Annotated in this window: 84 protein-coding genes, 2 rRNA genes and 2 pseudogenes (1 of these 88 only partly in view); 41 read left to right on the forward strand and 47 right to left on the reverse strand. The window is 42.5% G+C overall.

Features of this window, described 5'->3' with window-relative positions; all coding sequences use genetic code 11:
* The 4 genes from dsbD to FTU12_RS02450 all read right to left on the reverse strand — a co-directional run.
* Nucleotides 1-851, reverse strand: the 5' portion of a protein-coding gene (dsbD, locus tag FTU12_RS02435; RefSeq protein WP_180113672.1) for a protein-disulfide reductase DsbD. It extends 946 nt beyond the left edge of the window; 851 of the gene's 1797 nt are visible here — the first part of the coding sequence; it begins with the start codon at nt 849-851; its stop codon lies off the left edge, out of view.
* Between the two features lie 53 nt (nt 852-904).
* Nucleotides 905-1675 carry a transporter gene (locus FTU12_RS02440; RefSeq protein ID WP_180113673.1) on the reverse strand — a complete coding sequence of 257 codons (771 nt, stop codon included), beginning with the start codon at nt 1673-1675 and terminating at the stop codon, nt 905-907.
* A gap of 14 nt (nt 1676-1689) precedes the next feature.
* On the reverse strand, nt 1690-2232 hold the full coding sequence (locus tag FTU12_RS02445; protein WP_078190592.1) for an ankyrin repeat domain-containing protein: 543 nt from the start codon (nt 2230-2232) through the stop codon (nt 1690-1692).
* A gap of 129 nt (nt 2233-2361) precedes the next feature.
* Nucleotides 2362-2727, reverse strand: coding sequence for an HPF/RaiA family ribosome-associated protein (locus FTU12_RS02450; RefSeq protein ID WP_078190593.1), 366 nt, complete (start codon nt 2725-2727; stop codon nt 2362-2364).
* Nucleotides 2728-3221: 494 nt separating this feature from the next.
* Between FTU12_RS02450 and FTU12_RS02455 the strand changes: the two genes are divergently transcribed.
* Nucleotides 3222-3983 carry an outer membrane protein OmpK gene (locus FTU12_RS02455; protein ID WP_168379688.1) on the forward strand — a complete coding sequence of 254 codons (762 nt, stop codon included), beginning with the start codon at nt 3222-3224 and terminating at the stop codon, nt 3981-3983.
* Nucleotides 3984-4084: 101 nt separating this feature from the next.
* A complete protein-coding gene (locus tag FTU12_RS02460; protein ID WP_180113674.1) occupies nt 4085-4585 on the forward strand; it encodes a GNAT family N-acetyltransferase in 501 nt (166 codons plus the stop codon).
* Between the two features lie 17 nt (nt 4586-4602).
* On the opposite strand, the gene FTU12_RS02465 is transcribed toward FTU12_RS02460, so the two are convergent.
* The 8 genes from FTU12_RS02465 to FTU12_RS02500 all read right to left on the reverse strand — a co-directional run bounded on the left by FTU12_RS02465 (nt 4603) and on the right by FTU12_RS02500 (nt 14103).
* The gene (locus FTU12_RS02465) at nt 4603-5085 is read right to left on the reverse strand and encodes a DUF1877 family protein (RefSeq protein ID WP_168379686.1); all 483 of its coding nucleotides are present in this window, start codon (nt 5083-5085) and stop codon (nt 4603-4605) included.
* A gap of 353 nt (nt 5086-5438) precedes the next feature.
* Nucleotides 5439-6137: an urea ABC transporter ATP-binding subunit UrtE gene (gene urtE / locus FTU12_RS02470; RefSeq protein ID WP_180073351.1), complete on the reverse strand. Its 699-nt coding sequence runs from the start codon at nt 6135-6137 to the stop codon at nt 5439-5441.
* A gap of 10 nt (nt 6138-6147) precedes the next feature.
* Nucleotides 6148-6969, reverse strand: a complete 822-nt coding sequence (gene urtD, locus FTU12_RS02475; RefSeq protein ID WP_180113675.1) for an urea ABC transporter ATP-binding protein UrtD — start codon at nt 6967-6969, stop codon at nt 6148-6150.
* Complete coding sequence (gene urtC / locus FTU12_RS02480; RefSeq protein ID WP_180049715.1) at nt 6966-8039, reverse strand: urea ABC transporter permease subunit UrtC; 1074 nt, start codon at nt 8037-8039, stop codon at nt 6966-6968. Before urtC ends, urtD begins: the two co-directional genes overlap by 4 nt.
* Before the next feature lie 4 nt (nt 8040-8043).
* Nucleotides 8044-9678, reverse strand: coding sequence for an urea ABC transporter permease subunit UrtB (gene urtB, locus FTU12_RS02485; RefSeq protein ID WP_180066484.1), 1635 nt, complete (start codon nt 9676-9678; stop codon nt 8044-8046).
* A gap of 95 nt (nt 9679-9773) precedes the next feature.
* The gene (urtA, locus tag FTU12_RS02490) at nt 9774-11060 is read right to left on the reverse strand and encodes an urea ABC transporter substrate-binding protein (RefSeq protein WP_180004371.1); all 1287 of its coding nucleotides are present in this window, start codon (nt 11058-11060) and stop codon (nt 9774-9776) included.
* A gap of 374 nt (nt 11061-11434) precedes the next feature.
* Nucleotides 11435-13315: a DNA topoisomerase IV subunit B gene (gene parE / locus FTU12_RS02495; protein ID WP_180008637.1), complete on the reverse strand. Its 1881-nt coding sequence runs from the start codon at nt 13313-13315 to the stop codon at nt 11435-11437.
* 188 nt (nt 13316-13503) lie between these two features.
* Entirely contained in the window at nt 13504-14103 is a 600-nt protein-coding gene (locus FTU12_RS02500) for a YqiA/YcfP family alpha/beta fold hydrolase (RefSeq protein WP_180008667.1), read from the reverse strand.
* Nucleotides 14104-14346: 243 nt separating this feature from the next.
* Here FTU12_RS02500 and FTU12_RS02505 point away from each other — a divergent pair, with 243 nt between their 5' ends.
* Nucleotides 14347-15678: an alpha/beta hydrolase gene (locus FTU12_RS02505; RefSeq protein WP_180025879.1), complete on the forward strand. Its 1332-nt coding sequence runs from the start codon at nt 14347-14349 to the stop codon at nt 15676-15678.
* A gap of 69 nt (nt 15679-15747) precedes the next feature.
* Here the strand turns inward: FTU12_RS02505 and FTU12_RS02510 are convergent, their stop codons facing one another.
* Both FTU12_RS02510 and gshA read right to left on the reverse strand, forming a co-directional pair.
* The gene (locus FTU12_RS02510) at nt 15748-16275 is read right to left on the reverse strand and encodes a disulfide bond formation protein B (protein WP_078190602.1); all 528 of its coding nucleotides are present in this window, start codon (nt 16273-16275) and stop codon (nt 15748-15750) included.
* A gap of 21 nt (nt 16276-16296) precedes the next feature.
* Nucleotides 16297-17874, reverse strand: coding sequence for a glutamate--cysteine ligase (gene gshA, locus FTU12_RS02515; protein WP_180066492.1), 1578 nt, complete (start codon nt 17872-17874; stop codon nt 16297-16299).
* 210 nt (nt 17875-18084) lie between these two features.
* On the opposite strand from gshA, the gene FTU12_RS02520 reads away from it, so the two are divergent.
* The 4 genes from FTU12_RS02520 to FTU12_RS02535 all read left to right on the forward strand — a co-directional run bounded on the left by FTU12_RS02520 (nt 18085) and on the right by FTU12_RS02535 (nt 21282).
* Nucleotides 18085-18624 carry a DUF924 family protein gene (locus FTU12_RS02520; RefSeq protein ID WP_180066494.1) on the forward strand — a complete coding sequence of 180 codons (540 nt, stop codon included), beginning with the start codon at nt 18085-18087 and terminating at the stop codon, nt 18622-18624.
* A gap of 60 nt (nt 18625-18684) precedes the next feature.
* Nucleotides 18685-19242 carry a hypothetical protein gene (locus FTU12_RS02525; RefSeq protein WP_180113676.1) on the forward strand — a complete coding sequence of 186 codons (558 nt, stop codon included), beginning with the start codon at nt 18685-18687 and terminating at the stop codon, nt 19240-19242.
* A 26-nt stretch (nt 19243-19268) separates the two neighbouring features.
* A complete protein-coding gene (locus tag FTU12_RS02530) occupies nt 19269-20579 on the forward strand; it encodes a DUF445 domain-containing protein (protein WP_180113714.1) in 1311 nt (436 codons plus the stop codon).
* A 109-nt stretch (nt 20580-20688) separates the two neighbouring features.
* Nucleotides 20689-21282 (forward strand): hypothetical protein, encoded by a 594-nt coding sequence (locus FTU12_RS02535; RefSeq protein ID WP_168379702.1) that lies wholly within the window; start codon nt 20689-20691, stop codon nt 21280-21282.
* A 59-nt stretch (nt 21283-21341) separates the two neighbouring features.
* On the opposite strand, the gene FTU12_RS02540 is transcribed toward FTU12_RS02535, so the two are convergent.
* Nucleotides 21342-21629 carry a DUF2798 domain-containing protein gene (locus FTU12_RS02540; protein ID WP_372491143.1) on the reverse strand — a complete coding sequence of 96 codons (288 nt, stop codon included), beginning with the start codon at nt 21627-21629 and terminating at the stop codon, nt 21342-21344.
* A 177-nt stretch (nt 21630-21806) separates the two neighbouring features.
* On the opposite strand from FTU12_RS02540, the gene argS reads away from it, so the two are divergent.
* Both argS and FTU12_RS02550 read left to right on the forward strand, forming a co-directional pair.
* On the forward strand, nt 21807-23597 hold the full coding sequence (gene argS, locus FTU12_RS02545) for an arginine--tRNA ligase (protein ID WP_180113677.1): 1791 nt from the start codon (nt 21807-21809) through the stop codon (nt 23595-23597).
* Nucleotides 23598-23899: 302 nt separating this feature from the next.
* The gene (locus FTU12_RS02550) at nt 23900-24499 is read left to right on the forward strand and encodes an SPOR domain-containing protein (RefSeq protein ID WP_180004357.1); all 600 of its coding nucleotides are present in this window, start codon (nt 23900-23902) and stop codon (nt 24497-24499) included.
* A 146-nt stretch (nt 24500-24645) separates the two neighbouring features.
* Here the strand turns inward: FTU12_RS02550 and asd are convergent, their stop codons facing one another.
* From asd to FTU12_RS02575, 5 genes and pseudogenes are all read right to left on the reverse strand, one after another.
* Nucleotides 24646-25497, reverse strand: a complete 852-nt coding sequence (gene asd, locus FTU12_RS02555; protein ID WP_078190610.1) for an archaetidylserine decarboxylase — start codon at nt 25495-25497, stop codon at nt 24646-24648.
* Entirely contained in the window at nt 25494-26342 is an 849-nt protein-coding gene (locus FTU12_RS02560) for a sulfurtransferase (RefSeq protein ID WP_180113715.1), read from the reverse strand. Before FTU12_RS02560 ends, asd begins: the two co-directional genes overlap by 4 nt.
* A gap of 153 nt (nt 26343-26495) precedes the next feature.
* Nucleotides 26496-27704, reverse strand: coding sequence for a nicotinate phosphoribosyltransferase (pncB, locus tag FTU12_RS02565; RefSeq protein WP_111885113.1), 1209 nt, complete (start codon nt 27702-27704; stop codon nt 26496-26498).
* 146 nt (nt 27705-27850) lie between these two features.
* Nucleotides 27851-28352, reverse strand: a pseudogene (locus tag FTU12_RS02570) (ankyrin repeat domain-containing protein).
* A gap of 181 nt (nt 28353-28533) precedes the next feature.
* Entirely contained in the window at nt 28534-30051 is a 1518-nt protein-coding gene (locus tag FTU12_RS02575) for a catalase (RefSeq protein WP_180108876.1), read from the reverse strand.
* Nucleotides 30052-30280: 229 nt separating this feature from the next.
* Between FTU12_RS02575 and dtd the strand changes: the two genes are divergently transcribed.
* Complete coding sequence (dtd, locus tag FTU12_RS02580) at nt 30281-30721, forward strand: D-aminoacyl-tRNA deacylase (protein ID WP_180113678.1); 441 nt, start codon at nt 30281-30283, stop codon at nt 30719-30721.
* An 80-nt stretch (nt 30722-30801) separates the two neighbouring features.
* Here dtd and FTU12_RS02585 read toward each other — a convergent pair whose 3' ends face one another.
* The 3 genes from FTU12_RS02585 to serB form a co-directional block, all read right to left on the reverse strand.
* On the reverse strand, nt 30802-31281 hold the full coding sequence (locus FTU12_RS02585) for an SCP2 sterol-binding domain-containing protein (protein ID WP_078190615.1): 480 nt from the start codon (nt 31279-31281) through the stop codon (nt 30802-30804).
* A gap of 156 nt (nt 31282-31437) precedes the next feature.
* Nucleotides 31438-31770, reverse strand: a complete 333-nt coding sequence (aciT, locus tag FTU12_RS02590) for an AciT family ciprofloxacin tolerance protein (protein WP_078190616.1) — start codon at nt 31768-31770, stop codon at nt 31438-31440.
* Between the two features lie 414 nt (nt 31771-32184).
* Nucleotides 32185-33405 carry a phosphoserine phosphatase SerB gene (gene serB / locus FTU12_RS02595; protein ID WP_078193257.1) on the reverse strand — a complete coding sequence of 407 codons (1221 nt, stop codon included), beginning with the start codon at nt 33403-33405 and terminating at the stop codon, nt 32185-32187.
* A 77-nt stretch (nt 33406-33482) separates the two neighbouring features.
* On the opposite strand from serB, the gene FTU12_RS02600 reads away from it, so the two are divergent.
* Nucleotides 33483-34739 (forward strand): hypothetical protein, encoded by a 1257-nt coding sequence (locus FTU12_RS02600; protein WP_078190618.1) that lies wholly within the window; start codon nt 33483-33485, stop codon nt 34737-34739.
* Between the two features lie 49 nt (nt 34740-34788).
* On the opposite strand, the gene ppk1 is transcribed toward FTU12_RS02600, so the two are convergent.
* The 5 genes from ppk1 to mhpT all read right to left on the reverse strand — a co-directional run bounded on the left by ppk1 (nt 34789) and on the right by mhpT (nt 40574).
* On the reverse strand, nt 34789-36852 hold the full coding sequence (ppk1, locus tag FTU12_RS02605) for a polyphosphate kinase 1 (RefSeq protein WP_180113679.1): 2064 nt from the start codon (nt 36850-36852) through the stop codon (nt 34789-34791).
* A gap of 206 nt (nt 36853-37058) precedes the next feature.
* Complete coding sequence (locus FTU12_RS02610) at nt 37059-38027, reverse strand: bile acid:sodium symporter family protein (protein ID WP_180113680.1); 969 nt, start codon at nt 38025-38027, stop codon at nt 37059-37061.
* 73 nt (nt 38028-38100) lie between these two features.
* Nucleotides 38101-38751, reverse strand: a complete 651-nt coding sequence (gene pncA / locus FTU12_RS02615) for a bifunctional nicotinamidase/pyrazinamidase (protein WP_180113716.1) — start codon at nt 38749-38751, stop codon at nt 38101-38103.
* Between the two features lie 70 nt (nt 38752-38821).
* Complete coding sequence (locus FTU12_RS02620) at nt 38822-39211, reverse strand: hypothetical protein (protein WP_180113681.1); 390 nt, start codon at nt 39209-39211, stop codon at nt 38822-38824.
* Between the two features lie 151 nt (nt 39212-39362).
* Nucleotides 39363-40574 (reverse strand): 3-(3-hydroxy-phenyl)propionate transporter MhpT, encoded by a 1212-nt coding sequence (mhpT, locus tag FTU12_RS02625; protein WP_180113682.1) that lies wholly within the window; start codon nt 40572-40574, stop codon nt 39363-39365.
* Nucleotides 40575-41297: 723 nt separating this feature from the next.
* Between mhpT and dapA the strand changes: the two genes are divergently transcribed.
* Genes dapA through purC form a run of 3 tightly spaced genes read left to right on the forward strand, consistent with a single transcriptional unit; the run spans nt 41298 to nt 43574 of the window.
* Nucleotides 41298-42197 carry a 4-hydroxy-tetrahydrodipicolinate synthase gene (gene dapA, locus FTU12_RS02630; RefSeq protein ID WP_078193262.1) on the forward strand — a complete coding sequence of 300 codons (900 nt, stop codon included), beginning with the start codon at nt 41298-41300 and terminating at the stop codon, nt 42195-42197.
* Between the two features lie 15 nt (nt 42198-42212).
* On the forward strand, nt 42213-42818 hold the full coding sequence (locus FTU12_RS02635) for a lipoprotein-34 precursor (NlpB) (protein WP_078193263.1): 606 nt from the start codon (nt 42213-42215) through the stop codon (nt 42816-42818).
* 36 nt (nt 42819-42854) lie between these two features.
* Nucleotides 42855-43574, forward strand: coding sequence for a phosphoribosylaminoimidazolesuccinocarboxamide synthase (gene purC / locus FTU12_RS02640; protein WP_180041565.1), 720 nt, complete (start codon nt 42855-42857; stop codon nt 43572-43574).
* Between the two features lie 338 nt (nt 43575-43912).
* Here the strand turns inward: purC and FTU12_RS02645 are convergent, their stop codons facing one another.
* Nucleotides 43913-45184 carry a replication-associated recombination protein A gene (locus tag FTU12_RS02645; RefSeq protein WP_180113683.1) on the reverse strand — a complete coding sequence of 424 codons (1272 nt, stop codon included), beginning with the start codon at nt 45182-45184 and terminating at the stop codon, nt 43913-43915.
* Nucleotides 45185-45436: 252 nt separating this feature from the next.
* On the opposite strand from FTU12_RS02645, the gene FTU12_RS02650 reads away from it, so the two are divergent.
* Together FTU12_RS02650 and FTU12_RS02655 are read left to right on the forward strand one after the other, a co-directional pair.
* Entirely contained in the window at nt 45437-47233 is a 1797-nt protein-coding gene (locus FTU12_RS02650) for an EAL domain-containing protein (RefSeq protein WP_180113684.1), read from the forward strand.
* 20 nt (nt 47234-47253) lie between these two features.
* Entirely contained in the window at nt 47254-47730 is a 477-nt protein-coding gene (locus FTU12_RS02655; RefSeq protein WP_180113685.1) for a DUF523 domain-containing protein, read from the forward strand.
* Nucleotides 47731-47757: 27 nt separating this feature from the next.
* Here the strand turns inward: FTU12_RS02655 and FTU12_RS02660 are convergent, their stop codons facing one another.
* On the reverse strand, nt 47758-48210 hold the full coding sequence (locus FTU12_RS02660) for a YcgN family cysteine cluster protein (RefSeq protein ID WP_168379729.1): 453 nt from the start codon (nt 48208-48210) through the stop codon (nt 47758-47760).
* 167 nt (nt 48211-48377) lie between these two features.
* On the opposite strand from FTU12_RS02660, the gene FTU12_RS02665 reads away from it, so the two are divergent.
* Nucleotides 48378-48536 (forward strand): DUF1328 domain-containing protein, encoded by a 159-nt coding sequence (locus FTU12_RS02665; RefSeq protein WP_005006601.1) that lies wholly within the window; start codon nt 48378-48380, stop codon nt 48534-48536.
* Nucleotides 48537-48706: 170 nt separating this feature from the next.
* Here the strand turns inward: FTU12_RS02665 and murJ are convergent, their stop codons facing one another.
* Together murJ and ampD are read right to left on the reverse strand one after the other, a co-directional pair.
* The gene (murJ, locus tag FTU12_RS02670) at nt 48707-50248 is read right to left on the reverse strand and encodes a murein biosynthesis integral membrane protein MurJ (RefSeq protein WP_180022314.1); all 1542 of its coding nucleotides are present in this window, start codon (nt 50246-50248) and stop codon (nt 48707-48709) included.
* A gap of 86 nt (nt 50249-50334) precedes the next feature.
* The gene (gene ampD / locus FTU12_RS02675; protein ID WP_078190631.1) at nt 50335-50907 is read right to left on the reverse strand and encodes a 1,6-anhydro-N-acetylmuramyl-L-alanine amidase AmpD; all 573 of its coding nucleotides are present in this window, start codon (nt 50905-50907) and stop codon (nt 50335-50337) included.
* 198 nt (nt 50908-51105) lie between these two features.
* Here ampD and nadC point away from each other — a divergent pair, with 198 nt between their 5' ends.
* Nucleotides 51106-51951 (forward strand): carboxylating nicotinate-nucleotide diphosphorylase, encoded by an 846-nt coding sequence (gene nadC / locus FTU12_RS02680; RefSeq protein WP_180113686.1) that lies wholly within the window; start codon nt 51106-51108, stop codon nt 51949-51951.
* A gap of 73 nt (nt 51952-52024) precedes the next feature.
* Here the strand turns inward: nadC and FTU12_RS02685 are convergent, their stop codons facing one another.
* Complete coding sequence (locus FTU12_RS02685; protein WP_168379723.1) at nt 52025-52264, reverse strand: hypothetical protein; 240 nt, start codon at nt 52262-52264, stop codon at nt 52025-52027.
* Nucleotides 52265-52414: 150 nt separating this feature from the next.
* Entirely contained in the window at nt 52415-53131 is a 717-nt protein-coding gene (gene rph / locus FTU12_RS02690; protein WP_078190634.1) for a ribonuclease PH, read from the reverse strand.
* A gap of 176 nt (nt 53132-53307) precedes the next feature.
* Between rph and FTU12_RS02695 the strand changes: the two genes are divergently transcribed.
* Nucleotides 53308-53985, forward strand: a complete 678-nt coding sequence (locus FTU12_RS02695; protein ID WP_180113687.1) for a TetR family transcriptional regulator — start codon at nt 53308-53310, stop codon at nt 53983-53985.
* Between the two features lie 58 nt (nt 53986-54043).
* Here the strand turns inward: FTU12_RS02695 and FTU12_RS02700 are convergent, their stop codons facing one another.
* The gene (locus FTU12_RS02700) at nt 54044-54661 is read right to left on the reverse strand and encodes a thiol:disulfide interchange protein DsbA/DsbL (protein WP_078190636.1); all 618 of its coding nucleotides are present in this window, start codon (nt 54659-54661) and stop codon (nt 54044-54046) included.
* A 182-nt stretch (nt 54662-54843) separates the two neighbouring features.
* Between FTU12_RS02700 and ubiG the strand changes: the two genes are divergently transcribed.
* From ubiG to FTU12_RS02775, 15 genes are all read left to right on the forward strand, one after another.
* Entirely contained in the window at nt 54844-55554 is a 711-nt protein-coding gene (gene ubiG / locus FTU12_RS02705) for a bifunctional 2-polyprenyl-6-hydroxyphenol methylase/3-demethylubiquinol 3-O-methyltransferase UbiG (RefSeq protein ID WP_078190637.1), read from the forward strand.
* Nucleotides 55554-56252: an HAD family hydrolase gene (locus FTU12_RS02710; protein WP_180022988.1), complete on the forward strand. Its 699-nt coding sequence runs from the start codon at nt 55554-55556 to the stop codon at nt 56250-56252. The genes ubiG and FTU12_RS02710 overlap by 1 nt, the downstream gene beginning before the upstream one ends.
* Before the next feature lie 36 nt (nt 56253-56288).
* On the forward strand, nt 56289-57038 hold the full coding sequence (locus tag FTU12_RS02715; protein ID WP_078190639.1) for a YciK family oxidoreductase: 750 nt from the start codon (nt 56289-56291) through the stop codon (nt 57036-57038).
* Nucleotides 57039-57206: 168 nt separating this feature from the next.
* Nucleotides 57207-57626: a hypothetical protein gene (locus FTU12_RS02720; RefSeq protein WP_111885093.1), complete on the forward strand. Its 420-nt coding sequence runs from the start codon at nt 57207-57209 to the stop codon at nt 57624-57626.
* A 232-nt stretch (nt 57627-57858) separates the two neighbouring features.
* Nucleotides 57859-58014 carry a hypothetical protein gene (locus FTU12_RS02725; protein ID WP_168379727.1) on the forward strand — a complete coding sequence of 52 codons (156 nt, stop codon included), beginning with the start codon at nt 57859-57861 and terminating at the stop codon, nt 58012-58014.
* A gap of 311 nt (nt 58015-58325) precedes the next feature.
* On the forward strand, nt 58326-58736 hold the full coding sequence (locus tag FTU12_RS02730; protein ID WP_078193274.1) for an RcnB family protein: 411 nt from the start codon (nt 58326-58328) through the stop codon (nt 58734-58736).
* 241 nt (nt 58737-58977) lie between these two features.
* Nucleotides 58978-59388 carry an RcnB family protein gene (locus FTU12_RS02735; RefSeq protein WP_168379728.1) on the forward strand — a complete coding sequence of 137 codons (411 nt, stop codon included), beginning with the start codon at nt 58978-58980 and terminating at the stop codon, nt 59386-59388.
* A gap of 178 nt (nt 59389-59566) precedes the next feature.
* On the forward strand, nt 59567-60628 hold the full coding sequence (locus FTU12_RS02740) for an RNA-guided endonuclease TnpB family protein (RefSeq protein ID WP_180113688.1): 1062 nt from the start codon (nt 59567-59569) through the stop codon (nt 60626-60628).
* An 86-nt stretch (nt 60629-60714) separates the two neighbouring features.
* Nucleotides 60715-62067, forward strand: coding sequence for an amino-acid N-acetyltransferase (gene argA, locus FTU12_RS02745; protein WP_180113689.1), 1353 nt, complete (start codon nt 60715-60717; stop codon nt 62065-62067).
* 338 nt (nt 62068-62405) lie between these two features.
* The gene (locus FTU12_RS02750; RefSeq protein WP_180024668.1) at nt 62406-63368 is read left to right on the forward strand and encodes a sulfonate ABC transporter substrate-binding protein; all 963 of its coding nucleotides are present in this window, start codon (nt 62406-62408) and stop codon (nt 63366-63368) included.
* Between the two features lie 26 nt (nt 63369-63394).
* A complete protein-coding gene (locus tag FTU12_RS02755) occupies nt 63395-64384 on the forward strand; it encodes an aliphatic sulfonate ABC transporter substrate-binding protein (protein WP_180113690.1) in 990 nt (329 codons plus the stop codon).
* Between the two features lie 33 nt (nt 64385-64417).
* Nucleotides 64418-65593, forward strand: a complete 1176-nt coding sequence (gene ssuD / locus FTU12_RS02760) for an FMNH2-dependent alkanesulfonate monooxygenase (RefSeq protein ID WP_180009570.1) — start codon at nt 64418-64420, stop codon at nt 65591-65593.
* Nucleotides 65593-66408: an aliphatic sulfonate ABC transporter permease SsuC gene (gene ssuC, locus FTU12_RS02765; RefSeq protein ID WP_078190647.1), complete on the forward strand. Its 816-nt coding sequence runs from the start codon at nt 65593-65595 to the stop codon at nt 66406-66408. The genes ssuD and ssuC overlap by 1 nt, the downstream gene beginning before the upstream one ends.
* Nucleotides 66409-66418: 10 nt before the next feature.
* Nucleotides 66419-67225, forward strand: a complete 807-nt coding sequence (locus FTU12_RS02770) for an ABC transporter ATP-binding protein (protein WP_180101704.1) — start codon at nt 66419-66421, stop codon at nt 67223-67225.
* A 346-nt stretch (nt 67226-67571) separates the two neighbouring features.
* On the forward strand, nt 67572-68192 hold the full coding sequence (locus FTU12_RS02775; RefSeq protein WP_078190649.1) for a TetR/AcrR family transcriptional regulator: 621 nt from the start codon (nt 67572-67574) through the stop codon (nt 68190-68192).
* Between the two features lie 69 nt (nt 68193-68261).
* Here the strand turns inward: FTU12_RS02775 and FTU12_RS02780 are convergent, their stop codons facing one another.
* The 3 genes and pseudogenes from FTU12_RS02780 to FTU12_RS02790 form a co-directional block, all read right to left on the reverse strand.
* Nucleotides 68262-68828, reverse strand: coding sequence for a 5'-nucleosidase (locus tag FTU12_RS02780; protein ID WP_180110314.1), 567 nt, complete (start codon nt 68826-68828; stop codon nt 68262-68264).
* 118 nt (nt 68829-68946) lie between these two features.
* Nucleotides 68947-70023 carry an aromatic ring-hydroxylating dioxygenase subunit alpha gene (locus tag FTU12_RS02785; protein ID WP_180110313.1) on the reverse strand — a complete coding sequence of 359 codons (1077 nt, stop codon included), beginning with the start codon at nt 70021-70023 and terminating at the stop codon, nt 68947-68949.
* Nucleotides 70024-70282: 259 nt separating this feature from the next.
* Nucleotides 70283-71423, reverse strand: a pseudogene (locus tag FTU12_RS02790) (TDT family transporter).
* Nucleotides 71424-71631: 208 nt separating this feature from the next.
* Here FTU12_RS02790 and ribF point away from each other — a divergent pair.
* The 5 genes from ribF (at nt 71632) to FTU12_RS02815 (ending at nt 77239) form a co-directional block, all read left to right on the forward strand.
* Complete coding sequence (ribF, locus tag FTU12_RS02795) at nt 71632-72633, forward strand: riboflavin biosynthesis protein RibF (protein WP_168379800.1); 1002 nt, start codon at nt 71632-71634, stop codon at nt 72631-72633.
* 63 nt (nt 72634-72696) lie between these two features.
* Entirely contained in the window at nt 72697-75543 is a 2847-nt protein-coding gene (gene ileS / locus FTU12_RS02800; protein ID WP_111886017.1) for an isoleucine--tRNA ligase, read from the forward strand.
* Nucleotides 75536-76075: a signal peptidase II gene (gene lspA, locus FTU12_RS02805; protein WP_078190655.1), complete on the forward strand. Its 540-nt coding sequence runs from the start codon at nt 75536-75538 to the stop codon at nt 76073-76075. The genes ileS and lspA overlap by 8 nt, the downstream gene beginning before the upstream one ends.
* Nucleotides 76068-76550: a peptidylprolyl isomerase gene (locus FTU12_RS02810; RefSeq protein ID WP_078190656.1), complete on the forward strand. Its 483-nt coding sequence runs from the start codon at nt 76068-76070 to the stop codon at nt 76548-76550. The genes lspA and FTU12_RS02810 overlap by 8 nt, the downstream gene beginning before the upstream one ends.
* A gap of 146 nt (nt 76551-76696) precedes the next feature.
* On the forward strand, nt 76697-77239 hold the full coding sequence (locus tag FTU12_RS02815) for an NADPH-dependent FMN reductase (RefSeq protein ID WP_078190657.1): 543 nt from the start codon (nt 76697-76699) through the stop codon (nt 77237-77239).
* 326 nt (nt 77240-77565) lie between these two features.
* Here FTU12_RS02815 and FTU12_RS02820 read toward each other — a convergent pair whose 3' ends face one another.
* A complete protein-coding gene (locus FTU12_RS02820) occupies nt 77566-78855 on the reverse strand; it encodes a glutamate carboxypeptidase (RefSeq protein ID WP_180113691.1) in 1290 nt (429 codons plus the stop codon).
* A 490-nt stretch (nt 78856-79345) separates the two neighbouring features.
* Nucleotides 79346-79741, reverse strand: coding sequence for a tautomerase family protein (locus tag FTU12_RS02825; RefSeq protein WP_180056167.1), 396 nt, complete (start codon nt 79739-79741; stop codon nt 79346-79348).
* Nucleotides 79742-80114: 373 nt separating this feature from the next.
* On the opposite strand from FTU12_RS02825, the gene FTU12_RS02830 reads away from it, so the two are divergent.
* Together FTU12_RS02830 and FTU12_RS02835 are read left to right on the forward strand one after the other, a co-directional pair.
* The gene (locus FTU12_RS02830; RefSeq protein WP_180113692.1) at nt 80115-80642 is read left to right on the forward strand and encodes a hypothetical protein; all 528 of its coding nucleotides are present in this window, start codon (nt 80115-80117) and stop codon (nt 80640-80642) included.
* A 280-nt stretch (nt 80643-80922) separates the two neighbouring features.
* Complete coding sequence (locus FTU12_RS02835) at nt 80923-81963, forward strand: TauD/TfdA family dioxygenase (RefSeq protein WP_180113693.1); 1041 nt, start codon at nt 80923-80925, stop codon at nt 81961-81963.
* 92 nt (nt 81964-82055) lie between these two features.
* Here the strand turns inward: FTU12_RS02835 and FTU12_RS02840 are convergent, their stop codons facing one another.
* The 7 genes from FTU12_RS02840 to FTU12_RS02870 all read right to left on the reverse strand — a co-directional run.
* Entirely contained in the window at nt 82056-83231 is a 1176-nt protein-coding gene (locus tag FTU12_RS02840) for a PQQ-dependent sugar dehydrogenase (protein WP_373684131.1), read from the reverse strand.
* A gap of 380 nt (nt 83232-83611) precedes the next feature.
* The gene (locus FTU12_RS02845) at nt 83612-83923 is read right to left on the reverse strand and encodes an ankyrin repeat domain-containing protein (RefSeq protein WP_180022952.1); all 312 of its coding nucleotides are present in this window, start codon (nt 83921-83923) and stop codon (nt 83612-83614) included.
* Nucleotides 83924-84005: 82 nt separating this feature from the next.
* A complete protein-coding gene (locus FTU12_RS02850; RefSeq protein ID WP_180113694.1) occupies nt 84006-84551 on the reverse strand; it encodes a hypothetical protein in 546 nt (181 codons plus the stop codon).
* 82 nt (nt 84552-84633) lie between these two features.
* Nucleotides 84634-85983, reverse strand: a complete 1350-nt coding sequence (locus FTU12_RS02855) for an aromatic acid/H+ symport family MFS transporter (protein WP_180113695.1) — start codon at nt 85981-85983, stop codon at nt 84634-84636.
* Between the two features lie 407 nt (nt 85984-86390).
* A complete protein-coding gene (locus tag FTU12_RS02860) occupies nt 86391-86942 on the reverse strand; it encodes a DUF4256 domain-containing protein (protein ID WP_111886055.1) in 552 nt (183 codons plus the stop codon).
* Nucleotides 86943-87160: 218 nt separating this feature from the next.
* Nucleotides 87161-87275, reverse strand: a 5S ribosomal RNA gene (gene rrf / locus FTU12_RS02865).
* Between the two features lie 210 nt (nt 87276-87485).
* Nucleotides 87486-87593, reverse strand: a 23S ribosomal RNA gene (locus tag FTU12_RS02870); the annotation flags it as partial.

Genomic DNA, 87593 nt, shown 5'->3' on the forward strand with positions numbered 1-87593 from the left:
ACCACAAAGAGCACGCTAAAGGCAATTAAAGTCGAAGGCTGTTGCAACCAACGCTGGAAATTCAAACCTGCAGACGACGCCACCAAGCCAAGAATGGCATACACCATCGCCATACTGGTGACAAAAGTCAGTGCAATCATCCATGCTTTTAAACCTCGGCTGTCGCGGACAATCAGTGAGGTTAAAATCGGCAGCATTGGCAATGAACAAGGGGTAAAAGCCAGCAAAAAACCCAGGCCAAAAAACAGCAAAAGTCCATAAAATATAGAGCTTTGCGCTAATTTTTCAGACCACATTTGGTCGCTTGCGGTATAGCGTTCAGAAGCCAGTGCAGCATTATCTGCCCGCTGCTGATCTAAACGATTCGCCATAGGCTGTTCGGCAGTATTTTCTGCTGCAAAGTCGAGTAAACGTTTGCTTGGAGTGGCTAGATTTTGCTGTGTGACCAAGCCAGAAGCATCCGTTTCAAAGCTGATGCTCTGTGGCGGATAACACACCCGATCCTTGGCACAGCCTTGCCAACTGACTTGATAGGTCTGCAGTTTTTGAGTCGGAATTTTAAAACTCAACTGTTGGTAATACACCTGCGTATGACCATAGTTATCGTCTTTTAAATCCTCAGCAGCAGGCAAATCTAAAGGCAAAACTTGATTGCCCTGCTTCACCTCTATTTTATGCTGATACAGATAATAATGCGCTGGAATATCCCAACTCAGCTCCGCCTGATCTGCACGATCGGAGACGACCGAGAAAGGAAAAGCATCTTCAGCTGAAAGTAATGCATCCTGAGCAGAGACGCCCATACTGAACGACAGCACAGCCGCTGCCGCAACATAAGTCCATTGTTTCATTCAGCTGAATTCATCCTCAGTCTGTATTTATACGTTTTAAAATTTAGGGTTTTTTAGAACAGGTAAGATACGCCCAAACCTGACTGATAATTTTTATGACCGCCAGTAAGTTCTAGACCGACGCTCGCATCCAACTGCATACGATCCGAAACGGCATACGTCAAACCTGATGCTAATGACACTTCCTGATCGGTACTTTCTGCTTTGCGATAAACCAGCTCAGAAAAACCCGATAAATTACCCGCTATTTGATATTCCAATCCAGGAATAGCACTCACAGCCCAATCACCATCTTGAACTTCGTAACGCATGGTCATTGAAGTCCCAATTGTATCGCTATAATCATAAGCCACGGCTGACGTCAGACTATAAATATCGTCCTCAGCACTAAAGCCTTGATTGCCTGTTGCAATAATGGCTTCTGCAAGAATGGCCATCAATAATTTCTCATCATTCAAATCAATGGCTTTTTTCAGGCCAATGCTGACATCACCCAAACCATCTTCTTCAACTGAGCGACCCGCAACTTTGGTTTTAGACCATGCAGGACCTTGCCAACCCAATTGCAATTCCAAATCTTTTGCCAAACCAGTACGGAATAACATGTCTGCATTTAAAGTGGTGTTTTTTACTTTTTCACCATTTTCATCACGACTTTCACTATAGCTCGCTGCTGGCAAACTTTGTTCCCACGCCAAACGACCTACAGGGGTAATGCCTGTGCCCATACCCGCGCCCGGACGGTCAAATGAAAAATCCGCCGCAAATGCAGACAGGCTCAAACTGGATAATGTTGCAATGCTTAAAACTTTAAATACAGTCATGTTTTTACTCACAATTATGCTAATTCTTTGGTCATTTTTGCGCCATGGCTACGCAAAAGCTCCAAGGTTTGTTTTTCTTCTTCCAATGCTTCTGACCAATTTACCGCGTCAAAATCACAGTCAAAAAATAATTCGCTAATCGACGACAAAATGGTTAAACCATCGCTATCAATCATATTTGGATTCACTTTTTCATCCAATAAGCGCTGTACCGCAGGGACACATGCTGCACTCGCGGCGTCCCATAATGGACCATAAATTTCTTCAGCATCCCATAAATGCACATTGGCTTTGGCTTGAATCAGCGCTTCCAAGATTTGCATATGTACGTCTAAATGTTGTGTTTTCTGTTCAGCTGTTAAGGGTTGACCTGCTTCATACGCTTCGCAAACCATTTCCCACCATTTAAACAAACCATCAGACCATACAGAAACCGCAGGTCCTTTTTCAAAGTCGATAAAATTTGGATTAAGACCATCTGCCAACAGGCGTTGCACCTGTGCAAGATCTTGTTCTTCTAACGCTTGCACAAAAAGCTGTTGTTGCGCTGTTAACATCGGGAAAGCTCACTTCAATTTATTTTGATCTATTATGCCGAATAAAGCTGCGTTTGTTTGAATTTCATGTAAAACAAAATACAAAACACACAAAAAAAGCCCCGCAGGGCTTTTTTTAAATTTTGAGACTTATTCGTCGTCTACGCTGTCATCCGCTTCAGCAAAAGCAGGTTGCGTACTGCGTGGGTTCTCTTTCTTTTCGAACACATGTTCAAGACTACGTTTAAGTCGATCAATTGCACCGTGAATAGCTGTATCTACATTATGACCACGATGGTTGACCACGACAGGTTTCAAACCTGCTGGACGTGCTTCAATCATACATTTGATGTCGTCGCTGCCGCCCTTGTCCCCATTTTCATCACTTAAATGCACCGAAAAGTGGGTAATGCGTTCACTATGGCGCTGAAATTCTTCATTAAGTTCTGCACGAACGTATGTAATTAGTCGATCACTGTTTATAATGTTTTTATCTGTACGGATTTCAATGTTCATAATATCATCCTCATATCTATCTGTATTAGCTATAAAAATTTGTGCAAAACTTATTATCTTGGCACGTTACATTTGCTGTAAATGTTACAGCAATGACCATCTTCAACTTTGTATGGAACGTCGTCCTCCACATTGAATGATGAACACTTTAGAGTCTGCAGATCCGTGTCCTTATACTTCGAATATCGGTCTTAAGTTAGAATTTTGCAAGTGCTATTTTGATATTTTTTTAATATCCATAAAAAAGTAAGACTTTATTGTAGATTTGCATTGTTTTAATTGATTTGGGTCATATTTTTGTGCATTTCCTCGACGCCCACCTTCTATTTGCACAATTCCATTCAAACTCAAAATCTCGCTTTTACCGTCATCGATCATTCACAGCGTATTTCCCCTTCAAATTACAAAACAATTTTGCCGTTGAGTAAAATTTGGCTTTATTTTTGCTTAATAATCTGTATGCTTTCAGTGCTTCTCGGGGGAGATATTTTTTAATGAAACTTACACAAATCGTTGCATCATGTGCATTAGCATCTGCTGCTGCTTTCACTCAAGCTTCACCTATCGTATGGCAAGATTTCAGCTTAACTGGCCTATATGGTGAAAATTATGTTGTGCCTTTTGATGGTGACAACAATGAACAGAAAACGATCACAGCTGAATATGCCGCTAAACTGAAATATTCAGATGTATTCTTCTTCGTTGACCAAGCTTGGGACAAAGATGATGAAGCATCGACTTACCTTGAGCTTGCACCGCGCCTTAGCTTAGGCGAAGTTTCTGGTAAAGACCTTTCTATGGGGCCGATCAAAGACGTTCTGATTGCAACGACTTGGGAACATAATGCCGGCTACGACAAAAATTCTGAGTTTAATAACTTCTTGTATGGTATTGGCTTTGCTTTAGACATTCCATATACACAGTATGCAAACATCAACTTCTATAAAGCCGATAATGATTCTAAATCAGCCGGTACTAAAGATGATTATCAAATGACGATCACTTATGCTGTGCCATTTAAAATTGGCTCTGAAGATTTTCTAGTAGATGCTTTCCTTGACTGGTCAACAGCTGAAAAAGGGGCGCAAGCTAGTGAATTAAACTGGACAAGCCAATATAAATGGAATATAGGTAAGCATATCTCTCCTAAGACTAAGCTCTACGTAGGTGTTGAACACTCGGTTTGGAACAACAAATATGGCCTGAAAGGTCAGGACCAAAACGATGTCAGCGCTTTGGTGAAATACCACTTCTAAGTTCGACTCAGAACGCTATGAAGAAAAAAGCAAGGTTCATCACCTTGCTTTTTTTATGCCTAAGTTTTTAAATTGACTTTATTTTTATCAGAAATTTGCGCATGTCTTTTCTCATTCGACCTGCAACTCCACAAGACTTAGCGGCCATTCTCGCAATCTATAATCATGAAGTTCTCAACGGCTTTGCGACATGGAATGATCAAGCTTACACTCTTGACTCTTTTCAACAGAAATTGCTGGATTTCCAAAAGCAAAATTTTCCTTTTGTGGTGATTGAAGATCAGGATCAACAGCAAATCGCCGGTTATGCTGACTATGGTTCTTTCCGCCATTTTGCTGGCTATCGACATACTGTTGAGCATTCTGTCTATATTGACCCAAACTATGCTCGACTAGGTCTCGGTCAGCAATTATTAGAGCACCTAATTCAGCATGCAAAAAGCCAAAGTATGCATGTCATGATCGCTGGCATTGATCACGGCAATAGCGCCTCGATTGCCCTGCACAAAAAATTAGGCTTTAAGCAAACAGGTTATATGCCCGAAGTGGGACAAAAGTTTGGTGAATGGCGTGATCTGGTCCTGATGCAACTTCAGTTATAGCCCGTATTGAGCTGTGTTTATGGTAATTTATCCAAACGAATACCATCTTGTATCACACTCAGCACCGATAAATTATGACGCACCGCATCACGATAAAGATCTTGTAACTGTAAAAAAAGTAGTTTTAATTCGGCCAATTTAAGCTCTTGCTCAGGTGCGGTTTCTGCAATCGTGACCAAATAACGTTTTTTGATTTCATCCACGCTTAACTGTTGTAATGCCTGATGGATTTCTGCAACGCGAACTACAGTATTGTAATGCACTGCAAGGCTCAGTCCCGGTCGTCGCTCTGACAAAGGATGTTCTGCCTGAATGGCATAACTCAGTGCCGCAACTGAATCACTGTTCACGCTTAATAATGGATTCAACTCTTGCCACGCTTCCCCTAAAAAAAAGGAGTGTTGTACAAAAGGTGAATCCAAGACATCTTGAGGGGTTTCTGCTTCTAAAATCAGAGTTTCCAAATCATTCGGTGGGATCAAATATAATATCGCGTCCATATTCTTATCTTCTTGTTATGTCGTACATTTAGATTAATGTAATCCACACAAAAATAAAGCAGATATTTTGTATATTCGACTGCAGTTGATCGAATACTGATGGATGCCCATTCGCCCTTTACCAAAGTTTCAGTACTGCACTTAGCATCACTGAAGCACGACATGCTGAAGCTTCAAATGACGATACTGAGAACAACTTAAGCTTATGGTTTAAAACAAAAAAAATTTATGCCACTCGTTTTTTTGATGCCATTTCCATGACCAGCAACGATTTTTTGAGCGTAGTAAATTGAATGAAAAGAGTAACGAGCTTGATTGATACAAGCCCGCCACACATCGCAGTCAACTAAATATTAAATCGCCACCAATTCCCGAATGCCTTTTTCAGGCATTTCACTACCGACACCTTGTGCAATCACTTGCCCCCGCGCCATCACGGTATATTCATCTGCCAGTTCTTCTGCAAAATCATAAAACTGTTCAACCAAAACAATCGCCATTTCTCCGCCAGCGGCTAACTGACGAATCACACGGCCAATGTCTTTAATAATCGACGGCTGAATGCCTTCGGTCGGTTCATCTAAAATCAATACCCGTGGTTCGGAAGCGAGCGCACGGGCAATCGCCAATTGTTGCTGCTGACCTCCAGATAAATCTCCACCTCGACGATGTTTCATTTCATCCAATACGGGGAAAATCTCATAGAGATGTTCTGGCACTTTTCGGGTTTTAGCGCCTTTAAATTTTGCCATCCCAATCAAAATATTTTCTTCAACGGTCAAGGTTGAAAAAATGTCCCGTCCTTGCGGTACATAAGCCAAGCCTTCACGTACACGTTGCTCTGGACTCAGTTTAGAAATGTCTTTGCCATCCAGTAAGATCTGCCCAGACTTGATCGGTAAAATGCCCATTAAACATTTTAAGAGGGTGGTTTTACCCACACCATTTCGCCCGAGCACCACTGAACATGCCCCCACGGGAGCGGCAAATGTCACATCTCTTAAAATATGACTGCCACCATAAAACTGATTGACGTCTTTGACTTCTAACATGGTCTGCTCCTTAACGTCCGAGATATTTTTCAATGACATCTTCATTGGCTTGGACTTCGGCCAATGTACCCTCTGCCAAAATCGCACCTTGCGCCAACACGGTGACTTTTTCACTGATGGTGTCAATAAAGCTCATGTCATGTTCAACCACAACAAGGGTATGGTTCTTTTTCAACTCTAAACACAGCTCTGCGGTACGCTCTGTTTCAGCATCGGTCATTCCTGCTACAGGTTCATCCAGCAAAATCAATTTTGGACGCTGCATTAGTAGCATGCCTATTTCTAACCACTGCTTTTGACCATGTGACAACAGCCCTGCCGGTTTATAGATCAATTCTTCTAAGCGGATTTGTGCTAAAGATTCGTCCAAGGCGTTTTGCGCATCTGGATCGAGTTTGCTGAAAAAACTCTTTTTCACCCGTTTATCTTTAGGTGCAGCCAATAACAGATTTTCCATCACGGTAAAATTTTCAAATACGGTTGGCTTTTGAAACTTACGACCGATTCCGGCTTCTGCTATTTGCTCCGTGCTCATTTTTGCCAAATCATAGGTTTGCCCAAAAAAAGCCGAACCTTCTGTTGGGCGAGTTTTACCCGTAATCACATCCATCAGCGTGGTTTTGCCTGCACCATTGGGACCAATGATGCAGCGCAGCTCACCTTCTTTGATATATAACGACAAATCATTTAATGCGCGGAAAGAATCAAACCAAACGCTGACTTTTTCTAAATACAGGGCAATTCCGTGACTGAAGTCCGCACCCTGCTCTTTCGGTCGTCCATAACCTTCTGCGGCATGACCGCCATGCGGTTGAACCCATTGATCATTCATTCGCTGCGCTCCTTTTTAAACCGCTCTAATAGCCCAATCAAACCTTTTGGCAGGAATATCGTTACCACAATAAACAGCGCACCTAAAATCAATAACCATGCCTCTGGATAAGCCACCGTAAAATAGGTCTTCACCCCATTGATTAAACCTGCACCCAAAATTGGGCCAATCAGCGTACCGCGTCCCCCTGCAGCCACCCACACCGCCATTTCAATCGAATTGACAGGGTTCATTTCACTCGGGTTAATAATGCCGACTTGAGGGACATACAAAGCACCAGCAATCCCTGCGATCACTGCTGACAACACCCATGCAGAGAGCTTGTACCATAAGGTGCGGTAACCTAAATATTGCAAACGGTTTTCACTGTCACGAATTGCACCAAGTACACGACCATAGGGTTTATTCATCAGGTGGCGTAAACCGACAAAACAGACCAGCAAAGTCAGTGCAGTGAGGAAACACAAGGTTGCGCGCATTGGTGCAGAGGTAATATCTAGACCTAAGATGGTTTTAAAACCGGTAAAGCCGTTGTTACCGCCAAAGCCGGTTTCATTGCGAAAAAATAGTAGCGCAGCGGCAAAGGTCATGGCTTGGGTAATAATTGAAAAATACACGCCTTTAATTTTGGAGCGGAAGGCAAAGAAGCCAAAAATGAAGGCAATCAGTCCTGGGACCAAAACCACCAAAGCCAATGCCCACACGATATGTTCAGTACCCATCCAGTACCACGGTAGCTCGGTCCAACTCAAAAAGCGCATAAAGTCGGGTAAGCCATCGCCTGCTGCTTCACGCATGAGATACATGCCGAAGGCATAGCCGCCCAAGGCAAAGTACAGACCATGCCCCAAACTTAAAATGCCGGCATAGCCCCAAACCAAATCTAAGGCCAATGCCACCAAGGCGAGACACATAATCTTGCCAATGAGCGTGACCCAATACGCTGATAAATGCAGTGCTGAATCGGCTGGCAATACATGTAACCAAGGCAAAATCAGCAAAATGGCAAAGCACACGGCAATCGCCATACCGCTATAGGGTTTATCCGATAATAACGAAGTGATTTTCATGCGCTTACTCCACAAAACGGCCTTTGATGGCAAACAAACCTTGTGGACGTTTTTGAATAAACAAAATCACAAGAACCAGTAGAATAATTTTCGCTAAGACCGCACCCATGCCGATTTCCAGCACAGTGCCACTGACACCTAGACCTAAGGCAGCCAGTACTGCGCCCCATACTTGGCCAACACCACCCACCACAACCACCAAGAACGCATCAATAATATAGTTTTGTCCTAAATCAGGACCGACATTGCCGACTTGTGCTAAGGCACAACCTGCCAGACCTGCAAGCCCTGAACCTAAGCCAAAAGCCATCATGTCAATGCGGCTAGAACGGATACCTACGGCCTGTGCCATTTGACGGTTTTGCGTCACGGCACGAACAAATAAACCAAAGCGGGTTTTATTCAGCAAGTAAACCAGTAACAACAGTACCGCAACGGTAAAGCCAATAATGGCAATACGGTTATAAGGCAGCATCAGGCTTGGTGTCACAGCAATGCCCCCTGACAGCCATGAAATATTCGACACCTCAACGTTCTGCGCACCAAAAACCATGCGCACCACTTGCATTAAAATTAAGCTCACACCAAAGGTGGCTAATAGTGTTTCCAATTGACGGCCATACAAGGGACGAATAACAGTACGTTCAATCAACATGCCGATCAAAGCACTTACAATAAATGCAGCAGGAATCGCGGCAATCAAGTACCAATCGACATAGCTACTGAGATAACTCTTAAACAGGCTTTGCACCACATAAGTGGTATAGGCCCCGATCATGATCAGTTCACCATGCGCCATGTTAATCACGCCTAGCAGACCATACGTAATGGCTAAGCCCAACGCCGCCAGTAGTAAAATACTGGCCGTGCTGAGACCTGAAAAGACATGTCCAGTCCATTCACTGGCCTGAATACGAGTTTTAATATTGCTCTTGGCTTCTGTCAGTGCGGCTTTTAACTCAGGATGCAGGTTGGCTTGTTGTAATTCCTGTTCCACCATCGCCAACACATCGGGACGGTTAGAATCTTGCAGCACTTTGGCCGCCTGTATTTTTTGTAAAACATCAGGGTTTTGATAATCCAAGCGTGCTTTGAGCTGCGCTAAACGGGCTTTAACTTTGTTATTTTTTTCATTTAAATACAATTGATTAATATTTTTAACATCCAACTCAGCCAAGTTATTTTCTAAAATATCGATCGCATCTAAACGTTGGTTTAAATCATCCGATTGCAGCTTTTCTTTCGCTTGCGCAAACGTTAAGGCTTTACGAAGGGTATTCACCAAGGTGACTTGAGATAAATCGGCAGGCCAATCCGTCACGGTTTGCAAATCAGGATAGCTCAATAATTTTTCGTCAGTTTCTAAAATATAGGTTTGACCACTTTGACCACTATATAACTGGTCTTTTTCGACCAATGCGGCCAACTGATCTAAGGATTCAATATCGCCCGGCCATTGATTCAGTAAACTGCGGCGCTCGGTAAAACTACCGCGAACAAATTGCTGAATGGCGTCACCTTGCTGCACAGATTGCACCGTAGGCACGACATTCGCTGCAGTTTCTGCATGCACGATTTGCAGACAGAATAATTGGCTCAGGAATAGAAACAGGATCGGGAAATTGCGTAATTTTTTCATCTTATAAGCATCCCTATTGAGTGATAGAACAACCCCATCTAGGGATCACATCAAAACATGCCCACTACACAATGGCAGTAGGCATTTGGATTGAATTATTTCGGGATGTACGGGCTCCATGGCTCTGCAGCAATGGTTTTTGCGGTTTTGTGCACCACATCAAACTGACCATCGGCACGGATCTGACCAATCATGACTGGTTTATGCAAATGATGGTTCGACGCATCCATTTGCAAGGTATAGCCCGATGGCGCTTTAAATTCTTGGCCGGCCATAGCCTCACGCACTTTATCGACATCTGTGCTTCCTGCTTTTTCTACCGCTTGTTTCCACATATTAATACCGACATAGGTAGCTTCCATCGGGTCATTGGTCACAAATTTATCGGCATTTGGCAGTTTGTACTCCACGGCATACTGCTTCATTTTATTGGTGAATTCAGTATTCACTGGATTTTTCACCGACATGAAGTAGTTCCACGATGCCAAGTGTCCAACCAGCGGTTTGGTGTCGATACCGCGTAACTCCTCTTCACCTACAGAGAACGCCATCACTGGAATATCCGCAGCTTTGATGCCTTGGTTACCCAATTCACGATAGAACGGCACATTTGAATCGCCGTTAATGGTCGAGATCACAGCCGTCTTTTTCCCTGCCGCAAACTTCTTCACATTGCCCACAATGGTTTGATAGTTGCTATGACCAAATGGGGTATATTCTTCCATGATGTCTGCATCGGCAATGCCTTTCGACTTCAAAAATGCACGTAAGATTTTGTTGGTGGTACGTGGGTAAACATAGTCTGTGCCCAATAGTACAAAGCGTTCTGCCTTACCACCCTCTTCACTCATCAGATATTCAACAGCAGGAATCGCTTGCTGATTCGGTGCTGCACCTGTGTAGAAAATATTTTTAGACTGTTCCTGACCTTCATACTGAACAGGGTAGAACAATAAGCCATTTAATTCTTCAACCACGGGTAAAACCGACTTACGAGATACCGACGTCCAGCAACCAAAAATCACGGCTACTTTGTCTTGGGTAATCAACTGACGGGTTTTTTCCGCAAATAGTGGCCAGTCCGATGCCGGATCCACCACCACAGGTTCTAGTTTTTTGCCCAATACCCCGCCATTGGCATTAATTTCATTAATCGCCATCAAGGCCGTATCTTTTAGAGAAGTTTCTGAGATCGCCATCGTGCCTGACAGCGAATGTAAGATCCCGACTTTAATAGTATCGCCACTTGCTGCAGCGGCTTTTGGTTCTGATGTAGCGCTTTCTGTTTTTTCTTCTGCAGGTTTTGAACAGCCCGTTAAAGCAATCGCCCCAGTCATCGTTGCCGCTAAAATACTTTTAGCAAATACATTGCGTTGAAACATTATTCACACTCCCAACCTAAGCTTGTAATTCACATTTTTAAAATGCATTTGTTGTCTTTCATCACAACAGAGCAATTCAATAACTGTGCCAAGCCTTATTTTTTATTTTGATTGAGTGCTTTTATTTATTTTTAAATGTTATTTTTCACATAGTTACAATCATAAAATTTGCTTTTAATTTTTTATGGGTCAATTCAAAAATCGTAAAATCACCGCAAAGATGCATACAAACTTGTATCCAACATTTGACCTATAATTGAACAATTTTGCGACGTTTTTCAAAAAACACGGTGTTTTGGCACACAAATCATGCAGCTTTTCCTAAATTTGAAGCAAAAAAAAACCACTTGCGTGGTTTTTTCCTTGTTGCAATTTTAAACCGCTAAATCGGCCAAATTACCCTTCTGTTCCAACCAATATTTACGGTCTGAAGAGCGCTTCTTCGCCAATAATTTGTCGAGTAAACCTGAAGTAAACTGTACGTCATCCAAGTCTAGTTGCACCAAACGACGTGTATCGGGATCCATAGTCGTTTCACGCAGCTGACTCGCGTTCATCTCGCCCAATCCTTTAAATCGAGTGATTTGAGGATTTTTGGTTTTACATTTCTTTAAGATGCTTTCTAGTTCATCTTCATCCAAGGCATAGTGCACATCTTTATTGTCATCGATACGGAACAGCGGTGGCATCGCCACAAACAGGTGTCCTTCCTCAACCAAAGTATGGAAATGTTTGACGAACAATGCGCAGAGTAACGTTGCAATGTGCAAACCATCCGAGTCAGCATCGGCCAAGATACAAATCTTGCCATAACGGAGTTCTGACAAGTCATCACTGCCCGGATCTACACCAATCGCAATCGCAATATCATGTACTTCTTGCGATGCTAAGACTTCATCAGAAGACACTTCCCAAGTATTTAAAATCTTACCGCGGATCGGCATGATCGCTTGGAAGTTCTTATCACGTGCTTGCTTGGCAGAACCGCCTGCAGAATCCCCTTCCACAATAAACAGTTCTGATTCTTCGAGGGTATGCCCCACACAGTCAGCCAATTTACCTGGTAAAGCTGGACCTGAAACGATCTTTTTACGTTCAACTTTTTTCGCAGCTTTTAAACGGCGACCGGCTTTGGCAATCACCATTTCAGCCAGTTGCATGGCTATATCGGAGTTTTGATTCAGCCACAGTGCAAAAGCATCTTTGGCAATATTTAATACCACACCAGAGGCTTCACGACTTGAAAGTCGTTCTTTGGTTTGACCCGAAAATTGTGGCTCTTGGAATTTCAAAGACAGAATAAAGTTGACGCCATCCCACACATCTTCGGCAGACAGCTTCATATTCCGTGGCAATAAATTCCGTAATTCACAGAATTCACGAATCGCATCTGTCACACCCGAACGTAAGCCGTTGACATGGGTACCGCCCTGCGCGGTCGGGATGAGGTTCACATAGGACTCTTGAATGGACTCACCGCCTTCCACATTCCAACAAATTGCAAACTCAGCACTGGCACGCTCTGCCTCACCAGTCGCCACAAATGCAGGGGCAGGAACGATGTCACGGTCTTGCAGTTCATCCATCAAATAGTCAACCAGACCATTTTCAAACTGCCATTCAATTTTTTCGTTATTGATTTGATCGACATAAATGATTTGTAGACCGGCTGCCAATACTGCTTTGGCTTTTAAATTATGTTTAAGCGCTTTTAAGGCAAATTTAGGTGAGTCAAAATATTTCGCTTCAGGCCAAAAATGCACGGTTGTTCCTGTCGCACGTTTGGCACATTTACCTTCCAAAACTTCCAGTGGCGCAACCGGCTCACCATGCTCAAAAGCCATTTTATACAGGTTGCCATGACGTTGAACTTCTACCTCAACACGGTTGGACAATGCATTGACGACAGAAATCCCCACACCATGCAAACCACCTGAAAATTGATAATTGTCTGTGCTGAATTTACCGCCGGCATGCAGCTTGGTCAGAATGATTTCAATCCCGCTTTGACCATATTCAGGATGGATGTCAACCGGCATCCCACGACCATTATCTTCAACTGACAATGAGCCATCTTTATACACTGTCACGGTAATTTTATTGGCATGTCCTGCAAGCGCTTCATCGACGGCGTTATCTATCACTTCCTGCGCCAAATGGTTTGGTCGTGTAGTGTCTGTATACATCCCCGGACGACGACGTACCGGATCTAGGCCAGATAAAACTTCAAGTGATTGAGCCGTATATTGCGTCACGTTGCAAAATTCCCTGCTTTTTTGGTTAAAACATTTCTTCAAGCGCTACAGTATATGCTTTTTTATTAAAATGCATATCTCTTGCGATCAGCCACCATTTTCTTAAACAATTTAAACGTCAAATGATGTCATAACTGCCCATTTTTTGTATGTTGGATCTAGCAGGTCAGCATTTGTATTGGATCATTTTATTTAGGCATATTTTTGACAGCATCGGACAAAAACTGCAAGAGCATCGGTATTTTTTCTGCAAAATCATCCATGCCATGTGTTCCTCCCACCTCCGTAATCAGCATAGCCATACCGGCTTGAGCCGCACTATAAAAACCAGTGGCATCTCGATAATCCAAGGTTTCATCGCCTTGTTGGAGCAAGACCAACAGTTGATCTGCGTTCTCAACCTTAGATACCGCCAAAGCCTGCATTTGATTGAGCTGTGCATCATCCAAGCACCACGTTTCAGTCACCTGATAGGGCAATGCCGTCTCGCCAAATAAATCACGAAATAATTGCCATGGATAGACCGCAGGATTGATGAGCACTGCAGGAATATGATGCCGTGCCATCAACTGCGTCGCATAAAAACCACCTAAACTGCTGCCCACCAAAACCACATCATCCAAACCTTCAATCAGCTCTGACATCTGCTGCATCACCTGTAGCGGTGGCATATTCAAATCTGGCAAATGCACATGCAGACCATTTAAGTCTGCGCAATAGCGCCGCAATATCTGTCCTTTCACTGAATTTGAGTTACTTTGAAAACCATGCAAATACACAATATTCATCATTTTGATTCCAAATTGATCTTTAAATTGCTTTAAAAGTGGCATATAAGTGCTAACTGCGTCACATTTTCTAAATTTGAATTTTTAGTAAAATTGTCAGACAAAAGGCATTCACCGACAGGTCTGTTATCGGTATTGTAAAAGCTGTTCGTGAGAATTTTATAAAATAAACAATGAAACTTCAGGCTATTCCAGTAATAAATACAATCGAGGAATAGCATTGAATGTAAGGATAGGAACATTATGCCTAGCTTAACACCATTGCATGAAACCTATTGTAAATGGGACCGCACGCCACCCAGTCAAGCAGATGTGCTGGAAGGTTTGGCACAACTCGTGACAATGCGTTTTAGTGATGTCGTGCATGACTTGATCAAAAACATTCAACGTGAAATTTTAATCAGTATTTTTGGAATGAGCGAACAAGGCTCGAAAGCCTTTCATAAGCAGCCAACCATTGCACGGATTTACGAATTTTCTTACAACACCTTTTTCAATTATGGCAATTATTTACTCGCACCAACGCTGCGTAGCATTATTGAAAAATTCCCACGCTTACACGACAAACCGCTCACTCCGTCTTTACATTTTCTAGTGGGCGCGCTGAATGGGGTCTTGGGCGACTATTTACTGAAATATCACAACCCGATGGCCTTACCCATGGTGGTTTACGACCATTATGGTGCGGTACAAAAAGGCGAATTAACCGGTCGTATTACCCTGTTGATTCATGGGCTGTGCATGAATCATCTGTCATGGTCGACAGCCAAATATGGCGGCATTGGTGAAAAATTACTGTCACAACGTGACCATAACACCATGCTGTATTTAAATTACAATACGGGTCGTCGTATCTCGACCAATGGTCGCAGCCTAGCCAATACATTAGAAGATTTGGTCCGTCGCAACCCCGGCATTACCAGTATCGACTTAATTGGTCATAGTATGGGGGGCTTAGTCTCCCGTAGTGCCATTTTTTATGGCAAACAAAATATGTATCAATGGATTCATCAAGTCGAAAATCTAGTCTGCTTGGGCTCACCACATCATGGTGCTGTGCTTGAACGTGTCGGATTTCATCTGCAAGATCAATTGGGGCGTTTCCCCTTGGTCAAAATCGTGGGGCACGTGGTGAATATTCGTAGTAACGGCATTTTAGATTTGCGCTATGGCAGCGTGCGTGATGACGATTGGGAACATAATGATGTCCGCATTGGGCTCATGGATGACAACCGTAAACCTGCCCCGATTCCATCACATATCAATACCTACCTCGTGGCAGGGACCATTGAATATGAACATCGTCGCAATAAAACGCGACATGTGATTGGAGATTACTTGGTCAGTGTGAAAAGTGCGTTGGGGGAACATCCAAATGCACGGTATCAACTGAAAGTGCCAGATTCACATAAAGCAATTTTTTATGGCCTGAACCATTTCGAAATTCAGCATCATCCACAAGTGGCCGAGCAAATCGTGCATTGGTTCTATCCAAACAATGACGATAAAGCTTGTGATCATATCTATGAATTTATGATGGACTTGGAAAGTATGGAAGGCATTGCCCTGACCTAAGGTAAACTTCCCCCATGCAGACTCGTATAAAAAAGCCCTCAACTGAGGGCTTTTTTATATATCACTGAATTAGAATTTATCACGTAAACGTGGCACGGGTTTGCTTGGGTATTTACGCAATAACTGCCAAAGACTGAGCAAAGTTAAGACCGCAAAAAACACCAATGACCAAACCGGTAATGATTGTCCCAAGAACGTCCAATCCACTTTGGCACATTCACCAGAGCCGGTTAGTACTTGTTCAAAGACTGATTTTAACGGCAGCGTTTCTACCCAATAATCCAGTCCTGGGCCACAGCTAGGTACTTTGTCTGGCGGTAAGTTTTGCAGCCAAATATGACGCGCAGCCACCCCAGCAGACCAAAGAATTGATAGTGTCCCCAACAATGCGTAAATGCGTTTACCCCAATTCGATGCTGGATTGTGAATCAACGCAATCAATGAAATGATGCCGAGTCCAATCAAACCAATACGTTGGAATACGCATAATGGACAAGGTTCTAAGCCTTGTACATGTTCTAAAAACAGCGCAAAAGACATACCGATCACGCTGGCTAAAAACAACAAACCACTCACGAAGCGGAAACTCCATTTCATGGTAAATCCTCTTAAAATTTTTTATCTAAAGTTTTTCAAATATTCTTCAAAACTCAAGGTGCAGTCTTGCTCAAGTTGAGCCTGTTTTTCTAAAGACTGCTCAGCAGCTTGTGCAAAATATGCTGCAGTTTCAGGGCTCAAAACATGCTGCTCATACACTTCAGCATGTTGTAAGGCCATAAAGCTACCAAAGCCCCAAGTTCCACCTTGTTCTAAAGTATCGCTAATCATACGTGCCGACAATGTTTCATCGACTTCATCGATGCGTGATTGCATCACAGCCATTGCCTGAGTGTAAATATCTGTATTGTAAGAATCATCCAGCAATTCAGCCAACGGTTGCATCGCAGCAACATGTGTACGACACCATGTTTCAATTGGAATCGCTTGGCCTTGCTGTAAAATCACTGCGTTTGGCGCACGGCCACGGTTTACTACTTCAGCCTGATTTTTCTCAATTTCATTTTGTTCGGCATCTAACAATGCTGGGCTGTCTTGCAATAAACAGTATAAAGCCACCACTTCGAGCAAGCCTGCCGTGTCTTCATTGATCCCAATCGGGCTATAAGGATTGACGTCTACTGCGCGTAATTCTACATAACCCACACCACGATTTTGCAGGGCTTCAGATGGTGTTTCACCATCCTGTGGCACTTGTTTCGGACGAACCAAACTGTAGTATTCATTTTCAATTTGCAACACGTGGTCATTAATTTGAATCGGTTCACCCTGTTCATCATTTAAACCTAAATGACTAAATGCGGCATACGGGGTATGCACCGCTTTTTGCAAACCTTCCAAATATGCCTGAATGTCGTTGTAGTGAATCCCTAACTGTTTTTGTGCCGAATTTTGATAACCAAAATTTCCCATACGCAGCGCCGTTGCATAGGGTAAAAATAGCGTGCCTTTTAAGAGCGGTAACAGCTGATGTTCACGTCCAGTCATAAAACATTTACACACCGATGGGCTCGCCCCAACCAAAAACATCACCAATGGCGTTAAACGAATAAAATTACGGATCAGGCCGAAATAACGATGACTGCGATAATCTTGTAAGCTCAATGCTTTGAGAGCATCGTCAGTTTCGTGTTGTTGTAGTGCTTCAAAGAAATGATCTGGGAAGGATAAATTATAATGCACCCCTGAAATGGTCTGCATCCGGCGACCATAGCGCACCCCTAAACCACGACGGTACAAGGTTTTAAAACGTCCTATATTCGAGCTGCCATATTGCGCTAAACGAATACTGTCTTCATCTTTATCCAACATGCATGGCATCGACAATGGCCAAAGTTTTTCACCATGTTCCAAATGCGTATGTGCAACAGCATGTATATCTTGCAGATAGTTCAACGCCTCTGTAATGGTTTCTTTTGGCGGCGTGATAAATTCCATTAAAGCTTCAGAATAGTCTGTCGTAATATGCGGATGAGTCAAAGCCGCACCCAAAGCTTGGGGATGGTCGGCCTGAGACAAGAAACCGTTGCTTTGCATACGCAAGCTTTCACGCTCAATACCGCGCAATATTCCTTTAATCAGCGAAGAATCTACCCAAGTCGGTAAAATGTCTTGAGAGGTCGATTCGGGTTGACTCATTGCTATCTCGCTTAAATGGAAGAAACTACTAAAATAAAATCATCAGTTTATATCAGTATAACGCGATTTGAAGTGGGCAAATGACCCACTGTATAGTTTTGAGACAAACCGTGATTTTATTTTGGCAATTTTTTATCACAAACTTACTCTATATGACATTTGAAATTTGTGATTTTATAAACAAATATATGCTAATAATGCTTAAAACTTATGAATTATCAAGATATTCTCGAATTTTGGTTTAACCCAGAAAATCAGCCCAATTGGTTCGCTAAAAGCAATAATTTTGATGTTTTAATCGAAAAAAAGTTTAAAGACATCCATCTTGCAGCCAGTCAAGCAGAACTATGGCAATGGCGTACGACTGCTAAAGGTCGTTTGGCTGAAATTATTGTTTTAGATCAATTTTCTAGAAATTTATTCCGTGATTCTGGCTTGGCTTTTGCCCAAGATGCACTGGCTTTGGCGCTTGCACAAGAAGCCATCGCGCAGGGTTTAGATCTACAATTAAGCCCTGAACAGCGCTCATTTTTATATATGCCCTTTATGCATAGCGAATCGACAAAAATCCATCAAAGCGCGTTAAAATTATTTGAGCAACTGGGCAATCCGATCAACTTAGAATTTGAAAAAAAGCATAAAGTGATTATCGATCGATTTGGACGTTACCCGCATCGCAATGCGGTATTGGGCAGAACATCTACAGCAGAGGAATTGGAATTTTTAACCCAACCCAATTCTAGCTTTTAATTGACGGCTTTTGGCCAGTATCTCCCCCTTGCCATGAACCGACTGAACAGGAGTATGCGCATGAACAAACTCATTATCGCAGCAGCCATGACCGCAGCACTGGGCTTCACCGGCTGTGCAAGCACCCCATCGAAGCCTTTAACCTTCGAACAATTGGGTCGTTATGCTGCAACGCCATTAAATGCTCAAAGCTATCGGATTAGCTTCCAAGCTAGCCCCAATATGAGCTATGGCACTGCCGAAGAAATCACCTTGGTTAAAGCTGCTCAAACCACCCTACACAATGGCTTTCAATATTTTAAAGTCATGGATGACCCGAGTAATCGGAGTCAAAAACCGCCGCGCCAAGCAGTGATTTACCCAGACCCTATGCCTTATCCATATGGCTATTACCGTCGCCATCCCGGCTTTTGGCCAGGCCCGTTTTATGACGTTCCACAGGTGGTCACACTCGATCCAACTCAAGTTTCCTACAGTATTACTTGCTATAAAGATCGTGCCAAAGCCCCTCAGGATGCCTTTGATGCTCGCTTGATTTTGCAGTCACTCGGGGCTAAATATGGTTTAGACAGTCAAGGAAATCCTTTGCCTGTAGCCGCTGAGCCTACCACCAAATAAGTCAACCCATAGAGACCCGATCATTGATGAACCCAACTGAACAGCCTGCTGTTTCGCCCAATCTGCAACGCAGTAAACGCTTCGCCACCATTGCTTTGGTGGTGGCGGTGCTGGCGTGGATTGCATTGATGATCGCAGCTAAATTGCTGCCCGAATACGTCTGGCTCATTCATATTTTAATGCTTTCAGCAGAAGCTGGCGTGGTTGGTGGTTTGGCAGACTGGTATGCGATAACCGTTTTATTTCGCAATCCCTTTGGTCGGATTCCGATTCCTAAATTTTTACGTGACCACACAGAAATTATTCCACGCAATAAAGCGCGCATTGCTGAGTCGATGGGCCGCTTTGTTCAGGAAAATTTTCTTTCACCACATGTGGTTGAAAAAAGTTTAGCGGAGACGGATCTCTCTCTTGCCGTCGGGAAATGGTTGGCCAATCCGCACAATAATGCGCAAGTGACCCAAGTCATTCAGCAAACGGTCCCGAAAATTTTCGAATTTGTCGGTCAGGAACAAATTGGACGCTTTATCCAAAATAACAGCGTGCAATGGGTGCGCAATACGCAAGTCAACCATCTTGCCAGTGAAATGCTGCGAGCAGTTTTAGAAAATGATTTCCATCAAGATGTCCTGCAACGTGGACTAGATTTAGCCCATGACTGGATGTTACAGCACCCTGAACAAACCCGTGATTTATCACGTCAGTTGTTTAAAGAACTCGGGGTTTGGAAGCTCGCCAAAGGTGCAAGCTGGGTTGGTATTGATGTACAGCAGCGCACCATTGATTCACTGGTCAGTCGTGTCGAGTCCATGCTTGCTGACCATGAACATCCGTGGCGCCGTAAAATCGAAGACATGGCACAGCAGCTTATGCAGCAACTGGCGGACAATCAGAGTGTTGCCAGCCAACGCCTGAATAGCACCAAAGACGCCATGCTCGATAGTCCACAAATGTTGAATTTTATCAGTGGCGCAGTGGTGATTTTATGCGATGCCATTCGTTCTGATTTAGAAAAGCCCAACTCTGGCATTGCACAAAACCTACGCGTCGCCATTCAACAAGTGGGCGAAAATATTGTCTCTAACGTCGCTGTACGCCAATTGTTGAATGAAAAAATGAGTGATATTGCCATCAATCTCTCTGATCAATACAGCGAAAAAGTCATTCGGTTTATCAGTGAACGTATACATGAATGGGACTCACGTGAAATGATCGATAAGATCGAAAACGAAGTTGGTGGCGACCTACATATGATTCGAGTCAATGGTGTCGTGGTCGGCGGTTTTATTGGCCTTGCACTGGGGATTATTCGTGCCTGTGTAGAATGGCTGCTTTAGCCGCCCGCTAAAGTCCTCATCACAGGAGATGATAGGCCGCAGGTTTGAGCTTTATGCGTAGAACCGTTAAACTTTGCCGATCTGAAAATTTAATAGAACAATAAAATCTATGCATTTACCTGCCATCTATACACTACCTTTCATTCTAATCATCAGTAGCTTAAGCGCTTGCCAGACCATTTCCAAAACCAGCAGTACAGTCAGCGACAAAGTGATGGGGATGCTCGGTAAAGAAAAAGCCCCTGAAATCGATAAAAAAGGCACGGTCGATATCAGCAAAAGTACCCAACAACAGTTAGAAACTCTACTGACCAATATGCCGAAAAATCAGTGGGTCTATATTGAAAATGATCAACAAGGCACATCCACCCTCAAAAATAAATCGGCAGACAATTTCACCTTGAGCCTCAAATTGAATTGCAAAATCAGCACTCAGCGCCCTACTTTCAGTTTAAGCAATGCAGATGGCCAAGACATCCTAAAAGCACATGACACGAATGTGGGGCAAATCCAAATTTTGCTCGACAATAAAAACTTTGGAAATCCGTTTGAGACAGCCAATCAGCAAAAGTTCCAAAACTTTAAAACCGCTATCGCTCAAGCCAAAGTCATCAAAGTGTTTAATGCCTCAAAACTCTATACCTTCCAAAACAACAAAGCCGAATTACTCTCTAAAGCCGTAAGTTGTCGCGATAGCCTATAAATATTTAAAGCGAAATGCAGTAAGTCACCGTTTTACTCAACTGTGACTTACATGCAGGCTTATTTTGCAGGTGGCTGTGGCCCTGACATATCAACCAGCAGGCCTGTAAACTTTCGAACAAATGGCAATAAAATCAGTACAATGGGGAAAGCAATTGCCCATGAAATCATCCAATTATGCAGCCATAGAGTCAGAAATCCCTCAAACCAGCCTAAATTTCTGAGCATATTAATAAACGAAATAATACCGCTCATGAGACAGGATAAAATAAACGGCACGATAATCAGCGCCCAGCGTGCAGCTAACTTCGGCACATTGCCAAAAATTTTAGGGGTGGGTTGTGACATGTCCATATACTCAAGCAGTGATCCTGAATCGCTAAACCACTTATATCGTTTTACTTCGATATAAGCAATGCTTCACTTTTATCGAATATTTTTTATTCGCAACAAATGGGTTCACCTAAAGAGCCTGAAATTTGCTATATTTACCGTTTTTCTGCGACATTTATTTTTCGACTGATTATGAATACGGCAATACAAGCAGCGCTCGATCATGCAGTGCAATCCCTTCAAGCTGAAGGTGTACTCCCAACTGACTGGAACAATACTAGCAATTTGACCCGAACCAAAGACCGAAGCCACGGTGACTTTGCGTCAAACATTGCCATGATTGCCTCTAAAGCTGCAGGTATGAAGCCGCGTGATTTAGCCGAAAAAATTCTGGCAAATCTTCCAGAAGTCGCAGATATCAGCAAAGCAGAAATTGCAGGTCCTGGCTTTATTAACTTCTTTTTAAATGCTGACCAACGTTTTGCTGTCTTAGACCAAATTCAAGCTCAGAAAGATCAGTTCGGTCGCACACAGGCCAATGCTGAAAAACGTGTTCAAGTGGAATTCGTTTCAGCCAACCCAACGTCTAGCCTACACGTTGGTCATGGTCGTGGCGCAGCTTACGGTATGACCGTTGCCAATCTTCTTGAAGCAACAGGTGCTAAAGTTGACCGTGAATACTATGTCAACGATGCTGGCCGTCAAATGGATATCTTGGCGACATCGACTTACTTGCGTTATTTAGAATTGACCGGTCAACAACTGGTCTTCCCTAAAAATGCATACCAAGGCGACTACGTTAAAGAAATCGCTCAAAGCATTATCGACAAAGATGGCGATGCTTATGTACGCCCTGTTGCCGACATCTATAAAGATGTACCAGAAGACGTTCAATATGCAGCTGAGCTTGATGCTGAAGGCAACAAAGTGGTGCTTTCTGGCGACAAAGAAAAGCATATTGATGGTTTGATTCATAATTCTCAAAACCATTTGGCTGCAGGCTACCGTGTATTCCATCAAGCTGCGCTGAAAGCCATTCTTGATGATATTAAAGATGACCTTGGTGAGTTTGGTGTGACCTTCAACCAATGGTTCAGCGAAGCAACTTTGACTGAAAAAATTGATGAAGCATTACAAATGCTGGATCAACGTGGCTTCCTTTATGAAAAAGATGGCAACATCTGGTTCAAATCAACTGAATTTGGTGATGAAAAAGACCGTGTTGTGAAACGTCGTAATGGTCAAACTACGTACTTCGCATCTGACATTGCTTATCACTTAAATAAACTACAACGCGGCTATACAGATATCGTGGATATCTGGGGTTCAGACCACCACGGTTATATCGCACGTGTGAAAGCAGCGATTGATGCGCTTGGCTATGATTCTAAAAAATTGACTGTGCTATTGGTTCAATTTGTGAGCCTATGGCGTGGCGGCGAGATGGTTCAAATGTCATCTCGTTCAGGTCAATTCGTGACTTTACGTGACTTACGTAAAGAAGTGGGCAACGATGCTGCTCGTTTCTACTACGTCATGCGTAAATCAGAACAACACATTGACTTCGACTTAGACCTTGCTGTGTCTCAAAGTAAAGACAATGCGGTGTACTACATCCAATACGCACACGCACGTATCTGCCGTATGCTCGAAAAAGCGGCTGCGACAGACGTTCAATTCTCTGCTGAAGCTGCACGTCAATTTGCAGCTAAACTTGAGTTAGAAGCTGAAACTGAAGTTCTTGCTAAACTTGCGGCTTACCCTGAAATTGTGGTTCGTGCAGCAAACAGCTATGAACCACACCAAGTAGGTAACTACTTGAAAGAATTAGCGGCGTTGTTCCATGGTTGGTACAACGAAAATAAAGTCTTAGGTGATGATGCAGAACTGACTCAAGCGCGCTTATTACTGTCTGTAAACGTACAGCAAGTTTTACGCAATGGTCTTGAATTATTGGGTGTGAGTGCGCCTGAAAGCATGTAAGCAACCCTTTATGTTGCGAGCACAATAGAAATTCATCGGCATCGCCCATGCACAAACACAGCGCATGGGTTTAAGCGTCATCAATTGCATTGTGCTAAAAAGAATCCTTTTCAATACAGGCTCGAAATGAGCCTGTATTTCGTTTATATTCAGCAATATGTCCGTGTCATCTTGGCTGTGCTGAAATTGTGAAAATTAAACAAATTCCTGATGACACTCATGTAATATATAACAATCAAGACTTGCTACTTTGGGCTGCCCCAAAGTGGTTCGTGACAATTAAAATTAAATGAGGTTTCCACGTGTTTGGAAAAACGCAGCGCGGTGTATCTGATCGGCCAAATAAGCCTAAAAAACCATTGATTCCAGCATGGCTAGGTACACTTGTCATCATTTTAATCGTGTTGAGTTTCTTAGTTGCGCTCATGCTTTGGAAACCTTGGGAGCCTGTGAAGCCAAAAGGTCAAATTACCTCTGAACACTACCAAGAAGAAACCAATAAAGACTATCGTTTCTACGACCTATTGCCTCAGCAACAAGTGACGCCAATTCCTGAACAAGCTGTTCCAGAAACCGAAAATAAAGAAACGGTGGTGATTGTTGATGCACCAGAACAAAAGCCAGTTGAAACCACAGAGCTTGGACTAGAAACCACAGAAACTGCGCCTGTTGCTGCAAGTTATATTCTGCAAGTGCGCAGTTATGATGATCCTGATCAAGCCGATGCACGACGTGCTGAAATTATTTTGAACGGTTTATCTGCCGATGTGATTCAAAGTAATGAAAACGGCAAAGTTTGGTATCGCGTTGTGTCTGGCCCCTATGATTCACAAGAAGCTGCTGTGATTGCACAGCAAACTTTACGTCATAGCAGTATCGACTCGATTGTCGTAAAACGCTAAATTTTGAAATTAAAAAAAAGCGCCTGATGGCGCTTTTTTTTATTCATTCCTTTAATAAAGGGAGGTTAGAAGGGATTCTTTTTTGAATACATCAGCTTAGCTCAAAAACCTCTCCCTAACCCTCTCCTAAAGGGACAGGGAATTCATTAAATGGTATGCCCTAAAGCTTCGCCCATCACCACAGTCGAGTTGGCTTTAAAGGTCGCATCCCATTGCATTTTGTTTTCTTCAAACAACACAACCGCTGTTGAACCTAAATAGAAACGGCCCAATTCTGCACCTTTTTCTAAGAATAAATCGTGTTGATTCAGTTCCAAACGCCCTGTCGGTTTAACTTTACCTGTAGCCACGGTTTCAATACCTGCCACGATCATTGCACCTACCAGTACAACCGCCATACGACCAACTTCTGTATCAAATAAGCAGACCATGCGTTCATTGCGAGCAAATAAACCCGGAATATTTTCAGCAGTGGTTTGGTTTACAGAGAATAATTCACCCGGTACATACAAAGTTTCTGTCAATGTCCCTGCAAATGGCATATGTACACGGTGGTAGTCTTTTGGTGACAAATAAACCGTAGCAAACTGCCCATTTTTAAAGGGTTCAGCCAATTGTGGATCGGCAATTAGGTTTTCAACAGTGAACTTCTGGCCTTTGGCCTGAAATACATCACCATTTTCAATTTTACCCAGTTGTGAAATCGCACCATCTGCAGGTGAAACAACACTGGATGGATCAGCATCGACTGCACGCACGCCTTCTTTTAAAGAGCGAGTGAAAAATTCATTGAAGGATTTAAATTTTAAGGCATTGCTTTGCTCAGCAATCGACATGTCGATGCCATACTGCGCTTTAAATGCGGTAATCACGGCATTTTTCACCACAGGGTTTTCGCTTGCAGCCAATTTACCCACGATACGTGATAATTTGTGCTGTGGAACAACACGCTGAGCTTGAATAAAAATTTGTTTTTTTAACTGAGATGTAAGGCTCAAGACGGCAACTCTCCGGTGATCACAGGACTATCGAGTCGGTTGCCCCACTCGCTCCACGCACCATCATAAGCTTGAATATTCCAACCGAGTAAACGTCCCAGTATATAAGCTAGGCCCGACCGATGATGGGACTGACAATATACCACCACAGGTTCGTTTAAATTGAATCCCAATTGTTCTAAGCGTTGTCGTGTGCGTTCTAAAGGATGCAATTTTAAATGATTTTCTCGGTTAAGGGCAGTACTCCATTCGAAATGTCGTGCCCCCGGAATGTGACCGCCGCGTCGCGCAGCCAAACGTAGGCCTGTATATTCGTCTTCGGTACGGCAGTCCCATACTTGGATCTGCTCCTGCTGCACACGAGCCAATAGCTCATCATAATCTGTTTGATACTGAGCACGCGCCTCTGCACTTACTTCAACCAATGGGCTCACGGGTTCAAATTGCTCAATTTCAGACGAGGTCGGTAAGCCTGCCCCAAGCCAAGCATGGATGCCACCATTGAGGAGACTGGTATTTTCAAAACCGAGGCAATGTAAGTTCCAAATCAGTCGACCAGCCCATGCCCCACCTTCATCGTCATACACTACTACATGATGTTCTGGACTGATATTCAGATAGCTGATGAGCTGTTCTAAACCGGCTTGGTCAGGTAAAAGCCCCATCGCTTGTTCTTCTTGGCGCACTAACAGTTTCGGCTGCACATGCAGTGCATGTGGAATATGCAATTGGTCATAAACCGAACGACGACTCAAATCGACGATCCGTAGTTTTTCATTACCAAGATGTGAAACCAATTCTTCCGCTTCAATCAGCAGACCAAAATTCAGTGTAGATGCTGTCATCGTTGTTCGTGTTGTATTTTGTGCGATTAAATTCGATCTTAGCATAAGTCATTTTCACTATTATTCTGAATTTTTGCATTCCTTTAGCAATATTTTAGATATAAAAAAGCCGAATCATTGATTCGGCTTTTTTAGTTTTATCTAATGCTGTGTTTAAGCGCTAACTTCAGAGATGTCAAACACCTGACGCAGATACGCTAAGAAAGTATCATTATCCGTCATGGTTTTACCCGGACTATCTGAAATTTTTGCCACAGATTGACCATTACATTCAACCAGTTTCAGTACGATATTCAGCGCAGTTTGCCCCATATCATTGGTCAAGTTGGTGCCAATACCAAAACTCACTTGGAAACGGTCTTTGAAGTAATTATGCAAATCCCACGCTTTTTCGATATTTAGACCATCACTAAAGGTCAGCATTTTACTTTTGCTATCGACTTTAAGCTTTTTGTAATGTGCATAGGCTTTATCGCCCCATTCATACGGGTCGCCACTGTCATGACGTAAACCGTCGAATAGTTTGGCAAAGTACAAATCGAAGTCACGTAGGAACGCATCCATACCGACAACGTCCGTTAAGGCTATTCCTAAGTCACCGCGGTATTCCTGCACCCATGTTTCTAGCGCAGACTTCTGGAAGTTACGTAGACGAACATCAAGCGCTTGGAATGCTTGTAGGAACTCATGCGCCATTGTACCAATTGGAGTAATATTCAAGTCTTTGGCAATCAGAACATTACTTGTACCGCGGAAAATATACGGTGAAGCCTGATTTAATTCTTCAATTACATGCTTTTGCCATGCATAACTATAACGACGACGCGTGCCAAAATCAGAGACCAAGAATGGTGGATCATTTGGATTTTGCCGTGCTTCATACTGCTTCAGCAAGGCAATCTTATGTTGCAAACGGCGCTCACCTTCGGCTAAAACTTCGGGCGTACGAATACGTTGGAAATATAATTCATTGACGATGGCTAAAACAAAGATTTCAAACATCATCGCTTGAACCATTGGGCCTTCTACCCAAATGTCGAGTCGACCTTCATCATCAATACCCGCTTTAATAAAACGGCGTTTAAGCTGAAATAATTCAAGATAATCAACAAAATCGCTTTTAATAAAACGTAAACTGCGTAAATACTGCAATTCATCTTCTTTAAACTTCAACTGACAAAGCATGTCGAGCTGCATGTTTAAATCATCCAAAATTTCAACCAGTGGATAGGCTGTATCGTCCAAGTTACGGCAACGAAAGTGATACACACTATGGGTTTGCGGAAATTTGTGTAACACCACCTGAAGCATGGTGAATTTATACAGATCTGTGTCTAATAAGGATTGGATGATTGGAGACATAAAGACTTTCAGTTTTTATCAACTCTTTGCATTAAAGCATACTTTATTGATAAAAAGCCGATTGATTTAGTGGAATAACTTATAAATCACCGCGATTCATCGACTTTTTTCATTTTTTTTGCTGAAGCTGAGCGCGATCAAGCTCACTATTTTTTGAGTAACTGTCGATATTTTTCTTCTTGACCAAATTCACGCGCAAACTGTTCTGCAGTCTTTTGCCCCATTTTTTTTGGCATTTGCATCACAATCCACTTGGCGTAATTGCTTTGCAATCGCCCATTCTAATTTAAACATAGCACCCATCAATGCGGTGTTGCCTTTATTGTCACGTGCGCAGCGGTCTGCACCTTGTTCCAGCAAACGAGTCACAATATTTTGATGACCGTAATAGGTCGCCATCATCAGTGGTGTAAAACCCGAAGCATTGCGCACATCGACCGGAAAACCGTGCTTAAGAAATTCATTGATGACTTCTTCATTGCCAGTTTTGGCTGCAGCAAAGAAAATTGCGATCAATTCCTGTTGTGAGGTCATCTGATCGCTTGCAGTTGCTTTAGCGGGGGAGATATCTTCCGCGATTGCCACGTTTGCGAATGCGGAACCAAACGCTAGAAGACTGGCTAAAGTCAAATGTTGCATAACTTTCATGATGAACTCCAACAGAAATCGAATGTAGAATTGAATTAGAAATAATTCATTTCATAAAAATGAATATTTAAGGAGTGCCTATGAAACTCCCCCTAGGGTGCAGGAAAGGTATGGAGCTTCATAGGACTTTTTTGAGGTAACGTTCTAGACCCTAGTTACCAATCCTTAAGACTGATCGAAATTAGTCTTTCAGTTGTGCTGCTTTAGCTTTTACAGTTGCAAGGTTACCGTTTACTGCTTTAGTCATACGCGTACCGTAGTCAGCGTCTGCTTTGTAGAAGTAAGACAGCATGATGTGCTTGGTTTCTGAATCTTTCACGTTGCCAAGGTCAGCCGCCAAGTTCATGATCAAGTTTTCTTTCTCTTTCGCAGAGTATGAACGGTAAAGTTCACCCGCCTGCTTGAAGTTTTGCTCTTTCACACCTTTTTGTTGAACTGTGCCAGAAAGCGGCGTTTCAACCGCACGCGCTTTCGCAGTCGCTGGTTTTGGCTCAATACGGCTTGGCTCGTAGTTCACGTTCGATGAAGTGCCGCCAACATTCATAGAACCATCCTGGTTGTTGTTGTTCACGTTAACCAATGGACGGTTGACTGGAATTTGCTGGTGATTCGCACCCAAACGGTACATTTGAGTATCTGAGTAAGAGAAGATACGGCCTTGCAGCAGACGGTCTTCTGATGGCTCGATACCTGGTACTAAGTTGCCCGGAGCCAATGCCACTTGTTCCGTTTCCTGGAAGAAGTTTTTCGGCATACGGTTCAGTGTCAACGTACCCACTTTAGTTTCTGGAACTAAGTTCGTTGGCCAGATTTTAGTTGGATCTAATGGATCGAAATCGAAGCTGTTGAGATCTTTAGGATCTAACACTTGGATGTAAAGATCCCATTTCGGGAATTTACCAGCGTTGATGTTGTTATAAAGATCGTTAGTCAAGTGATTAAAATCTTTACCTTGTTGCTCAGCAGCTTCTTTAACGTTCAGACCTTTCACGCCTTGTTTAGAGCGGAAGTTGAATTTAACGTATTTGTATTCGCCTTTGTCGTTATAAAGCTTGTACGCATGTACACCAAAGCCGTCTTGTTCGCGGTAGCTGGTAGGCACACCTTGGTTACCATACACATAAGTCAACATATTGGTTGCCCATGGTTGGCTAGACAAGAAGTCAAATACGCGGTTTGCGTCTTGAACGTTGTCAATTGGGCTTGGCTTCATTGCGTGAATGAAGTCAGGGAATTTAATTGCATCACGAATGAAGAAGACTGGAGTTTGGTTACCCACTAAATCCCAGTTGCCTTCTTGCGTATAGAACTTGATCGCGAAACCGTGCGGGTCACGTAGAGTTTCTGGAGAATGTTTACCGTGAATTACAGTCGAGAAACGTAAGAAAACTGGAGTCTTAGTACCTGCTTTGAACAATGAAGCAATGGTTAGATCAGATAAATCTTTAGTTGCAACGAATTCACCATAAGCACCTGTACCACGGGCATGTACCACACGCTCAGGAATACGCTCACGACCAAAACGTTGTAATTTTTGAACCAATTGTACGTCTTGAAGTAGAACTGAACCATTTGGACCCGCAGTAATCGAGTTTTGGTTATCGCCTACTGGTGCACCATTGTCTTTAGTTAATGGCGCTGCTTGAGTCGCCGCTGTTGCTGTTGCTAACATCGCAACCAATAAAGAACGCTTAAACATCGTCTTAATCTCTCTGTTAAATACCTTTCCTGCCCCGCAAAGATACTGATATTTAATAAATAGATAAAACAGATTATTTTTATAAATTCAATCGCATTATTAGATTTATAAAAAATATACAGTTCATTTTCAAATGTTTGAGCCCAAAATTTTCTAAACATCGCTTCGAAAGAATGCTGTCTTTGCTACAATCCCTGCCCTATGTTCAATTTTCTACTCGGAAGAATTTATGCGGGCCTTGTTACAACGTGTTTTGGAAGCCAAAGTGGTGGTCGATGGTGAGATCACGGGTGAAATCAATCACGGTATTTTAGTGTTTTTAGGACTTGGTAAAGCTGACGATTTAGAAAAAGGCAAAAAACTGATCGATAAGATCTTGAAATACCGTTTTTTTGATGATGAACAAGGCAAGATGGGCTGGAATGTCAGACAAGCCGGCGGCGGTATCCTCTTGGTGTCTCAATTTACCCTGATGGCGCAAACGCAAAAAGGCCTGCGCCCCGATTTTGGCCCTGCCATGCCGCCAAGCGATGCCAAAGCACTGTATGAACAGTTGGTCGATTACACCAAGAACCAATATGACCATGTACAAACAGGCATCTTTGCTGCCGACATGAAAGTGCATTTGGTCAATGACGGTCCAGTGACCTTTAATTTAGAAGTTGAATAACCACTGAAGCATTAAAAAAGCCCTCAAAAGAGGGCTTTTTTAAATCCTCCCGCTAAAGGAGGGAAAACAAGGCGTAAATCTTACTTACCTGTTTTTTCTTTAATAAACGCACGTGCGATTTTGATTTTTTCTTTAACCGGTTTTGGAAGTTTAGGTGGAATTAACTTCGCCACTTGGTTAAACCAGACCAGTAGACCAAAATCACCTTCCATTTTAATACTGCCATTTTGCATACCCGTCATAAATGCTGTTGGGTCACCTTTCATCAAAGTTTTTACGCCCTGTTCGCTGTCCGCAAATTGCAAAATAAAGTCTGCTTTTTCCGCATCGCCTGAAACAGTATCAATCTGTCCATTATTTACAATAATTTGACGTGCAACACCCAAATCTGTACCGATTTGAATGCGGAATTGACGTTCATGAACCAATTCAATGAATTTAGGGCTAGTACGTGCAAGCTGTTTCATACGAAGCGCTAAACCTGCCACGAGTAAATCAAGTGGATCCGTACTGACATCAACTAAAGGTAGTTTTACGACAGGAATTGATGATAGTTTCATGACTTAAAGCCTATTGTAATTGTTGGAAAATTGACTGGCTTCATCCTACCATAACTTGGCTTTTGAGAAGTAAGGCTTTGTATCTCAAATCGGACTAATGCGTTCATAAAAAAATGCGCCCTCTGGCGCATTTTCATTGAAATTTTGTTCTGGCACTTATCGGCTCGAACATTGCTGTTCTTCATCATATACAGGCGTGTGCTCTATACATTGGCGCTTTGCCATCGCACGCTCTGCACGGCGGTCTTCACGTAACAATACTAAAGTGAATACCACCATTGCGGCCATTAATGCCGTTAAATAACTATAAGTCACTGATAATTCAAACATGGTTTGTGTGCCAAATCGAATCACTTCAATGAGTCCCCACACCAGCATCCCCGCCAGCATAAAACTTAACCAGCGACGATAAGGCGAGAAGAAAACAGCAATCACAGCCGCCGATACCAAGCTCAGGCCAACGATTGTTGCTAAATTCGCTGTTAACATAAAAACCTCCGTCATTTGACAGCTGACATCTCTTGTCTTACAGGATGCTGAGCCGTCTCACTACTGTATCTTCAGTAAATAGATTTGGTCGATCTCAATCTCTTGCAAGCATTATGCTGAGTTTTTTGCATAAAAAAAGTCTCGTTTTTTGTCCATGCGACACACCTTGTCGCAACATTATTTTGTCATTACATTTTTTCTTTTTAAAGAATTTCTAGAACAATGATGGCATCTCGTTTCGAGTGTCATTACAAAAAAAACAGCTGGTTTTAGGCTAAAAAAATTAATTTTTCGAATGCTGTTAATCGTTGTTTTTATCGACAATTTTCTTCTACCGTTCATCGGATGAGCTGAATTCTTGGCATAAAAAAACGCAGCCTTTTGGCTACGTTTTTTAGTATGACTTAAATGGTTTTAAGCACGATTTAAATCTTTATCATGCACACCAAGCAGGTAAAGAACACCATCTAAACCCACGCTTGAAATGGCTTGATTGGCATTTTGACGCACCAAAGGTTTCGCACGGAAGGCAACACCTAAGCCGGCTAAAGACAACATTGGCAAATCATTCGCACCATCACCGACAGCAATCGCTTGTTCTAATGAAATCCCCATTTCTTCAGCGATTTGTGTCAATAAGAAGGCTTTGCGGGCACCATCCACAATATGGCCTTTCACTTCACCGGTTACAGCGCCATCTTGGACGTCCAGTACATTGGCATGGACTTCATCGATACCCAGTTTTGCTTGTAGATATTCGGCAAAATACTGAAAACCACCTGACAAAATAGCCGTGCGATAGCCCAGTGATTTAAGCGTTGAAATCAGACGTTCCGCACCTTCTGTGACAGTCAGACGTTCTGCAATCTTAGGCAATACCGAAGCATCCATACCTTTGAGTAGTGCCACACGTGCACGGAAACTTTGTTGGAAATCGAGTTCACCTTGCATAGCACGTTCAGTGATTTCAGCCACTTGAGCGCCGACACCCGCTTCAATCGCCAATTCGTCAATCACTTCTTGCTCAATCAGCGTCGAGTCCATATCAAAGCAGACCAAACGACGATTACGACGGTAAGCATTGTCCTCTTGAACGGCAACATCTACCCCAAGTTCGGTAGATAGACGTAAACATGCTGCACGCATTGCAGTAGCATCCAACATTTGGCCTTTTAGACCAAATTGAACGCAGGCACGTCGTGGGCCTTCGCTTGATCCATCTAACTCTGGACGGCCAGATAAACGAGTCACAGTTTCAATATTGAAGCCTTGGCTCGACACAATATTTGTAACTGCCTGTAAATGAGACGCCTGTAATTCTGGCGCAAGTGCCGTAACGATATAGCGTGTGCGGCCTCCCTCATTTACCCATTGTTGATATTCTGTTGTAGAGATTGGTTTAAAGCGCACAGTTAAGCCAATATCATGTGCTAAAATCAACATCTCCTTCATGGCTAATGCTGTCGCAGTCTGGTCTTCCGACGAAACAACAATACCTAAAGTCAGCTGATTGTGGATGACTGCTTGTCCGACATCTAAAATCTGTAAGGAATGTGCGGACAAAACCTGCATTAATCGTGTAAATTGATTAGGTTGGTCAGGTCCTAAAAGTGATATAAGAATGATTTCTCGCATGAATTGACTCGGGTCTGAGCTACAACTAATGTAAGAATCATAATCTAAATTGAATAGAATTGCCTTGGAAGTTTACGTTGAATGCGCCTAGACAAGGGCTATTTGCTAGCCTATTAGTAGTTTGTTTTGCTTTGCATACCTTTTTATTGGTATTGGCAACAACCCACCAACTGAACGAAAACCGTGCCAGTCAGGGACAACTGATGACCAGTCAATTGGTTACAGACAGCCTATCTGAGCTTGAGCCGGCCAATACCGTATCATTAGCCTTACTTGCTGACCGCTATGCAACCAACCCGAGCGTGGCTTCCATCCGCATCTTAAATGCCAATAATCAAGTTTTGGCCACAGGCGGTTTGACCAAAACCCGTGACGGTGAAATCTTTGTTCGTGATGCGCTGCAAAACGAAAAGAAAGTTGGAACGGTTGAAATCACCTTAATTAAACCAAGTATTGGTGAAATCTTACGTACGCAATGGGCTGCGATTCTATTTTCATTATTCTTACATGGCTTGTTATGGTTGGCGTATCGCGCAATTGCACGTCCAAGCCGTACTGAATATTTAGCGCGAATCAACAATGAATCACGTCTAAAACATGAAATTCAAACGCTAGCGCAGGCTTTAGAACAAGAAAAACATAATGCCGCTGTGGCGATTGCTCAAGCGCAGCAAAATGCGCAAGCCAAAGCAAAACAGCATAAAGACATGAAACCAGTGGTTCTCGACAGCAACAGCTTGGCATTAAATATTCAATTTTATGATCCGAAACAGTTGCTCGATAGCGTCAACAAAACCGTGTCTGTGCCGTATTTTAATCTCTGCCAAATTTTCTTGAATAAAACCACAGAACTCTGTGTTCAACATTATAAATTGAACAGTTCTGACATCAGTACAGTGCATAAGTTTGATGAACATGGCGCAACCATCAGCATGACTGCTGACACTCCAGATGCGCTGCGTTGCCTCACCATGATCAGCTCAGTATTCCAATTGCTTTCAGATGTTTTATATAAACGCTACCGTGAAGAAAAACGATTCGTTTTACAAACCCGTAGTGCAATTTCAAGCTCTGTCGAAGCTATGCAATTGTCTTCTGTACAAGCGGCTGAGCGGTTAGTACAACAATTGGTTGCCAAAGAAAGTGCCATTCATGTGCCGACAACTTTGCTCAAAGAGATTTCAGATCATTTCCAATTGGTCAGCTTGCCAAATCCGACCAATGTGCTCACTCGTCATGCGTTTATGCTCAATGGAATGGACAGTGATGCCGCTGAATTGGCTCAAAACTTCAGAACTGAAATTTTAAAATCCAAACAATCAAAAGCCTCTTAAAGGTTTTAGCAAAATCAAAAATCCCGACTTGAATCGGGATTTTTTTGTCTTAAACGGTCGAAATTTTCTGTGCAATCAAATATTTTTGCGCGTTATGCAGCTCGTCACCTGCTTCAACCACGACTCTCTCCCATTGCCCATTCGACTGCATTTCCCATGCATTTTGATTATCGTCCAAATAGTTAAGTAAACCATCTTTCATAATGCGTTTTTTCAAACGGCTTTCTAAAATGGGAAAACAGGTTTCGACCCGTGAAAATAAGTTACGTCCCATCCAATCGGCACTGGCACAGTACAATCGTTTTTCGCCTGCATGCTCAAAATAATACACTCGAGTGTGCTCTAAGAAGCGCCCAACGATAGATCTCACATGAATATTCTCAGACATACCTTTGACCTGAGGAATCAAACAACAAATCGAACGGATAATTAAATCTACACGTACCCCTGCTTGCGATGCACGATACAAAGCAGCAATCAGTTGCGGTTCCGTAAGTGCATTGACCTTCACAATAATTCGTGCGTATTTTCCCGCTTGTGCAGCAACAATTTCCTGTTCAATTAGTTTCAATAATTCAGTATGCAGGGTAAATGGTGCATGCAATAAAGCTTTCAGCTTCGCCATCTTGCCCATACCGGTCAGTTCCTGAAACATACGATGCACATCCTCGCAAATATCGGGATGCGTCGTCATCAGGCCATAATCGGTATACATCCGCGCATTGCCTGCGTGGTAATTACCTGTTCCCAAATGGGCGTAGCGTAACAACTGATTATTTTCACGGCGTACAATCAAAATCATCTTGGCATGGGTTTTATAGCCCACAATGCCATACACCACGACAGCCCCAGCTTCTTGCAATATATTGGCCACGGTAATATTGGATTCTTCATCAAACCGCGCCCGAAGTTCGATGACGGCGGTTACTTCCTTGCCGTTGCGTGCCGCCTCCGCTAAAACTTGTACGATGTCCGAATCTGGCCCACTACGATAGAGCGTTTGCTTAATGGCTAATACCTGAGGGTCTTTTGCAGCTTCACGTAATAAGTTGATGACCGGTTGAAAGGAGTCAAACGGATGATGTAACAACACATCTTGTGTTTTTAATACATCAAAAATCGCAGTTTGTTTACGAAAAACTTTAGGAATAATCGGTGTATAGACCGGATATTTCAGTTCAGGTCGATTAAAACTGGTACTGAGACGCGATAAATTGATCGGGCCGTCAATGCGATAGAGCTCCTGCTCACTCAAATCAAATTCATCTAACAAATAATCAATAATGCTTTGCGGACAATCATCTTCAATTTCTAAGCGAACTGCCCGACCAAAACGGCGTGAAGACAATTCATCTTTTAAGGCCACAGCCAAGTCATCCACATCTTCAGCTAGAACCAAATCTGCATTGCGTGTCACTCGAAAAGCATAACAGCCCGTCGCTTTCATCCCCGGGAATAAATCATTAATGTGTTGCTGGATGATGGCCGTCAGAAAAATTTGTGTTTCTATACTTCCTTCAACCTCGGCAGGCATTTTAATTAAACGCGGCAAGGAACGTGGTGCAGGCACAATCGCCATTTCAATGGCACGACCAAAGGCATCTTTACCTTCTAGGCTCACAATGAAGTTGAGGCTTTTATTGACCAAGCGTGGAAACGGATGCGATGGATCTAAGCTAATCGGCGTTAAGACCGGTTGAACTTCTTTACTAAAATAATGGCTAATCCACGCCCGATGTTTTTCTAAAATATCTTTAAATTGAATAAAGCGAATGCCTTCACTTTGTAATGCAGGCAATACAGCATGATTGAGGGTGTGGTATTGCTGTGCAACCGTGTCATGAATCACTTGGGAAAGTTCATCTAAGACCACTTCAGTCGGAATGGCATCTGGCGTCCGTGCAATCGCATTCAAATCTCGTTGTTTCATCAGCCCCGCAATGCGAATTTCAAAGAATTCATCTAAATTGCGTGAAAAAATGATGAGAAAATTCAAGCGTTCAAGTAAAGGTAAACTTGAATCGAGTGCCTGAGCCAAGACCCGCCGATTAAAATCTAAAAGTGACAATTCACGATTATAATAGGTCTCTGATGAATGCTGAAAATGTTGCATACCCTCTCAATGCTGTTTGAAACAGTCTATATCTAAAGTGTTTGCCGGCATGTTAGGCAGCGGAGATGACACTTATGTTACAAATAGCATTAATCAATTAAAAAAGCATGCAATTCCCTAAAGCCCTGTTCATCAAATCGTAAAATTTATTTTCGACATCAAAAAAGAGGGACATTGCCCTCTTTTTTACTGAATTGTTTTTTTGTTTATTGCACAGGCTTGTCTTGTTCCAATGCTTTGGGCTCACTCGTCCGTGCTGCCCAATAGGTTGCCAGTGCGGGACCCGAAATATTGTGCCACAAACTAAAAATCGCACTCGGCACAGCGGTCAGAGGTAAAGCGGCAAAATGGGTCGCCGCCAATGCCACACCCAAACCTGAGTTTTGCATCCCAACTTCAATCGACACTGCTTTACAGTCTGCATAGGGCAATTTAAACAGTCGGCTGGCCCAAAAACCCAATAGATAGCCCAAGCCATTATGTAAGGCCACTACCCCAAGAATCAGTAAACCTGATTGCAAAATCTGTGTTCGACTACCCGCAATGATTGCTGCCACAATCGCTACAATTGCCACAACAGAAACCAATGGCATGACCTGTATATAGGCATCCACTCGGTGCTTAAAGACAGTTCGAATCATTAACCCCACAATGATCGGAAATAAAACCACTTGTAAAATTGAAACCAACATCGATGCCGCATTAATTTCGATCCATTGGCTTGCTAACAAATAGAAAATCGCAGGGGTTAAAACCGGTGCGAGTAATGTCGCAACAGAGGTACAGGCAACAGATAATGCGGTATTGCCTTTTGCCATATAGGTGATGACATTAGAAGCCGTTCCACCCGGACAGCAACCGACAAGAATGACCCCGATCGCGATTTCTGTCGGCAGTTGTAATAATTTACACAAGAAAAAAGCCAATCCCGGCATCACAATAAACTGTGCCAAAACCCCGATCATCACAGCTTTAGGGCTTTGCAATACACTTTTAAAATCTTGCAGTGTCATGGTCATGCCCATACCCAACATAATGATGCCTAGCATCCATGGGATATATGCTTTTAACCAAACAAATACATCGGGAAAAAACATGGCGAGCGCTGCAAACAGCACCACCCAAATCGCAAATGTTTTCTGCACAAATTGAGTGAATTTTAAGAAAGCCGACATAGGCATCTTCCATTTAAAAACAGGGACAAAAAAAGGCACACCCTTGTGCCTTTTCTCAACTGAGCCCACTGGGTCATGCCAAAGATAATGCCTGTGCATGCTGCTGCACAATATCTTTCAGGTAAATACGCTTCACTCTATTCGCCAACATGTCTTGCCATGCATGCTGTAAAGAACCCTGTAAATCGATCCCTTTGGTCAAATCAGCAATCACAAAAGTTTCAAAACCAAGCTTACGTGCATCCATTGCCGTCCATGCAACACAGAAATCCGTGGCAATGCCCACCACAAAGACTGTATCAATACCACGTTCGCGCAAATAGCCCGCCAAACCTGTTGAAGTTTTCTGATCTGCTTCCATAAACGCAGAGTAGCTGTCGATATGCTGATGAAAACCTTTACGGATAATTAGCTGCGCCGTTGGTAAATTTAAATCAGGATGCAATTCGGCATCCTGTGTGCCTTGTACACAATGCGTCGGCCACAATACTTGCGTTCCATAATTCAGCTCTATGCTGTCATAAGGTACATGCTCAGGATGATTTTCAGCAAAAGAGATATGGTCGGCTGGATGCCAATCTTGAGTCAGCACAATATTCGTAAAGTATTGCCCCAGTTGATTAATCCCTGGAATAATTTGATCGGCATTGGCAACAGCCAACTGACCACCCGGGGTAAAACCATTTTGTACATCGACCACAATCAGCGCTGTATTTTTTTGCATATCTCTCCATCCGTTGTCATGCATTTTCGGCGACTCTACTGATTCGCTCATATTTTAAAAGCCTTAGTATTCAGTCCTGTGCATAAAAATAAAATGACTGTCCTTCCTGACAATACCGATACTTGGGCAAATGCTCAACCAGCCGCTGTGCAAATCGTGGGTAAATACGGGCTTTTCGCCGAGTCGAAGCATGAAAATAAAAATATCGCGGTTGATGTTTAAAGATATATTTTAATAAATGGCTGCGTGTCTGTTGCATGACCTCAAATGCATTAATATTTTCAGCAACATCTTCTAGGGTAGGTTCATCGGCAAAGGCCAACCACGCATTTTTTCTCGGATGTTGGCGATGTCTTTGAAATACAGGTTTGAGTTCCAAAATAAATTCGTGCTGATGTAGATACAAACTAAATTCACGTTGATCAACTTTAAAAATTGCGACCAGTTTTCTTGCTGACATAGCCCCTCTACGTTGATTTTTTATTTTTTCATTCTGCTGTATTTTTACATCAAATACGTTTATTTATCTTGGCTTAAAGCATTAGTGCGACTTCTATTGTCGCCATAAAAAAGCCCGCAATATACGGGCTTTTTTTGATATGACATGTTCCTTAAGCTGGAATACGACGTACCAACAACAACATAAATACTGCAGAGATTGCGATACATGGAATCGCAGCGGTAATCACCCCTGCCGCACCAAAACCTGCTGCCAATAACTGACCCGCAATTGCAGGGCCTAACATTGCACCGACACGACCAACGGCTGAAGCTACTCCAACACCCGTACCACGTAACTGTGTCGGATACACGATACCACCGAAGGCATACAATACACCTTGGCAACCAATCACGAATGCACCGACTAAAGCTGACGCCATGTACATTTGAGTCAATGAACCTGCACCATTCAGCGCAAATAGACCTGCCAAAATACCGCCGTACATCAAAATGATCACATAAGCTTTCTTCCAACGATCAGTCAACATACCTAAAATGATCGTACCAATGGTTGCACTCACCATGAAGTAGAACTGCGCAGTTGCACCATCTTTACGAGTGAAACCGAGTTCGGTGAACAACGACGGTAACCAGCTCAACATGATGTACACCACCATCAAGGTGAAGAAGTAGCTCACCCAAATTGAGAAAGTACGTAAACGGTTTTCTGTGTTAAAGAGGTTTTTGAAAGCACCTTGTTGCACTTCGCCATTGGCGGTCGCTTGAACCGCTTGATCTTTGGCTTTCAAGAATTCACGCGATTCGGGCAGGAACCAAATCATCAATGGAATCACAACAATCGGTAATAAACCGCCTAAATAGAAAATATTTTTCCAGTTTGCACCGAAGTCCGTCATTGCGACCAATGATAAGATTGCCGCACCTACAGGCATACCACAGTACATCAAACCGACTGCACGACCACGATTTTGTGGCGTTACCGATTCAGATGCCAAGGTAATTAAAATTGGCATTGCTGCACCTAAACCTGCACCTGCAAGAAAACGTACAGCGAGTAAGCTATGGAAGCTATTTACCCATACCGTACATAAGGTAAAGATGGCGAACATCCCCGTAGACCAAATTAATACTTTTTTACGGCCCATTCGGTCTGCAATCCGACCACCCACCAAAGCACCAGGTAATAATCCTAAAATACCGGCACTAAAAAACACCCCTAGCTGCGAGCTATCCAGCCCGAAATATTCACGAATCCCTGCTGCTGCAATACCTGCAGCCTGAATATCCAGACCTTCGATTACGGCAATAAGGAAGCAGATTGCTACCGTGACAATAGCATGCTTATTATCTGACTTTTCCATTGGAGAATCCTTGTTGTCATCAGCGTTCAAATTAAGTCGCATCATCGCTGAGCCTTATAAAGGATATAACTACCAATAAGTTGAAGCCTTTCGTCCAAAATTGGATTACGTGCATGGTGTAATAGTTTTTGTGCTTTAAGTCACAAAGTCGTAAAAACAATTAAAAATTTAAAATAAAAAAATATGAATCGTGCAATGAACAGTCAAATCAAGCGATCTTTTTAAACACTCATAAAAACATGTCCATTTCTATTAGATATAAAAAAGATTATTACCCAAGTTTTTAACAATCATTTGTAATAAAACCCGAGCGAATTGATATAGTTTTTAAATCTTTAGTCATTGTTATTTAATCTTAAATTCTGATTAAAAAGCACGGAATACACATAGATCAACCTTTTGCTGATGATTTAATCAATCCCATCAACCATGCCAACCCTCTCGATTAAATAAAACATTTTCAAGATTCAGCCCCTGCTGAACAATTTTCAGGCTGCAAAAAAACCGCTATTTTACACTTGATTGTTTTAAGTTTGATTTGTATAAAGAATTTTATGGCTTTGACCAAAGCATATTGTTCTTATGCGTTTGATCAGTCATAATTTGCGTAAGCATTATTCAATTTGGGTATAGCCCAATGAACATGCTACAAATCAAAATTCGAAACCATCCAGAAATCAATATTTCATCTTGTCGGATGGACAAATAGGATAGCTTTTCAAAATGACTCAGCAAGCTCAGACCATTCAAGGTTCAATTGTCGCAATCGTCACCCCAATGTTTGAAGATGGCAGCGTAGATTGGAAGAGCCTCGAGAAGCTGGTTGAGTGGCATATAAAGCAAGGCACCAATAGTATTGTTGCTGTAGGGACTACAGGTGAAGCTTCTACCTTGAGCATGGCCGAACACACTCAGGTGATCAAAGAAATCATCCGTGTGGCGAACAAACGCATTCCAATTATTGCCGGCACAGGTGCAAACTCAACCCACGAAGCGATTGAACTCACCAAAGAAGCCAAAGAATTAGGTGCAGATGCGGCATTATTAGTAACACCATACTATAACAAACCGACCCAAGAAGGCCTGTATCAACACTACAAAGCAATTGCTGAAGCTGTTGATTTACCTCAAATTTTATACAACGTCCCTGGCCGTACCGGTGTAGACATGCACAACGACACCGTGATCCGTCTTGCTGATATTCCACAAATCGTAGGGATTAAAGACGCCACTGGCGATGTTCCTCGTGGTCAAGAACTCATTGAAGGCCTTAAAGGCAAAGATATGGTGGTGTACTCAGGTGATGATGCAACGGCTTATCAGTTAATGGGTTTAGGTGCTAAGGGCAACATTTCGGTTACTGCGAACGTGGCGCCAAAAGAAATGAGCGAAGTGTGTGCAAGCGCTTTGGCGGGTGACGCAGTCCAAGCCGAGCAACAAAACAATACTGTTGCAAATTTACATCAAATTTTATTTTGCGAATCGAACCCAATTCCTGTGAAATGGGCACTTCATGAGATGAACCTGATTGAAACAGGCATTCGCTTACCATTAACACCCCTTGCAGAACAATATCGCACTCCGCTTCGTGAAGCACTCATCACTGCGGGCGTTATCAAATAAAGAAGAGCAAACATCATGCAATTACGTTTAGGACTTAGCCTGGCACTTTCAGTGTTTACATTAGCCGGTTGTAGTTCACTTGCCTTTAATAATGGCACACTGGACTATAAACAAACCACAGATGTTGAACCACTGAAATACCCTGAAGGGTCGATGGTTCGTCCTGCAACGCCTTTGTATCCTGCTCCATCTGTTGACCCACTAGCAATTGAGCATGCACCAAAGCTTGAAAATAAGCGCGGCAATCGCTATGCCCTTCCGCGTCCAGCCGCGGAAAAAAATAATGTCGTTGCAGATTCCTCAACAGACAGTACAAATATTAGCCGCCCTCAACTATTGGTGGATGGAAATCAAAATCCACTGATCAAAGTTGAAGGAAATTCTGCTACAATTTGGCAATACACACTTGCTACCCTCAGCAGCCTTAACCATACCATTGTTGGTCAGAGCAAAAACCGTTACGAAGTAACCGTCAAGGTCGATCAGCAGACCTATGTCTTAAGACTTTCTTCTGTAGGTTCAAGCAATAACATCGCTGTGTTCAATGCCGATAACAGTTTTGCAGACAAAGAAAAAGCTGCAGATCTGTTAGCTCAGATTTACCAAAATTGGCCAGCCTAGTCGTACTAGGCATTTTTTCTCGAAAAAGGTTCCCTCATGTTAAAACAAACCTTGCTCTATACTGGTAAAGCGAAATCTGTTTATGAAACAGATAGTTCTGACCACCTCATCCTAGTTTTCCGTGACGATGCTTCTGCATTCAACGGTGAAAAAATTGAACAACTGGATCGCAAAGGTAAGGTGAACAACCGTTTTAACGCCTTTATCATGGAAAAATTGGCTGCGGCTGGTATCGAAACTCATTTCGAAAAACTTCTTTCTCCAACTGAAGTTTTAGTGAAAAAATTGACTATGGTTCCTGTAGAGTGCGTAATTCGTAACTATGCAGCAGGTTCACTTTGCCGTCGTTTAGGCGTTGAAGAAGGTAAAGAACTTACTCCGCCAACTTTCGAATTGTTCTTCAAAGACGATGCGTTAGGCGACCCAATGGTGAATGAATCACAAGCGATTGCATTAGGTTGGGCGACTGCAGAACAACTCGCTCAAATGAAAGAATTGACTTATAAAGTAAACGAAGTACTTAAAGGTCTATTCGATGCAGGCAACATGCTGCTTGTTGACTTTAAACTTGAATTTGGTCTGTTCCACGACCGTATCGTACTGGGTGACGAATTCTCTCCAGACGGCTGCCGTCTCTGGGACAAAGACACTAAGAAAAAACTCGACAAAGACCGTTTCCGTCAAGGTTTAGGCGGTGTAGTTGAAGCTTATGAAGAAGTTGCTGCACGTTTAGGTATCGACCTTTCTGATATCTAAGTCGTTCATCGATGTAAAAAACCGAGCTCTTTAGCTCGGTTTTTTAATGAAATATTACTCGATTAATCTATGATCGAAAAAACAAATGTTAACGATAAAAATCCTCTGTTTCACATTTAGCCAAGTTCACACTAAGATACCTACATACCAGGCAGCACCAGAATCTATAAGTTTTCAATGTGTATGCCGACCAAATTTTCCATCTACCCTCTAGGATGTATCTCCCCAAAGACATCCTATTTTTTCAGCCCAGCTCGCCTTGAGTTGGGCTTTTTTTTGCATGAAATAGACATAAAAAAGGGCGCCGAAGCGCCTTCCCATTATGATCATTCAAATTATTACTGCTGTTGTTGTTGCATCCAACGTCGTTGCTGCAAACGCTCACCTTCGACTTCACGTTTATTGCGTGCAGACTCATACAGCTTAGTGCCTTTCAGTTCAGGCGGCATATAATCCTGCATGACAAAATGCTCAGGATAATTATGTGGATATAAATAGTCCACGCCATAGCCTTGCTCTTTCATCAATTTGGTTGGTGCATTTCTCAAATGTAGTGGCACAGGTAGATTCGAGGTTTTTTCTGCCAAATCTAAGGCTTTGTTGATGGCCAAATAAGTACTGTTACTTTTAGCACTGGTTGCCAAATACACCGCACATTGCCCCAAAATGATTCGACACTCAGGCATACCAATTGCCTGCACAGATCGGAAACATTCTCCAGCCAACAGTAAAGCATTTGGATTTGAGTTGCCAATATCTTCAGATGCCGCAATCAACATACGACGGGCAATAAAAACAGGATCTTCACCACCTTTGAGCATTCGAGCCATCCAATACAAAGCGGCATCTGGATCACTGCCTCGAATCGACTTAATAAAAGCCGAAACTAGATCATAATGCTGTTCGCCCGATTTGTCATAGCGTGCAATATTTTGCTGCGCAACTTTGACTACCACCGCATTGTTAATGATATTTTCTAAGTCTGGCTCAAACGTACTGGCGATTAAATCTAAAAGATTTAATGCTTTACGAGCATCACCTGCGGCAAATTGAAATAAAGCTTCATATTCTTCGATTTGAATATAACGCTCTTTTAAAAACGAATCTTGGTGAATGGCTTGATCCAATAAGCGCTGAATTACGTCATTATCCAGAGCATTTAAGGTATACACCTGACAACGCGACAATAAGGCATTATTAACTTCAAATGAAGGGTTTTCTGTGGTTGCACCAATCAGGGTAATTTTGCCCTTTTCAACTGCATTCAGTAAGGCATCTTGTTGTGACTTATTAAAGCGATGAATTTCATCAATAAACACCACAGGTGTCAATAAATCTCCACCATCGGCGATGATTTCACGTAACTCTTTCACCCCAGTATTGAGCGCAGATAAACTAATAAATGGTCGGTCAACGGCCTGCGCTAACAACAATGCAATTGTGGTTTTACCTACACCCGGAGGTCCCCAAAAAATAATCGATGGCAAATGCCCTTGGTCAATCATCTGGCGTAACGGTGCATTTTCACCCAAAAGGTGATCTTGTCCAATAATTTGCGATAAATCATGAGGACGCATGCGTTCAGGAAGAGGAATTTGGCTGTCTGACATCTTATTATTTCGTTTCCGGCAATTGGGGACGTTTTTTCTATTCTAACACTGCCTTGGCAGAATCTTTGCTTTATTCGGTATTCAATTTAGGAGGGTGGTTTAATGTCGTTATTTAAGTATCTTGCATGTAAAAATCCTTAGGCGAATGTTAACTATAATGTAACAAGAGATCTTATCCCTTATCGATCAAATTAAAGTATGATCGGCTAGATATCCCATTTTTAGCTTGCCTGACCCAATTGGACAGATTGTATGAAGCAATCATTAAAGCAAAAGCAAATACCTCAAGTTCAACAAGGCATTGATCTATCTATATATTCATTTCAACAAATGCCTCAAGCCAAGAATATACAATTACAACATACCCAATGTGCAGAATTACGAGAAAAACTCGACAGCCGTAATCAAATGTTAGATGCCAGTGTCGACTGTATTAAATTATTAAGCCTAGACGGTCATATTCTGCATATGAACCGCGCTGGTTGCTTAGCTCTCGGTGTGTCGCCGACTGAAACTGAGTTTGGTATATCATGGCACAAATTATTGCCTGAAGAAGTCCGCGACGCGTGTCTGAATGCTTTTGCAGAAGCCAAACAAGGAAAAACTTCTCGCTTTGTCGGCATGAGCCAAGTGGCCGATGAACCCATGGCTTATTGGGATAACATGCTCAGCCCAGTATTCAATGAATATGGTCAAGTCAAAGAAATTCTCTGTGTCTCCCGTGATATTACGGTACAGCGACTGGCGGAAAATAAACTCCAACGGATCATTGAACAGGATGATTTAACAGGTTTATTAAACCGCCGTGCGTTTAGTCGAGTCTTTAAAAGTCACTTAAGAGTGGCACGAGAACATCAGCAACAACTGGGTTTGTTATTGATCGATCTGGATTATTTTAAGCATATTAATGACACCTTAGGGCATAGTGCCGGAGATCATTTACTGCATACCCTTGGACAGCGTTTTCAGCACTGTTTTGATGCAAATATCGTGGTTTCACGCTTAGGTGGCGATGAATTTGCCATTTCTATTCCGAACTTAAAATCGCAACAACAATTAACAGATATTGCCAGCATCGCCTGTCAGCAAATGGATATGCCGATTTTCTATAATGGACAAAGCATCAATATAGGTATGAGTATTGGCTGTGCGATCTACCCACGCGATGCACAAAATTCCTCGAATTTACTTAAATGCGCAGATATTGCACTGAATGATTTAAAAGGCAGTGGTCGTGGTGGGGTGCGAATGTTCAACCACACCATGTTTAAAATTCTTGAAAACACCACTCGCCAATTAACGCTAGCCCGCAGCCTGATTAAGTCCAATCAAATTATTCCGTTTTATCAACCCAAAGTTCGCCTTTCTGACAGTCAAGTGGTCGGCTTTGAAGCTTTGCTGCGTTGGTACGATAAAGACCAACAATTACAATTACCTTCTCAAATTTTTGCTGCATTTCAAGATTATGAATTGGCTTCACGCATTAGTGAAACAATGCAAATTAAAATCTTTCAAGATATTCAAAAATGGATTGAACTTGGACTGCAACCGCTACCGATTTCAATAAATGCTGCACCTGTCGAATTTTTACGTGATGATTATGCGGAAAAACTACTGAATCGCTTAAAGCAGTTTGGTATATCACCAGATATTATTGAGGTCGAAATTACCGAGCAAAGCCTGTCAGAACGTGGCTCAAATTATGTGATTCGCGCCCTCAATTTATTGAAAGACCATGGCATCCACATTTCTTTAGATGATTTTGGTACAGGTCATTCATCATTAACACGTCTAAGTAACTACCCTGTCGACTGTATTAAAATCGACCGTAATTTTGTGGAACGCATGCATACCGACTGTTCAGCACTTGCCATTGTCAAAGCGATTACACAAATTGGTGCGAGTGTTTCCCTGAATATATTAGTCGAAGGTATAGAGAAACCGGAACAGGTCGATACCTTAAAAGAATGTAATTGTCATACTGGACAAGGTTTTTACTTTTATCGTCCGCTCAGTTATGACCATGCGATGGAACTTTTGAGTCACTAAAACTTGTGGAGCAAGACACGATGACACTGAAGTATTTAGTCAGTGCCTGTCTGGCAGGCCAACCCGTTCGTTATGATGCCAAATCAAATACACAAGCTGCGATTTGCCAACTGATGCAGACTCACCAAGTCATTACGGCCTGCCCAGAAATGATGGGCGGCCTGAGCTGTCCACGTTTTCCTGCAGAAATTCAAAATGGTCAAGCCACTGATGTGCTCAATGGTACAGCCCAAGTCAAAGATGTCTTGGGCACAGATGTCAGTGCTGAATTTATCGCGGGTGCCCACCGCATGTTGGAATTGGCCCAATTGCATAAGGTTGATGTGGTGGTCTTAAAAGATCGTAGCCCGTCGTGCGGCAGTCATTATATTTATGATGGCACCTTTACGCGTACAAAAATTGAAGGCTATGGAGTAACCACAGCACTCCTCAAACAGCATGGTTTTCAGGTTCTGTCAGAACAAGACTTTCTGGCCATGATACAAGATCAACTCTAGCCCCAAGATAGAGCGTATCTATGTCCTTTAGCGTACCCAACGCACAATATAATCTTCAATATCATCAGGGTTGACGTCTTCTTCACTGATGCAACGCCCTGCGGCAGACTTTCGTGCCTTCAAAATACTGTCACGACTTCCCGTCACGAGATGATGCCAACGCGGTAAATCTTTACCTTCAGAAATTCTACGATAAGCACAGCTCGGCGGTAGCCAATGAAATTGGTGAATTTGTTCAGGTGTCAGCTGTATGCAGTCTGCAACGTGTGATTTGCGATTTGGATAATCGGAACAACTGGCAGTTTCACAATCTAAAAGTTTGCATGCCACTTTGGTGTATGCCACCTCTTGCGTATCTTCATCTTCAAGCTTGATTAAACAACACAGCCCGCAACCATCACAGAGGGACTCCCACTCCAAATGAGTGAGTTCAGTCAAAGCATGCTTTTTCCAAAAATGTGGGCGTAGAGTATCGGTCATCTTCTCGCTCGCAACGAAGGTGGCAGGCATATTAACTGAACCCGCACATAAATTCCTTGTTTAAGTTACCGAATATTGAACATTAAATAAACAAAAGAATACATAGCATGCTTTCTGTGACTCCTATACTGATGAGACAGAATAAAAAATCACATGGAGATAAAACTATGTTCCGCTGGGCTATTATTTTCGCTGTAATTGCATTGATTGCGAGTCTGCTAGGTTTTGGTGGTGTTGCAGGCTTATCCAAAGACTTTGCTGTTATTCTTTTGGTTATTGCAGTCATTCTCGCAATTGTTGGTTTCCTCTCTCGAGGAAAAGTTTAGGCGACTGAGTGACTGATTCAATGTCGTTTTAAACTACAAATTACTCCCCTCAGACTCATGAATCAGAAACCTATGTTTTTATCATCTTGAGTCTCAATCAAAAAAATAAGAGCCTATGGGCTCTTATTTTTTACATCAACGTCAAACGCATTACGCTGTAGGTTTTAGCTTTAAGGTTTTAAGTGACGAGGTCTAAAGCCGGTTGCAATTAAAGCAATCCCATAAGCAGCAATGCCAATCACACATAAGATGATCACTTCCGCGACACGCATCCACGCAGATACATCACCGTTGTACCATGTTAAGCCATACCACAGTGCAGCAATCATCACAGCATTGGCAATCGCAAACTGAATCACCAATTTTTTCCAATGCGCACCAAAACGGAAAATATTGCGCTTATGTAAATAAAAATACAGCATCCCTGCATTCACTAAAGCGGAACCCGATGATGCCAATGCCAAAGCCATATGCTCAGCATGCCAATCAATCAGTTTAAAGAACCCAATAAACACCACGTTAAGAATAGCATTGGCTGCGACCGCCATTAAACCTACACGTACTGGAGTTTTTGTATCTTGCTGCGCATAAAACCCTGGTGCAAACACTTTGATGAGCATGAATGAAATCACACCAGCACTCATACATTGCAATGCTAATGCAGTCATTTGTGTATCTTCAAAGCTAAATTGACCACGTTCAAATAAGGCCTGAATAATAGGTGTCGAAAGCATGAACAGCGCAATACTGGCAGGCACACCCACCAAGATAATGACTTTAGCCGCCCAATCAATCATACGACGGAATTTTTCTTGATCTTGTTCAGCATGACGCGCAGACAACGAAGGTAAAATTACGGTACCAATGGCCACCCCAATCAAACCTAAAGGCAGCTCGGTCATACGCTCAGCACTATACAGCCATGATACTGAACCATCTTGCATGAAAGACGCCCAAATGGTGTTCAACAGCAGGTTGATCTGCGTCACTGAGACACCAAACAGCGCTGGCAGCATCAACTTCATGATGCGATCAACACCTTCATGTTTGAAGTCAACTTTCGGTGGAATCAGTAATTTTTTACGCCATAGCTCTGGAATCTGAATCGCCAATTGTAAGAAGCCTGCAGCGACAACAGACCAACCTAAAGCCATAATTGGCTCAGCCATATAAGGGGTTAACCATAGCGCACCGGCAATCATCGCGACATTGAGTAACACTGGAGCGAACGCAGGTGTACTGAATGAGCCATAACTATTCAAAATACTACTGGCAAATGCTGTTAAGGACATAAACAGTAAGTAAGGAATCGTTAGGCGGAACATATCGGTGGCTAACGCAAACTTGTCTGCATCACCATGGAAACCCGGTGCATAGATATAAATAATCGCGGGTGCGGCCACCATCGCGATGAACGTCAAGCTGGTCATCACCAGACCTAAACAGCCAAAAACACGGCTAATCAGAATCTGGACTTCGGCATGGGTTCGACTGGTTTTATATTCAGTCAATACAGGAATAAAGGCTTGTGAAAATGCCCCTTCTGCGAATAAACGCCTAAAAAAGTTAGGAATACGAAAGGCAACCACGAAGGTATCGAAGTCTTTACCTGCACCAAATACATTTAACAGGACAATATCCCGTACCAGTCCCAATACACGGGACAACATAGTCATTGCACTGACAATGACTGTCGAACGCCAAAGCGCCATCGGTATTTCTCACTTTTGAAAGTGCGCCTATTGTAATGAAACTCGTCAAGGAATTTCATTGGTTTATTAAACGCAGTGTGTATTGTTTATTTGTTTTTAAAATGATGCAGCTGCTGACGAAAAGCGTTCCACTCAAAAAATGGACCCGGATCAGTTTTACGTCCCGGTGCAATATCTGAATGCCCTGCAATATGTTGTTGAATTTTAGGATAAGCCTGTTGTAAACATGCCACGACCTCGGTCAGTACGGCATATTGTGCAGCCTCAAAAGGTAAATCATCACTTCCTTCGAGTTCAATGCCTATCGAATAATCATTACATTCTTTTTGTGCTAAATAGGTTGAACGACCTGCATGCCAAGCCCGATCATTAAAATTGACAAACTGTAGGACTTCACCCGTACGTAGAATCAATAAATGTGTCGATACCTGCATCCCTTCAATGGTTTGAAAATAAGGATGTTTCGACCAATCCAACTGATTTTGGAAAAATTGTTCGATATAACCACCGCCAAACTGTGAAGGTGGCAAACTAATATTATGAATGACGACAAGCTGAATTTCGGTATCTTCAGGACGCTGGTTAAAATTCGGTGATGGAATTTGACGCGCACCTAGCAATTGCCCATCCTGCACCTGAAATGTTGTTGCTTGTGACATAAAAAAATCCTGTGTCTAAGCCGGCCTGCAATGCTGCAGATCAAAACGCCGAGCCCTACTTGAAAGGTTTAATGCTAAAACTTTCACATTGAAATCTCAATTCAAGTCTGTGAAAGGAGTTAAAAATCGCTCATTTTTCATGAACAATGCTAATATAACGCGCACATTTTCCTGGGTTAAAAAGATACGGAACTTCTTATGAGCATATCGCAATCTTTGCTTGAACAATCAATCCAAATCAATATTCAACACGCACTACAAGAAGATATTGGCGAAGGCGATCTTACAGCCCTGTTAACTCCAGAAGATGAACAAGCCACTGCAACGATTATCAGCCGTGAAGAGATGATCTTGGCAGGTCAGCCTTGGGTCAATGCGCTCATTCAAACTTTTGATGCAAGTGTACAAGTCACTTGGTTGAAAAATGACGGTGACCGTGTGGCCGCAGGCGAAGCCTTTTTAAAACTCGCAGGTTCTGCGCGTAGCTTACTGACGGTTGAGCGTCCAGCCTTAAATTTTGTACAAACCTTATCTGCAGTAGCGACCAAAACCGCTGCCTATGTCCAGCAGCTTGAAGGTTTGCATACTCGTCTACTCGATACCCGTAAAACCTTGCCAGGCCTACGTATTGCACAAAAATATGCGGTTGCTGTCGGAGGTGGTCAAAACCATCGCTTAGGTTTATTTGATGCGTTTTTAATTAAAGAAAATCACATCATGGCAGCAGGTGGCATCCAACAAGCGATTGCCAAAGCACACCAGATTGCACCGGGCAAACCTGTGGAAGTTGAAGTCGAAACTTGGGATGAACTCAACCAAGCATTGGAAGCAGGTGCGGATATTGTGATGTTGGATAACTTTAGTCAGCAACAAATGATTGATGCCGTTAAACACGTCAATGGTCGCTGCAAACTTGAAGCGTCAGGCAATATCACTATTGCAAACTTACGTGAAGTGGCAACGACAGGGGTCGATTATATTTCGATGGGTGTGCTCACCAAAGATGTCACAGCGATTGATTTATCGATGCGCTTTAATGCCTAACGCTCTAGACTTACTCTAAACATAAATAAAGGGTGCTATTGCACCCTTTTTGATGCTTAACCTCTAGCATGACTTAATCATCATCTTGCTGTTGTTTTGCACCTCGTTGATCTTCATGTTCAGAGTCCTTTTCATGCGCCGCATCGTCTTCATGCTGCTCGCGCTCATCTTGATCATCGTCCTGATCTTTTGAGTTTTCACTTTGTTCAGAAAAACGACCACCTTCACGCTCTTGATCCTGATTCCCAAAAAAATCACAACCACTGATCAACAATACGCTGAACAAAGAAAAATACATCATCCAATTTTTCATATTTAGTCCTTCAAAGCATCCTGATCCTATTAATTTGAGTCAAAGACACGCTACTGAATAGCCGATTCGTGTTGGATTTTCTATATTCAACGCATAAAAAAACGCATCCGAAGATGCGTTCTTTATTCAGTTTGAACTGAATCAAACAACTTACCAGCCTAAAGCTTCTTGTTGTTTTTTGATCAATTCTTGAATGCCTTTTTCAGCCAATTCAAGCATTTCATTACACTGTGTACGTGTAAATGGTTTGTCTTCTGCTGTACCTTGAAGTTCAATGAACTCACCAGCTTGTGTCATCACTACGTTCATGTCTGTTTGGCAGCTTGAATCTTCTTCATAGCAAAGATCAAGTAATGCTTCGTCTTGATACATTCCTACAGAAATCGCAGCAACTAAACCTTTTAATGGATCTTGTTTGATTTTTTTATTTTCAAGCAAGACATTCATCGCATCGACCAAAGCAACAGCTGCACCTGTGATTGATGCTGTGCGTGTACCGCCATCTGCTTGAATCACATCACAGTCGATGCTGATGGTATTTTCACCCAATTTTTTCAAATCCACCATCGCGCGTAAGCTACGACCGATCAAACGTTGAATTTCTTGAGTACGACCGCTTTGTTTACCACGCGCCGCTTCACGGTCAGTACGTGTATGTGTTGAACGAGGTAACATGCCATATTCAGCAGTCACCCAACCCTGACCTTTTCCTTTAAGGAAACGCGGCACTGAGTTGTCGACACTTGCAGTACAAAGAACTTTTGTATGACCAAATTCAACCAATACAGAACCTTCCGCATAACGTGTGTAGTTACGGGTAATTTTTACTTCACGTAATTGATCTAATGCTCGTTGGTCGATACGCATAATGAGTCCTTAATCTGACAAAATTGATTGCGGCACATTATAACAGAAGGTACAGCCAGATTCGGGATGCATTCGTGTGCATTTACAAAATCCATTCATCCAAGTTTTGATAGGCCCATCGTACGACATCAGGAAATTTGTTAGACTGAAGCCACGCAAAATTCAGGACGAATTGCATGTCGATACGGGAAGAACGTAAGCAACAAAGTCGTAAAGCCATCCTTGATGCAGCGCTTGCATTAAGTACTACGGGCCGTTCTTTCAGTAGTCTGAGCTTACGCGAAATTTCCCGTCATGTCGGCTTGGTTCCTGCTGCGTTTTATCGCCATTTTCAGGACATGAACGAGCTCGGCTTGGAGCTGGTCGACCAAATGGCCTTGCACCTTCGCAATGTCCTCAATCAACTGAGTCAGCAATGCTTTCAAGCACCCGATGCACGTACACGACAGAGTCTGGATTATTTATTTCATGCCGTAGAACAATTTCCTGAGGCATGGATGTTTCTCATTGCAGAGCGTTGGGGTGGTTCAGCTTCCTTAAGACAAGCCATTACACGTGAGTTTAATTTTCTCAGTACCGATTTGGCCCATGCACTGGCTCAAGTTGAAGCGACTCAACATATTCAATCCGAACAAGACCTCAAAGTATTGGGACAAATTTTGTTTGAATTGGCCTTGAGTTGGGCAATGCAGTGGATTGACTTACATCGACATGTTGACCTTCCACAACGTACTGATGCGCTACAACAATTTCGCCGCCAAGCTCAGACCCAAGTTCAGCTCTTATTTCGTGGCATCTTACATTGGGATCGATCTTTGGCTCAAATCGCTGATCCACAAAATTTATCGCCCTAAACTCAAAATGTGCTGTCATAAAAAAGCCGCATCTTGTGCGGCTTTTTTATGACATCTGTTATTTCGCTTTACGTTCTTTATCAACAAGGAATTTCACGATTTCAACGGTACGTGCATCTTCACCTTGTACGATGTATTTACCATTGACGGTAATCGCAGGCACGCCGCTCAATTGATATTGAGCCGCTAAGTTTTTCGCTTGAGCAATTTTTGATGACACAGCAAATGATTTAAATGTGCTGTTAAATTTCGCTTCAGGAACACCATAACGGGTGTAGAACTTCGCAAATGCGCCTTGTTCTAAGATATTTTTCTGACCCACATGAATGTCATGGAACAATTGTAAATGTGCTTTTTGACGAACGCCCAGTGCTTCTGATGCATAGTAAGCACGTGCGCCTTGTTCCCAAAGTGGGTTCATTGCTGCAGGTGTACGGACAAAACGTACATCTTTAGGCAATTGCTTTAACCACGTTTGCATATGTGGTTCTAATTTAAAGCAATGTGGGCAACCGTACCAAAAGAACTCACGAACTTCGATTTTACCCGGACGTTCGACTTTAATCGGTTTTGGAATAACCGTGTAATCAGTCCCCGCGACAAATTGTGCTGCCATCGCACTGCCGGAAAAAGCCAAAATAGCTGTTGTAATCGTGCCTAAAAGGAATTTTTTCATTGAACTTATCGTCCTCAAAATCATTATGATTAGTTTATGGCAACACTATAAATCAAATCTGTCGATTTCGTTTTCATTCTGTGAACTTTTTTAAGGCTTTTATCGCTTTTTTTTCAGGACGCGCTACACTAACTCCCATAAACTTTTTTCTAAAATATAAAGACTTGATTGAGGTGCAACCGATGTCGCAATTGAATGTTGATCCACAAGAAATTGCCAAATTTGAAGCTTTCGCAGCCATATGGTGGGATCAGCATTCTGAGTTCCGCCCTTTGCACATGATTAATCCTCTGCGTTTGAACTGGATAGATGAGCATTCAAATGGCATCACTGGCAAGAAAGTATTAGATGTGGGCTGTGGCGGCGGTATTTTAGCTGAAAGCATGGCACGTCGTGGCGCGCAAGTATTGGGTATCGACATGGGCGAAGCGCCATTAAATGTTGCACGCCTACATGCCGAACAAGAAAATGTGCAAAATATTGAATATCGCCAAGTGCCTGTAGAGCAATTGGCAGAAGAACAAGCAGGTCAATATGACGTCGTTACCTGTATGGAAATGCTCGAACATGTACCTGATCCAGCATCAATTATTTTAGCGTGTCAAAAACTGGTAAAACCGGGTGGTCATGTGTTCTTCTCGACCATTAACCGTAATCCTAAAGCGTATTTGTTTGCGATTATTGGAGCGGAATATGTTTTACGTATGTTGGCGAAAGGCACTCATGATTATTCCAAGTTTATTAAACCTTCAGAATTAGCTCATGATATTCGTCAAGCCGAGTTAAAACTCAAAGATATGACTGGTTTACATTATAACCCGATCACCAAACGCTATTGGCTCGCACCGAATGTGGATGTGAACTACATGGTTCATACGGTGAAAGAAGCCTAATGAAAGCTGTACTCTTTGATCTTGACGGTACACTGATTGATACCGCGGCTGATTTTATTCGTATTATTCAAGACATGTGCCGTGACAAAGGCATTGCGGTGGTCAGTGCAGAAGACATTCGTGTACAAGTATCTGAAGGCGCGCGTGCGATGGTCAAACTGGTCTATCCAGAGTTAGACGTTGAAGATCCTGTCTTTCTGACACATCGTCAACGCTTTCTAGATCTGTATGGTGCTGATATAGCCGTCGATACAGACCTTTTTGAAGGCATGTATCCGCTACTCGATGAACTGGAACAGCATCAAATTCCGTGGGGTATCGTCACCAATAAACCGCGCTCACTCAGTGAAGCGTTGCTCAAAGCGCTGAATTTAACTGAGCGCTGCTCGGTATTGGTTTGCCCAGATGATGTCAGTAAAACCAAGCCAGACCCAGAGCCGATGTATTTAGCCGCCAAGCACATTCATCTAGATGCTCAAGATTGTATCTATGTCGGTGATCATCCACGTGATATCGATGCTGGTCGTAATGCGCAGATGTACACGATTCTTGCGGCTTATGGCTATTTACCTTTACAACACAAAGATGACTTAACAGCTTGGCATGCAGATTGTATAGTGAAGACTGTTGCTGAACTGCATGAAGTCATTCATGATTTGGTCATCAAACCGAAAACGCTCAACACAGCGACTTTATAACGATAGAACACAACACAATAAAACGAGGAGGTACGGATGAAATATTCAGAATATCAACCTCGCCCCGATCTGCTCAAAGATCGCATTATCCTGATTACAGGTGCGGGCGATGGTATTGGCCGTGCGGCTGCCCTCAGTTATGCCTTACATGGCGCAACCGTGGTCTTACATGGACGCACACTGAATAAACTAGAAGTGATTTACGATGAAATTGAAGGCTTGGGTGCCCCCCAACCGGCGATTTTACCGCTACAACTGTCTAGTGCCTCTCCTCGTGATTATGAGCTGTTGGTCGATACCTTAGAAAAGCAATTTGGTCGCCTTGACGGCATTTTGCATAATGCCGGGATTTTGGGTGAGCGGACTGAACTAGAACATTATCCTGTGGATGTATGGGATGATGTCATGGCGGTGAACCTTCGTGCGCCTTTTGTACTGACTCAAGAGCTGATGCCATTACTGCAAAAATCTGAGCATGCCTCAGTGGTCTTTGCCAGTTCGGGTGTGGGACGTGAAGCCCGTGAACGTTGGGGCGCATACTCAGTCTCAAAAATTGCCATTGAAGCCGTGAGTACATTGTTCGCCAAAGAAAATGAGCATCCCAATATTCGTTTTAACTGTATTAACCCCGGTGCGACACGTACTGCCATGCGTGCAAAAGCTTATCCAGACGAAGATCCAAAAACTTTGCCTACGCCTGAAAGCATCATGCCTGCATATTTATATTTAATGGGTGACGACAGCTTGCATTTAACCGGTGCCAGCATAGATGCCCAAGATGAATAGGGTGAAAACCCAATTTAAAAAGGAAGCGCAAGCTTCCTTTTTTATGTCTTGAATCCTTACAACGCATCATTAACCGAATGATTTTGCAGTGCCCACGCGAAAGTCGACTTGAGTTTTTAGCAAATTTGCCGATACTTGGGGCATTCTTTAAAAACATTGGATTGATACATGTCTGACTTTAGCAATATTACAGTGACTCCAACTGAGGATGGCATGGTTAACCTACTGGTCGATGGTCAACCGATTTCAGCAAAATATGGCATGAAATTCGACCCGAGTATCGTGGACGATTTAAAAGGCTTAGATGTCGGTCAAAATGCAAAATTATTTGAACAATTTATTTTTTCGCATACTGACTTAAACTTTGAGCATGCCTATTTCTATGTCACTTGCATTCAAAAGCAAGAAGCAGGCTTTCAAGTGATCACTAACTTTGTTTATCGTATCATTGCGCAAGATCAAGCACCGTTTGAGCATGTGATTACCAAACAAGGTGCAGCAATGACACCTGAAGATATTAATGAATTTATTCAAGCTCATATTCAAAAATCATTAACGGATTATACCGACCTGAAATACGCATACTAATTACGTTCCAAGTGACACATTTAGAACTAAAAAGGGCCATTTGATGCCCTTTTTTTAAACCCTTAGATTAGCATTTGAAATTCAACAAGCTTTGATCAATAGACAGCTTCATTACCCAACTTTCCATTGATCGTATTTTTAAATTATTTTTATAATAATATTCGGTTTTTCAAATTAAGTATAAAAGCATAGACTGCTTGCCGTGACATAGACCGACGGCAAGGAGACCCAAATGGCTGATCAAACACGCAAAATTGAAACCATTCGTTCAATTGAAAACTTACAACTGACTGAAAATTTGATCTCTGCAATGGACGATGCCGAGCAAGCTGAATCTGTGGCTCAAGCAATTTATTCACTCCAATGCCTAAACGAGCAGTGGTACTGAAACCCGAAGTTACTCAACATTTTCAGTCTTTCATCTCTCCTCTCATTTGCCTGTCAAGACTTGATGGGCTGTTTTGATCGTGCTTACAATAGACCTCAAATTTAATCAAAGCTGAATTGCAAGGATAAAAAGCGCGCATTATCGGACCATCTCTTTCAAGATGGAAAGATTGTTCCCGGCGCCAAATTTATCGCATAATATCCGCAATCTCTTCGTTTTATTTAAAGAAATATTCATCTTTCTTCACAGTTTCTCTGCATTTAATGCGTACAGTAGTGATATTGAAGATAAATTACTCATGAGGGTTGAACATGAAAAAGATTTTGCCAATTTTGGCTATTTCTTTCAGTGCTTTAATAGCAAGCAGCATCACGTCTGCAGCGCCTCACTTCAAGAACGATGAACGTGGCTTTGATGGCCCACGCGGCAATGCATATGGTCAAATGAAAAAAGATCGTGATTTCCGTGGTTATCAGGACGATGACGATCTTGAAGATCGACGCCGTATGCGTGAACAACGTGGAGTCAAACGTTTGCAACAACATAAATGGCAAACGGGCTATGTGATGCCACAGCATTATCGTGGTAATGGTTATAAAGTCGATTATAAAGACCATAACTTACCTAAACCATCGCGTAATCAGCAATGGTATAAAATCAATAATGACTACATATTGGTCAACTCAGATAGTAACAGTATTCTGAAAATTTTAGGTATGTAAGCCATTTTGAATTAAATTTCGCCATATTTTTTAAAGCCCAGATTAACTCTGGGTTTTTTTATGAGGTTTTTCAACATTTAACCGAAAAGCCTGATGCTGCCTAGCTTTCAGGTCATTTACACACCTTCAAATTTCCTCCATACATTTCACAATTCAACTATATTGCCCCCACGCTTTCTCTGAACTTTCTCGCTAATTTTGAATCATCGAAAAACAGATTAGAAATGTATAGAGGTGTCCCATGAACAAAATCGTATCGAGTTTAGTTCTTTCCGTATCGGCTTTGATGGCAACAACAGCAGCCATTGCTGCGCCAGACCATCGTCAAGATGACCGCCGTTACCATCCGTCATACCAACATCAAGACAACCGTTGGGACAAAGATCACCGTCCGAGTAATTGGAATAACAACAACCGTTATGACAATAATCGCTACGACCGTAATGACTTTCGTCGTGTAAATCCAAGCCGCGATTGGCGTGTTGGTCAAAGCTTTCCTCGTTATTTCGATTCAAGCCGCTACAAAGTGAGTGACCGTGAAGCGCGCCGCTTACCGAACACCGGTCGTTATCAACAATGGTACAAAATCAATGGTGACTACGTGCTAGTCAATGATCGTACCGATCGCATCATTCGCATTAAGAATGGCTAATCATTCGACGATCTCTTAAGTCCCTTTCCCAACACCTGAACACTGTTCAGGTGTTTTTTTATCAAATGGAGCGTAAAACTCTGTCCTTCAGGTCAGAGATATAAGCGACACGACCTGAAGTGTCGTTTGATTTAACTAAGGACTATTTTCCTTGAGTTTTGATTGTTAATATAAGTACATGAAAACCCTTAAATTACGTATAAAAGACAAACATTGCAAGGTGTTAGACCAACTAGCATCAGAAGTGAACTTCGTCTGGAATTATGTCAATGATTTAGGGTTTAGGCATTTGAAGCGGAAAGGTGAATTTCTCTCTGCTTTTGATATTGCCAAATATACGAAAGGCACATCCAAAGAATGTAATTTACATAGTCAAACCATTCAGGCTGTAACTGAAGAATTAGTCACCCGAAGAAAGCAATTTAAAAAGGCAAAGCTGAAATGGCGTGTCAGCAATAAAAAATCAGCAAGGCGCTCTTTGGGATGGATTCCCTTTAAAAAGGTGGCTATCAAATATGCCAATGGATATGTCCAGTATGGAAAACACCAATTTAAGCTTTGGGATAGCTACGGTTTAAGCAAATACACGTTAAAAACAGGTTCATTTGTAGAGGATAGCCGTGGGCGTTGGTATGTATGTCTTGTTGTTGAATCGCCTAAGCAAGATAAATCGACAGCAACCAAAGCGATTGGTATTGATCTAGGCTTAAAAGATATTGCCACCTGTTCTGATGGCACTGTAATTTCAAATCCAAAATTCTATCGAAAATATGAGCAGAAATTAGGTATTGCTCAGAGAGCCAGGAATAAGAAGCGTGTTCGTACATTACACGCCAAGATTGCAAATAGCCGAAAAGATCATTTGCATAAAGCAAGCACCAAGCTTGTGAATGAAAATGTATTGATTATTGCAGGTGACTTGAGTGCTAAAAAATTAGTAAAAACCAAAATGGCAAAATCTGTTTTGGATACAGGATTTTCGGCACTAAAAACAATGCTCAAGTATAAATGCGAGAACGCAGGCGTATTGTTTGAAGAAGTCCAAGAAGCCTATACCACCCAAATCTGTTCGTGCTGCGGTGAGATCACCTCAAGTAGTCCAAAAGGTAAGACAGATCTTGGAATAAGAGAATGGGAGTGCATGAGCTGTGGTACAGCTCATGATCGAGATATAAACTCAGCTCTAAACATTCTTGCGCTTGGGCATAAGCGTCTAGCTGTAGGAATCACCCTCGTTTAAGGGGGTGAGGATGTCAAATTTGCTTTCCGCTGTCATATGTTTTTGTTTAGAATCATCCATACCAAAGCGAATAAACAGGCATAGGCATGCAAACGAATATCACTGAACCATCTTCCAGCACAACCTTACAGTATGTGCATTGGTTCCGTCATTCTGCACCCTATATTAATGCGCATCGCAACAAAACCTTTGTCATCATGTTTGATGGTGAAGCGCTGCAACATGAAAATTTTCAACACATTATTCACGATATTGCCTTATTACACTCGCTTGGTATTCGTCTAATTTTGGTGCATGGTGCCCGTCCGCAAATCAATCATAATTTACAAAGCAGCGGCATCCAGACACCATTTCATCATCATCGTCGCATTACCACTCGCGAATCCTTACCTGCAGTGATGAATGCTGTTGGCTCCATTCGTCTGCAAATTGAAGCCCTCCTATCTATGGGTTTAGCCAACTCACCGATGTACGGCGCGCGTATTGATGTGGTCTCAGGTAATTTAGTCACGGCAAAACCGTATGGCATTCGTGACGGTATCGATTTTCAACTGTCTGGTGAAGTTCGTTCCGTCGATATCGATGCAATTCAACGTCATTTAGATAGCCAAAATATTGTGGTGCTTGGGCCGACAGGTTATTCCACTACAGGTGAAGTGTTTAATTTATTGGCTGAAGAAGTTGCGACCAAAACCGCCATAAGCTTAAAAGCGGATAAGTTAATTTTCTTGGGCAAACAACACGGTTTGCACAATGAACATGGGCAGCTACAACGCGAAATTACACCTCATCAACTTGATCAGCATATTTTGCAATATCAAGATTCTAATCCCGATATTGCCCTGCATTTAAGCGTTGCTAAAGATGCCTCGTTACAAGGCGTACACCGTGTTCATCTTATTTCATATGCCTATGATGGCGCATTGATCGAAGAATTGTTCACACGTGACGGTTCTGGCACCATGATCACGGATGCGCATTATGAAGAAGTGCGTACTGCCGATATTCAAGATGTTGGCGGCTTAATCAATCTCTTACGTCCTCTCGAACAAGAAGGTATCTTGGTTTATCGCTCACGCGAACGTCTGGAAAATGAAATTGGACAATTTGCAGTGATTGAACGTGACGGTACGATTTTGGCCTGCGCTGCGTTATACCCGATTCCTGTCACAGGGAATGAAAAACGCTCTGCTGAAATCGCATGTGTGGCTGTGCATCCGGGTTATCGAAAATCGAATCGCGGTAGCCAAATTTTGCATTATTTAGAAGAAAAAGCGCGAGATATAGGTATTGAACAATTGTTTATTTTGACCACCCGGACAGCGCATTGGTTCCTTGAACAAGGTTTTGAACAAGTCAGCGTCGATGACTTACCGAGTGCCCGTCAGGCCTTATATAACTATCAAAGAAACTCGTTGGTTTGTAAAAAGTCACTTTAAAGTGGCTTTTTTTATGCGCTGAATAGCATTATTTTGCATAAGGTTATGCCGAATCCCTTGGCTATCCCCTCAAATCACTTTGCAAGCCATAGAATAACCATATCTACCATTTAAATAACCCAAATAAATAAAATAATTTCAATAACTTAAAATAATACTTCGACACATTATATGTTTTTCTAAAATCATAATTTCTCATAAGTTTTGCTGATTTTTATTTATCTTTTTTCCTGATTTTAAATTTAAGTTTTCTTATTTTTTTCGAAAAAGAAAACTCTTTAGCTTATGTGTTTATAAATCAACAGTTCCGCACATTTAGACCTTTATAGGAGCAACACATGCGTACGCACAAAGCAAAACTCTGGACAAAAACACTTGTACTGTCTACAGCGGTTGTGGGTGCCATGATGATGTCGGGCTGTGGCAAAAAAGAGGCTGAAGAAAATGTCACCTTAAATATTGGTTTCCAAAAATATGGCTTATTGCCAATTTTAAAAGAACGCGGAACCTTAGAAACGGCCTTAAAAAGCCAAGGTGTAAATATCAAATGGGTGGAATTTCCTGCGGGTCCACAGCTGCTTGAAGGTCTCAATGTAGGCAGCGTGTCATTTGGTGAAGTCGGTGAAGCACCGCCTATCTTTGCTCAAGCCGCTCAAACCGATTTGGTTTACATTGCCAACCAACCTGCTGTTCCAAAAGCAGAAGCATTAATTGTGCAAAAAGATTCGGCTATTCACAGTATTCAGGACTTAAAAGGTAAACGTGTGGCCTTAAACAAAGGCTCAAACGTGCATTACCTGTTGCTCAAGTTGTTGGAAGCTAATCAGCTTAAATTTAGCGACATCAATGTCGTGTATTTACCGCCTGCCGATGCACGAGCTGCCTTTGAAAAAGGTGCAGTCGATGCATGGGTAATTTGGGACCCGTTCCTTTCCGCCGCTGAGCATCAACTTAATGCTCGCACCATTGCCAATGGCGAAAACTTGGTGAAGAACTACCAGTTCTATTTGGCCGATCGCAAATTTGCTCAGGAAAATCCAAAAGTCCTGCAAGCTGTGGTGAATGAGTTGAATTTGACCACGCAATGGGTCTCAAAAAATCAAGATGAAGCGGCCAAGTTACTCGAAGGCAAAACCGGCTTAGGTCTAGATGTACTTAAAACATCAATTTCTCGCTTAGGCAATCAAGTGACGCCGATTACTGCACAAGTGGCGCAAGAGCAGCAGCAAGTCGCTGATGCGTTTTATAACGAAAAATTAATTCCAAATAAATTAAATATTGAGTCGGCCATTATCAAATAAGCCGACCACAGCATAAGGGCGATGCCATGCGTATTCTAAGAACATTTTCCATACTGACTTTAGCCACTTTTGGCCTTGGACTCAGTGCCTGCCAAAAACAAGAAACAGCACAGCAGGATGGTGAAAAACCAGCTGAAACAGCCGTAAAAACCTTGGTTATTGGTTTTCAAAAATCAGCCTTAAATTTGCTAGTTGCCCGTGAACAAAAGCTCTTTGAACAACAATTTCCCGGCGCTCACATTGAGTGGAAGGAATTCCCTGCTGGCCCACAAATGTTAGAAGCTCTTGCGGTTGGTGCGGTGGATTATGGCTATGTCGGCAACACCCCGCCTATTTTTGCCCAAGCTGCCAATAAAGACCTCAATTATATTGGCTATGAAGTGGTGCCTGAACAGTCGCTCGCTGTCGTGATTCCAGCGGACAGCTCAATCAAAACCATTCAAGAATTACGTGGCAAACGCGTTGCTGTACAAAAAGGCTCGAGTGCGCATGAGTTATTAGCCAAAACTTTAGAAAAAGCCGGTTTGACTTGGAATGACATTCAACCGATTTGGATTCCACCAGCAGATGCACGGGCCGCATTTGATAAAAAATCAATTGATGCATGGGCCATTTGGGACCCGTTTTTATCTGCAGCGGAGTTGGATGCTCAAGCTAAAGTGCTGATTCAATCTGGTGATTTTCCAAAGACCTATTCATTTTATGTGGCAAATCCAAAGGTCGTTCAAGCACACCCTGATGCCCCAGCTAAATTTTTGAAGGCCCTAGATGCTTCCGATCAGTGGATTGTGAAGAACCAAAATGTGGCTTTAGAGATTTATCAAAACAGCACTGGGCTGCAAAAGAATATTGCTGCGCAAGCCTTTTCTCGCCGATCTAAACCATCTCCTGTGCGCCCGCTGACACCTGAGGTCATTCAAGCACAGCAAAATATTGCGGACTTATTTAAACAAGTCCAACTGATTCCAAACAACATTCAAGTCCAAAAGCAAGTTTGGACACCTTCATCACATTGATACCCGAGCCATCAAAAATACAAGGAACTGAACATGAAAATTTTCTGGTTTATCCCTACCCACGGTGACAGTCGCTACTTAGGAACAAGTAAAGGTGCACGCCAAGTCGATCATGCCTACATGAAGCAAATTGCAGTAGCGGTGGATAATCTTGGCTATGAAGGCGTTCTGATTCCAACAGGTCGTTCATGTGAAGATCCATGGCTTACAGCTGCAAGCTTGATTGATGCCACTAAAAATTTAAAATTTCTAGTGGCGCTACGTCCGGGGGTGACAACGCCTGCACTAACCGCACGTATGGCTGCAACTTTTGACCGTTTATCTGGCGGCCGTATCTTACTGAACTTAGTTACAGGCGGTGATGAGCAGGAACTCAAGGGTGATGGTGTCTATGAAGATCACGCAACGCGTTACCAAACTGCCGCGGAATACACCACCATTTGGCGTGAAATTTTAACCCGCTCACATACCGGTGAAAGCTATACCTTCCATGGTGAACGTCTGAGTGTGGACGACGCCAAATTACTCTATCCGCCGCTACAAAAACCGTACCCACCATTATGGTTTGGCGGTTCTTCAGAGGCTGCTGTTGAACTGGCAACAGATCAAGTTGACACCTATTTGACTTGGGGTGAGCCACCTGCTGCGGTAAAAGAAAAAATTGCAGTGGTGCGTGAAAAAGCCAAAGCCAAAGGACGTGAACTGAATTATGGCATTCGTTTACATGTCATTGTGCGCGAAACCAATGAAGAGGCATGGAAAGCAGCAGAAGAGCTGATCCAATATGTCGACGATGCCACCATTGCAGCCGCGCAAGCCAAGTTCAAAACCATGGACTCTGTTGGTCAACGCCGTATGGCTGAACTGCACAATGGCGACCGTAGCAAATTAGAAGTATCGCCAAACTTATGGGCCGGTGTTGGTCTGGTTCGTGGTGGTGCAGGTACGGCACTCGTTGGTGATCCTGAAACCGTCGCCGCACGTATCCAAGAATATGCCGATCTCGGGATTAGCACCTTTATTTTCTCTGGTTACCCACACCTTGAAGAGTCGATCCGTTTTGCAGAATTAGTGTTCCCATTACTGCCATTGGAAACACGTCAGAAATTGGTTCAACCTAACTTAACCGGCCCATTTGGTGAGATTGTCGCGAACAATTACACACCAGATGAAAATAAAAAAGCTGAAAAGATTCAGGAGCCGGCCTAATGTCCAAAACTGTTTCTGTTGAAACCTTCAAAGCACCGAAGGTTTCACGTGGAACACAACTCGGGCAGCGTTTGCTGCCTTGGTTGTTTCCTATTGCATTAATTATTGTTTGGCAAATTGCCTCTGTTACAGGGCTGTTAGAAAGTCGTATTTTGCCTGCGCCAAGTGCGGTGGTGGTGGCCTTTTGGAACTTACTGATCAGTGGTGAACTGTGGAAGCATGTTCAAATCAGTGCCGGTCGTGCTTTGGTTGGGCTTTTAGTCGGCGGTGGATTAGGTCTTTTTTTAGGGCTGCTGAATGGTTCATCCAAAACAGCATCGACGCTACTCGATACCACGCTGCAAATGATCCGTAACATTCCTGCTCTTGCCCTGATTCCCTTGGTGATTTTATGGTTTGGGATCGATGAATCGGCCAAACTTTTTTTAGTCGCTATTGGCGTATTCTTTCCCATTTATATCAATACCTATCATGGTATTCGTTCTGTAGACCCTCAACTGATTGAAATGGGCAAAAGCTACGGTTTGAGTGGCTGGCAACTTTATAAAGAAATCATTCTACCGGGGGCGATGCCGTCTATTTTGGTTGGTCTGCGTTTTTCACTCGGGCTCGTTTGGGTTTTGTTGATTGTGGCAGAAACCATTTCTGCACAAGCCGGCATCGGTTATATGACCATGAATGCACGCGAATTTCTACAAACCGATATCGTCTTGGTCGGGATTTTATTGTATGCCCTACTCGGTAAATTGGCCGATGTACTGGCTGTTGCCTTAGAAAAATATTTACTCCGTTGGCACTCGGGTTACCAAAAATAAGGAGCATGTGATGACCGATTTAAGCATAAGCCGTCATGCAGACGACTCAACCCAACCTCAGCGTTCTTCTGTCGAGGATATCAACCCCCATGCGGTGTTGGGCGCAGAGATCCTGATTGAACAGCTACACAAATTTTATGGCGATGTTAAAGTCCTTGAAGACCTTGACCTACATATTCAACCCGGTGAATTCTTGGCGATTGTCGGTCGTAGTGGCTGTGGTAAAAGTACCCTGCTTCGCCTCATCGCCGACTTAGAAAAACCGAGTTATGGCGAAATTAAATTTAAGTCTGCACGTCATATTCGTGAAGGCATCACCAGTGATGATATTCGTGTGATGTTCCAAGACCCTCGCCTCCTGCCTTGGCGTAGTATTGAGAAAAATGTACAACTTGGTTTAAGCAAAGACCAACACGCCAATGCTACAGCACTCCTCGAAAAAGTCGGTTTAAAAGACAAAGCGGGACTTTGGCCAACACAGCTGTCAGGGGGGCAACGTCAACGTACTGCATTGGCACGTGCTTTGTCACATAAACCACGCATTTTGCTGCTAGATGAACCATTGGGTGCGCTCGATGCCTTAACACGTTTAGATATGCAGAATTTGATTGAAAAACTCTGGACTGAACAAGGTTTTACCGCGATTTTGGTCACGCATGATGTAAGTGAAGCCGTGCAGTTGGCAGACCGTATTATCTTGCTGGATAAAGGCCATATTGCCAAAGAATTTCATGTCGATTTGGCCCGCCCACGAAAAAAAGGCATTGAATTTACTGAACTTGAACAACAAGTCTTACAAGCAGTCTTGGCCACTTAAGCTATACATGTGCAGGAAATCATCACTTAAACCGTATGACTTCCTGTTCTGTTCAAGACCAATATCACAATAAAACAAAGTATGGCATTGAGGGCGATTTATCACCTGTTGACAAATACATCACAAAAATTACGACAAATCATATAAATCCATGACTAAAAATAATGATTAATTTAAATTTCACCCTAAAATGATTATTTGAAATATTATGGCATTCGTCGTATTTATTTGACCGTTGAACAGAATAAACTGCCAAAATTCATAAAATTAAAAACGATGATTGTGCACAAATCTGTTGATTTGCCGTACAATTCAATATTCCCTTTTCATTTTCTTAAAAGAGCTAATGGAACAAAAAAAGAGTACCCAGAAACGCCACCAGTTGCTTAATGCAGCACTGGATGTCTTTTCCCTGTATGGCTTCAATGGCGCCAGCTTGGATGAGATCGCACAGATTGCAGAAATGCATAAATCGAATATTTTCTATTACTATGAAAATAAAGAAGCACTTTATGTTGAAGTTCTGACAACGGTTCTACAAAAATGGCTTGCTCCGCTACAAATGTTGGAAGCAGACCTTGAGCCTGAAGAAGCGATCACCAATTATCTATTGCAGAAAATTGAAGTATCTCGTACGCAACCGAAAGCCTCACGTTTGTTCGCACTTGAAGTCATTCAGGGCGCACCACACATTCTTGAAATTTTAAAAGGCCCACTAAAAAAATTAGTGAAACGCAAAGCCAAAGTCATTAGCAACTGGCAAGAGCAAGGTAAAATTTCAAAAGATATTGATCCAGAACTTTTAATTCTGAACATTTGGGCAATTACGCAAAACTATGCTGACTTTGCAACCCAAATGGAAATGGTCACTGGAAAAACCTTACGTAATCGCAGTATGCAACAACGGATTATTCAACATACCGTTCATATGATGCTTTACGGTGTAATTCCACGCCCAGAAAAGTAAATTGAATTGGGTCGAATTGGCATACGACCATAGCATTCTATGGTCGCCGACCGAAATTAGCTAAATGCCTTATTTTACTGTTTGATATAATTCCAATAATTTCTTTGCGCCGAATAATAAATTTTCTTCCCAATCCAGATGTGCTGTGTCATTCGCACCATCGGTAATATATTTTACCGATACAAAGCGAACACCCAGTTTTTTACATACTTTAGCGATTGCGTAGCCTTCCATATCGACAAGATTACACGGTACTTTCGGCAGCCCAGTTTCAAAGCTGTCGCCTGTACCACAAATTCCTTTAGGCAAATGACTAAACATGCTCTCTGGCTGAATTTCAGCAGGATGATCAGTATCCATCGGGGTCACACCCACATCAAAGCCCAAAGGCGATACATCCATATCCCGTTGTACAAATTGAGCCACTTCAACCAAAGCATGTGCATCAAAATGTGAACTTCCCGCTGTGCCCAAATTCAGTAAAGTACGACATCCGGTTTTTTGAATCACATCAAAGGCTTTAAATGCGGCATTGACTTTACCAATACCACTGTAATGCACTTCAATGCCTGCGGCTTCAAACAAGCCTTTAGATTCACTCGGCAGTGCCATAATTAAAGCGATTTGCTGACGCATAGCGGTCTCCTCAAATTGATGCCTTCATATAGCATACATTTGCACGTGCGCAGAAAAAATCATCTTCCAAAATCACATTGCTCAGAAAAATAAACTCCTCAAACAGATTCGACTGTTATCAAATTTGAAATTGCATCGGACGTTTGCCAATAAATGACGGTGCCAATTGTTGGTCATGACGTAAGGCATCTAAAATCTTCTCTAAGGCAATATGTGCCATATCCCCTCGTACACTATGCGAATGGGTCATTGGCATATGCTCGATCCCAGCTCTTCGCGCTGACAAAATTTTAATGTCTTGTTTATTCACGACCCAAATATAGGCATTCACAGCAGGCATCAATGCCTTAGACAACAATTTTGGAATCGGAAATTTATAACTAACACAGGTATAAACCCTTGACTCATACGGTCCCACAGGGCTAATCAGACTATTAAACACCATGCCCGATGGCTCTCCCCAATGGTATTCCACCAAGGTAATATTCGGCGCGATAAAACTGTCGCGGTGGACCTGTTCAGCACCATGCGGATTGGTCAGCCATGGCATCATGCCGACATCTGCATCATGGTCATGATAGTCAACGACTACTTTGCGCGGCCCGACATCTATGGTGGCATCCACGGCTTTTCCCGACTCTGAACGAAACCAGCCTTCATGGACAAATATGGTATGGGTTACATCCATTATATTCTGTGCAACAGCGCCCATCTCGCCATCATAACTGCCGACCATGTAATAGCTGACCCAGCCGGCTTGATCATAAAACGGTAATTTAAATATTTCCGGGCGTTCCTGTTTGGGCTTTTCACCGAGATAAATCCATACCACCCCATCTTGCTCACATACATCAAAACTACGCTGTTTAAAGGGATGCGGTTTTTCTGGAAAAAATTGTCCATTGACACTAGGAATATGCGCCACATGCCCATCGCCCTGATACGACCAACCATGATATGGACATGTCACGCAGCCATCGGTCATTTTACCCTTAGACAAAGGCACACCACGATGCACACATTGATCGAGCAATGCAGCGGCTGTTCCATCTTTTTGTCGGAACAGAACAAATTTTTTACCATACAGGGTGGCTGAAAAAGGTTGATCTTTTTTGAGTTCTTTAGAGGTACAAGCGACGTACCACTCTTCTAATAATCCTTTGGCATCATCCCAAAAACGGGTTTGATTACACATAATTCGATCCTTATTTTTATCTTTTTTGTTTTAATCCATATGCCTTGCTCTAGTTCCTACACTTCAAGCAAGTTTATATCTCGAAGCCAGTTGATCTCTCGAAAATACGCGCAAATTTTATACATGAATGTTTTGCTTGGATAGCAAAATAACGTAACTGCATCACACGCTTGCACAAGCTCTATATTTGTTTGCTGAAATCCGTCAAAGCCAACGCGCTATATTTTTCTTCAACGGATTTACATTCACCCGACATCAATTAAGATGCGCGCTGAGCATCACAATACGCTTTTAAACACGGAGAAAAAAATAAGCTGCCGCGATAAAACCCTTGTATGGTTTTCAGCATCACCAATAACCAAAGCGTACAGAGCAATACTGCAAAAAAAGTACCGAACTGTTGAATAGCGTGTAATTGCGTCTGTTCCGCCAAATTGATGACTGCTAAACTAAAAACGCCGAATGGAAACGTCATCGCCCACCACCCGAGATTAAAGGGTAAATCTCGTAAATGTTTTAGTGTGATGAGTATAGCGATTCCAAACCACCATACACCAAATCCGAGCAGAACAAGGGCTGCGAACACGCCGCCTTGAAGCAACACCTGTCCTAAATCTGCCAAGTCTACTGCTGTCAAAATACGTGGGGCTTGCTCGCCCAAAAGTAACAGCGCTAAAGCCCCTGTCCCAATCGGTCCTAAGGCCAACCAACTGCTGATCGCCATTTCCTTACTTGGCAATTGATGTAAAGCCAGACGCAGCAACAAGATGCTTAAGATGGCAAATGCAGGAAATACTGAGATCCCCCAAAGCAGATAACTCCCCAGCAAAATATGGACAGAATGGGCCTGTGCAGGTAAATGCGCCAACAATAAACCGCCTGAACTGGCAACCACCTCGCAAGCCACTATCGGCAATAACCATACTGCGGTCATGCCTTGCAGCGCATGTTGCTGACGACTAAACATCAGAAATGGAACACACCATGCAATCGCTATTGACATCAACACATCGACATACCATAAATATTCAGCCCATGTGATGATGCTCATGCCCAAAAACTCTGTGTATAGCGTGGTGCCAAATTTCAATGCGCCATTGATCAGGGTTGCCAGTGCCATGGGGATCGCCCCAAGAAATAAACTCATCACTGGATGCTGGAAAATCTGCTTGTGGGTACAATATCCATCGGCTGAGATACATCCCACTAAACAATATGAACAACACGATGCTGATCTGCCACAGCGCTGCTCCGAAGGACCACATCCACTGCGGCGCCACCGCTATAGATGGTAAAATGAGGGCCACCACACCTGTGCCCATCACCACCGTAAACCAGTTTGGGGTGAAATGACGAATCAAGTCTTGTTTATGCTGGAGTTGATAAAATGGCATTTTCATCGCATGATGCTCATCAAAATGGAATGTCTATAGTTTAAGCACACCATTAAATAAGAAAAATTTATTAATATTTATTTTTATAATTTATTTTACTGATAATAAATTCATCTCTGCATAAAAAAACTTGAGTAAAAACACAACAACAAGACGAACGCAGAAGATTATGGCAATATATAGCCCTCAAACATTTTCAACAATTGATTCGCCCATGAAGCTGCTCCGTCTGAATGCTTTAGCGCCCCACTTAGAACTCCCCAAAACTGCCGTGACCATTGGCAATTTTGATGGCGTACATTTGGGTCATCAAGCGATGGTCAGCCAGCTCAAAGACATAGCACAGCAACAAAACTTAAAAACAGCTGTGATGATTTTTGAGCCACAACCACTTGAATTCTTTAAAGCTTATGACGCTCCACCTCGAATCAGTTCACTACGTGAAAAAGTCGAATATTTAACTGAACTGGGCGTCGACTATATTGTGGTGGCGAAATTTGACAATGCCTTTCGTAATCTCAGCGCTGAAGAATTTGCCGATATTTTAAAAAATAAGCTCAATACACAAAGTTTAGTTTTGGGCGAAGATCACCACTTTGGCAAAAACCGTCAAGGCAATAGCGAATTTTTACGCCAATACGGCTTCCAAGTCACAGCCCTGCAAAATGTCGAAGTTGATGGCGAACGTGTCAGTTCGACACTGGTTCGTCAGACATTACAAGCAGGCGACCTTGCCCATGCCGCAAAACTTTTAGGTCGTCCTTATAGCATCACCGGTCGTGTGCAGTATGGCGATCAAATCGGTCGCACCATTAATTTTCCTACCATTAATGTGCGTTTAAACCGTCATAAACCTTGTTTAAATGGCATTTATGCAGTCGATGTCATTTGTGAAACCGAATCTTTAACAGATAAAGTAAAAAACGAAAATGCTGACAAATTAGGGGTTGCAGGTTATGCACCCTCTGCCCTGTTTGGTGCAGGGCATGTTGGTACGCGTCCCGCAATTAAACAGGAACATCCTGAATGGCGATTAGAAGTACATTTTCCTGATGTTTCTGCTAATCTGTATGGCCTGTTAATGCGGGTGACGTTCTTGAACTTTTTACATGGCGAAAAGGACTACCCTTCGCTTGAAGCATTGAAAGCCGGAATTGATGACGACGTCGAAAAACTCCTTGAGTTTCGAGGTCAGCACCCTCATTTCCCCTTTTAAACCCCGATTATTTATTGTAAAACGCGTCAGTCAACGGGCTGATAAATTTGGAAGACAACTTGCATGAGCGATAAGCAAACTCCTGAAAATGCAGTGGATTATAAAGCCACGCTAAACCTCCCAGGTACTGAATTTGCGATGAAAGCAAATCTCGCAGTACGTGAAGCGAAATGGTTAGAAGAGTGGTATGCCGACAACATTTATCAGCAGATTCGTGCATCGCGTATTGGCAAGAAAAAATATGTGCTTCATGACGGCCCTCCATACGCAAATGGCCAAATCCACTTAGGCCATGCGGTAAACAAAGTCCTGAAAGACATCATCATCAAAAGCCGTGTAATGGACGGTTTTGACGCGCCGTATGTGCCGGGCTGGGACTGTCACGGTCTTCCAATCGAACTGAAAGTTGAAGAAAAAGTCGGTAAAGTCGGCGTGAAAGTAGATGCCTCAACTTTCCGTAAAGCATGCCGTGAATATGCTTACACCCAAGTCGAATTACAAAAGAAAGACTTCGTGCGTATGGGCGTATTTGGTGATTGGGACAACCCGTACCTCACCATGAACTTCAAACAAGAAGCCGACATCGTTCGTTCGCTCGGTGAGATTGCCAAAGCAGGCCATATTGAGCCGGGTCTTAAACCTGTGAACTGGTGTTTGGACTGTGGTTCTGCCTTAGCTGAAGCTGAAGTGGAATACGAAGACAAAAAATCAGATGCGATTGACGTTGGTTTTAGCGTTGTTGATTTAGCTGATTTATCTGCACGCCTAGGTGTTACAGTTAGCGATTCTACAGATATCGTGATCTGGACAACTACGCCTTGGACCATGCCTGCCAACCAAGCGGTTGCTCTACACGCTGAGCTTGAATACCAATTGGTGAAAGCAACTGGCGAAGACAAAGCAGCGCAAAACTTCATCCTTGCAAAATCATTGGTTGAATCTGCAACGCAGCGTTATGGTTTTAACGCAGTAGAAGTGATTGCTGAATTTGCTGGTGCAAAACTTGAAAATCTAGTACTACAACATCCGTTAATTGCTGAACGCCAAGTGCCAGTGATTTTGGGTGAGCATGTCACAGACGGCAGTGGTACAGGTGCTGTGCATACCGCGCCAGGCCATGGTGTGGACGACTATAAAGTTGGCTTACAGTACAACCTGAAAGTCGACAATCCAGTTGGCGGCAACGGTGTATATTTACCGACTGCGCCAATTTTTGCAGGCGAACACATCTACAAAGCCAATCCAAAAATCATTGCTGCTTTAACCGAAGCAGGCAAACTTTGGGCACATGTGGTGATCAAACATAGCTACCCACATTGCTGGCGCCATAAAACACCGATTATCTTCCGTGCAACACCGCAATGGTTCATCAGCATGGATGCAAAAGGTTTACGCCAAGGTGCATTGAACGCGATTGAAAATGACATCAGCTTCGTACCGGATTGGGGTAAAAACCGTATCCAATCGATGATTGAAGGTCGTCCAGATTGGTGTATCTCACGTCAACGTACATGGGGCGTGCCAATTCCATTCTTCGTGCATAAAGATACCAACGAACTTCACCCGCGTACCCCTGAGCTAATCGAAGAAGTCGCGAAGCTGATTGAACAAGAAGGTATTGATGGTTGGTATAACCGTGATGCGTCTGAGTTTATCGGTGCAGATGCAGAGCAGTACAATGCTGTACGTGACACTTTAGACGTATGGTTCGACTCTGGAACAACACACTTTGCAGTACTTCGTGAACGTGAAGAATTGCAAGACCCTGCTGACTTGTACCTTGAAGGTTCTGACCAACATCGTGGCTGGTTCCAATCTTCATTGTTAACATCTATGGCGATTAATAACCGCGCACCGTACAAAGGCTTATTGACTCACGGCTTCGTTGTGGACGAAAAAGGCCGCAAAATGTCGAAGTCGATCGGTAACGTGATCACTCCGCAAGACATCATTAAAGACATGGGTGCAGATGGCCTACGTTTCTGGATTGCGTCTGCAGACTACCGTTATGAAATGACTGCAGGTAAAGAAATCTTTAGCCGTGCATCAGATGGTTACCGCCGTATCCGTAATACGTTGCGTTTCTTGTTGGCGAACTTGAATGGCTTCAAACCATCGACTGATGCTTTGCCTGTCGATCAATTGATCGCACTGGATCAATACATCTTGCAACGTGCTGCGGAAGTGCAAAAAACCATTCAGCAAGCCTATGAAGATATGAACTTCCATATCGTGACCAGCGCATTGACCAACTTCTGTATTAATGACTTGGGTGGTTTCTACCTCGACATCATCAAAGACCGTCAATACACCACCAAAGCAGACTCTGCAGCGCGTCATTCTGCACAAACTGCGTTGTATCACTTGGTTCAAGCCTTTGTCCGCTGGATGTCTCCAATCTTGAGTTTCACCGCACAAGAAGCTTGGCCACTGATTCCAGAGCAGTCTGAGAAATATGTATTTACTGCGGAGTGGTATGACATTCCTGTAGCTTCTACAGCGAATCTGGTGACTGAAGCTGAATGGCAAACCTTAATCACTGTCAAATCTGCAGTGAACAAGTTTATTGAAGCTGCACGTACTGCAAAAACTGTGGGTTCAAACTTGTCTGCCAAAGTTGAACTTTGGGCCAATGCTGAGCTGAAAGCTGTTTTAGACAAATTCGGTGAAGAACTGCGTTTTGTCCTCATCACTTCTCAAGTGATTGTCAATGAGTTTGATGCAGCGCAAGGTGAAGCCTCTGACCTTGATGGTTTAAATGTCAAAGTCTCTGCTGCTGACGGTGAAAAATGTGCACGCTGCTGGCATGTACTGCCAGATGTGAATACACATCACGAACATCCAGGTCTTTGTTCTCGTTGTATTATTAACCTTCCTACAGGTCAAGGCGAAGAGAGAAAATATGCCTAATCCACAAGAAAAAAAGGGCTTCTTTCAATTCTACCCACACAATTTAGTGTGGGTGGGCTTATCCATTGTTGCCATTATTTTGGATCAATGGACCAAATGGATTGCAAGTACACATCTGAACTACGCAGATCCTGTACCTGTCATGCCCTTTTTAAATTGGACATTACTACATAACTATGGCGCTGCCTTTAGTTTCTTGTCCGATGCCGGTGGATGGCAACGTTATTTCTTTACTTCACTCGCAGGACTTGTGTCTGTCATTTTTGTATTTTGGCTCATGCGTATGCCAAAAAACGTGAAAGTCCTTCCGATTGCCATTGCCCTGATTTTAGGTGGCGCAATCGGCAACTTAATTGACCGTGTATCTTTAGGTTATGTGGTGGATTTCATTCACGTGTATTACAACAACAGCCACTTTCCTGCATTTAATATTGCAGACAGTGCCATTACTTTAGGCACGATCCTGCTTCTTATCGATACGTTTTTCTTAGAAAAACACCGAATTCAACGTGCGGAAGCGCAAAATGACTGATTTTATCAATCCTAACGAGGAAACTCGTATTGAAGAAGGCTCTAAAGTAGACCTTCACTTTTCTGTTGCTATTGAAAATGGCGTAGAAATTGACAATACCCGTAGCCGTGCTGAACCTGTCAGCCTTGTCATGGGTGATGGCAGCTTATTACCGGGTTTTGAGAAAGCTTTATTCGGTTTACGTGCAGGTGACCGCCGTACTGTGAGCCTTCCTCCTGAAGATGCTTTTGGTCCATGGAACCCGGAAAACGTACAAAAATTTGATACTGTCAAATTTGAGCAACGTCCTGTTGAAGGCCATATGATTGAGTTTGAAGATAAAGCCAAACAAAGTCTGTATGGGGTGATCAAAACTGTAGGTGAAGACATTACCGAAGTGGATTTCAACCACCCTCTAGCCGGTAAAAATATCACCTTTGAAGTTGAAATTTTCAAAGTGACCCCTGCCGGTCAACAAGGCGTGAAACTGATCTAAGTTTCAGCAAATAAAAAGCTCCTTCGGGAGCTTTTTTTTATCACTATTTTTATAACTATCAATCGACTCGATACATTTTCTGTATATGTAACGGACCGTTTTCATATTAATTTAATGCAAGACTTTAAAACAAGACGGGAAATACGATGAAACTTCATATTATTGTCGGCAGTGTCCGCGAAGGCCGTACGGCAATTAAGATTGCAAACTGGCTACTTTCAGAAATCGAAAGCTATGACTACAGTACCGTAGAAACTGAAATTGTCGATTTAAAAGAATGGGATCTGCCTATTTTTGCAGGCGCACATCCACCATTAACCGGGATTTATGACCAACCCAAACAACAAGCATGGGCAGATAAAATCGCACAAGGCGACGCATTTATTTTCATTAGCCCTGAATATAACCACGGCTACAGCCCTGCGCTCAAAAATGCATTGGATTACCTCGGTAAAGAATGGGGAGGAAAACCTGCGGCATACGTTAGCTATGGTGGCACCAATGGTTCACGTTCAATTGATCAAATTCGCCAAGTGGCAACCCAATTGGGCTTAATTGACAGTAATGCTGTGGTTGAAATTCGTGACATTTTCACGCGTAATCAAGCAGATAAATTTGAACCGAATGAATTTGACAACAAAGCGGTTAAAGCGATTTTCAAAAAATTACTGCAATATGTGAGTGCTTAATTCTTGCCGTTCGCGTGATAGATGCCGCCTTTTGTAAGTTCAGGCTTACATTATTTTCGGCAGATGGCAGCTATACCCCATGCATCATCCACGATAAAGTTAAAACATACAGAGACAGGATGTCACTGAACATAAAACAACAATGATAAGACTAAGCAGGAAGCTTACGGTAGGACAGGAGTTATACCGCTAGAATGAATCTGAAAAAAGCCTCGACAGGATGTCGAGGCTTTTTTCATTTCAAATGCTACACAAGAATAGCTCTAACATGAGCCACAACCGAACTCAGGGCCATGGCTCAATGGGTCTCACCCAATCGGATACGATTACTTTTTAGAACTCTCCACAATTAAACGCGTCACCAGGTACAAACGCGGTACGATAGAATCTGTCAAAATATATTCAGCTTTATCTGAATGTAATCCATCACCTGACATGCCTAGTCCCTCAATGATCGCGGCTCTCGAACTAACCCCAGCAAAAGCGGCATCAGTACCACCACCCCAAGCGGTCGTTTCAACTTTCATCGGCAGCTTTAATTCGTTTGTGTAAATCTGCTGGGCTGTCGCGGCCAATTTTTTGGCTTGTGGACTGGCTTCTAAAGGTGGTCGACGGACTTCAAATTTGACCTCGACCTGACTTTCCGCCAATTTTTTGGTTTTGACTTTTTGCTTCAAGGTTTTTTCCAACTCAGCAAAATCTTGTGGTTTTAAGGAACGAGCATCTGCCTGCGCTGTCGCATGGTCAGGAATCACATTTCGGGTTTTTCCAGCCGTCGCAACAGTCCAATTCAGCTTTAAACCCGTTTTCGGATTGGATAGATTTTCCAATTGTTGAATCTGAAAAGCCAGTTCTGTCAAGGCATTGACCCCTGCTTCAGGTTTTACCCCCGCATGCGAACCCCGCCCTTTAATATCTAAATAAGCCGCACCAATCCCACTGGTGGCTAACATCAAACTTCCCTCTAAACCACCGGTTTCAAAGGAGAGGACAACATCCTGATTTTGAGCTGTATCCATAATCAATTGGCGCGAGCCGGGTGAACTGATTTCTTCATCTGAATTAATTAACACTGTAATGGTGCCGTAATCTTGGTACTTCAGCTGTTTCAGCATATCCAAGACATGAATCACTGCAGCAACACCTTGCTTGTCATCCAAAATACCCAAGCCATAGGCTTTATTACCGTCTATACGAAACGGTTGACCTTGTAATTGACCCTTTTGATACACCGTATCGTTATGCGCCAACAACATAATGTTCGTTTGACCTTTGCCTTTTAGTACCGCTTTTACAATCGGCCCTGTCTGATCTGGCGCACCATCGAGTTTCATGATGTCTTTGGGCTGAATCACGTTCACCTCAGCCCCTGTGGCTTTTAATTGCTCTGCGACCACCTTGGCAATTTGATTCAAACCCTCAATATCTTTACTGCCAGATTCAATATTGACCAAGGTTTTCAAGGTCTCTAAATAACTGTGTTTTTGACTTTCCGCAATTTTCTTAATCTCTTGTGGAGATGCTGCCCAATTTGCTGAAGCACTAAGCGCAATGGCACAGCCTAATGCGAGCTGAAGTTTTGACGTCGTCCGTTGTTGTGTAAGTGTTCTTAGCATCGATCTTATTCCCTGTATATTTTTCATTATGAATTTTTAATGTCTGATAAATTAGTTCACCATTCAACCAATTAATCGCAAAAATATGTAACACCGCTGATAAAGCTTTTAGTCACTTCAAAACCAGCTTCCAGCTGTTTTAAAAGCGGTTTAGATCGATTTGGAAACATAGATCTAGCAGTCGAGAGCCTAGCTGCTATGCAATGCCTTGAAGGAACGGTCAGAATTAAAATTTAAGTGTTGTACGTTTTGGCTTACATTAGATGCGGATAATAGACACTATTCACGTTATTGGATTACTTTTATATTAAGGTCATACAGCGACAGGATGTCACTGAACATAAAACAACAATGATAAGACAATGAGCAGGAAGCTTAACGGTAGGACAGGAGTTATACCGCTAGAATGAATCCGAAAAAGCCCCGACAGGATGTCGGGGCTTTTTTCGTTTAGGCGATGTGAAAGCAACATTCCATGTATTTGCACAGACTAAACATCGACCTGAAAACCTAAATCGACATCACAGGCGGCTTGACCACCTCGTATCCCCCAATTTTCTAGAGGGCTTTCACGTAAGGTAATGATGATATGGTCGGCCGGAATGCCAAATTCCACCAAATTTTGCACCAGCATTTGATATAACTTACGCTTGGTTGCCACGGTTCGTCCCGCAAAACAATCGATGGTGATATGTGTAAAGCGCTCAGGCTGCGTCAAATGATCAAGCACCTGAAACCGATGTAGCGCATGCACTTGCAAACGTATATTGCGGTCATATCGAGGCAGTTGAAAACTCTGTTGTAAGGCGTTAAAGACAGCATTTATCAACTGTTGTTCTTGTTCTATGCTGTATTGCATCCGTATATCGATTTGTGTTGCAGGCATGCGCGAAACTCATTGTTGTTATTTAGATCACTACACTAGCAGGATTTAGCGATGTTCTGCTGTAGGCATTTACCTACAGCGCTTGCAGTATTTACGCCTATGGCCTCAACAGCAACGCGCCTATAGTAAGAACATACAGAGACAGGATGTCTTGCAATAAAAATAAATAATGCACATGCAGCAGGAACGCTGATCGGTATGACAGGAGTCATATCTTTAGAATGAATCCGAAAAAGCCCTCGATAGGATGCATATTCTTGCCCAATTGGACACTTGATAGTATATCGTACTGGACACAGATTCTTCTTTTAATTGGACACTCTTATTTTCAGACACTCTTTGCATCTAAAACGAAAAAAGTAAAATGATTCCTATGAAAAAAGCGGTTATTGCACTGAGTTGCTTAAGTATATTTTTGATGGCCTGTTCCTCGCTTCTTAATCCAAGTATTCAGAATTCACTAAAAGAAGTGAGAACATCAAAATTCCTAAAAAATGAAGATAAAACAAAAAACATTGGTGGGATTGATGCAAATAGTAATGGTGTGCGTGATGATATTGAGGGATACATAAAGCTCAAATATGGGAATAACCCTGAATTTGTTAGCGTATATATGCAGTATGCACAAGAATTACGAAGAAAGCTGACTTTGGCTAGTGATGATCGTGAGGTCTATCGTAGAGCGTCACACGAAGTTAGTAGAAAAATGGTTTGTGCTGCGGAAATTGACTATAAAGTTGAGCCTGAAAAAATGTATCGGGACACAATGATCATTTATGCCCTGTCGGTGAATACCAAGCAACGTAAGGCTGAAAGTAATCGTATTAGCTCGTTGGTGAGTGGCATGGTATTCACATTACCAACTGAGGAACACTGCAAAATTAATGAATACGTTTATTAAAGTGTCCAACTTAAAAAAGAATGGGTGTCCAAATACTTATTGATTTTGCAATAGGATGTCGAGGGCTTTTTTCATGTCGTCATTCACTTAGCTATCGCACTCTATTCGTCGAAAAATCGCAATTTATCAACAATACTTACATCGCAACAGTAAAACTGTACTTATAATCGGCAGAGATTTTAGACAGAATAGCGGCTACGAGTTCAGCAGCTCGAACTGTCAGCGCTTAGGGATTAGGCGACAACAATAAAAATTGAATTAAAAAATTAGAGAATGACCTATGCAATTGCAACAGCAACAACTGAATAGTTTTACCCGCATTTTTCATGCCGCTCCAGAACACAATAGCCCACAAGATCTTGCACAATATATTGGCGCGCATCGACAAGAGCTTTTACAGCAAATCCATGAAAATGGCATCTTACTATTTCGTGGTTTTAACATCGAGCAACCCGAACAATTTAACCAACTGATTGAACAGTATTTCCAGTTTACGCCATGGAATGCATTTAACCCCAATATGCCCAGCTGGGTTGCATCTTGGATGCGAAAATACAGCGAGAAATTGCTCGGCGCAGGTGACTACCGTCGTTATATCGATCGCAACACAGTGCAATTGGGTCCAGTCGAAAACTCGGTACAAGGCCCGCATGTTGAGGGCGGAGTGCGCTCAGAACGCTCGCGTTATATCGCCTTATTTTGTCAGGAACCTTCGACGTATTTGGCAGAAACAGGATTTAATAACTTAGAGCAGATTTGGGAGCGTTTTCCGAAACATCTACAGGAAAAATATCTCGGCGCATGGAACCATTTTTCTTATGTCTCGGCGCGCGAGGTGGGACTGTTTGACCGGTTATTGCTGAAAAAGAGCCCGTTTAGTTTAGAGATTCGACAAGATAAAAAAGCCAAACTGACCTTACAGCGTTCGCCACTGGTGATTCATCACCCCGATACAAAAAAGCATGTCATTCAGCCGTGGGCTTTTGCCAATAATACCAATCCATTTGCCCATCAGGCCGCGAAAAATTGCTTTGAAAATCGAGGGGAGATTGAAATCGATTCGACGGCGGACGGCATGCAACTAACTTGGGAAATTTACACACCAGAAGGTCAACAAATTGAATGGAGCGATACGGAAAAGCAGCAATTTTTTGATGCGATGTATAAAGATGCGCTGCTTTTACAATGGCATAAAGGCGATGTTGCGATTGTCGATAATATTAAAATTGCGCATTGGCGGATGAATGGAGAGCAAGGAAATCGTAAACTGATTCAAATTCAAGCCAATGCATTTAATGCCGATGAACACTATGCGGCTTAGCTAACAGATTTAAAATTCGTGCAGGCCTGTATGTGAGAAGCCCCGTAGGGGCTTTTTTTTATTTTTTGAATTTTTTGTTTATTTTTTAGCCGCTATTTTGGCTCAATTTTGAATAACCATGCTTTTTCACCGTCTTCAATCCCCCAAATGGCACCATCTTTGGCTTCAATCAAGCCACGGATCCGCTGTTTCATGTCGATGCGCTGGATTTCTGTTGCCGGTTGATGTGTTGTATCCACAATCAGGATTGCTTGAGACGACAAACCACCAATCAGCGCTTTATTTTTCCACAAGGGGAACTTTTGCCCTTGGTAAAACATCAAACTCGACGGTGAAATCACCGGTGTCCAGCTGATGGCAGGCGCTTCAAATTCAGGCCGTGTAAGATGATCAGGAATCGGCTGATCATCATAATGATCACCATTCGACACATGTGGATAGCCATAGTTTTTCGCACGCTGCACAAGATTTAACTCATCACCGCCTTTCGGGCCCATTTCGGCCACCCAAAGCTGCTGTTTTGCATCAAATGCCATGCCTAAAGGGTTACGGTGCCCGAAGCTCCACACTTGCTTTGCAACTTCGCCTTGGGTCTGAAATGGATTATCCGCAGCAGGTGTTCCATCACTATTTAAGCGCAGTACTTTACCCAAATTTGACTGCAGATCTTGTGCAGGATCAAACTTCTGACGTTCGCCCGAACTCACCCATAATTTTCCATCTGCGCCAAACTGCATTCGGTGTGAATAATGGCCTTGACCTTCTACTTTTGGAATTTGCCTCCAAATGATTTTTCGCTGTTTTAAACTTGGCGCAGCTTCATTGAGGTTTAATGTGGCTTTTTCGATGACAGCGCCATAACCGCCCTGTCCGGCTTCTGCATAGCTCAGATATATCTGATGATTATTTTCAAACTGCGGATCGAGTGCAATATCACCTAAGCCGCCTTGTCCGCCATAGGCAACTTTGGGAAGGTTTTTCACCTGTATTTTCTGCTGGTTTTGAGGATTAAAGATAATTAGCTGACCTTTTCTTTCAGTCAGCAATAAACGGCCGTCTGTAAGTGGCTGGATGGCCCAAGGCTCATTGAATTGAGCGATTTTTTGTATTTTAAAGCCCTGTTCTTGCTGGACTTGTGCAGAATTTTGAGTTTGGCTTGGTGTTTGATCTTGTGCTGTAGTTGTGGTGTTTTCCGCATGGCATGCGGCTGTCATCAAGATGCCAACGATCAGGCTAGGCGTTCGAAAATATTGTATGCATTGTTTCATTTACTGTTCCCTTCCCTTTTATAATCATTTGATTCTAATCAATTAATCAGATGATTTTTCTTTGGAAAGGTAACAGAATAATTTTGTACGTTTTGGCTTACATGACATGCAGAAAATTGCGGCTTTCCAAGTTTATGAAACAGGCCTAATCTACAGTTATCAGGAGACAGGAAGTTTCCGAAACATAAAACAATAACAATAAGTTTCTGCATCAGGACGTGAGATATGACAAGCAGTTGTATCTAGAACACGAAATACGAAGAAAACCCCGACAGGATGTCGGGGTTTTCTTTTTCTATCTATTAATAATTTATGGCCCATTAAAAAATCCCCCAGATTCAGCTGGAGGATTTCACGATCATGATTTTGCGCAATCGGACTTAGAGGCTTTTCAAGTACGCCACAACATCGTCATGACCTGCCATTTCTGCAAGTTCTAAAGCGGTATATTGGGTTTTGTGCTTTACATCTGCACCTTTGCCTACCAATAGCTTCACTACGTCTAAATAGCCGTTTTCTGCTGCTGCATGCAGTGCGCTGTAGCCTTCTTCATCGGCAGAGTTTACGTCTGTGCCATTCGCCAAAGATTTTTCGACTTCTGCAAGTTCACCTAAAGATGCCCAGTACACTAGCTCAGGCAGATGCAGTTCTTCATCGTCTTCAGGGATTGGGGAGATAGAATTAAAGTTCATATTTTTCTCACAATAGTATTAATAAGGGCTTAGTTAGATATTAGATTAATTAAAACCAAATAATTAACAACACAACAAAATATTAACTCTCTCCAACCCACAGTTGAATTGTCGCACACAATTGTAATCCATATACCCAACCAATAAAGTCGTCTAGCTCTTGACCGTTAAAACTCAAATCAATAGTTTTATTCCTAAAAGTAGTAGGCAAATCATTAGGAATTCCTTTTATAGACCATACACCATTATGACCAATTGCATTTCTAAGATGCCTTGCAAAGGCATACCATTCTTGTGACCTAAAATGATCAGATTTATTATTTTCAAAAGCATAACTTTTGGCAGCTTCGAAAGTTTCTAAAATCATGTAGTAAAATGTTTGTTTAACAAACATTTTTGCTGAACCATTGTCTAAAGTATTTGAAAAATTAATATTATATAAAAGGCAATCTGTAGCAGCTACTTCATTTCCGCTTAAGACATATATTTCTTTATCTGATACTGTTAAATTATAATTACTCAAATAACGGCTTGTTGGTTCTTTTACTGCTAATCCGTAAGCACCTAAACTAAACCAAAAGGCATCACGGACGTATTTCATTTTTTCTAAACATCTTTCTTTTGTCATAATTTTAAATATTCTAAATATCATTTCTATTAGAGCATAAAAAGCCCCCTTTCGGAGGCTTTTCTTTTTAAAGAATCACAACTTAGGCTTTCGCTGTAGATGCCTCTTTAACATCAATTTTATCACTGTCGTTTTCATGCATGATCAATGCAACCGCGATCGCAGTAATCAGTACAGGTAAACCCACCGCCATAAAGTTGAAATGCGCAGGTAAGTTCATACCGAGCAAACCACCAATCAGAATCGGCCCTACAATCGCGCCCATACGACCAATTGCAGAAGACCAACCAATACCCGTCGAACGTACAGCAAGTGGGTAATACTGCGCCACATAGCTGTACAGCAGCATTTGCGAACCAATAGATGCAGCACCTGCCAAGAACACCAAAATGTATAGCAAGAACTGATTTGATTGGAAGCCCATCAAGCTCATCACAATCGCGCCCATCATACCCAAAACCATCAGCACAGGTTTTAAATGGAAACGGTCAGCCAAAATACCACCGCCAACAATACCCACAACTGCGCCCACGTTCATGACCATCATAAACATTAAGCTGTTATCCATAGAATAACCGGCTGCCATCATCAGTTTTGGTAACCAGCTGCTTAGCGCATACATGGTCAATAGGCACGTAAAGAACGCCACCCAAAACAATAATGTATTTACGGCACGACCACGGCGGAACAAACTCACCACGTTAGCAGCTTCAGGCACGCTTTCTTGAGGCAAAGTGAACACTGTATTTTCAGTCACTTTCACTTCAGGTGCTAAGCGCTTCACGATACTGCGGGCTTTTTCCTGTTTGTTTTCTTTCACCATAAATGCCAAAGATTCTGGTAAAAATCTCCAAATCACAGGTAAAAGGAAAAGTGGAATACCCGCAATAAAGAACATGATTTGCCAACCAAAGTCAGGGGTGAACCATGAACCTAAAAGTGCCGCCATCACACCACCGACTGCATAACCACTAAACATCGTCGTTACCAGTGTGCTACGCATCTTCTGCGGCGCGTATTCAGACGTTAAAGCCACAAGGTTAGGCATTACACCGCCAATCCCTAAACCAGCCAAGAAACGCAAAATACCAAATTCTGTTGGATTCGACGCAAAACCACCGGCAAAGGTCAAACCACTAAATAAAACAATACAGATCATGATGACTTTTTTACGGCCAATCTTATCTGCTAAAGAACCAAAGAACATGGCACCAAACATCATGCCTGCGAGCGCAGTACTGGCAAGCATCCCCGCTTGCATTGCAGTTAAGCCCCAGTCTTGCATCAATAATGGTAAAACCACGCCATTAATCGCTAAATCGTAGCCATCAAATAAAATAATCAATAAGCACCAAGCCACTACATTGAAGTGGAACGGGGTAAATTTAGCCTTATCGACTACAGAATTTATGTCTATTTTTTCCGTTGTCATCGTTCTCATCTCCCATGAGTACTTGTCCATAACATTCATTGAATTTTTAAGTAAAATTCAACAGCCACGGAATATACGGAACAGTAATTTCTAGGGATATTAGACGTATGTTTAATAAATCGAATCACTTATAAGTACATGTTAATTGTGTTATTTTTCATGTTTTAGTTTAATTATTAAACATTATCAATATATGATTATTTAACTGATTTTTTTAAATCATAATATCCTAGTTTTTAGGTCTAATTCTTCTATTCTTTCATTAAACTTCAGAACGACACACCATCATTTATTTCTATCTTTAGTTTAGAAAAATTTTAAATGTCTAAAAAACAAACGAAAATATATCTTTAGAAAAGTTCGTTTGAACACTCTAGATTGTTTTAAATACCTTGATAGCACTGAGATTAAGCAATCACCAGCTTACAGCGAAATCCACGAGACGCATAATATGACTGTGCGCCATTATGGTAGCTAAATACATGATCATAACGTCGGTCACAAAACAGTGCCCCGCCCTTTTGCCGAATATCCGCTGGCGTTACGATCCAACTCGAAGTCTTTAAATCGAAATGAAAAACTTGCTGTATCGCTCGATAGTCTTCTTCCGTCAGTAGCTCAGCACCGATGTCTCGAACCATGTCTATAACGTTATTTTTGGGAGGATGATCCTTCCGATTATCCAAGGCATCACGGTCATAACACAAGCTTCGTCTAAGCTTTGGTGACTCTAAGCTGCAATCATAAAATATCAGGTCATTAGATTGCCGATTCAGCATAACAATATCTGGCTCACCGCCTGTTTTTTCCATTTCGATTAAAATTTTTAGTTTTGAGGGCTGTGCAATCAATTGCTTTTTAACATCATCCCAAAGCAATTCTGGATGACGCTGCATATTTGTCTCAAAGCGTTGCTGCAATATCTCTAAAATAGAGACTTCATCGAGATCTTGGAGCATATGTACATCCTATTGTTTTTATACATTGGAGACTGAACTTCACTATAAAGAATATAAGCTCACCTTGATGTAAATTTTTTGCGCTGTTTAGCTTTCTTCTTTTTAAATATCTCTCGTTTCCCTATTTTATCCTGCTGCTTTTCTTCTTATTTTTTCCTTTTTTTCTTCGCGCATAAAAAAACACCCCCTTCGCTTTGAAGGGGGTGTTTCGAATAATGAGCTGGCGATGACTTACTCTCACATGGGTAACCCCACACTACCATCAGCGCTAAGAGGTTTCACTTCTGAGTTCGGGAAGGGATCAGGTGGTTCACTCTTGCTATTGTCGCCAGCACAACTGTTATGACTTTGCATTTGGTCTTATCTTTTCAGTGCCGTTGCTTGGTCAAATGAGTTATTAACAGATCATATCTGAGTTCTTGCGAGTAGAACTAAGCAGTGCTTAATTATACTCTCATTTGTTCTTAAGCGTTAACTAAATCAAGTTATTTTGCTTAATATCGAATCAATTGATGCTTGATACAACAACTGTTTGGGTGTTGTATAGTCAAGCCTCACGAGCAATTAGTATTGGTCAGCTTCATGCGTCACCGCACTTCCACATCCAACCTATCAACGTCGTAGTCTTCAACGGCTCTTTAGTGGACATAA

Source organism: Acinetobacter sp. YH12063, from assembly GCF_013419715.1.
Lineage (GTDB): Bacteria > Pseudomonadota > Gammaproteobacteria > Pseudomonadales > Moraxellaceae > Acinetobacter > Acinetobacter amyesii.

Excerpts from the sequence above, each read along its gene's own strand:
- FTU12_RS02440 (WP_180113673.1), bottom strand. The coding sequence starts at position 1,675 with ATGACTGTATTTAAAGTTTTAAGCATTGCAACATTATCCAGTTTGAGC.
- FTU12_RS02445 (WP_078190592.1), bottom strand. The coding sequence starts at position 2,232 with ATGTTAACAGCGCAACAACAGCTTTTTGTGCAAGCGTTAGAAGAACAA.
- FTU12_RS02450 (WP_078190593.1), bottom strand. The coding sequence starts at position 2,727 with ATGAACATTGAAATCCGTACAGATAAAAACATTATAAACAGTGATCGA.
- FTU12_RS02455 (WP_168379688.1), top strand. The coding sequence starts at position 3,222 with ATGAAACTTACACAAATCGTTGCATCATGTGCATTAGCATCTGCTGCT.
- FTU12_RS02460 (WP_180113674.1), top strand. The coding sequence starts at position 4,085 with ATGTCTTTTCTCATTCGACCTGCAACTCCACAAGACTTAGCGGCCATT.
- FTU12_RS02465 (WP_168379686.1), bottom strand. The coding sequence starts at position 5,085 with ATGGACGCGATATTATATTTGATCCCACCGAATGATTTGGAAACTCTG.
- urtE (WP_180073351.1), bottom strand. The coding sequence starts at position 6,137 with ATGTTAGAAGTCAAAGACGTCAATCAGTTTTATGGTGGCAGTCATATT.
- urtD (WP_180113675.1), bottom strand. The coding sequence starts at position 6,969 with ATGAATGATCAATGGGTTCAACCGCATGGCGGTCATGCCGCAGAAGGT.
- urtC (WP_180049715.1), bottom strand. The coding sequence starts at position 8,039 with ATGAAAATCACTTCGTTATTATCGGATAAACCCTATAGCGGTATGGCG.
- urtB (WP_180066484.1), bottom strand. The coding sequence starts at position 9,678 with ATGAAAAAATTACGCAATTTCCCGATCCTGTTTCTATTCCTGAGCCAA.
- urtA (WP_180004371.1), bottom strand. The coding sequence starts at position 11,060 with ATGTTTCAACGCAATGTATTTGCTAAAAGTATTTTAGCGGCAACGATG.
- FTU12_RS02500 (WP_180008667.1), bottom strand. The coding sequence starts at position 14,103 with ATGAATATTGTGTATTTGCATGGTTTTCAAAGTAACTCAAATTCAGTG.
- FTU12_RS02505 (WP_180025879.1), top strand. The coding sequence starts at position 14,347 with ATGCCTAGCTTAACACCATTGCATGAAACCTATTGTAAATGGGACCGC.
- FTU12_RS02510 (WP_078190602.1), bottom strand. The coding sequence starts at position 16,275 with ATGAAATGGAGTTTCCGCTTCGTGAGTGGTTTGTTGTTTTTAGCCAGC.
- gshA (WP_180066492.1), bottom strand. The coding sequence starts at position 17,874 with ATGAGTCAACCCGAATCGACCTCTCAAGACATTTTACCGACTTGGGTA.
- FTU12_RS02520 (WP_180066494.1), top strand. The coding sequence starts at position 18,085 with ATGAATTATCAAGATATTCTCGAATTTTGGTTTAACCCAGAAAATCAG.
- FTU12_RS02525 (WP_180113676.1), top strand. The coding sequence starts at position 18,685 with ATGAACAAACTCATTATCGCAGCAGCCATGACCGCAGCACTGGGCTTC.
- FTU12_RS02530 (WP_180113714.1), top strand. The coding sequence starts at position 19,269 with ATGAACCCAACTGAACAGCCTGCTGTTTCGCCCAATCTGCAACGCAGT.
- FTU12_RS02535 (WP_168379702.1), top strand. The coding sequence starts at position 20,689 with ATGCATTTACCTGCCATCTATACACTACCTTTCATTCTAATCATCAGT.
- FTU12_RS02540 (WP_372491143.1), bottom strand. The coding sequence starts at position 21,629 with ATGTCACAACCCACCCCTAAAATTTTTGGCAATGTGCCGAAGTTAGCT.
- argS (WP_180113677.1), top strand. The coding sequence starts at position 21,807 with ATGAATACGGCAATACAAGCAGCGCTCGATCATGCAGTGCAATCCCTT.
- FTU12_RS02560 (WP_180113715.1), bottom strand. The coding sequence starts at position 26,342 with ATGACAGCATCTACACTGAATTTTGGTCTGCTGATTGAAGCGGAAGAA.
- pncB (WP_111885113.1), bottom strand. The coding sequence starts at position 27,704 with ATGTCTCCAATCATCCAATCCTTATTAGACACAGATCTGTATAAATTC.
- FTU12_RS02575 (WP_180108876.1), bottom strand. The coding sequence starts at position 30,051 with ATGTTTAAGCGTTCTTTATTGGTTGCGATGTTAGCAACAGCAACAGCG.
- dtd (WP_180113678.1), top strand. The coding sequence starts at position 30,281 with ATGCGGGCCTTGTTACAACGTGTTTTGGAAGCCAAAGTGGTGGTCGAT.
- FTU12_RS02585 (WP_078190615.1), bottom strand. The coding sequence starts at position 31,281 with ATGAAACTATCATCAATTCCTGTCGTAAAACTACCTTTAGTTGATGTC.
- aciT (WP_078190616.1), bottom strand. The coding sequence starts at position 31,770 with ATGTTAACAGCGAATTTAGCAACAATCGTTGGCCTGAGCTTGGTATCG.
- serB (WP_078193257.1), bottom strand. The coding sequence starts at position 33,405 with ATGCGAGAAATCATTCTTATATCACTTTTAGGACCTGACCAACCTAAT.
- ppk1 (WP_180113679.1), bottom strand. The coding sequence starts at position 36,852 with ATGCAACATTTTCAGCATTCATCAGAGACCTATTATAATCGTGAATTG.
- FTU12_RS02610 (WP_180113680.1), bottom strand. The coding sequence starts at position 38,027 with ATGTCGGCTTTCTTAAAATTCACTCAATTTGTGCAGAAAACATTTGCG.
- pncA (WP_180113716.1), bottom strand. The coding sequence starts at position 38,751 with ATGCAAAAAAATACAGCGCTGATTGTGGTCGATGTACAAAATGGTTTT.
- FTU12_RS02620 (WP_180113681.1), bottom strand. The coding sequence starts at position 39,211 with ATGTCAGCAAGAAAACTGGTCGCAATTTTTAAAGTTGATCAACGTGAA.
- mhpT (WP_180113682.1), bottom strand. The coding sequence starts at position 40,574 with ATGGAAAAGTCAGATAATAAGCATGCTATTGTCACGGTAGCAATCTGC.
- dapA (WP_078193262.1), top strand. The coding sequence starts at position 41,298 with ATGACTCAGCAAGCTCAGACCATTCAAGGTTCAATTGTCGCAATCGTC.
- FTU12_RS02635 (WP_078193263.1), top strand. The coding sequence starts at position 42,213 with ATGCAATTACGTTTAGGACTTAGCCTGGCACTTTCAGTGTTTACATTA.
- purC (WP_180041565.1), top strand. The coding sequence starts at position 42,855 with ATGTTAAAACAAACCTTGCTCTATACTGGTAAAGCGAAATCTGTTTAT.
- FTU12_RS02645 (WP_180113683.1), bottom strand. The coding sequence starts at position 45,184 with ATGTCAGACAGCCAAATTCCTCTTCCTGAACGCATGCGTCCTCATGAT.
- FTU12_RS02650 (WP_180113684.1), top strand. The coding sequence starts at position 45,437 with ATGAAGCAATCATTAAAGCAAAAGCAAATACCTCAAGTTCAACAAGGC.
- FTU12_RS02655 (WP_180113685.1), top strand. The coding sequence starts at position 47,254 with ATGACACTGAAGTATTTAGTCAGTGCCTGTCTGGCAGGCCAACCCGTT.
- FTU12_RS02660 (WP_168379729.1), bottom strand. The coding sequence starts at position 48,210 with ATGACCGATACTCTACGCCCACATTTTTGGAAAAAGCATGCTTTGACT.
- FTU12_RS02665 (WP_005006601.1), top strand. The coding sequence starts at position 48,378 with ATGTTCCGCTGGGCTATTATTTTCGCTGTAATTGCATTGATTGCGAGT.
- murJ (WP_180022314.1), bottom strand. The coding sequence starts at position 50,248 with ATGGCGCTTTGGCGTTCGACAGTCATTGTCAGTGCAATGACTATGTTG.
- ampD (WP_078190631.1), bottom strand. The coding sequence starts at position 50,907 with ATGTCACAAGCAACAACATTTCAGGTGCAGGATGGGCAATTGCTAGGT.
- nadC (WP_180113686.1), top strand. The coding sequence starts at position 51,106 with ATGAGCATATCGCAATCTTTGCTTGAACAATCAATCCAAATCAATATT.
- FTU12_RS02685 (WP_168379723.1), bottom strand. The coding sequence starts at position 52,264 with ATGAAAAATTGGATGATGTATTTTTCTTTGTTCAGCGTATTGTTGATC.
- rph (WP_078190634.1), bottom strand. The coding sequence starts at position 53,131 with ATGCGTATCGACCAACGAGCATTAGATCAATTACGTGAAGTAAAAATT.
- FTU12_RS02695 (WP_180113687.1), top strand. The coding sequence starts at position 53,308 with ATGTCGATACGGGAAGAACGTAAGCAACAAAGTCGTAAAGCCATCCTT.
- FTU12_RS02700 (WP_078190636.1), bottom strand. The coding sequence starts at position 54,661 with ATGAAAAAATTCCTTTTAGGCACGATTACAACAGCTATTTTGGCTTTT.
- ubiG (WP_078190637.1), top strand. The coding sequence starts at position 54,844 with ATGTCGCAATTGAATGTTGATCCACAAGAAATTGCCAAATTTGAAGCT.
- FTU12_RS02710 (WP_180022988.1), top strand. The coding sequence starts at position 55,554 with ATGAAAGCTGTACTCTTTGATCTTGACGGTACACTGATTGATACCGCG.
- FTU12_RS02715 (WP_078190639.1), top strand. The coding sequence starts at position 56,289 with ATGAAATATTCAGAATATCAACCTCGCCCCGATCTGCTCAAAGATCGC.
- FTU12_RS02720 (WP_111885093.1), top strand. The coding sequence starts at position 57,207 with ATGTCTGACTTTAGCAATATTACAGTGACTCCAACTGAGGATGGCATG.
- FTU12_RS02725 (WP_168379727.1), top strand. The coding sequence starts at position 57,859 with ATGGCTGATCAAACACGCAAAATTGAAACCATTCGTTCAATTGAAAAC.
- FTU12_RS02730 (WP_078193274.1), top strand. The coding sequence starts at position 58,326 with ATGAAAAAGATTTTGCCAATTTTGGCTATTTCTTTCAGTGCTTTAATA.
- FTU12_RS02735 (WP_168379728.1), top strand. The coding sequence starts at position 58,978 with ATGAACAAAATCGTATCGAGTTTAGTTCTTTCCGTATCGGCTTTGATG.
- FTU12_RS02740 (WP_180113688.1), top strand. The coding sequence starts at position 59,567 with ATGAAAACCCTTAAATTACGTATAAAAGACAAACATTGCAAGGTGTTA.
- argA (WP_180113689.1), top strand. The coding sequence starts at position 60,715 with ATGCAAACGAATATCACTGAACCATCTTCCAGCACAACCTTACAGTAT.
- FTU12_RS02750 (WP_180024668.1), top strand. The coding sequence starts at position 62,406 with ATGCGTACGCACAAAGCAAAACTCTGGACAAAAACACTTGTACTGTCT.
- FTU12_RS02755 (WP_180113690.1), top strand. The coding sequence starts at position 63,395 with ATGCGTATTCTAAGAACATTTTCCATACTGACTTTAGCCACTTTTGGC.
- ssuD (WP_180009570.1), top strand. The coding sequence starts at position 64,418 with ATGAAAATTTTCTGGTTTATCCCTACCCACGGTGACAGTCGCTACTTA.
- ssuC (WP_078190647.1), top strand. The coding sequence starts at position 65,593 with ATGTCCAAAACTGTTTCTGTTGAAACCTTCAAAGCACCGAAGGTTTCA.
- FTU12_RS02770 (WP_180101704.1), top strand. The coding sequence starts at position 66,419 with ATGACCGATTTAAGCATAAGCCGTCATGCAGACGACTCAACCCAACCT.
- FTU12_RS02775 (WP_078190649.1), top strand. The coding sequence starts at position 67,572 with ATGGAACAAAAAAAGAGTACCCAGAAACGCCACCAGTTGCTTAATGCA.
- FTU12_RS02780 (WP_180110314.1), bottom strand. The coding sequence starts at position 68,828 with ATGCGTCAGCAAATCGCTTTAATTATGGCACTGCCGAGTGAATCTAAA.
- FTU12_RS02785 (WP_180110313.1), bottom strand. The coding sequence starts at position 70,023 with ATGTGTAATCAAACCCGTTTTTGGGATGATGCCAAAGGATTATTAGAA.
- ribF (WP_168379800.1), top strand. The coding sequence starts at position 71,632 with ATGAAGCTGCTCCGTCTGAATGCTTTAGCGCCCCACTTAGAACTCCCC.
- ileS (WP_111886017.1), top strand. The coding sequence starts at position 72,697 with ATGAGCGATAAGCAAACTCCTGAAAATGCAGTGGATTATAAAGCCACG.
- lspA (WP_078190655.1), top strand. The coding sequence starts at position 75,536 with ATGCCTAATCCACAAGAAAAAAAGGGCTTCTTTCAATTCTACCCACAC.
- FTU12_RS02810 (WP_078190656.1), top strand. The coding sequence starts at position 76,068 with ATGACTGATTTTATCAATCCTAACGAGGAAACTCGTATTGAAGAAGGC.
- FTU12_RS02815 (WP_078190657.1), top strand. The coding sequence starts at position 76,697 with ATGAAACTTCATATTATTGTCGGCAGTGTCCGCGAAGGCCGTACGGCA.
- FTU12_RS02820 (WP_180113691.1), bottom strand. The coding sequence starts at position 78,855 with ATGCTAAGAACACTTACACAACAACGGACGACGTCAAAACTTCAGCTC.
- FTU12_RS02825 (WP_180056167.1), bottom strand. The coding sequence starts at position 79,741 with ATGCCTGCAACACAAATCGATATACGGATGCAATACAGCATAGAACAA.
- FTU12_RS02830 (WP_180113692.1), top strand. The coding sequence starts at position 80,115 with ATGAAAAAAGCGGTTATTGCACTGAGTTGCTTAAGTATATTTTTGATG.
- FTU12_RS02835 (WP_180113693.1), top strand. The coding sequence starts at position 80,923 with ATGCAATTGCAACAGCAACAACTGAATAGTTTTACCCGCATTTTTCAT.
- FTU12_RS02840 (WP_373684131.1), bottom strand. The coding sequence starts at position 83,231 with ATGAAACAATGCATACAATATTTTCGAACGCCTAGCCTGATCGTTGGC.
- FTU12_RS02845 (WP_180022952.1), bottom strand. The coding sequence starts at position 83,923 with ATGAACTTTAATTCTATCTCCCCAATCCCTGAAGACGATGAAGAACTG.
- FTU12_RS02850 (WP_180113694.1), bottom strand. The coding sequence starts at position 84,551 with ATGACAAAAGAAAGATGTTTAGAAAAAATGAAATACGTCCGTGATGCC.
- FTU12_RS02855 (WP_180113695.1), bottom strand. The coding sequence starts at position 85,983 with ATGACAACGGAAAAAATAGACATAAATTCTGTAGTCGATAAGGCTAAA.
- FTU12_RS02860 (WP_111886055.1), bottom strand. The coding sequence starts at position 86,942 with ATGCTCCAAGATCTCGATGAAGTCTCTATTTTAGAGATATTGCAGCAA.